Here is a 100319-nt window from a genome sequence, read left to right on the forward strand (position 1 = left end):
TTACCCGCGAACAAATGGCGGTCATGCTGGATCGCGCGCGCCGTTATGCCGACATGACGTTCGGGACCGCGACTGTAGGCAACGCCTATGCGGACAGCGGCCAGATTAGCGAGTGGGCGCTCGAAGCCGTACGGCAATTGACGGAGGCGGGCATTATGCAGGGAACGGGCAATGAGCGATTCCAGCCGCTTAAGGCTGTCACGCGGGCGCAAGCGGCGGCGGCTCTTGCGAGAATGCTGACAATCGGACAGTAGACAGACAGAGATACGGGAGTGGTAGAAATGGCAGATCAACCTGCTGACAATAGATTATCCCACGCCGCACAGTGCGGCGGAGGCGGAGACGTGTTCGCCGATATCGGCACGAGGCGCATCGAGGGCAGGGGCGGCGAGCTGGCTCCCGTCCTACCACCGAAGCTGCCCGATATAGGGCTATCGGCTGTGAAAGAGGCCAGCGGCGATAGTTCGGGAAACTGGGCCGTCATGGCGAAGGTAGACGACGAACTGGAGCTTCGCCAAGCGCTGGACGAGATGAAGGAACGTTACGCGCCATACATGAGAAGCTTGGCGCCTGAGCTCGCTCCAATGAAGCGGCGAAAGAAGCTGAAGCAATTCCTGTATCGCCGGCAGGCAAGGGAGGACAGAGAGGCGTTCCAGCGCGTGCTTGAAGGCCATGGCGACTGGGAAGAAGCCCAAATCCCGCATTACGGCGGTCCCCTTGGCCAAGCCGTTGTCTATTACAGGACGACCTTTGAAATCACGCAGTCGGAACTCGAGATCGGATCGATCTTCGTCCGGTTCAAGGGCGTGGATTATAAAGCGTTGGTATTCGTCAACGGCACCTGTCTTGGCAGTCATGAAGGGTTCTTCGCTCCCTTCGAGTTCGACTGTACCGATCATGTCCGACTCGGCGACAATGTGCTTGTCGTGCAGGTGGAGAATGACTTTACGTTCGGCAGCAGCGAGACGGAAGAGGCGCCGGGGGAGCGGTTCGAGGGCGACAAGCTGTATGCCGCGACCGGTCCCGGCTATGACGATCCGCAGTACGGCTGGCATCATTGTCCGCCCGGGATGGGCATCTATCAGGACGTCTACGTGGAGGCGCGTCCAACCGTCCATATCGGCGACATCTTCGTGCGGCCGATGCCGGAGCAAGAGAGTGCGGAAGCCTGGATCGAGGTATTCAGCAGGGATAGAGCCGCACTGAACATAAGGCTGGAGCTGGCCGTGCACGGGTACAACTTCGCGGAGGAGACCGTGGCTTGGCATTCCTGGCAGCCCGAAAGCGTGGTCGAGGTGGGACTGGGCGATACCTTTACGAAGGCGAAGGTCAAGGGGGACGGCACCTACCGCCAGCCTATCAAGCTATTGGTCGCGAAAGGCGTCAATTACTTCAAAGTGCCGCTGCAGCTGAAGCAGCCGAGGCTGTGGGAGCCGGATACCCCGTGGCTCTATCAATTGCAGGCGAAGCTGCTGGACGATCGCGAAGATGTTCGGGATACAGAGAGCCGAACGTTTGGCATGCGATCTTTCCGGCAGGATATGGAGTCGGAACCGAAAGGCAAGTTTTATCTGAACGATCGGGAGATCCGACTGCGTGGTGCGAATACGATGGGGCACGAGCAGCAATGCGTGATGAAGGAGGATTGGGAGCAGCTGCTGGAGGACCTGCTGCTGGCGAAGCTCGCCAATATGAACTTTCTGCGTCTAACCCAGCGGCCGGTGCAGGAGGAGGTCTACGACTATTGCGACAGACTCGGCCTTATGACGCAGACCGACCTGCCCTTGTTCGGCGTGCTGCGCCGGAACAAGTTCGTCGAGGCGGTCCGTCAGGCCGAGGAGATGGAGCGTCTCATCCGCCCTCATCCCTGTAACATTCTGGTGTCGTATATCAACGAGCCGTTCCCGAACGCCGCCAACAAGCCCCACCGGCATTTGGACCGACAAGAGCTGGAGCGTTTCTTCGATGCCGCCGATATCGCCGTCAAGCTGCATAATCCCGATCGCGTCATCAAACATGTCGACGGGGATTACGATCCGCCTTCCAGCAGTCTGCCGGACTACCATTGTTACTCGTGCTGGTACAACGGCCACGGGATGGACATCGGCTTGCTGCATAAAGGCGGGTGGCTGCCCGTCAGGGAGGGCTGGCATTACGGTTGCGGCGAATTCGGCGCGGAAGGGCTCGACTATGCGGAAGTCATGACCGCCCATTACCCTCCCGATTGGCTTCCGGCAAGCGGGAAGGAAGAGCGTTGGTCGCCGAACGCCATTATCGGCGCACAGACGGGCCGGTTCCATTATTTTTTCTATGAAACGCCTAAGGGGCTTGAGCATTGGGTTGCGGCGAGTCACCGTTATCAGGCATGGGCGACTCGAATCATGACGGAAGCGTTCCGGCGGGACAGCCGCATGAACACGTTCGCCATCCATCTGTTCATCGACGCCTTCCCTTCCGGCTGGATGAAGACGATCATGGACGTGAACAGGCGACCCAAGCCAGCTTACTTCGCTTACCGAGAGGCATTGTCGCCGCTTGCGGTGCAGCTGCGGTCCGACCGATTCGCTTACTGGAGCGACGAAGGCATGAAAGTCGAAGCCTGGATCTGCAACGATACGCAGCTGGATTATCCCGGCGCCAGGCTGCGTTATCGATTGGAAGCGGGAGGAGAGGTGCTGGCCTGTGGCTCCCATGAAGCCGATATTCCGTTATGCGACAGCCGATTCCAAGGGTATATCGAGACGCCGCCCCTTCATGTCTCCAAACGTACGACGGCGGTGCTCCGGCTTCAGCTCGCGGACGCATCGGGAGAGCCGCTGCACGAAACGACGTTCGAAGCGGCAGTCTGGCCTAAGGAGAGAGAAGGAGCCGACGCTGCGACAGGGTACAAAGACAATCGGGACAACGAGGGTCGCCGTGTGGCCGTAGTGGACAACGCTGGCGGCAAGTTGCCGGATTGGATGCGCGAGCTGGGGGCGGTCGTGCCGATAGAACTGGAAGAAGCGGGTGTCGGAGACGTCATTTGCATCCGGAGCCTCGAGGCCTATCAGGAGCAGAAGGCCGAGGTGCTAAGTCTTGCGGAATCGGGCGCGACCTTGCTCTTTCTGGAGCTTCCCCCGGGTCGATGGGACCTGCTCGGCGATACGGTCGACGTGCGGCCATGCGGCATGATGCCGGTCCATTTCGTCTCCAGGGATACGGGGCATCCGCTGGTCGACTTTGCCGGGACGGAGGATTTCCGCCTATGGTATCATGAACGTGAAGAACGGATTGTCCCTTTGCTGGGCACGACTTTTACGGCAGGGGGCTGGCAGCCGGTATTAACGAGCGGCAATCGCAACGACGAAGGGGAATGGGCCCCGGCATTGGCGGTAGCAGGCCGCAAAATCGGAAGAGGACAGGCGTGGATCAGCCAATTGGAGCTGGATGGCCGCGTTCGCCATAATCCGTCGGCATGGCTGCTCGCAAACGGGCTATTGACTGGGGCAGACCGATAGAAAGCGGCTTAGGGGGATGACGATGAAGACAGGCTTTGGCGGATATCGTTCCGGCAGATTTTTTACACAGCTTTTACTGACTAATTTCGTGCTGGTAGGCGGATTTATGGCCTTGTTCTGCGCGGGCATCTTTATGTATTCGCGCATGTTCACCGCCGATCTGCAGGAAGAAGCGAACCGGAAAGTGCTGGAGCAGGTCAATTACAACATCGATCATCTGAACGATTTCATCAAAAATCTCGCCGTGTCCACCTTCAACGACAGGGATATCGTCTCGCTGATGAACACGAGGGACCAGGATATCTTCCAGCTCTATAATAAGCTGGCCAGGCTCGATTCGACGTTGAATTCCAATCTGTTCCTGGATTCCATCGTGGTGTATAACGCCTTCAACGGCTGCTCCTACTCCACCTCGCCGACCGCTCCGGTCCTATGCGGCGACAACAAGGAGCCCGTGCTGGCCGACGTGATTCGGAATCCGGCATCCTATCCGAAGTTCACGATGGTGCCGGCCGATTTGGACAAACCGGATCAGCAGAGGGTGTTTGTTTATACGATGTACGCCGCAACGGGCAGCTATAACGGCCGCGAAAGCATGCTCGTCCTTACGGTCAAGCCGGATTGGCTATTCGACAACGTTAAGGCTATTAACAATCATGCCGGGAACACGCTGGGACGCATCTTCTTGTTCAGCGAACGCGGCCGGATCATCGATTCCATCGATATGCCGCAGCTGGACGAGTCGACTCGGAGCTTGATCGCAGACGAATTGACGGACTCGCCGGAATCGGGAAGCTTCGTCATTAAGGGCGGAGAAGGCAAGCAGATGGTCACGTATCTGCGATCCGGCGTCAGCAACTGGCGCATGGTCAGCATCCAGCCTTATGAGGAAGTGTTCGCGAGCGTCAACCGCATCGGCCTGTTCTCCTTCCTTGCGCTGTTCATCCTGACGGTCATGTCCTTTCTGGTATCGTTATGGCTGTCTATCCGGTTGTACCGCCCGATGTACAACCTGGTCAACAAATTCCGAAAGCGGCATGGCGACGCCGGTAGACAGGATGAGAAGGACGAATGGCTGTTCATCTCATCGGCCTACGATAAATTGTCGAGAAGCATGGAGAAGCTGCGGGATTCCAAGCAATCCGGCAAACAGGTCATGAGGCAGTATTTGCAGCGCTTGTGGATCACGGACAGCGCCGCGATTACGGAGCAGCAATTTGGCGAATATTTGCTGCAGGGGCAGTCTGCCCAGTCTTATCTGCTAGGTCTGTTCAAGCTGGACCGGTACGCGGACTTCAGAACGCTAAGGGACGAGGCGGAGCAGAAGCTGCTCCGGTTCGCGATCGTAAATATCGCTTCCGACGTGATGGCAGATATGCCGGGGACTCAAACGACGGATATGCTCGGCGACGAATTCGCCGTGCTTGTTCCGATCGAGGATGCCGGTCAATCCGCGGCGACTTCGGAGCGCTTGGCGGAGCGAATACGCCGCATTCAAAATCTGCTCGACGGCTATTACCGGCTATCGTTGACGGCCGTTATCTCCGATACGATTGCCGGTTACCGCCAGGTATCGGATCATTATGCCAGGGTGAAGCGACTTTCCTTGTACCGGATGTCGGAAGGGCCGATGAGCCTCATTACGCCGCAATTCGACGAGAACAGAAGCCGTTTGCCCGAAGAGGGAATGCTGCAGGCCGGAGTGGAAGCGGAGCTGGCCGCCGCTCTCCGGGAAGGGCGGGAAGAACGATGGGGGGCGGCGCTAGACGGCGTGTTCGAGCAGTTGGGCAGGCTGCATTGCGACAGTCTCGACGACGCTCTTCTCCACGTGCTTGCGCTTATCAAGCAAGAGATGCGAGCGAGCGATCCCATCCGCTATCAGAGCTGCCTCGTCAGCGTCCAGACGTACACGCGCCGGATTCTGGAGCAGGAAACGTTTTTGGAGGCGCGCTTGCTGATTGGGACCATGCTGGCGGAGTTCTACGAGCAGCGCATCCAGGAACGGCCGGACCGCAGAGAGTATCTGGTCGAAGCGGTCAAAGAAATGATCGAGAACGGTTACGGCGATCCCAATATGTGCCTGCAGGTCATCGCCGATGAGCTGGAGTTGTCTCCCAGGTATCTGGGCAGATATTTCCGAGCGAGAGAATCCGGAACGGTTGCCGAATTTCTGACGGACACTCGGTTGAAGCATGCGCTTAAGTATTTGGAAGAAGGGCAGCTGAGCGTGGCGGAGATTATGAAGAGCGTAGGTTATACGAACGAAAGTACCTTCTTTCAAGTATTTAAGAAGAAGATAGGCATGACGCCCGGAGAATACCGCCAGCTGTATCAGCGGACGCTATAGCGCAAGCGGATTGTACGGAAATTCACAACTCCGTTGCCGCCAGGCGGAATGAGTTCCCGAATGCCGGAATAGGGTAAGCATATACGGTCCTTTACCCCTATTTCATGTATTGAAGGAGGCAGCGCGGATGGCGGTGGAATTAAAGACGAAGGAGCACATTAGAGGAATCCGCATGGCCGGACGGATCGTGGCGGCGTGCCACAAGGCGTTGTCGAAGCGCCTCGCGCCGGGAGTGACGACGCTGGAGATCGATCGGTTCGTAGAGCGGTTTATGATCGAGCGGGGAGCCGTGCCGGCGCAGAAAGGATTTAAAGGTTATCCGTACGCAACCTGTGCATCCGTCAACGATGTCGCGTGCCACGGCTTTCCCGACGCGGAACCGCTGGAATCCGGCGATATCGTCACGATAGATATGGTGGCCGACCTAAACGGCTGGAAGGCCGACTCCGCCTGGACGTACATCGTCGGCAAATCCACGGCCGCCACGGAGCGGCTGCTTCGCGTAGCCAAGCAAGCGATGCAAGACGGCATCAAGCAGGCGCTTCCCGGCAATTACATCGGCGATATCGGCCACGCGGTCCAAAAGCGCGCGGTGCGGGAGGGCTGCCATGTCATACCGATGTTCTTCGGTCATGGCATTGGACGGGATATACACGAATACCCCGAGGTCGCCTATCAAGGCCCTCCGGGACAAGGAGTCAAGCTGGAGGAAGGCATGGTCATTACGATCGAACCGATCATTACGTCCGGCAAGCCCGACGTGTTCTACGCCCGCAACGGCTGGGCGGCCCGAACGATCGACGGTGCTTGGGCGGCGCAGTTCGAGCATACCGTCGCGATTACGAAGGGCGGCCCGATCGTGTTGACGCGATGGGAGTGAGAAACGTTTTACGTTTTTCTCAGCATTAGATATCTGGTGCCCGGCAACGGTCCAATCAGCAAAATTCTGGTCGTGGATGAAGTACTGAAGACAAGTATTAAGGAATAAGGGCTGGAGTTCTGTCTGCAACAGCCATTATACAAATAAGCTGCATCCGCGGGTTAGTACACAGGGAACCGCCGATGCAGCTTATTTCGTGTTTCATGTGTCTCTTGTTTCGTGGTTCCTGTTCCCTGTTGCCTTTTCCGTGACTGTGGGCTTGTTATCGTTTGCCGCGAATCCGGCTGAGCGATACGGGATTGATGGCGAGAAAGGCGGCGATTTGATACTGGGGAATGCGGCTTTCCAGATCCGGGTACTGTTTCTGGAACAAGCGGTAACGTTCCTCGGCGGTTAGTTCGACAAGTTCCCGCTCTTTGCGCGACTTGGCGATAAACAGCTCCTCCGCCAACTTCCTGCCGAAGCGTTCCCAGCAGGCATGGCGTTCGTACAGTGTCTCCATCGCGGTTTTCGTAAAAAAGGCGATGCGGGAATCTTTGAGCGCTTGAATCGAAAGGAAGGCCGGTTCGGCCGTTAGCAACGCCCGGTAATCCGTGAACAGCTTTCCTTCCGTCACGAAGCTTTTGATATGCTCGGAGCCGTCCTCGTTCTCGTAGAACATGCGGAAAAGTCCCTCTTCGCAATAGAAAATGCTTTCGCAGAAGTCTCCGGCATGAAGGAGGAATTGCCCTTTTTTGACGGGTTTCCAGAACAACTGCTTGAGGAAATGCCGCTCCTCTTCCTCGGGAATCGTCGTCATTCGGGCGAGGGCGCCGATAATAGTCGATGGTTCCATGCGTCACCTCAGATCGTCGTTCGTCATTAGCATAGGTTATGGATCGTACTCCATCTGCTATATAAACTGATCATAGCATAATCTTGGCAAAAGAGAATGTGAAGTTGCCGCTTTCTCCTTCGGGCTGGTTTCCGGTATAATAGGACGCATGAATGATAGAAGCTGGAAGGCGGAATGAAGCAATGAACAATATCGTATCACTGAAATGGCTGCTGGCGCGTTTGTACGAGTCGGACATCGTTATCGTCGACTGCCGGTTCCTGATGGGCAAGCCGGACGCCGGCCGCGAATTATATGAAGCATCGCATATCGCGGGAGCCGTCTATCTGGATCTGGAGAAGGATCTGTCCGCTCCGCTTGACGAGGATGGCCATGGCGGCCGTCATCCGCTGCCGGACATCTTCGCTCTGACCGTCGCGCTAAGCCGCGTCGGCATCAGCAACGAATCGCGCGTCGTCGTTTACGACGACCAGGGCGGGGCCATGGCGTCACGCTTATGGTGGCTGCTGAAGTATCTCGGCCACGAGCAAGTTTTCGTGTTGGACGAAGGTTTTACGGCATGGACCAACGCGGGCTTCCCGATAACGGCGGAGCAGAGAGTGCTTATTCCGTCCAAGTATCTCGCTACCGTTCAGCACACGATGCTGGTCGAGATGGCAGAGGTAAAGGAGTTGCTCGGCGACGAACGCGTCACGCTGATCGACTCGCGCGAAGCGCCCCGCTATCGCGGCGAGGTAGAGCCGCTGGACAAGGTCGCCGGCCATATCCCGGGCGCGATTAATCGTTTTTGGAAGGACGGCCTCGGCGAGTCTGGCGCCTGGAAGGACGCAGACGCGCAAGCCGACCGTTTCGCCGACCTGGATCGCGACCGCGAGCTGATCGTCTACTGCGGCTCCGGTGTCACGGCTACGCCGAATGTGATTGCCTTACAGGAAGCTGGCTTTAATAAGGTTCGGTTGTATGCGGGGAGCTGGAGCGATTGGATCTCGTACAGCGAGAATCCGATTGCGACCGGGGACGAGTAAGAGCCGAGAGGCCGCGTCGGACGCGGGTTTGAGGGCTGTGGCAGGTTGCCGAGGGGCAGGCTGTTGCGGCCCTCTTAGGCGTTCTCGTTCAACAGCTTGCAAACAAGAAGTCGTGGAAAGCAGTTGCTAGTACCCTAGGGCCAGGGCGGTCGGGTCAAGTTGTTGTACACTCACCGAAATGGTAGATTTGTTTTGTCAACAATTTGGATTCGTCATAACTTCCAGAACTACTTAATCCCATATGTAGGATAGGAACTTCTGGGACGTTCTACTAGTCTATGTTATATGCTAGCAACATTGCGGGTGCGAAGTCAGTGGAGATTGCCGTCGCGCCGGAGGTTTTTGTTCATATTGAGTTAAAACAAATGTCGTAAAATGTAACGGAACAGGCGGAAAGGGGGAAGGCGAATGCCCAAAGTGCTGGTTGTGGACGATGATGCACACATTCGCGAACTGGTACGGCTCTACCTCGAAGATGAAGGGATCGAAGTAGTGGAGAAGGGAAACGGCGCTGAAGCGCTGGAATACACCGAGAATCATTCGACGGATCTGGTCGTCCTGGATATCATGATGCCGGGAATGGACGGTTGGGATTTATGCGCCAAGCTCCGCGAGCTTGGGGACATGCCGATTCTCATGATTACCGCAAAAGGTGAGCCGGCCGACCGGATTAAAGGCTTCAAGCTGGGTACCGACGATTATCTCGCGAAGCCGTTCGACCCAATGGAGCTTACGCTGCGGGTCAAGGCGCTGTTGAAACGTTACCGGATCGCCTGTTCCCAAACGGTCCAGCTTGGCGATCTGCAGTTGGATCGCAAAAGCTACCAGGTTGTGAACAAGGGAGGTCTGGAGGTCACCCTGCCGATGAAAGAATTCGAACTGCTCTACAAGCTCGGGAGTTATCCGGGGCAGTTGTTCACCCGGGATCATCTGATCGGGGAAATTTGGGGGATGGATTATGAAGGAGACGAGCGGACCGTGGACGTTCACATCAAGCGCCTTCGCGATCGCTTCGCCGAACACGAGTCTGATTTCCGCATTGTAACGCTGCGCGGTCTCGGCTACCGCCTGGAGGTGTACCGGGATTAATTCGCTCTATACCCGTATCGTCCTCCTCTTCATCGGCGTCATCGTTGCCAGCCTCATCATCGCTTCCATCGCGTCTACGCTGCTGTTCCAGAAACCGTTTGAGCAAACGCTGGAGAACAGCTTGTTGTCGAATGGCAAGCAAATTATTCAGACCTACCGTTCGTCCGCCGGAACGGAATTGATTCCTTTCATGAACAACGTTTCCAGCATATCGATTTATGCGATTCAACTATTCGACGCCTCAGGCAAGCCGTTGCTGGAAGACAGGTCGGAGCCTGTCGTTCCCGATGCGGAACGGATTCGTCACGTGCTAGCCGGCGGCGTGGCCAGAGACATCGTGAACGAAGGCCGGTATCCGATGGTCGGACTCCCATTCTCGGTTGACGGCAAGTCCTATGCCTTATTCGTCATGCTGAAGAGCAATGAAATGTGGATGCAGTCGAACAAAGAAGTCAACACGGAGCTGTTGACCGTCTTTCTGATCGGAAGTTCCCTCATTCTGGTCGCCGCGCGATTCATTGTGAAGCCGCTTCTTCAGTTGAGAGATGCGGCCGGGCGAATGGCTCAAGGCAATTTTGACGTGCAGCTCCGGACGAACCGCAAGGATGAGATCGGACAGCTTAACGCGAGCTTTAACGAGATGGCACAGGAACTTGCCAAGCTGGACCGGATGAGGCAGGAATTCGTGGCGAACGTATCGCACGAGATCCAGTCGCCGCTGACGTCCATCTCCGGTTTCGCCAAGGCGTTGAAGCAGAAGCGCATGAGCGAGGAAAGCCGGATGCATTACCTGACGATTATCGAGGAAGAAAGCGATAGGTTGTCCAGGATCAGCCAAAACCTACTGCGGCTTTCTTCCTTGCAGCACGATCGTCATCCCGTCCAATCGGCGGCTTTCCAGCTTGACGAACAGCTCCGTAACGTCGTCATCGCTCTCGAGCCGCAATGGTCGGGTAAAGAGATCGCCGTCGAATTAGACCTGGAACCGGTAACCGTCCATGCGGACGAAGATCAACTTAGCCAGGTATGGACGAATTTGCTGGGCAACGGCATTAAATTCACTCCTGTTCGCGGGAGGGTTTGCATTCGCGCCTATGCCGAAGGTCGGTCGGCGGTCGTCCGCATAACGGACACCGGAATCGGAATACCGGAGGATCAGCGGATGGATATTTTCAAGCCGTTCCACAAAGCGGACAAGGCCCGTGACCGCGCCGTTAGCGGAAGCGGACTGGGTCTGTCCATCGTCAAACAAATCGTGGATATGCACAAAGGGGAAATCCGGGCGGATGGAGAGCCGGGCGGAGGTTCGGTTTTCACGGTGAAGCTTCCGCTCAGGAAGGGCCTGTAACAACCACATAGCCACATCTCACCTGATTTCATCACAATCGGAGGTCGCCGGCCTCCGATTGTTTTTTGTAACACTCAGTTCATTTTCAATTCAAATGCGACGCTTATAGTATCCCTAGATGAATGAAAGGAGAGGGATTGCATGAATTAGGTAACCGGCTCCTTCACCTCGAACATAGTCTACGTCATTTCGGCTGGACTGGCGCGAGTGTGTAGGGATGAAAGAATTCACGAGAAAGCAGGAGAAAACATTACTTTTACAGTAGGAGGAAGATTATGCGTCTATCTTTTAGTCGTTGGGTAAAGCGCGTGGCCATCACCATCTCTATCCTTGCAGTCGCTCTAGTCTCGATCGGCGGCTTTTATGAACAGGCAGCTCGCAACCGGGTTGCTAAGGATTTCCCGGCCCCTGGAAGGCTTGTGGACATTGGCGGTCGACAGATCCATCTGAATTGCAAGGGTCAAGGCACGCCTCTCGTCGTGCTCGAGGCGGGTGCCGATACAAGCGGGTCTCCGCTATGGCAACCCGTGCAGGAACAGGTCGCCCGGTTCACGCGGGTTTGCTCCTATGACCGGGCCGGCATTATGTGGAGCGATCCGGCCAAAGGTCGGCGAAACAGTCGCGCCATTGCCGAAGATCTTCATAAGGTCCTGCGTGCTGCAAATGAACAACCGCCTTATGTTTTGGTCGGTGCGTCCATGGGTGGCCCGTACGTCATGACTTTCACCAAGTACTACCGAAAAGAGGTCGCCGGGATGGTTCTGGTCGACGCCTCACATCCTGAGCAGACCGCGCGCCTCGCTCAGGCTACCGACGAGCCAGCGAGCGATCCGATTCCATTCGTGTTTCGCGCCCTCTCCGCAACCGCGTGGACCGGTTTGCCGAGGCTCGTGCTTCCCGATGCTGAAATCCCGGAGTTGCCGTCCCAGACGGCAAAAGCAATCACAGCCTATCAACCGACATCGCTCAAAGCCGCATTCGCAGAGGCAGCCGTATTCGAAGAGTCGCTAAGCGAGGCCGGCACATTTCGCACCCTCGATAACCTGCCCCTCGCCGTGCTTTCCAGAGGAAAGCCTTGGAGTGCATTCAGCGAAGCCGAACAGACCGCAAGCGGCCTCACGCGCGAACAGTTCAATCGTGCGGAAGCAGCCTGGGCAAGCATGCAGGCCGAGGAAGCCAGTTGGTCCTCCAACAGCACGCACCAAGTTCTCGCAGACTCCAGCCACGTTATGCAGTTGGAGCGCCCGGACGCGGTCATTGCCGCTATCAAGGACGTCTTTGGAAAGGCAACAAGCGCTGAAGCAAGTCCCTAGTAGAACCTCCCAGAAGATCCTACTCTGTACATGGGATTAAGTAGTTCTGGAAGTTAAGTCCAAACAATCATACGAAATAAAGTTATTGGGATTTGGCTGAAAACAACTGCCAACAGCCTGCAAACAACAGCGGCGGCTCCCCCATCTACCTCTGGGTGCTACCTTACTTCACTTGGCCTTTTGTTGGCGATCCGTTCGGCTTGACCCAGCCACGGGTGGATGACTTCCCCCGGCTCAAACCGGATTGCCGCTCAAGCCCCGTCCTCCACGGGCTTCTAACACCACAAATCCTCCCAAGCGTAGCCAAGGGAGGTCGTTGCACATGGGCGTTGGCATATCATCCGAGGCATTCCCGCTGCGCTGATCGGAACCCCCACCTTTTGCCTTTGGAACAATCCGAGCATGGGGGTTCGTGGGGGAGTAAGAAGCTGGAGTGACTGGATCAGCGACTCAACCAACCCGATAGCCGTGGGAGACGAGGAAGAACCGAAATACATGTAGCAGTATTTACCGTTGAATACATCGCCATGTAGCTTACATGCCTGGGCGATGTATTTTTCTATGTTCTGAGTTAACAAGGAGTCAACGTATCACTCCTGAAAGTACTAACAGAGCGGGCGTAGCTGACCAAGTGATCACGCTCGTTATACTTAAGCCTGTCTAACCATAGCGGGTTGCCTTCCAAAGTCGTTAGTGTTAACTGTTTGGCTTCCGACTCCAGAGCAAGTCAACAACTTGAGGAAACAAAATCGATAATCAACACGAAATCAACGATGTTTTCATAGAGGAGGCGGGCGAGTTCGAATATCGACTCCCTAGTCGTGACAAGGGAAACGGAGTTACGTGCGGAAATCGTCGTAGTTCCGTTTTATTTGTATGCCGAAATTCAAGGTCGGGCTGAACGACAAGCGCAACTTGAGATACTTATGAAGCGAAGTCGGTTGACATTCTGGAAATATCCAACTTATAATTAGGATGCTAGTAATATCGACACGATCTCAGAATGGAGCCATACCGCATGTCTCAATCCATCCTTTATTTGAAAAGAACCTATATTATTATGCGCAAAGAGCTTGACGTGCGGTTAAGCACATTCAATCTGACGACTTCGCAATTCGAGATCCTGGGCTATTTGGCTCAATCCGGGGGATTGGAGCAGCAGAAGCTCCAGCATCATAGTGGAATTACATCCGCGACGTTGACCGGAATATTAGATAAGCTGGAGGCTCGGGGATACATCTCCCGCAAGCCTAGCCACACGGACGGAAGGGCTAACGTTGTGACGCTCACGCAGCAGGGCAACGAGGTGTTCGGTAAGCTGGTCGGTCTTATTCTGGAATTCGAGAACGAGATGCTTAAAGGGTTCACGCAAGCCGAGAGAGATTTGCTGGGACAGTGGCTGCAACGAGTGGCCAAGAATCTAGGGGATAAGGAGTATTATTAATAGGGGCTTTCCGCCTACGCTTATAGCTAGGATCCTAACGATTAAAGAGGGGGGTGAGTGCAATGGTGCGTTTATAAGTATGAAGATGAATTACGTTTGTTTTATAGCTAGGATCCTAATTAATATGGGGAGGCATTATGCGAATCGTAGTTACAGGAGGAACAAGCGGAATCGGTTACGGGACGGCGCGCTTTGCCGCGGAACGCGGTTGGGAGGTAACGATCGTCGGTCGTAATCGAACCCAAGGCGAGAAGATTGCCGCCGAGCTGGGGGCGGGCTACCTCTATGCAGATCTGTCCAAGATGTCGGATGTTCGTCGATTAGCGGAACAGCTCGAAGGGCCGATTAATGCGTTGGCGCTGTGTGCGGGAGGAATATCTACCGACAAAGAGGCACGGCTGACCAATGAAGGGTTGGAGACGACTTTCGCAACAAACTATTTGAGTAAATTCGCGTTATCGGAGATGCTTCTTCAGCAGAAGAAGATCGTACCTGACGGATGCATCGTTATGGTAGGAGGTAATGGCGTCCACAAGAATGCTTCGACCTCTTGGGCTGAACCTCAAGCCGGTCTATCATCCGCGATGAAGGCAGCGCTTGCGGTCGATCTCTATGCTTCCGAGCTCGCCAAGCGATATTCGCAGTTGCGCGTGCATACTTGCTATCCGGGAATGGTTCGAACGAATTTGTTCCAAGAGGCACCGTTGCTGTTCCGATTGTTGTCTCGAATGTTCGGCCAGCCGATAGCCAAAGGCAGCGCTTATCTGGGTCGGCTGATCTTGGAGAAGCATTCGGGGGTGCATTGGAAGCAGGATCGCCCAATGCGTTTCCGCGTTCCTTTGCCCGTAGGCCAAGAAGCTGAGGCGCTATGGGCATATAGTCGACAATATATTTGACCACATAACAAAGGGGAGTTAAGCATGCGTTATAAAGCAGGGTGGCTGGTGCAAAATCATATTTTGGCTTTGACGCATTTTGAACCGGTGGTAACGATGGAGGATTTCCGGGATATCGCTGCGGATGCGCACATGGCTTTGCAAGAGGCGACGCAGCCCTTTCACCTTCTGATCGATAATCGGATTATCGCCGAAAGGACGGTCGCCACTCTGGATTCGATGTTGAAAGCTCTGCCGATCCTCCAACATGCGCACCTGCGATGGATTGTTGTCGTGCTGCCCGAAGCCGTCAAAGAGACTGCAGCAGCTAGACAAGTCGAGCGGCATGGATCGATTCAATTAAAATTTGCGGACAGTCTGGCTTCCGCATTCCAGCATCTTGCCTGTGAGGACGACCGTATATACGGGGCGGCCGGCATTGAATCGAGTTGGAGCGATTGGATTCCGTATAGCGAGAATCCAGTGGCGACAGGGGAAGAGTGAGAGTCGAGTGACCGCGTTGGGCGGGTTTGAGGGCTGTGCAGCGTGCCTGGAGGGCGAGCTGTCACGGTCCTCTTTGGCGTTTTCGCTCAACAACTTTTATTTTACTATTACGCCTATTACCTTTCAGAAAACCAGAATCTAGCTTTCCACCAACTTTGCCCCCTGAAATCGACAATATTCGACGAATCTTTATAAAAGCTATACAGAAGGAGTGAATCGCGCTGGTGAATAAATACAAACGCTTCATTCAAAATCAATACGAAAAAGCGAAGTCTACCGCTTCAGGATTCATATCTTCAAGAAGTGAAGAACAAGAAAAAGGTACTATAGAACTCAATCCGCAATATTACGTTGAGCTGAAAGCAATCGCCGATCTGCAAAGTACGAACGTGCAAGCGATCGCAAATGAAATCATTGTCCAGTACCTGGTAAGCGTAAACGCCCAAAACGAATCAACCCCCATCTCAGTGGATCAAAAGGAAGATAACCCACTTCTGTATTTGGATGGTATTTGCAAACGAGAGGAATAAGGAGTGCTGACATATGGATAACCACTTGAACTTTCAGGATATCATTTTTCTGGATGAAACAGCTTTAGCCGCTTTAATGAACCCTGAAAACCCCCGCTATGTGAAAGCCCGTTCCCTGTTTCTGGATTTGCATGATCTTGAACGTAATTACGTGACGACCAACTCTATTATATTTGATCTTCACGAATGGCTCTGCTATGAATACAGCTATCAGCAGGCGGAATATTTTCTGAATGCAATTGATAAAGCAGTGAGTATAGGCAAGCTTGAGGTCATCTCCAGCGGCCCTGAATTTGTGAAGGAATCGCGCAGACTGCTTCTAGACAGGCCCGAGCTCCGTTTCTCTCTCAGTGAAGCATTGACTGCTGTCACTATGTCCTATTATCAGGTAAAACGCATCTTTACTTTCAATCGTAATTTCATGATGCTTGTCAATTTGGATAAGGATATTCGAATCATTCCATCCAATTAAAAACCTTTAAACAAATGCAGTTCCCTTAAGAGGCGGGCTGTATTTTTTTGTTGCAATGGCTTTAAATACATTGTTGTAATATCGCGAGATCCGAGCTTTACTTCATAATGATAGAATTTCATTAAGTAAGTTTTTTCAATAACGGCGCATGTAGTGCTTATTTAATACTGAAATTATTCCAATGCGGACAAGGCGGTTTAACTCCGTTTAATTGGGTTAAACTGGGTTTAACCCCGAATACTGAAAACATTTTCAAATCGCTATGCACCCAGGACTGTACAGTCTCTCGCTCTGCTTGGGCATGTATGCTTCTGCTGCCAAAGGAATCTCAAGCGAAGTAAATAGGTTTGGAATACATCCGGGCTTCATCGAGTGCCTTGCTGACGAGGGGGAGCGCGCGGAATAGATCGGAATAGGCCTGCGTGCGTCTTAAAGGTATTGTTTAGCCTGGATATGCTGGCGGGTCGAAAACCGAGCTCTTGGTCTTGGTGACGGGGAAGACGATCCATGATCAGCGATGGTGACGATCTAATGAAGCTAACGTTTCAAAGTGGCTTTGTACATGCCATGACTTTGAGCCTGTAACCATTTTCAGAACAGAATCGACAGCTGGAGTGACTGGATTTCTTACGATGAGAATCCGGTTGTGGTGGGGGAAGAGTAAGGTCAAGGAAAAGCATAATAGTAAGTACATTTAAAAATACATCGCAAAGTGGTATATGCCACGGTGGTGTATTTTTTTGCTGAGAAGCCAACAAAGAGTCAGCAATTGGCTTCAGAAAATGTATACATCGTGACCGACAAATGCGGCTTGCTGATAACAGTCATTTCTTTTGGGAAAAGTGACGAGTTTGTATAAAGCCGGTCGTAGAGAATGTGTATTGAGCATGCAATCCAATATGAGGTACAATCTACTCATGAAAAATGATAATGATTATCATTATAAATAAATGGATTGTTTTGCTACAAGACATAAAACTTATGGGAGTGAATTTAATCATGGCAAGATCAGGATTTATGAAAACAGGATGGATATCGCTTATAACGGCAGCAATGATTACGGTGACAGGTTGCGGCTCGACAGGCGATCAAGCTGTGGCCACGGCGACTAACGATCAGTCTTCACAAGCAACGGCAGCGCCAAGCGAAGCTCCGCCTCAGACGGAAATACGCGTCGTAACCGATGGCTTCGGAGAGGTAGAGATTCCGACAAATCCGAAGCGAATCTCAGCTCTTTATCGTGAAGATTATTTGGTTGCGCTTGGGGTAACGCCTATTGTGCAATATTATAACCCGATGTGGGGCAAGCAGGATTACTTGAAGCTGGAAGTGCCGTTGTTCGACGTGACCGGCAGCATCGAAGCCTTGATGGTGTCCGAGCCGGACTTAATCATCGGCGCCGGAGAGGTCGATGCAGCACAATACGAGCTCTATTCCAAGGTTGCACCGACGTTCCGCTTGCCGGACGACGTACTTGCGGATTCGCGCAAAACATTGACCTTAATCGCTGATTTGCTTGGCATCAGCGACAAGGCGGAGCAGGTTCTTGCCGATTACGAAGCCCGTATTGCCGATGTGAAGGCGAAGCTGAACGAGGCGATCGGAGATGAGAAGCTTGTTGTTCTGCGAATGAACGTCGTAGACAAATCGATTAATATTTTCGGCATTCATAACACGTTTGTCGGACAAATCTTGTATGAGGATCTTGGGCTGAAGGCTCCGGGGTTCGCCGAGGCGATGACGGAGAGCAATATCGTCTTGTCGAAAGAGGTCATTCCGGAGCTTGACGCGGACCATATTATTTTGCTTCCGTCCAACGGTACATGGGAGGACGAGAGTACTGCGCAAGCGTTTGAGGAAATGAAGGCAGATCCATTATGGCAAACCGTTCCTGCATTTAAGAACGGCCATGTCTATCCCGTAGAGAGATCGTATTGGCAGACGGGAGCCATTACGGCCAACGGGTTGAAGATGGATGATCTGCTTCGATTGCTGGCTTCCTAGCAGGAAATAAGAGTGATTTGGGAAAGAGCCGCTTTTCAACGAAGGTTGATGGACGGCTCTTTTTGATTTACACTATATTCAATGAGAATGAATATCAATTAAAAGGCGGTTGATAGTAACGATGGATATCGAACAGCGCAAACAAGCTGGGACTGCTCCTTTAGTCCAATATGTGCTGCGATCGATCCGCTTAATCGTTGCGGGCGAGCAAGCGGAAATGAGTGATTCGGACGGCAGCGATAGAAACGATAAGGATAGCTTTGAACTGCTCATTATAATGAGCGGGATGGGACAAGGAAAATGTTATTTGCAGGGACCTGGAAGAACTTTATCCCTTGTTCAAGAGGTTATGAGCTGCAGCTATTACCGAGTGTGCTTTGTAACGAGCGGCGATGCAGCTTCGAGCTTGTTGCCGGATAAGCAAGAGCTTGCCTGCGCACCCTTCGCGAAGATGATGGAGCTGCTTGACGAGTTGTATTTACTCCGCGGGGCGAGCGACGAGCTCGAGCTGTTCCAACGATTCGTGAGATTTCAAGAGTTGCTGCTCTTTCTATTCCGCCAAAATGCACCTGCTGCCGAGGATAAGGAAACGGATAGCGAGCGGCATGGAATAGAGCTAAGCATCCGGCATATTCATCAGTATTACCGTGAGCTTTTGACCGTGGAGGAGCTGGCCTCCCTCGCGGGCATTGACCGCTGGAAGTATACCCGCCTGTTTAAAGAGGCTACGGGTCAAGTACCGCTCCAGTACTTGAATGAAGTACGGATTAATCAAGCCAAGAAGTGGCTGGCAAGCGCCGACGACAAGCTGCTCGATATTGCGCTGAATGCAGGCTTCAACAATGAATATTATTTCAATCGTCGTTTCAAGCAGACGGTAGGCATGTCGCCCGGACATACCGTCGCAGCCGCAAGGGACAGCTTAGAGTAGTGGCGCCGTATTTGGAGGATTTTATAGTCGCGCTTGATATGCAGCCTATCGCCCAGTATTGGCATGCGAAATGGGGTAAACAAGACTATCTGGGCTTAAACCATATTCCGACGTTCGACGAGAACGGCGGCAACTTTGACGAGCTTTCCGGCTATAAGCCGGATCTGATATTGCTTATGGATCGTTACGAGCAACAGCAATATTCGCAGTGCCGACGCATTTCCAACACGTACATCCTGCGTGAGCAGACCGATAATTGGCGTACGCTGCTGCGTACCGTCGCCGACTATTTCGGCAGGACGGAGTTGGCCGACGATGCTATCGCAAAGTATGATTTCAAAGCACGGAGCGCGAGTCATAAGCTGAGTCGGGTTTTGAAAGATGAAACGGTCGCTTTTTTGCGTATCTCGGCGGATCACATCATTCAATATACGGACGAAGGGCAAGGTTTTGTTTCGACCGTTCTCTACGGCGATGTTGGCTTGCGCTCCCACTCCGCAGTAGGCGTAGCTTCAAAAGCGAATAGGCCGGGCATGTTCAATCTCTCCGTAGAGGACCTGCGTACATTAACCGCGGATCATCTGTTCATTACTTTCGATAAGTGGCATAGCCAGGCAGAAGGAAAGGAGAGGGAGCTGCTGGAGCAGCCGGAGTGGCGCGATCTGCCCGCCGTACGAAACAACCGCGTTTACGAGGTTGATTTTCTAACTTGGATGAATAACGGCATTATTTCCAACGGCAAAAAAATCGATGATATCCTGCGATCGTTAGCTTGATTTGGTTTTGCTTGCGACTGAAGGGACCGCATCTTCCATTTTGTATAAAGTGATCGTCGATTTTGTCCATTGTTATTGTCACGTTGCCGAATCTACAATTAAGTTGATAATGATTATCACAGCATGGACGTTTCATGAGCCGGCTGGAGGAGGACATCGATTGACTGAGCAGCTTGAATTATACGATGTGACGATTATCGGCGGTGGTCCTGCGGGAATGTATACTGCTTTCTATAGTGGAATGCGCGATTTAAAGACGAAGCTAATAGAAGCGAAAGACGAGCTGGGCGGGCGGATGCTTATTTATCCCGAGAAAATGATTTGGGATGTTGGAGGGGTTGCGCCGATCCTATGCGAGAAGTTAATCGCTCGATTATCGGAGCAAGCGAAGACGTTCGACCCGACAATTGTCTTCGGCCAGCACATCATCGGATTGGAGAAACAAGCGGATTCGACGTACATTCTGGAAGCGGCAACGGGGGAGAAACACTGGACGCGCACGGTCATTCTGGCTATCGGCCGAGGCATTCTGCGAATGGCGAAGCTGGAGCTGGAAGGGGCCGAGCGCTATGAGGTGTCCAATCTGCACTATACGGTGCAGGAACTGGAGCCTTTTAGGGGGAAACGAGTGCTTATTTCAGGTGGGGGGAACTCCGCTGTCGATTGGGCGAACGAGCTGGTTCCCATCGCTGCCCAGGTTACAGTCGTGCATAGGCGCGACCGCTTCGGCGGACATGAGAAAAACATTGTTCGAATGAAGGAGTCTTCTGCCGATGTGCTTACGCCATATGAAGTCACGCAGTTATACAGCGGCAACGGAAAGACGATTGAACGGGTGACGATTACCCATATCGAAACAGGGGACTCGCGCGAGCTGGAAATAGACGAGGTTATCGTCAACCATGGGCTGAAGTCCGATTTTACAGGCATCAAGGATTGGGGACTGGATATGGACGACTGGAACATATTCGTCAGCCCGAGACTTGAGACGAACTTGCCGGGCATCTTCGGGGCTGGCGACTTCGCCAATTACGAAAGCAAGCTCAACCTGATTGCAGGGGCGTTTACGGATGCGGCCTTAGCGCTTAACAGCGCCAAACGGTACATGGATCCCGAGGCGCCGAGAATGGCTTATGTATCGTCGCATAACGAGAGGTTTAAAGAACGGAACAAAGCGCTCGGCGTATCCGATGAATAGCAGGGCTGCTATCATTAGTGCGGACGAGGAATTCTTATAAATTATGCTATAATTAGACAAGCGCATTGAACGGCTTGCTAGGGTGGTTGGCTACCTCTCCAAAAAGGGAGGGATGCCTATACTAGCAGAAGGAGGCATTTTCATTGAAAATAAGTGAATTGTCCAAAAGAACCGGAGCGAGTACCCGATCCATCAGGCATTATGAGAATAAAAAAATACTTTCCGCTGTTCGACTTGAAAATGATTACAGGGAGTTCGATGAATCTGCCGTTGAACGTATTAGAAGGATCCAATTCTATCTAGGTTTAGGACTGACAATCGAGCAAATACAGGATTTATCGAAATGCGATGAAAGCGGTCCCCAAGAATATGAAGTATGTGATGATGTGCTTGAAGTTTACCAGGAGAAGGAAGATCAAATCAATAAACAAATTCGCGCGATGGAAGTTGTTAAGAACCGATTGGATGAACAAATCGTGAAGATGACGAAAAGACGGAAATTGAAAAAAACATCGAAATAAGAGGATCCCAGCCCATACAGGACTGGGGTCCTCCTAGCAGCTATGCTTGTGGTTTTCTGAGCAGTGTAGTTACACGCGCGAAACTATCGGTTCCATAGCCCTTGTCGATTGCCTGCTGGGCAAAGGTTCTTACTGAGCTTAAAAAGCTGACGTCGATACCATGGTGCTCAGAAGCATGGATAATGTGCCCCATGCCAGCCTCGGCCGAGATGATGTTGGATAAGTCGCCCGGGTAGCTGCCTTCGTCTACTTGATTCGCTATTTGAGTCATGATGTCGGGTATGTTGGCTACGAATTCTCGGGCGTAGACTGCAAATTCCCGGGCAGCAATATTCTCGGCGCCGGCTAGGGCGAGAGCATGGACATACCCGCTCATGGACGCCCATAAAAAGTCTAACAGGGCCATGTCATGTGCCGCTGCCCGGCCAGGATCCGCACCAAGATAGGTGGCATTCCCGTCCAGACTCATCAATGATGGGTGTACGGCCTCATATACGAGTTCCGGTCCGCTGTACAAGAAGGCTGATGCTGATGTTCCGATGGTAGTGGGAAGGGTCATGATCACCCCATCGAGATAATCGATTCCGAACTCAGCGGCCCATGCAGCCGTTCGGCGTGACTGCTCCGGAGAACCGGTAGTGAGATTTACCAAGACGCGTCCTCTCAGGACATCTCCCACAGGTTCCAGGATCGACTGCACAGCATTGTAGTCCAACACACAGATAATCACCAACGGACTCGCAGTGATAGCGTCAGCAATCATATCCGCGAGCACTGCACCCTGCCTGACGAGATCATCTGCCTTACCGGTGGAGCGGTTCCACAACGTCGTAGGGTGGCCATTCTTCAGAAACGCAGTAGCCAGTGCCTGTCCCATCGGGCCCAGCCCGATGATAGTCACTGGGTTACGGTCTTCATTTTCTACCACAGCTCCACCCCCAATTGGTCTTTCACTCTTAATTTCATCTTTCTCATTTCGCTCATTCCTCATAGTGGAAATACCTCCCTCATTTGTGTTCGACCTTATTCTAAAGTTTGACACTAGTGTAGAGGTCAATAAAAATTTCAAAATTATTATCGATTGTTTAAACACGGTCTTGTTGCAAACAACCGCCAATAGGTTACAAACCAGGCTGGCCATGGTGATGGACTGCTTTAAACTTTACGAAGCTATCCGTGGGACGAACCAACCAGCAGGATAAATTGATTATAACTAATAATGATAAGGTAATATTTGGACATTGTGATACCATTGATAGTGACAAGAAACGAAGGCATTCATTTTATTGGATTGGAATGATAAAAGAATGAATGACGAGAAAGAGATCAAACCAACCGCCAATGAGCTAATGGAGTTTCATGTTGAGGCGCTGTTTACACATGACCAGAACCTTCGGCTTCGCACGATAAACGAGCCCTGGCCCGGAGTGGCTGCCGCCCCCCGGTTTTTCTTGGGGAGGACTATAGAAGGAACGGCTATCTGTCGGTTTCGATATGATGTTCCGGAGATGCTTATCGAACAATTGGAGGAATTGTGCGTCGATGAACCGATCACTAAGGATTTCCAGACGAAGCCGAAACATTTCGAAGCATATATAAATCTCCTCCAAGGAGAACGGTTCACAATGGGACCTTGTTTTCTTGTTCCTGACGCAGTCGCGCCGACAATGCAGGTGGTCAGCCTCACCCGGGAAAATGTGACAGAGTATTTGCGCGGCGGTTTCGAATGGCTGATCATGGAAATAGACTACGTGAAACCATGTATAGCGCTAGTGCGCGAAGGCCGTGCTGTCTCGATCTGCCGCAGTGTTCGCATCACATCCAGAGTACACGAGGCTGGTCTTGAGACCTTGGAAATGTTTCGTGGAAGGGGGTATGCCGAAGCGGTTGTTGCCGGTTGGGCAATGGCGGTGCGGAAATTAGGCGGTATCCCGTTATACAGTACTTCCTGGGAAAATCTTGCATCCCGAAGTGTTGCGAGAAAAGCAGATTTGTTCTTTTATGGAGTCAATTTTACGGTCATTTGACCGTTGCGGTAGCTACATTCTGTAAAATAGGAGGTGATTGAATAATGAGTGAGAACAGCAAAGAAATCATTGAATGTTATATTGAGGCCTACAATTCATTTGATATTGAAGGTATGCTTGGGCTCTTGCATGAAGGAGTTTTGTTTAGGAATTATTCCAATGGCGAAATGGATACGGAAATCACAGGAATACAACAATTTAGAGAATTGGCGGAAAATTCCGCAAAGATGTTCTCTAGTCGGTGTCAAACGATTACTCACTATAGCGCTATTGCCGACAAAGCGGAGATTCAAATTGATTATGAAGCAATATTGTCGGCAGATTTGCCCATTGGATTGAAAAAAGGAGATCAGATTCAGCTTAAGGGGAAGTCTGTATTTGAGTTTCAAAAAGGAAAAATATCGGTAATCGAAGATTACAGTTAAGTAGTAACGGAAGATGTACATCGCTCATGCGGCGACGTACTTCTTTTGTGTTTGGCGGAGAGGACGTCGATTCGTAAAACTAGGGGCTGTCCCAAAAGATATAAAAATAATAGCGAGACAGTAATGCACACAGTTAGACACGGAAATGGTCGGTCAGGATACCTATCCTTGACCGACCCACTGCAACAACAGCTTATAGGCGTTATTAACGACTATGGAGCTCATAACAGCAACAAAAACATCCCATAGGCGTTATTAACGACTATGGAGTTCGTAACAGCAACAATAACGACGTTCCTGCTTCGAGGCCTGCCGAAGGTAAGCCTTGAGGTCGGGTGGCTTTCGCTCGCTCACAATTTGCTCACTGAGGCGGCAATAGACCTAAAACCAGAAATGGCGGTGAAGGGATAACGCCCTAGCACCGCCATTTTTTCATTTTTGACGTTTCATTCATCAAGTGAGCTATTTCAACAAGCGACAATCTTACTTTTGAGACAGAACCTGTCCTTTGCAGTGCCTGGATTCGATTACCGTCAGCTGACGGATGGGCCGGTCGCCACTGTCGTGCTGACCGCGTCGGACGTCTTATCCGTCGTCGTGAAGTAGTAAGAATGGATGCCCTTCGACAGTCTCGTGACGAGTCTGTACGCTTTGCCGTCCGCGTAGTTCGTGTCGCTCGCGTTAACCTCGACCATCTGACGTACGACGCCGTCGATAACGGCCTCCACGACATAAGGCGCTTGGTTATCGGAATCCGTATACGTGACATTAAACGTGAAGTTCGTCTGGCTGTTGCCTGTTGCAGCGCTTACGCTGCCTGCGGTTAACGTCGGTGCGGTTCCGCTGGCCGTATTCGTGAATTGGAAATCGTCCATGAACATTTCGCCGTAGCCCTTGACCGTCTGCTTCAGCCAAATCGTGAGGACAGCTTTTTTCCTGTTCATGTTAGCCGGAGCCGCGCTCGTGTCGAACTGTAAGTCGGTCCAGGTGGTAGGGATGCTGATCCAGCCGCCCGTCAAGGAGTAGCTGTTCGTGCCGTCCGATATGGATACCTTCAAGCGCAGATTCGGATGGTTCGGATTCTTCACCTTCATGTTAACGTAACGGTAGCCGTCCACGTTAAACGATTCGTTCCAGTGCTGGAACCTGGCCTCGGAGCTAGTCTGGGAAGGATTCTGCGTAAACTTGCCGACGTTATTTCCAGGTGTATCCAGAACTTTGGAGAACGTGCCTTCGTTGTTGCCGCCGTTCTGGTTCCACCAGTTCACCCAGTGGTGTCCGATCGAGCCCCATACCCCTTTGCCGTCGAAATTATCGAATAGCAGCGGATGCGACGGATCCGGAAGCGGCCGGGCAACCGTATAGTGCATATGGCTGAACGAATAGTTGCCCGAGGTATCGTTTCCTCGAATCCTCATAATGTGATTGGAGAGCGGATTGAGTGCGCTGGTGTCGAATGTGTACTTATAGGCAGCGCCGTCTAACGTCATCGGCACATAAGCACCGCCTGTTCTCACTTCGGGCGTACCGGCGTTGGTGCTGGTGAATACCGTGACATCGCCGCGTACGTAATCCCCGATAATCGGGCTTAACACTTGTAGCTCAGGCAGATTCGATGGAGAGGTTGCGGCATTGTTAATCGTGCTTAGTCCCATAACCGTGTACAGCATGCCTGCCTGGATGTTGATGCTGTACTCGTTGTAACGCCATTGGTTCATATTGTCCGCGCCTTGGTACCTGTCTTCGTACCAAGGACTGATGCTATAAAAATCCTTCGTATTTTTGATATTCGCTCCGCTTACCATTGCACCGGGGATAACAACGCCTTGGCCTGCGGAGTTGCCGGCTTCTTCATCCAGGCGGGTATGCAGGAAGTCGACATAATCCGATCCGATGCCGGACACCCAGCTAATATTCCATGGATTCTGCCCGTAAACCCAGTACATCGCTCTCTGAATGACGCGGAGCGTGTCGGGATCGCCGAAGAGCTCGTAGTACCGCATCATATCCCCGATATAGGACATAAGCGGCTCGTTTACGCCGAAGTTGCTGAATTGGTTCATGACGCCGTACGGCGTATCGTCCATTAGCGACAAGACGTAGTGGAACTGCTGATCAAGCAGGTTCTTAATATGCGCTTGCGTCGCCGTATCGGCTACCGGATAGAATTCGGCGAGCGCAATCGGCCGCATGCTCCAATACGCCGTCGAGCTCAAATCGTCGAACGTGAGGGCGCTCGCGGCAGCCGTTGCCGCATTCTTGTAAGCTACATCGTTCGTAAGCAGGTACATCTCGACATCCGCGAAAATTTTCGATTTGTTGGGATCCCCGTGCTGTGGAGTGGTGGTCAGATTGGCGGCCATGAAGTCGTACATCGTAATGGCTGCCGCTTCATATTCGTTGGCGGAAGCGGTGAGATCCGTGATGAGAGACGTCGGTACATCTCCTTCGGCGATTGCCGTACGGATCGCGCGCGCTGTCGCCGCGAGCGTTGCCGCGCCTTTGCCCGATCCTTCGACGCTGAGTACGTCGGTACGAAGCTTCCGGTCGTCCGAATTGCCCGGAATGCCATCGGTTTCTTTGTTCGGATGCACAAAGGCGCCATGATGGGAAATGTTGTACATTGCGCCGTCGAACAAGTTGGCAAACTTCACCAGATAATCGCTGGCAAACATCGCTTCGTCGATGAGGTCGGGAATATCGTTATTGTCGTTATCGAATTTGACGCTGGGCGAGTCGACGTTCCGGAGATAAGCCAAGACGATTTCCGCGCCTACCCATTGATTGGCCCCGTACTTGCCGTAGTCGCCTGCGTCATAATGCCCGCCTGTCAGGTTGTAGCTTGTCGTGCCGTCCAGGCTGATGGCGTCATCGAGATGTCCTGCAGGGTGGAACACTTTATCCGACGGCGGGATGGTGCTGTACCCCGGAGGATAGGCATCGGATGTCGCCACGCTGGCGCGTTGGATCCGATAAAAGGCGGTCATTTCATCCTTGTAGTCGTCCCATACATTGTCCGTGATCGGGAACGGGAAGGAGGAAATGCCGTTCGTCTTTATGGTGTAGTTATCGCCGATCGTCTTAATGTTAGGGAATTCGACGACGTAGACATATTTGCCCCATGTCATCCCTTTGTACGTCATGTGCCCGGAGTGGAGCGAAGTATTCGAGCCGTCAAGGATCTGGTAGCTGGTGTCGGACAGGAAGGTCGTGGAGGTTATGATGGCGTTCTTATAATCGTTCGCTCCGTAGCCGACTTGGCTCACGAGGACATCGACGATGTTCGACGATTGCGCAACGGTCGGCGAGCTTTGAGGCGTCGTGGTTGCGGCAGGGGAAGAACCGTCGGCCGCTCGGAAGTAATAGGATGTCGTGCCGACTGGCAGCTTCGACAAGTAGATGTAGTCCTTGCCGTCGGCGTAGTTCGTGTCCGTGAAGTCGGCCTCACGCATGTTATAAGCTTTGTCTCCGAAAACCACCTGCATCGCGATTGGCTTGTTGTTATCGGCATCCGTATAAGTCGCCTTGAAGGTATAGGTTGTATTCTGATTGTTGATCGTGCCCGAGTTGGACGTAAGCGGCGCGGCCGACAGCGTAGGCGAGCTGCCAGTATTGTCTGTCGTGCCCGTAATGTGATCCATCAGGATTTCTCCGTAGCCGGTAGCCGTTTGCTTGAGCCAAACTTCGAAGCGGATCCTCTTCTTATTGATCTTGGGGCTGAGCGCGTCCAGGTCGATCTGCGTATCGGTCCAAGTCGTCGGAATCGCAGCGAAACCGCCCGTCATGTCGTAGTTCTTGTAGCCGTCGTTGATGACGATGCGAATGCGGGCGTTGGGATAGCCGGGGTTCTTCATTCTAAAATTCAAGTAACGGTAGCCAGACAGGTCGACCGTCTGATGCCAGGGCTCGAACTTGGCCAGCGAAGCGCTCGAGGTCGGAGTTTGCGCGAATTTGCCGACTTTAAACGTGTCGACCGTCACCTTCGAGAAGGTGCCTGTTCCTCCGGATTGGTTATACCAGTTCTGCCAAGCTTGCTTAAACTCGCCGTTGTTGTCGAAATCGTCAAAGATTAGGGGGGTGTTCGGATCCGGGAGCGGTTTGACGGCAGCATACGTTGTTGCAGGAGCCCACACGAGCGCTTGCAGCACGACCGCCAGACCCAGTCCGATCAAGAGAAATTTTTTAGCCCGTTCTCCTATGCGGGTGACGCTTGTCATAAAAATACCTCCTCTACATAATGGAAAATCATTTTGCGGCATTGCGATTTGACTAAATTACGTTCCATGCAAATCTCAATAGCGTGGCGTAAGGTGCTGAATGAGCCAACCCTCCCTAAACTTAGTAATCGCTTACAAGATATAGATTAGTAGATTCTTAGAGACATGACCATGAGGTATATAAGCATCGATGTGATCTAATTGAGTAGGTCCTGCTTAGCGTGCGGGGCTGAGCCGGCTAGAGTGCAACGCCTGGAAAGACGAACCGCACCAATAGAAAACAGGCTGGCTCCCGGGTTATAGTACAACCTGAGAGTCAGCCTGTTTATATGGAATAAAGATTAGGTAGGGAATGAGAACGTCAGTATGATCTGCTGTACATTGCCTGCACTGTCGCGTAGGTTACCATTGACTACGAGTCCGTTGGAAGTAGCCTGGTTCGCGAGAAACGAGGCAGAGATGCCGTCATCCTGCGGGTCGATTGTGTCATCAAGGAAGGTGATAAGATTAAGCGGATTCGAGCCCGCCGACAACGGTTGCGTCAGCATTGACGAAAGGCTGGTCAGGTCAATGTCGCCAATCTTGGTAATCGTCAACGTACTTGCTTCGCTGACACTAATCGTGCCGCCAATCAGTTTGTCTGTAACGTCCAGTTCGATCGTTCCGCTGTTGCCGCCCGATATCGTCACCGTCTTCGAAGTCGTAGGAGACCCGGAGAGTGTAATCGTTGCCCCTGTAATCGTTGGCGCTGTCGTATCTGTGTAAACAGGAGTTGTCGGCACAGTCGTCGGCACAGTCGTCACACGCTCCTCGATGCTCGGGTCGATTAGGCTGAGCTTGTCGTAAGTCGGAACATCCTGCACGTCGGACAACTTGACCTGGATCGGCGCGTCAGGCAGCTTCATTGTCTCGCTTAGATGCTTGTCGGCATTTTGCTTAACGTTGCCGTTCGAGTCGACGGTCACCGTTGTGGCGTCGAACAGTGTGCCCGCGGTCAGATAGGAGCCCCATTGGCGGGTAAGCGGCAAGTTAAGTTGCTGAATCTTTAGAAGCGGGCTGTCTTTACTAACGATTCCGGAGTCGATGGCTTTGTCGATCAGCCTGTCCGCATCCTGCAACGAATCAGCGGGATAGCCGAGCGCTAGCAGATAAGCGCGCAGTACTTCCGCGAAGGTCGGTGGCGCGTTCAGTTGTAAACTTGCGGCATCAAATTTGCCATTCGTCATCGAGTCGAGCGCTTGCAGCACGTCTTCCTTCGTCATTGAATTCTGAGGACCGAATTGATCTCCATTAGCGGAGAAGGTTCCGAGCGCCAACAGCTTGCCGATCGCTGGCTTGTTTTCATTCTCAACGGCTTTGATATCCGTTTGCAGTTCGTCCGTGGCATAGGAGCTGACAACCAGAGCTTCGCGTTTGGCTGGTGCAGTGAAATCTGTAACACCTGCAATGAGTCCGGCATTAACCGCAGCTGCCACATATCCCTTCGCCCAATCCGACACGCCTCCCACAACAGCGTTAGTATCTGTCTGAATCCCTAGTGCACGGACCATCACGGCGGCGAGCTGTTCCTGGGTAACATTGCCGCTAGGGTTAAAGTTGCCGCCTCCTACGCCTTCTATCAGGCCGGCTTTCTTGGCGGCTTCAATATATCCCGTTGCCCAGTTGTCGGCACTTACATCATTGAAAGTGCTAGTGACAGGGTTACTGTCGACTTTCAGACCGGTTAATAATGCTGCGACTTTGGCGAATTGGGCACGCGTCATATTCTGATCGAGCGCCGATGTGCCGGTGCTATCCATACCGTCAAAAATCCCTTTTGCTTTCAATGCATCAAACTTCTGTTGTGCAGTCAACTCTGTGGCCGCGCTGGCCAAGCCGGAAAATGCGCCCATTGTAAGCAACGCTGACAATGCGATTGTTGCTATTCTCTTCATAATTTACTCCTTCACTTACAAATTTGGTTGGTTGTGTTGCAAATACTATGTAATTACTGGAATAATTTCATTGTAGCATGTCAAATTGCGTCGAAGCTACACCTATTTTGTTGCAGGCTGAACGCCCCAACTGCATATAACCTGTGCTGTCTGATTTGTCCGGAAATTGGTCGGAGGCTATGATCAAGTGGGCTGGTTGGGTCAGCGGCTACCCGGACGGCAGCTTCAAGCCGAACCTGCGTCACAAACGGCATTGTCGGGTGTTATACAGACATAAAGGCTGAAAGGAGGGAATGCGATGGAGCTTGAGGCGGAACGGGAACGAGAAGAGGCTTCCGACGAAGGGCTCATTCGCGCCGTACGGGAAGGGGCGACTGAACGATACGAGGCACTCATTGAAAAGTACCAGCAGCGATTGTACATCTACTGCTATCATCTGCTGATGCAGCGGGAGGAAGCGGAGGATGCGGTGCAAGAGGTATTCATTAAAGGTTACGAGAAGCTGTCGCAGTTTGTGTATAACCAATCTTTTGCAGCGTGGCTATATAAGATCGCCTATCATCATTGCTTGAATGTGCTGCGTAAGCGGCGAAGAACGGCGCTGCTGTCGAAGTTGCTCAAACCGCTTGGCCATGAAGGTGCGGACGACGGGTATGCAGAGGCGAGACGGAAGGAAGTTGCGTTGCAAAGCGAGCTTGCGCTAGGGCGGCTTACGGTTGTCGAGCGGTCGCTTATCGTGCTTAGAGTAATAGAGGGAAAATCGTATGAAGAGATTGGACAATCGTTTCCCCAATCGCCTGCCGCGCTGCGCAAAAAAGTGGAGCGTGCCAAATTAAAGCTCAAGCGAATATGGATGGAATTGGAGGGGGATGTAGATGGAGAAGCAACAAAATATGCAATGGCAAGAGAATCTGAGCGCATTGGAAGAGCGATTGCCCCGGATTGATGTGACCGATCGCGTGATGGAGGCGATTCGCAGCAAGAGCGGGAGCGGGCAAAGACTGGAGTCGGACCGGTATCCGATCAAACGAAAGAGCGGCAAGGCATTGTACGTTTCGTTTATCGCGGCGGCTGTTATTTTTGCATGCGGCTTTGGATATGCTGCGGTATCGTGGAAGCTGTTTGCCCCGGACGGGGCGGTTTCTTTGGAAATGATCAGCGTTTCACCAAATGATGTATCGATAGAACCTATCGGTCCGGAATTGCGGGATATGCTGCATGAAGGAGAAGCGGGAGTTTTTTATTTGAGGGATCAAAATCGATATATCGGGCTCGCGCATGAGCGGGAATATGGCGAATTGGAATTTGAGCAATTTGCAGCCGAAACCGGCACACATAAGCCGTTGCGCGAACTGGGAGACGGCTTTATTTTCCATCAGGGAACGCTTATGCATGATTTGAACAAGCTGGCGCCCGACTTGAACTGGGGGGACCCGGACGGGGATGAAAGTGTCAGCTTGCGCAAGGTGCCGCTTGGCAGAACCGTCGGGTATAGCGCGGTATATCGCGATGACAGCGGGCATCAATTGACGTTGAGCGCCTGGTACAACATACCTGAGCGGCAGATTTATTCAAGCGAATTGGATAAACTGGTTAAGGAAAAAGTGACGATCGGCGAAATAGAGGCATTCTATCTGAAGGGGAAAGACAGCGATATGCAAAGGATGGCTTGGGCGGAAGGCGAAGGAGAGCTGCACGTATATTATCAGTTGTTCGATTCGGCGATGGATAAGCTCCCGCGAGAGCGATTGGTCGAAGTCGCGGCTGCTATAGTGGGACAATAATTTAGAGTCATCGTTGCTTCGGTGGTGAGAATAGAGAGAATCCAGTGGCGACTGGTGACGAAAAGAAGGCCTAATCGACATTAATTAACTCGAAGTACATTGCTCATGTGGCAATGTACTTCTTTTTGAGCTGTCTGACGTGACAGTTAGCTTGAATTTTACCTCTCGGCCTGCTAAGTCCTAGCACATACTTCTTATGTCAGGATCTTGCTCATTCGCGAAAGACTGAAAATTGCCATGCTGCCGTTTTAACGCTGCTTTCGGGCATCCATACAATACGATAAAGCTGTGGCTCTCCCCACACGTCCCGAAGCTTCTCATCCTCAAGTTCAATCCGCTCGATCCGGCATTTTAGGAACGGCCCCGTATATTGCACCCGTACAGTTTCCCGACCTTCGGAGATTAGCCGAAGTTCATGGTTTGTTTTAGATACGGGTAAGCATGGGGTGATCCAATGCATGGCAATGTCAGCCGTTTCTTGAAGCAGGACAACTTCCTCTTTAATCGTTACTTTCGCCGTTTCTATGCGGTGAAGCTCCACGCTTCGCCTCCAACTCTCTAATCCCGCCTCGGCCGGATAGGCTCCTGCCAGTTCAACTGTAAGGCTGGCCCTCTCTGGCGTCACTTTATAGTCACAAGAATGGGCAGCGTATTCCTGGCCAGCCTGCTGTTGGAATCCATTGATGGCAGGCAGGTTGTGATAGGAGGATTGCATACACCAAATGTCGTATCGCTGCTCGGAGAATGTCTGTGCAGTGTATGTCCCTACTCCGGGATCTACTAACAGCGGTTTGCCGTCAAGGTAGACAATGAACTGCCCAACATCATTATGATTGTGATTTTCAGCGTTGTGCCCCCCTTTGGCAGATAGATAAAAGCCATTGGCCGCTTCTGAACTTTCTCTCGCCGTTATGATCTGCAAATCAGACATCCAACTGTCTTGAAGGAACACCTCTTCCCGCCCAGGGGCGGTCAAATGCACGTAACAGGCAAGCTCTTGAAGCTCGCGATACAGGCATTCCGTCTGCAGCAGCATGCCTTGTTCGCGCCTTTGCCGATGGAGACGTCTTCCGAGCGCCGATAATTGTTGGTCCATAATCCGCTCCCCGTACCTGTAAAGACAAACCGGAGTACCCGACTGACGTGCTGACCCGTCCGCATAGTTCACGAAATAATCATCATCAATATATGCTTTCAGCATAAAACGCCCAATTTCACGAATCAACGGCTCATCGTATATATTTATTTGTCCGCCACTGGCCATATAGAGGATATCAAGACAGTCAAGCAGCGATCCCCCGGCACGGTACCAATACGAACTGCCCTCATCGCAGCCGCCGTCGGCCGTATAATTCGCGATAAACAAATCCAGCGTGCGCATCCCTTTAACGACGGCCTCAATTCTTCTTGCCTCGTCTGGCTCATGCAGCAGAATAATCCCCAGACAGTTAGACGTGCACCAGGGAGCCCAATTATTAATTCCAAAAGGGTTAACCTCCAGCATCCACCAGAAATCATTGCGCTCCAGATAAGGATCGATGATGCGCCGCTTTAACTCTTTCTGAATGCGCTCTACCAGCAAAGGGCTTACTCCTGCAAGTGCCGGCTCTAGCAAATAAAGGCCCCATGCAAGCAAGGCGCCCGTTTCGCCGGCAAATAAATCAATGAGAGGCTCGGAGTCATCCGCGAGCGGCTCTTGCTTTCTTCGCCCCATGTATAAATGCGCGGGCAATATCCAGGTCGTCTCCTCGCAAGTAGCCCAAAGACCATTGATAAGATCATCCAGGAATCTCCCTTTTCCTTCAAGCCATTCCCCTACGATTAAAGCCTGGAGAGCGTGACGACGGATGAAATACGGTGTTTCATATCGTACTCTATTGCCCGTTCTGGCAAAATCCATAAAGAGTGCCGCATTCAGGGATGGCCATTCAAAATGTAAAAATTCTTCTGCACGCTGCACAATAAAGTGCTTTAATTCATCGGATAGCTCGCGCTGGGCAGACCATTCCGGACCAAACGGGTGAAGGGGCTGCAGCTGCAATAAATTGGATTTTAATTGTTTTGTATAGCGTCCGGTTAGCAACTTCAATCATTCCTTTTTTGATATTTGAGGTTGGAGGAGCTTTACGTAGGAAACGAGAACTCGGCGGCCTGTTGTTCCGCATGCTTCCGGTATTGTCCGGGCGTGATGCCCGTTGTTTTTTTGAACGTACGGATAAAATTTTGAACGGAAGTATACCGCAGTTTTTCGGCGATATCCTGAAGCTTGATCGTCGGGTTGTCGAGCATCTCCATCGCTTTCTTCATCCGGTATGCAATGACATAGTCTACAAAATTCTCCTCGACGATCTGTTTGAATATTCGGCTGAGCTGAACGGGATGAATATGGACGAGATCGGCACAGAGCTGTAAGGAGATATCTTGATCATAGCGGGCATGGATATACTTCAGCACTTCTTGCACAATGCGGATTCTTTCGGCTGTTTGGTCCTCCTGCTTGGGCACCAAGAGCGGGATGATCGCCGTCTTGAAATAATGATTCATATCCGATATCGTCGGTTGTTCGGCAAGCGAGAGAAGGAGCGATTCGATCATTTCCTGCGACACGGCCTTACTCTGCTGTTGTTTAGACGCCTTGATCAAGGATGCAAAAAGCCGGGTGAAGAAACCGGTGACAAACTCCCTTGTCATTTCGTATCCATCCTTCATTGTCTCGGTCAACAGATCGAATGTTTCTAAAGCTTCTTCGATTCGCCAGGCTTGCAACGCCGCGCATATTTTCACTTCTTGCTCATAAAGAACATCCACCTGGAAAGCAAGCCGGGGTTCAAGCTCATTCATTATTATGGTTTCTTTATCGCCCAGCATGAAGCGGTAGCGCAATGCACGGACTGCTTCGATATAGGCATCGTGTACATCCGATATGCCAAAGCTTGAATGACTTGCAGCGATAAAAACCGGGAAAGGCAAGTGACGGCGAAATACGCTGAGCAGCTCGTTCCCATACGTCCGAAGCGATTCATTGCCGGGAGGATGCGCCATAGGAATCAGAACAGCGAATAAGCCCGGATGCATGGTTAGAATATGAGGGACAAGACTTCGTAACCGCAGAACCTCTTGAGCGATATTCTGCACGCAATAGAAAAATAAATATTGGTCGTTTCGCGAGTAGGTCTTATCGAGCATCAACTGATCTGTTTCGATGAGGAACAGAGCGTAGTGAGCTTCGTCTTGTCCGGCTGTCCAATTCGTCATGACTGCGGAATCCTGGGGATTACCGAGCAGCAGTTGGTGCAAACGGTAATGTTCCATATGCGTAAAGTAGGCGGCAGCTTCCTCCGACAGCTTTTGATTTTGTTCCATCACGCCGCTTACAAAACGATCGAGCCATTGAATTTCATCTCCGACGAAACCCTCCGTCTGCCCATCGGATAGCTTGCCGGTAAGTCGCTGTACAGGTTCGTAAATTTTACGGGATGCCTTCAATGCGATGAATACGGCGATTAGAATAAGAGTGAGACTAATAAGAGAAATCGTATACAAGGTTTGTTTGGGTTTCGAATTCAAAGCCTCCATAGGAATCGAAATGATATAGTTCCATTCATGAGTACCGGAGGGCATTGTATAAATCAAGCTATGCTCGCCCCCCAAATTTGCCGTATATTTTCCGATGGCGGAAAGATCGCCTGGGGAGTCGCCGGAGTTCGTGGGATGGTTTAACTCCTGAACGATATCGTCGTTCAGACGGGTTCCGACGGCATCCGGGTTAGAGTGCATAAGGATGTAGCCGTCTCTATTGGCAATGAACATGGACGATGACGGGTATTCGGGAGGCAGCGTCAACAGCCGGCTTAGCTTGCTCGCATCGAAGTAAATGATAATGGCTCCGCCCAGCGAGTTGCCCGTGCTTTGCATGAAAGGGTATATCACAGTAATGACCGGCTTCGTAAATCGTTCGTTGACTTGTAGTCCCATACGCGTATCGATCCAGCGGCTGCCGATGGGATGGTTACGGGATTCGTCCAACACCTTGGGGTCGTTGAACTGCTCTTCCGTTAAGATGTTTCCGTCGGAGGTCATAACTTTTTTGTAATTAGGAGAGTAGAAATCGACTTCCAGCGCGTGGTCCATACCGCCTTTTACGACGTTGAGCATTTCCCCCAATTGCAGAACCGTTTTCCAATTGGCCGCGACAAGATCCTCACTCGTGAAACGATTAAGCGTAGCGAGATTATGGGAATTGTAATTGTGATAGGTGAATTGAAACAGCAGATCGTTCAGACGTCTAAAAACCGCCTCCATTTCTTGTTCGTTCTGACGCAAAAAGTACATATTGGATTGATAGGCTTGATCAAGAATGATGGATGACGTAAATTTTGCGGCGAACAGTCCGATAACGGCTACGGGAATGCTGGATAGAAGCAGCAGGCTGACCAGCAGCTTTTTTTTCATTTGATGGCCGAAGCGTATCCAGGTCCTTAAGCCTTGAAGCTTCTTCATCAAGGGAGTCAACTCCTGTACAGATAATTTCAATATGCCTGGACCCCATTATAGCATCAAGCGTACCCGTCATTGGAAGTATCATTATTTTCTCATGTATCATTTTTTAGTGGCAGTGCGGCGCAGAGGCTAGAGATATTCATTAAAAAGTGATTATTGATTGTTACGGAGAATTCCGCAATGATGGGGTCATGTCATCGATGACACATTTTTTAAAAAACAGGAGGGAACCGATTGGAAGTAACGACAAACGCCGGGGATCAAATACGTACAGAAGCTCATAGGCGCCGGCAAAGCGGCTTTCGTCGTTTACGGAAAGAAAAGTATTTGTGGTTATTGGTTTTGCCGGGGCTGATCTACTTCGCCGTATTTAAGTATTTGCCGATGTTCGGCATTGTGATCGCCTTTAAGAAGTACAACCCCTTTACGGGCATTTGGAAGAGCCCCTGGGCCGGCTTCGAATATTTTCAACGCATGATGGACAGTCCCGATGTTTTACGCGTTTTATGGAACACGCTTGTGCTCAGTTTTTATCAGATCGCCTTTGTGTTTTTCGTACCGATCGTTTTGGCGTTGATGATTAATGAGATAGCCTATCCTTGGTTGAAACGGCTGATCCAGACGGTCATTTATTTGCCGCATTTTTTGTCCTGGGTCGTCGTGGCGGGCGTTTTTTACCTTCTGTTCAACAGCGGCGGAAGTGTGACAAGCATTCTCGCGGGCCTTGGCTATGACAATGCGAATGTGCTGACGGATCCGGCGATGTTCCGGCCGCTTATCATTTTGCAATCGATCTGGAAAGAAGCGGGCTGGGGAACCATCCTTTATTTGGCCGCTCTCCTGGGCGTCGACCCGGAGCTGTACGAAGCGGCCAAAATCGACGGCGCCGGACGGTTCCGCCAAATGTGGAATATTTCGCTTCCGGGTATTAGAAGCACAGTTTGCATCCTGCTTATTCTCCGGATGGGGAGCGTGCTGGATGTCGGCTTCGAGCAAATCTTTCTTATGCTGAACCCGCAAGTATCCCAAGTCGGTGAAGTAATCGATACTTATGTATACTTTCTGGGGATACGCCAAGGAAACTTCAGCTTCGCGGCAGCCGTCGGCTTGACGAAAGGGATTGTCGGATTGTTGATGATCGCATCGGCGAATTGGTTGACTAGGAGATTGGGAGAAAAAGGGTTGTTTTAAAAGATAAGAAATTCAACTTGAAAGTAATTGGAGGAGGTCATTCTATGAAAGTTACGAAACCCGCATTCACGATGTTGAGCATCCTTACGACAGCAAGCCTGCTTGCCGCCTGTGCATCATCCCCGGCTGATCCATCGCCGACGCCAGCTTCAACCGCAAGTCCGAAAGCGGATGACATGAATAAGAAATATGCGGTGAAAGCGATGACGATTTTGTACGGGAATCCGCCGGCAGCTTCCGGCTACGGGATTCAGGCCATCAACGAGCGGTATAACATCGATTTTCAATTCAACTCGGTTCCATCCGGCGATTACAACAATAAGCTTGCAACCGCATTCGCATCCGGCAATATTCCTGATATCACTTTAATAGAAGATAGTACTCAAACGTTCTACAACTATGCGGAGGCAGGAGCTTTTTTACCGCTGGAGGACTATATCAAGGATTATCCCAACTTATCCAAAATTCCGCAGGATGTACTAGATCTGATGACGTATAAAGGCCATCTATATGGAATTCCACGGATCCGTGCGGCCTCCAACTGGGTACTATCGATCCGGAAAGACTGGTTGGATAAGCTCAATCTTCCGATGCCGACCACCTACGAGGAATTGACGAACGTCATGAAAGCATTCACGGAAAACGATCCGGACGGCAATGGCCAAAAGGATACTTACGGCATGGCGATGTCCTACGCCTCTGGATTTATAAGCAGCGTTGCGGCGTTCACACCGACCAAGGTGATGCCGTTCCAGTCGTGGGTGGAGGACGGGAAAGGCGGAATTTTGCCTGGCTGGGCTGCGCCGAACGGGAGGGAGCTTGTTAAGCTTGTGACCGATTGGTACCGAGAGGGGTATATCAGCAAAGATTTCGTACTGATGAAATCTAGCCAATCGGAAGAAGATTTCTTGCTCGGCAAGGCCGGCATTCACGGCGATTTCGCTTTCAATGCGTACTCTCCGGAGCGGTTGAACAAGGCAAGAGCCGCCAACCCCGACTTTCAATGGGACGTCGTTCCACCGCTGACTGCGTTGGACGGGACGGAAGGCTCGTATTCCCTTGGCAGCGGGTTCTATGGCTTTAATGTTCTATCGGCAAAAGCCGGCAGCGACGAAGGGAAAGTCCACCGCCTATTGCAAATACTCGACGATCAAATGAATGCATCCGGCATCGTGCCGTTCGGCGATGGGGAAGAAGGCGTTCATTTTACGAACAATGCCGACGGTACCAAGTCGTACACGAGCTTGGGCAATTCGGAACGGCCCGGCTTATATTTGCTGACGAATCCGATTCCGGAAGGCGATTTCCTCATTAACCCAAGCCTGCCCGATGAGATCAAACAAATTCAGAAAAAAGCCATTGACACCGCGCTATCCGGGACGCCGTATAAGGACGCGAGTCTCGGTGTGATATCTAAAACGAAGATCGATAAGGGCGAGGAGTTATCCAAATTTTTGCTGGACGGGGTCGTTAATATAATCGTCAATGGAGAACCAATCGACAATTACGATCTATTGATTGAGGAATGGAAGACCCGGGGCGCGGATCAAATGATTCAAGAGATGAACGAAAGCTACAAGGCCAAGAACGCAAAGTAGGGATTCGTTCGGCGAGCTGCGAGGGAGGTGTTTCGAACCTCGCCGTCTCGCAGCGTATTAATCGAAAGGAGGGGCGGCTTTGTTTTCCACGAAATGGTCTTATCGTATTTTTGACGGCACTAATATACTCCTGTTGCTCGGATTCTCCGTGTTGACATTCATTCCGTTTCTCCATGTGTTCGCCATGTCGTTCTTGTCGCTCGACAACGCGAAGGAGTTTCAACGGTTCCTGCTATGGCCGACACAATGGGATTTCACTTCCTATCAGTATATTTACGATACCCGTATTTTTTTTAGCAGCTTAAAAAATACCGTATGGATTACCGTTGTCGGTACGCTTATCAATATCGCCTTCACTTCTTCCATGGCTTATTCATGCTCGCGTCGTTCGTTCAGCGGCAAGAGATGGATCATGCTGATGGTCTTGTTCACCATGCTCTTCAACGGCGGCTTGATCCCGACCTATCTTGTGGTCAACGGGTTGGGTCTTATCGATTCGCTATGGGCGATCGTGATTCCGAGCGCCGTGTCGGCATTCAATATGATCGTGCTCAAGGAGTTTTTCGAGGGCATTCACGAAAGCATTCTGGAATCGGCCAAAATTGATGGCTGCAATGATCTCGGCATTTTTTTCCGAATCGTGCTGCCGTTATCCCTGCCGGCGCTGGCCACATTCACGTTGTTTTATGCGGTAGCCAACTGGAATCAATATTTCGCTTCCATAATATATACTAACAGCTCGGATTTATGGCCCTTACAGGTCCTGTTAAGACAGGTCGTGATGGTCGGACAAAGCGATATTTTCGGGGCAATCGACTTGAGCGCGCCGCCGCCTCCGCCGCTGTCCATCCAAATGGCGACGGTTATGTATACTTCACTGCCAATTCTACTCTTGTATCCTTTCCTGCAAAAGTACTTCGTCAAAGGAATGACGCTCGGAGCCGTTAAGGGATGAGCGGAGGTTAAATCCAATTTGGGAGGTTGCCAGGATGAAAGAAAACAAGCGATTGATGGGCCGCCGGGAGGTGCTGTCTTATCTTGGGATGGCCGGAGCGGCCGTTATGCTGGGCGGTACGGCGGCTTACGGTGCGGAAAGTATGACGGAAGAGCAAGGGGATAACGAATTACGGAAGCTGCAGCATTCGCTTGCATCCGGTACCGGCGCAAGCGGTATCGGTTACGGCGCTGAAACGGTGCAAGAGACTCTCGACAGAATTCAAAAAAGAACCATCATCGACGCTAGAGAATTCGGGTTATCTATCGGCTCCATCAATGACACCGCGACGCTCATTAACGCGATACAAGAATGCTATAACAACGGGCTAACGCTTGGCGTAAGCGGTCTTCTTGATTTTGGCGACGCCGAATTGATTATCGATACCCCATGCGATATTTGGGGTAGCGGCTGGTTCAAGGATCTTAGGTTTATCATCGGAGGAGCCACGAATGGCGATCTGTGGGCACGGATAGACGGCATAGGGGTGATATCTTCCGCTGCAGGCGGAGATCACGGTTTTGTGGTACGAAAAGGCAGGTTCCTTGACTTCTTGAATATTCGGGCAAGGCTGGTCGATACGGTGATCAAGGGGGAGTCCTTCACGAATACGGGCAGACATGCGGTTGGACTTATCACGATCGATAATCTTAACGCGCTTGATGTCGGATCTATGGTGAAGCTGATCAAGCAAGGCGGGGACTTATATGCGTTTAATGACATTAAGATACAGAACAGCAGAGGCTGGTTTTTACGCGATTACGGGACGTATATCGAACAAATAGACGGTCTGGTGTATGCCGATAATTACACCCACTTCGGGCGTAATATGCCAACTTCCAAAAATCATTTGCGGGTCCAAGATGCCGAATGGCTGAACATCGGAGGAACGAACACGATGTTCGAAGGGGGGGAAGAGGCCGTATACATCAGCGAGGTTGGCCAATTGGCGATCGGCGGTTCCACTCTAATCGGTTTGACCGGGCAAAATAGGCCGGCAAGCGCTTTGAAGATTGCGAACAGCAGCAAGTTCCTTTCGGCTAGCATTGCAGAAGGCGCGATTAAATTCGAAAAGCCTTCTCTGCACGGTATCGAAATTTCATCCCCTTCCGGCATGATTCATATGGGAACGACCCAAGGCGCGATAGATGCAAGAATTGGTTCAAACGCAAGTCCGTCTTACTTCGGTACTACCGATCTGTCAACGATCGATCATTACGGCGTATCCATTTCGGGCGGCGTTGCGGCGTACGGAGAATGCCAATCCGACGGGTTATTCATTAACGGGGGCGGCGTTTCGAGCAAATTGAAGGATCGCAACGAATCCACGGCCCTTCGAACCAATATGAAAAAGCTTGGAAACCGGGCGGCGGTAGCTTCTGTAACCGTGACCGCTACAGTGCCCGAAAATACGGGAACAACTTTAATCGGCCCCACCGATATGTCGACAATATCCGGCCATACCCCGACCGGAGCCGAAATATTCGTCCAAGCCTATAATGCGGACGGCTCCAAGGTCGCCGTCTATCATTTGCTCTATCGCCGAGCCTCGGCAACCGTGGCGGAGGTCAAAACCGTTTCGTTCAGCGAGGAGTCGTCAATCGTCGATGGCACGCCCGCTTTTTCCTGGGGAACGTCCAGCTCAGGTTCCTTGCAGATATTTCCGAAATCGAAAACGGGCGGCGGCGGAACGGTTACGGGAAGCTTCACTTTCATCATCTCTTCGATCGGCGGTGTGACTTTCGGAACGAGATAATCGGAGAGTCTCGCGGAGGAATTACTAATAGGAGGGATGGGTATGCCTAATATTGGTACGACGGGTATTATCTTGATTATCTTAGTAGCGCTGCTGTTGTTTGGTCCCAGTAAGCTCCCTGAGCTCGGAAGAGCCTTCGGACGCACGCTTCGTGAATTCAAGAGCGGGACGAAAGAGCTGTTGACCGGGACGGAGAAAGAAACACATAGAGGTGCTGACAACGAAAATATCGACTAATGAAGTATGAAATATATAATCAATCTCATGAAAAAGCGATCTTCCACAGTTTGTCCAATCGTATATCCGCTCGACATATGGGGTGATCCCTGGAGCCTAGTCATACTTCGTGACGTCCTCATCCATAACAAGCGGTATTACCGCGAGTTTCTTGCTTCACGCGAGCACACCTCAACGAATATTTTGAGCGCACGGCTCCAATCACTCGTTGAAGCAGGTCTGCTCGTCAAGATAGAAGGAGGTACAAGCCAGGGGCACTCTTATGAATGCCCTTGTTTTATTTCAAAAACTTGTCGTTACAAACAGCCGGGAGAACAGAAGCGGCATGGGCGCGGAATGAATGGGTGAGCGTGTCTCGCTACGTGGGATTAAAATTTCGACCACCCGAATACCGGTCGCAACATCCTGCGCATCCAATAAGCGATTATCGTCCCCGGGTTCCATGCACCGCGATTCTGCAGGGACTCCATATATTGATCGTTGATAATATAAGTCCAAGTGGAAGCAGGGGTCCTTAGCCCGAACTTTTCCCACATCGCCGGATCGTTGGAGCCTCCCAGCTTTATGAGCATATCCGCTGACTCCTTATTGATTTTAGCCGGAATTTCCGCAAATGCCTGGATGATCTGCTCATGGAATTCGTCGATTGGATTGCGGTTAGCAAGGCTCGTCAAGTGGATGCTTTCGCGAATGTAAGAAACGTATGCCAGATGCTCGGCCCAGAACTTGTCTATAAAATAAAGCCGTACCCGCTGCTCCGAAGCGCTCATCGGCGCCTTGCCATTCAAAATATCGAGCCGCTCCGCGTATAACATACGTCTTTGATCCTCCACCATATCCGAATAACTGTTTAGCTCCTGGCGGATATGGAAGTTTTGGCCCATGATCACGCGCTGAATATGCGAAATTTTGCTGGGGAGCACGGATTCGCTTAGAGCTTCATCCTGTCTGAGACCGCGCAATTCTTTCTCCATGCCGAACTTAAGCAATAACTCGTCTTCCAAGCTTACGAAAAAAACGGAAGCCCCTGGGTCGCCTTGGCGACCGGATCGCCCGCGCAGCTGGTTGTCGATCCGCACGCTTTGGTGTATATGCGTACCGATCACGTACAACCCGCCTAGCTTGGCGACGACTTCCCCTTGCGCGGGGTTTCCGCCCCCAAGCCGAATGTCGACGCCGCGTCCCGCCATGTTGGTGGACACCGTCACAGCGCCGAGTTCTCCCGCCTTGGCGATGAGCTCGGCTTCTTTTGCGTCGTTTTTCGCATTCAGAACATGGCAAGGTACGTTGGCCGCCGCTAGCGCCTCCGCCAGCATCTCAGACTCCTCGACGCTAGACGTTCCAATGAGAATCGGCCGCCCCGTTGCATGGACGGACGAGATTTCTTGTACAAGCGCCTTAAGTTTGGCCTCCTTATGGGAATAAATCCGGTGCGGATAATCGATCCGAATGTTGGGACGATTCGGAGGGATCGGCACGACCTCCAGCGCATAAATATCTCCGAATTCCATTGCGGAAACATGCGCGGTAGCCGTCATTCCGCAAATCTTCGGATACAGGCTAAGAAAGTGCTGAAGGGTGATCGTGCCGAGAATGTTCCCGCCGGCTTTCGACTGCAGCCCTTCTTTGGCCGTAAGCGCGGCTTGCAGCCCGTCCGGCAGATGCCTGTTCTCCGCCACGCGGCCGGTATATTCGTCGATCAGCTCGATTTTACCGTCCCGGACGATGTAATCGACGTCTCTCTGCAATAATAATTCCGCATGCAGCGCGCAATTTAATGCCATTAACGAATCACTATTATGGCTTTCGTACAAATTGCCGCATCCCAGCAGCGACTCCGCTTTCGCCGCACCCGCCTCGCTTAAATAAACGTTTCGCTTGTACTCGTCGAAATCGTAATGATCCTCTTGCCGGAGCTGCCTGGCGACTGCCGCGAAACGGGAACCATCGTCGCCGGAAGAACCCGGCTCGCCGGCAATGACTAGCGGCACCCGCGCTTCGTCGAGAAGCAGGGAGTCCGCCTCGTCGACAATGACGTAATGGAACGGACGATGCACGGTGTCGGCTTCGTCCAGAGCGATCGTGTCGCGCAAGTAATCGAACCCCGCTTCTTTGGCCGTTACATAGGTGATATGCGAGGCATACGCTTCCCGTTTTTCGGACAAGCGCATGCCTGCTTGAACCGCGCTTGCCGTTAACCCCAGGTACTGATAGATCGGGCCCATCCAATCCGCGTCCCGTTTCGCCAAATAATCGTTAAAGGTCAGCACATGAACGCCTTCGCCGGATAGCGCGTGCAGATAGGCAGGCAAAACGGCAGAGAGCGTTTTGCCTTCGCCGGTATGCTGCTCGATCACATATCCCTCGTGCAGAGCGATGGAAGCCATGAGCTGGACATCGTAGGGCCGTAAGCCAAGCGTTCTCTTCGCGGCCTCGCAGACTAGCGCATAGGCATCGACAAGCAGCTCGTCCAAAGGCGTACCCGATTCTGCTTCTTTTTGCAGCCGGAGGGATTCCGCTTGAAGCTGCCCATCGTACCACGCATCCAAGTTCCGTTTGCGGATGAGCTCCGCTTTGTCGCGGTAGCCTTTCAGCCTATGCTGGTTATCGCGCTCTTTGATTTCTCGTATCCATTTGACGGCTAGATTCATCGGAATTTAAACTCCCCTCGGTAGAAATAGGTTAATTACTGAACAGGAATCAGACGCGGCTATACTTCCACATGGTTAGACTATAAACGAGAAATTGGCCCAGTCCCAGCAACCCGAAAATGATTAGTGTGTAGACAGCATTGGACGGAAGCAATATGACCGTTCCCACGGCTATGGGCAAGCAAGAGCTGTAGTAAATATAGACGTTTCGGCAAGCTTTGAACGTGATCCATTGCTGTCCCTCATCCACGCCCCGAATTTCAAACGGAACTGTGGCCCAGACATTAATGCGGTCTTTCGGATTTTTGCGATTATAAACTCTTACAAGCGTCACCCACAGCACGCCTAGAGGGACAGCGAAGAGGGCGCAATAAATTCTTCCCGTCGTAGTCGAAAGTTCCCCCGACAGCATTAACTTCAGTAGATAAAACAAACCCAGCGTGCTAAGAAACAATAGGGTTGATAGTAACGGCGAACGCATAACCTGTGCGAACATCTTATCCCTCCTCCTTTAAATAAAAAACTTTCTCCACGGGCAGTTGAAAAGCTGCTGCAATTTTAAGCGCGAGCGTAATCGAAGGGGAGTAATCGCCTTTCTCGATTAACCCAATGGTCTGGCGAGTGGCTCCGATGGCATCCGCCAGGTCTTGCTGCGACCATCTAAAGCGCGCCCTTAGTTCACGTACGTTGTTAACAAGCATGCAAGAGATCCTTTCCGGTTGCTGATTTGAAATGATTGTAAATGAAGTTTAACAAAATGTAAACAATGTATTGCATTTTATCGTGGTTCGACTTTGAAGGTTCGCCTGTATGCGGGGAGTAGCATGAAACTTTTCCCTCTAGATATGAGATACAAATAGATTGAAGTTGGTTATAATCAGTGTTACTCTTACAACGGTAAACTCGAAACTATAATTTGCAATACATCTAATAATAGTCTCTATTTCAGTTATAAAGAGAGGAAACACGATGATAAAAGTTGATAACTTATCCTTCTCATTTCCGCAAAAGGAACTATACAAAAACATTTCCTTTACGCTTGAAGAGGCGCAGCATTGCGCTTTTATCGGAACAAGCGGCAACGGGAAAAGCACATTGATAGACATACTGATGGATCCGGAAAGATACCTGTTCGAGGGCAAGCTGGAAATAGACCCGACTTGCAGGATTGGGCATGTAAGTCAATTCCCGCAATTCGACAAAACGAAAGAAACAACTGTTTATGAATATTTAGGGGAAGAATATTTTAAGATACAAAACGAAATAACCGCAATCTGTACGGAGATGGAAACATCATCGGATATTGAGCCGTTATTAGAAAAATATCAATTCGCTTTAGATGCATTAGATTCCATCGGCGGGGAAGATTTTGAAAGCAATATTAGTAAGAAGCTTAATCTGGCAAACCTCATGAAGCTTAAGGATCTTAAGGTTTCCGACCTGAGCGGCGGGGAATTCAAGCTGATTCAAGTGATGAAGGAAATGCTTAGCCGTCCAGACTTAATGATTATGGACGAGCCGGATGTATTTCTAGACTTTGAAAACCTTAATGGACTTAAGAATCTTATTAATTCCCACAAAGGCATGTTGCTGGTGGTTACGCACAACCGCTATCTATTGAATCATTGTTTCAACAAAATCATACACCTCGAAATCACGGAGATCCAAGAGTTCGAAGGGCGATATATAGATTATAACTTCTCCTTGCTTCAGACTAAGGTTGAGTTGCAGGAGCTCAAAATCGCCGAGGATGAAGAATTGGAGAGAAACGAGAACATAATCGCTAATCTTAGAGTAATCGCAACTTATAATTCAGAGGCTTCTAGAGGCAAAGCATTAAAAGCAAGAGTCAAGTTCCAAGAAAGATTGGAAGCGCGAAGAATTAAAGCACCATTTGTTGATATTAAGCAACCGAATATTAGTTTTGGCATGGATACTGAAATGGAAGATACCACTGTCGTACAAGTCGATCATTATAGTGCTGCCTTTGAAGAGTTGCTTTTAGACAATGTGAGCTTTGAGATCAAATCTGCGGACAAAGTAGCCATTATTGGTTCGAACGGTACCGGGAAAACGACTTTACTTCGAGATATCTTTAAAAATAATCATGAGTCTATTAAAATCAACGACGACGCTAAAGTGGCTTACTTATCGCAAAATCAAGGCGAAGTGCTAAAGGAATCTAATACCATACTAGAAGAATTCATCGATGCCGGGTTTAAAACGTATGATGAAGTTAGATCGTTTATTGCAAGCTATGGCTTTGAAGGGGAAATCGTTAATCAAAGGATATCCTCTTTATCCGGCGGAGAAAAAAATATGCTTCAATTGGCTAAGGCTGCTGCCAGCAAAGCAAACGTATTGCTTCTTGATGAACCGACCAGCCATTTGGACATCTATTCACAGATCGCGCTGGAAAAAGCTATTGCAGATTATAAAGGCGCGATTCTGATGATTTCTCATGATTTCTATTCTGTGGTTAATGGTATGGATTATGTGTTAATCATTGAAGATAAGACGATCAGAAAGATGAGCATTCGAAAATTTAGACAGATGATTTATGCCAGCCATTTTGACAAGGACTATCTAGAAAAGGAACAAAATAAAAGATCGATTGAAATGAAAATTGAAGTGGCTTTAAAAAATAATGAGTTTGAACTCGCAAAAGTATGGGTTGATGAGCTGGAAGCGCTGATTAAGTTGCTTTAAATTGATATATCAAATTAAACGTTACGACGCCGACGCAAACTCTAAACTTCACGGCAAGAATCTTTGAGTTTGAGGTGTAGGGAACAAACGCGACACCATAACATAGCCGACAAAACACATCCAGGCCTATGCATATGCGCATAGGCCTGCTTGACTTCTTGATTGCCCGTAGGCAAATTTTCTTGGGACAAATGTTGTTAAGTCGCTGGCATCAGCCATTATGCCGTGCCATCAGGGGCAGTACGCAGACCGTTGGCTCCGTTCCGCAGCAGCTCGGCTGCCCAACCCCGGGCGGCGTCGGCAATCTCTTGCATGTTAACAACCTCGGCCGCAGGCTGCTCGGCGGCATTGCGAAGACGTCTGGCTTCGGCCAAATGCCCGATGGCCTCTTTCATGGCGGAGGCATAGCCGGATTGAATCGGCGCCAGTTGATCGGCATGCAATTCATCGGTTCCTTTCGCAATGCATAAATCGTACATGTCGATAATTTCATCGGTTTCGCGGTCGGGAAAATATTCATGCGGCGCAGTGCTGTCGAAGACGGCTGTACCAAGCTCGCGCACAATGACCATATCGATGCTGTTCGGATCGAAACCGCAGTGATACACCTCTACATCGTAGCCGCGTCTCAGCCCCTCCGCGGCAAGCCGCTTCAGCAGCGTCGACTTGCCGGAGCCTGCGCGGCCTTTAATCAGGTAGCGTTTCAAGCCTTGGGTCAGCCCCGGGACAAAATCGATTGCCCCGGCAGGCGTTGCAGCGCCGAGGAAACGGTCGTCTCGGCGGCCCTCCTTGGGCAAGGAGGTTTCGCCGAACAGCCGCGAGACGTATGCGTTCGCCACGCGGTTCGCCGCTTCGAAGCTCATGGCGCTGATGTAAATCGCTTCCCAGTCGTCATGAATGTCCAACGCGCGGGCAAAGCAATTGTAGGCGTTGCCTTCGCTCTCCTGTAAGGAGCCCTCCGCCACGATTAAATCCCCCGATCCCAATCCGCTCTCCGAACCGGACGCCGCCTGCGACAGATGGATCGCCTTGCAGCGAATATCGGCAGGCAACGGTCGCATGTGAAGGGGAAGCGCCCCTTCATGGATAAATCCGGTTTTCCTGGATGGAATAATGACGCCGTCGAGCAGCTCGTGATCCTCGGGCCGATGCAACAGCCATACATCGCAGGATGCGGAAAGCGCCTCTTCGGCGATGATCCGCATCGCGGCGGATTGGGCGGCAGCGGGCGCGGGCCGCGCCACGTACAGCAAATCAATCCCCATCAGCGACGATTCCAGCAAATTCCACGGCCCTCTGGCCGTATGACCCCTCACGAAGAAGGGAGTAGCAGTTCCTCTCATGATCAGCACACCTTTCCGGGCGAATGTCACGGTTACCCTTCCAGTGTATTGCGGAGCGAGGGAGTTGGTTCCGCCGCATGCAATTCTTAGCGGCGGGCATTGGCAAGTCAAATGGCAGAGATTCAGTGCGCCTTTGAGGCACTTGGCTGTGGTAAGATGAGGATATTGTTACCGAGGCTTAGGTTCCGCCGATGCCAAATCGAAAAGGAAGTGGCCGTATGCTCGCTGCTTTACTCATCGTATCGCTGCTGCTGGTGCTGCAAACCGGATACGGGCTGTATTATAGAAGGCAGATTCGAGATGTTGGTCGCCAACTGGACTTCATCGGCAAACACGACTCCTTCAAGCTGATCACGACGCAGCTCCAGTCGCGGGAATTGTCCCGGCTGGTGGAAAGCTGCAATGAACTGTTGCGCGAGCGGCGGGCGCAGAATCAGCGATTTATTCAAAAAAACGAGGAAATCCACGAGACGATCGCGAGCCTCTCGCATGATATTCGCACACCGCTCGCAGCGTTGGACGGCTACCTGCAGCTGGCGGAGCGAGCAGAGCCAGTGCAGGAGCGAACTGAGCCAGTGCCGGAACGTGCCGAGCAGGCTTCGCATCGCGCAGACTATGTGCGGCTGGCCCGCAGCCGGATTAAGGGAATGGCCAAGCTGATCGAGGAGCTGTTTCTTTATACGAAGCTGCAGAACCCGGACTACAGGCTGGAGTTGTCGACGGTCGACGCCGCGGAGCTGCTGCGGCACAGCCTGGTCATGCAACTGGAGCCGATCGCCGCTACCGGCTATGAGCCAGAACTGGCGCTGCCGAGCCAAGCGCTTGTCGTCGGACAGGCGCATGCGATCGAGCGGGTATTCGGGAATGTGCTGAGCAACTACGTGCATCATGGCGAAGGCCGATTAACCATTCACTGCCGGGAGACGGAGAGCGAGTGGGAGTTTATGTTCGCCAATCCGCTCCCCCCTGGTCGAACGATTGACGCGGAGCGGTTGTTTCAGCGTTTTTATAAGGCGGACCCGGCGCGCAGCGAACAGACCTCGGGGCTGGGGCTGACGATTGTGCAATCGCTTGTGCAGAAGATGAAGGGATCGGTACGGGCGGAGCAGCTCGATCAGCAATTTTGTCTGTGGATCCGATGGCCGAAGAAGCGGGAGGAGAGGGTATGAGCCGGAGAGAAATCGACGATTTGCGAGGAACGGAAAACCAGCGAGGAGCCAACAGCAGAATTCTGATTGTGGAGGATAATGCGCAAATCAGCGAAATTATCGCCGCAGGCTTGCGATGCGAAGGCTTCCGATGTACGCAGGCATATTCCGGCAGCGAGGCGATGCTTTATCTGGCTCAAACCGGCTACGAACTGATCGTGCTAGACCTGATGCTGCCTGGATTGAGCGGCGAAGAGCTAATCAGTCGCCTGCGCGGGGAGCTGTGCTCGAGCGTGCCCGTCATCGTGCTGTCTGCGCGGGATCAACTGGATCACAAGCTGGAGCTGTTTGCACGAGGCGCCGACGATTACGTGACCAAACCGTTTGAGCTGGCGGAGCTGATCGCCAGGATACACGCCCAACTAAAGCGCGCTGGGCCAGCCTCGGAGGCGGAGCCGGCGTACCGGCATAAACAGTTGTTACTGGACAGCCGAACTTATCATGCGACCGTAAAGGGTCATCCGCTTCAGCTGACCCGTCAGGAATATCGTATTCTCGAGCTGCTGCTCAAAAATCCGAGCCGGGTGTTTACCAAGCAGGATTTGTACACGCTGGCCTGGGACGAGCCGTATATGGGCGAGGACAAAACGATTACGGTGCACATCAGCAACATCCGCAATAAAATCAAGGCGCATTGCGAGCAAAGCTATATCGAGACGATCTGGGGAATCGGCTTTCGCCTGAGCCGGGCGCAGCCGTAGGCTGCAAAAGCTGCTATTACAGATCGGGCTTTACGATTTCTTTACTTTTTCTTGACGTCAACTTGGCTTTCTCGGTGTTAAATGAGAGCAGGGAGGTGACGGGAATGCAGGAATGCATCATAGAGCTGAATCAGATAAGCAAGGCTTATCGCTCGCGCACGGTGCTGCACCCGATCGATTTGCAGCTGTATCGAGGGGAAATCTTTGGACTTATCGGACGCAACGGAGCCGGAAAATCGACGCTACTAAAGCTGCTCGGCGGGCTGATCTATCCGACTGGAGGCAGTATGCGCCTATTTGAGCGCTCGACTTGCGAGCAGCGCAGTCTGCATGAACGAATGGGGCTGCTGGTGGAGAACCCCGGCCTGTACACGCAGCTGAGCGGGTTCGACAATATGGAGCTGCTGGCCGATGCCTACGGCATGAAGGCGCGCAAACCCAGGATCGAGGAGTTGCTGGATCGCGTCGGCTTGGCCGACAGCAGCAGGCGTAAAGTCAAGGAATATTCGCTTGGGATGAAGCAGCGGCTCGGTATTGCTCTCGCGCTGCTAGGCAGCCCTGATGTACTGGTCTTGGACGAGCCGATCAACGGACTGGACCCGCAGGGCATTGTCGATATCCGGCATCTGCTGCTGGAGCTGAACAAGACGGGGCTGACGATCGTGATTGCCAGCCACATATTGGAGGAGCTGTCGAAGATGGCGACTCGGTTCGGCATTTTGCATGAGGGACGGATGGTCGAAATCGTCTCGCGCGACGAACTGCTGCAGCAATGCGAGCAGCGCATTGAGATTCGGCTAACCGAGCCGGAGGCGGCGATCCCGATTCTGGAGGCGGAGCTGGGCATTCGTCGTTACAAGCTGCTTGATAGTCAGCTGTTGCAGGTGTATGACGAGCATGCCGAGCTGTACCAGATTCATGCCGCACTCGTGAAGGGCGGCGTCACGGTGCATGGCATCGCCAGGCAGCAGGTCAGCCTGGAGCAATATTTTCTGGAGCGTACCGGGAGCGGAGGTGTGCGGAATGCTTAATATATTGCGAATGGACTTCCGGCGGTTTCGTAAAAACAACATGCTGCCCCTGCTATTGGCCGTGTTTTTCGCCTTTCAGTTGTTCGGAATATTTATGATGAGCCGTTATGCCGACAGCTACAGTGCCGGTGCCGGCCTTGGGCCGGGCTCGTTGAGCGCCAGCGAGTTTTTCCAATATATGCTGGCACAGCCGCCTTCATGGATGCTGCTGTATGTGGCTGTGTTCACGGTTCATTATACCTGGAGCGAACGCAGCGCAGGCTTCTACAAAAACTATATCTCCATGCGTCATGCGAGGGTATCGAGCGTGCTGGCAAAAGCGCTGCTGCTGGCGCTGTTTACGCTATTGTTGTTTGTCGCGGCGGTAGCGGCGAACGCGCTCGGGAGGCTGCTGTTTTTTGAGAATGCGCCGACCGGCGAGCTGGGGCAATATGCGCTTCTGCTGCTGCTGCAATTTTTGCTGCATTGGGCATTTGCCGTGATGATGCTGTTCGTGGCGCTGGCGGCGCGCAGTCTGATCGCGGGGTTGATTATCGGGCTGCTGCTTGCGCTGAATCTTGTCGGCTATAGTCTGTCCGCGCTAGCCGCGTTGCTGCTGGGCGAGGACGGGGCCGGCATCGCCTCATGGTGGCTGGTCAATCGAATCGTGCATCCGCTTGAGCTGGGGCAGGCAGGGGGGGCGGACATGTTGGAGCCGGCGATCGTCGCGCTGCTGTTTCTGCTGCTGTTCGGCGCGGCAGGTGCGGTGTTCAGACAGCGCGAGGATTTGCGTTAATCGGCCATTTCTTGCAATTCTTTCGTGAGGCTAGCCAGCGTCTTCGTTCGTTCATGGGATTCCTGTTGGTCGAATAAAAGCTGTTCTATCCATTCCCAAGTATCCTCTAGTCTGCGTCTTACCTGATAAAAACGCAGAACGTCGGGGATTAGGGCGAAATCAGGATGTCGTTTCCGATAGACGCTTAAAAATGTTTCATAATAAGGTTGATCAACAAGGAACATGAAATCCGCCTCGACGGGTGCCAGTCGCAATCCTTCCCAATCGATTAAGATAACCTGTTCTTTTGCTATCATCAGATTCCAGTTATGGAGGTCGGTATGGCATAGTACATTTCGTAAGGGTCGTGGCAGCAAATCCCTTGATCGTTTTTCAATATCATCGATAAGTTCATTTAATTGTTCCGAATTCTGGTTTATCACTTCTCTTACGTCTAATGGAGCAATCGATTGCCCATTGATAAGCTGCTTTAATTGACTGACAAAAGGAATGGAGAAATCTTCTTTAAGATGCTGCGTTTTAATTGGCAACTGTTCGTCGTACGAGTGAAGCTCTGCAATTATGTTCGCTAATTGTACCACCTGATTGTCCGTTAAATCCCGGTTTCCAATTGTTTCTCCCTCGATGTAATCATAGAGCAGAAAAATACCGTCAGCGTTAGAGCATTGGTAATTACCGCCTTTTGTTACGCGGGGAACGGGGATTTTTCCATTTAGACTGCTGTGTTGATGAAGCCAGATCAGGACAGGGACATATTCGTTTATCAGGGCAGTCCATTTCGGAGTGGAAGCTCTGCTTTTCTCGTAAATTTTCAAGAAGTAAGGGCGGTTGCTCGCAATCATCTTGTAAGCAAGCGCGGACCAGCCGCCTTGTTGAGGCGTAAGGTGCGACACATTCAGCTCATAATGTTTATATATCGTTTCCTCAATCTTTTTCATAAGCTCTCCATTTGGGAAGTAATAGGCAGAAGCTGTTACATCTCCTTCTTTAGGGATAATTATAATTGCACGCCTGTTTATGTGCAACGAGGCTGCAGATAGTGTTGGAAGGCAATCGTTCGCATGAGGGGCTGATGGATTTGGATAATTGGGAGAAGCAATTAATGGAGCAAAGGTTGGAACATGTGAGAGCGGAGATGGGGGAACTGTCCTTTCAGGAAGTTGACTTCATCACCACGGGTTGCGAAAAAGATGTTTTGATTTTGGATAAGAATACAGTAGTTGCTTTCTATCGCAAAGGATTACAGGTTGAACGCTACAACGTACGACAAGAACTGATTCGGAGTTTAGCAAGGCAGACAGAGCCGGTTTTGCCTGAGTGTCTGTATTGTTCTCCAACCCAAACTTTTGTGGTGGAAAAATATGTGCCAGGTTCTCGAATTACACCTCATTATGTGGAAAAACATTTGGAAAGTGCACAACAAATAGGTCGACTAGTAGGAAGTTTTTTAAAACGACTTCATATGGCATCAGAACAAAAACTGGTTTTACAGACCGGTTTTGGAGAAGAAGTTCGGAATGATATGGTTGAAGGGGTTAAGTTGCTACAGTCCAAACTGTCACAATCAGAGATGGAGCAAGTGAAGGACTTTCTTAAAAATTATTATGAAATTTCGGCATCGGTTCGGACATGTATTGTACATGGGGATTTCCACTATGATAATATTCTGTGGGATGAGAGTACCGGTCGGATTGGAATTATAGATTTTAGCGAAGCGGGAAGAGAAGACCCCGCATTGGATTTTATGTATATGGCTTATTATCCTATAGAATTCAGGCGCGCGGTATTTGAGGAGTATGGTTCAGCAGATACAAAACTATATGAAAGAAGCCAAATGTACGATAGAATCTATGGTTTGTATGATATGATCGAAAATATTCAGGGAAATCCCAGGAAACCAAGCTTTGAAAAAGGGTACACAAGATTTTTCACCACTTAAGAAAGTATAGGCTTTCGGAATCGCTCCAGCATAACCGCTGCTTGTGCGCGCGTCGCCGTTTCTGTCGGCCCTAGTTAGTTTGCGATCTATAATTCGAGGAGGATTTGAAAATGACAAAAGTAGTCTTCGGTATGACGATGTCGCTTGATGGATTCATTAATGACGCGGATGGCAGTGTCGCCTTGCTCTATCCTGATATGATAGAGCTTGGCCAGACCGACCTGATGCAGGAGTGGATTGACACAACCGGGGCTGCAGTTATGGGGCGCAGAACCTTTGGAATGGCTAGTGATCCTGATGGCTACGCCGATGGTTATGAGTTTCAAGTACCCATTTTTGTTATTACTGAGCAAGCGCCGGAGAAAAAACCAAAAGAAAACGGCCGTATAAGTTTTACGTTCGTAGATAATGTCGAAGCTGCGATTCAGCAAGCCAAACAAGCCGCAGGGGAAAAAGATGTCACGGTTGTGGGCGGCCCGAGCGTCGGCCAACAATTGCTAAAGGCCGGTCTTGTGGATGAATTGCAAATTGGCATTATGCCTGTTTTGCTTGGCGAGGGGCAGCGGCTTTTTGAGCATCTTGAAGGCATGAAGATCGTGCTCAAGAAGACAAGGGTCGTTGAAACGGGCCAGCGTACTGACATGTGGTTTACAATTGAAAAGTAATGGCTGACCGGTAACGGAAATGCGGGACCTTATCGATAAATGCTGCAGCCGCTATTAAAATTGCGCATTTCCCAGGTCCGCGAGGCTTATTCCTCGCGGACTTTCATATTTCTTGCCCAATAGAGCACCGGCGTGGCCAGGAACGAAATGAGCAGCTTCAGCAGATACGTCGTCAAAAAGATTTGGATCCAAATGTCGAAGGCATGCACCTTGTAAAAAGCGATCGTGCAAAACACGAGCGAATCGACGAATTGGCTCACAAGCGAGCTGCCGTTGATCCGGATCCAAAACTGATTGCGCACCGGGAACTTCGTCTTTAGGTAGCTAAAGACCCGAACGTCCAGAAACTGGCTGACAAAGTAGGCGCACATGCTGCCGGCCGCGACCTGCGGCAAGAAGCCAAAGAGCGCCTTCATCGGCTCGTGCGCGAAGTCATCGGCTTGCGGCACGAAGCCGAGCGTCATCTGCATCAGAATCGTGGACGCAATGAGCGTAAAGAAGCCGAACCATACGGCTTGCTTGGCCGATTGCCGGCCGTACTTTTCATTAAGCAGATCCGTCGACATATAGATGGACGTGTAGATCGTATTGCCCAGCGTCATGACGATGCCGAACGTGCCAATGGACATCTCTATCGTTTTGGCGACCTGGATATTGGCGATCACGGTGGCAAAGCCAATCCAGGCGTATAGTCCTTTCTTGCCGAACATGCGATAGCACAGCAGGAAAAGGCCAAAGTGGACGAGCATAAAAAGCACGCCCCACAACAAATTGAACATGACAAAAAGGCCTCCTTAGTTTTGGTAACGCGGGATGGTTACGAACCGCGACTGACGATATAGACAGCCACTATCCTAACAGTTTTTCCCGAGATTGAAAAGCTAAATCTGAAAGGGTTGACTTCAGTAATTTATGGTAAAATATTAGGAGTGAACAGCCAATTCTATTTCGAATAATGGAGGCGCTTACCTATGGAGCAGCAGTTGCAGCAAGAGGGATACTTTGGAGAGTTTGGGGGCAGTTTCGTCCCGCCGGAATTGCAGGAGGTGCTGAGTTACCTGAGCGACCAATTCTACAAGCTGAAAGACGATCCGGAATTTAAGGAGGAGCTGCGCTATTACCTGAGCGAATACGTTGGCCGCGAGAATCCGCTGACGTATGCGGAGCGGTTATCCAAGGCTTGGGGCGGACCGAAGATTTATTTGAAGCGCGAGGACCTCAACCACACCGGAGCGCACAAAATCAACAACGCGATCGGCCAGATACTGCTTGCCAAGCGTATGGGCGCCAAGCGGATTATCGCGGAGACCGGCGCGGGCCAGCACGGCGTAGCTACGGCAACGGCCTGCGCGATGTTTAACATGGAATGCGTCATCTACATGGGAGCCGAGGATACGCGCAGGCAGGCGCTTAACGTGTTCCGCATGGAGCTGCTCGGCGCAACCGTCGTACCGGTCGACAAGGGACAAGGACGGTTGAAGGACGCCGTAGACGAAGCGCTCGGCGATCTGGTCCGCAATTACAAGAACACGTTTTATCTGCTGGGCTCCGCGGTTGGTCCGCATCCGTTCCCGACGATGGTCAAGCACTTTCAGGCCGTTGTTAGCGAAGAATCGAAGCGGCAGATTGTGGAGAAAGAGGGACGTTTGCCGGATGCAGTGGTGGCTTGCGTGGGCGGAGGCAGCAACGCGATTGGCGCATTCGCGCACTACATTGACGAGCCGACCGTTCGTTTAATCGGCGTTGAACCCGATCAAGCACCGTCCTTAACCCAAGGTGTACCGAGTATTATTCACGGCTTCAAGTGTCTGGTGCTGCTGGACGAGAACGGCGAGCCGCAAAAAACCTATTCCATCGCCGCGGGACTCGACTATCCGGGCATTGGGCCGGAGCATAGCCACCTCAAGGTGACGGGTCGGGCAGAATACGCAACGGTCACCAATGAGGAAGTGCTGGAAGCATTCCAGGAATTATCCCGCACGGAAGGAATCATTCCTGCCCTGGAGAGCGCTCATGCGATTGCTTACGCGAAGAAGCTGGCTCCGACAATGGACCAGAATCAAATTATTATCATTAATTTGTCTGGCCGGGGAGATAAGGATGTCGAGCAAGTTTATCAAATGCTTAAGTAGGCGATAGGGGCTGACCAAATGTTCGCGATCGCGGGCGCCGTCTTATTCGCGGTAGTTGCCATTATGACGATTTTGGTAGCTTTCGGACTGCCTCTGGGAGAGTTTACGATGGGCGGAAAATATAAGGTGCTGCCCGTTCGGCTCAGATATGCCGCCGTTATTTCATTTATCGTTCAGTTGTTTGCGATTGTCGTTATCTTGCAGGCTGGAGGGTGGTTGCCATTTTGGTTTTCCGAAACGGCGACCAAGTATATTTGCATGTTTTTTGCCGCTTATTTGTCACTGAATACAGTGGCGAATCTATTTTCCGTCAGCAAAAAGGAAAAATATGCGGCAACCCCGCTGTCCGCTGCAGCGGCTATCTGTTTCTGGATGGAGTCGATTCGCATGTAGGGATCTTGCACGTGATAAATGCTCCGACTTCTAGTAAGCTAGTCATATAGGCATATTGTGCTATAACCGTTAGAAGGGAGCTTTTACGTGAACGGTCCTATGATTCTCACTTTATCCGTACTAGCCGTTGCGTCTGTTTTGTTCATCTCCGGGAAAGTGCGTTCCGATTTGGTTGCCATCGGAGCGCTAATCGTTTTAATGCTGTTTAACATTCTCACGCCAGCCGAAGCGTTGTCCGGCTTCGCCAATTCGGTCGTCATCATGATGATCGGGTTATTCATTGTAGGCGGCGGTATCTTCCAAACGGGGCTCGCGAACATGGTCAGCAGGAAGATGCTGAAGCTGGCGGGGACGAACGAGACTCGGATGCTCGTCATGATTATGGTCGTCACGGCTGCCATTGGAGCGTTCGTGAGCAATACGGGGACGATCGCCGTCATGATGCCCATTGTCGTGAGCCTTGCGATGAGCGCGAAGACGAATCCGGGCAGGCTGCTCATGCCGCTTGCTTTTGCCAGCAGCATGGGCGGGATGCTCACTTTAATCGGAACTCCGCCCAATATGGTCATTCAAGAGGTATTGTCGGGAAGCGGATATAACGGAATATCCTTTTTTACGTATACGCCGATCGGTCTCGTATGTATTGCGGTCGGGATTGTCTCGATGCTGTTCCTCCGCAGGTTTCTGCCGCAGAACGAAAAGGATGAAGGCGACCGGCGGACGGGACGTTCGCTTAAGGATCTGGCGAAGAAGTACCAGCTTACGCAGAACCTTTATCGCGTGCAAGTGAGTCCGCACTCCCCGATTCGTTTCAAGACGTTGCAAGAACTGAATATATCTGCTCGACATGCGTTAAACGTAATCGAGATCAGGCGAAAGATATCGGCCAAGAACCAATTTTTTAAAACGATCAACCAAGAAGTCGCCGGATCGCATACGATCATCCAGGAAGAGGATATTATGTACGTTTACGGTGCCTTCGAGCGGGTGGAGGAGTTCGCCCGGGAGTTCGACCTGACGATGCTTGATCATCAAGTCTCGGAAAACAAACGGGCATCGGGAACAGAACTGTTTGCGACGGAAGATGTCGGCATCGCCGAAGTCATGCTGACGCCTACGTCCGGGCTTATTAACAGACTCGTCAAACAATCCGGCTTCCGGGAGAAGTATCGCTTGAACATACTCGGGATTCAACGACAAGATCAATATCTTCTCCATAATTTGAAAGAAGAGAAAATGCGCTTCGGCGATGCCCTGCTCGTGCAGGGGACGTGGAAGGATATCGCGAGGCTCGCGAACGAATCGGATGTCGTCGTTGTAGGGCAACCGATTGAGGAATCCCGCAAAGTGACGATGGACAATAAAGCGCCAATCGCGGCGGGTATCATGCTACTGATGGTCGTGCTGCTGGTATCGGATTTCATTCCCGCAGTGGCGTCAATCATGATCGCGGCTGTCCTGATGATTGTGTTCGGTTGCGTGAGAAGCATGGAGGAAGGGTACAAAACGATCAATTGGGAGAGCGTTGTGCTGATCGGCGGCATGATTCCAATGTCGATCGCGATCGAAAAGACGGGCGCCGCGGCGCTGTTGTCCGAAGGAATGGTAGGCGCGTTAGGCGGCTACGGTCCCATGGTCTTGCTTGCGGGCGTCTACTTTACGACTTCGCTTCTTACATTGTTCATCAGCAATACGGCATGTGCCGTCCTGTTCGCGCCTATAGCCCTTTCTGCGGCGCTTCAGCTTGACGCCAATCCGTATCCGTTTCTGTTCGCGGTATCGATCGGAGCCAGCATGTGTTTCGCTTCGCCCTTTTCCACGCCGCCCAATGCGCTTGTCATGTCGGCTGGACGTTATCGTTTCTCTCATTATCTCAAGGTTGGATTGCCGCTGCAGGTCATAATGGGCATCGTAATGGTGGCCGTGCTTCCGTTGTTTTTTCCGTTGTAAAGCACCGATGAATTCTTCCCGGTTGATTCGTCTATAACTATGAAGGCAGAAATAGATGATCAAACAAACTCAAGGAGGAATAATCGATGACCGTAAAACTTACACCGTACATTACTTTGGAAGGCAACACCAAGGAAGCCATCACGTTTTATGAACAAACAATCGGAGCGGAGGTACTTTCCATCCTGACCTATGGAGATATGCCGGACATGCCGGATACATTCTCCGAAAATCTCAAGGACCTTGTGGCACATGCCAAGCTGCGAGTTGGCGAATCCGAGCTTATGTTCTCGGATACTCCCGGCGGTTCGGCAATTGAAGCGGGCAAAAGAGTCACGATCTGCATCACGACGAACGACGTGGAGCATTCCAGACGAATCTTTGAAGCATTGCGGCAAGGCGGGCAAGTAAACATGCCTTTCAGCGAAGAGGCTTTCAGCCCCGGCTTCGGCGATGTGACGGATAAATTCGGCGTGACCTTTCAAATTTATACGGAAATTCCGGGCTGAATTTCAGGATGCTGAAAGAACGAGCCGCTTTTCACGCCTGCGAGGGGCTGTCACTAAGGGACAGCCCCCTTGCAGGCTATGCTAGCTTCATTAACCAAGAGGCAAGTGCCTCGCCAATTTCATGAGGCGAATCCTCCTGGGGATAATGAAGTCCGCGGACGGTAATCTCCGTTTGCATGGGCCAGGTTCGGCAGAATTCAACATGGGATTTCGGCATTGTGCCTGGATCGCAGTTAACGAAAAGTTTCGGGAACGAGCTCTGGGCTAACCACTCACCGTACCTGATCACAATGTCCGTCACATCGGCCGGGTTTCCATCAAAGGGAAGTTGCCGCGGCCAGGTTAACGTTGGTCGGCGTCCTTCGCCGGGCAGCAAGAATGGTCGACGATATTCCGCCATCTCATCCTCCGTCAACTTGCGCATAATGCCGATTGGAAGGTTCGTCTCGATGAAAGAGTTGTGTTCTAACACCATTTGCTCACCCTCGCTGGATCGTAATGCCTGGAAAATGTTCCGTCCCCGTTCCGGCAGCTCGCTCCAACTACGCGGTTTTATGATTCCCTCCATGTAGGCGATTCCTTTAACGGCATCCGGATGGCGGTACGCCCAATCAAATCCCAAGGCCGATCCCCAATCGTGCACCACAAACGTAACCCGCTCGCGAACGCCAAGTTGATCCAGAAAGGCATCGAGGTAGCGACGATTCTCTACAAAAGTGTAAGAGTCGGAACCGCTATGGGGAATTTTTTCGGAATCCCCCATGCCTATGAGGTCAGGAGCAATGCAACGACCGAAATTTTGAGCATAAGGAATAATTTCACGCCAGAGATAAGAGGAAGTAGGGTTGCCGTGCAGAAAGACAATCGGATCGCCGCTTCCTTCGTCTACATAGGCCATTTCCAGACCGAGTACTCGTTGACGCTTTTTTTCGTAGGGGAAAGACGTTTCAGTCATAAAGAATCTCACCTTTCATTTGTAGGGAAACCAATACTAAGGGCTAAGCGCCTTAGTAAATATGCGCACGCTTTCTTCAATAAAATCGTCCAGCACATCTTCCGAGACCGCTTCTTCGTCATTTAGTCTATTGATGAAAGCCCCGTAATTCATCCACATAAACGATAAGGCCTGGATCTCTGGATTAGAGGTGACCACTTTGCCTTCCGATGACATTGCAGTTAGATAATCAGTAAGCAAATTTTTTAAGTGGGTGGGATTGCGCGAAGCCTCTTGCAGAACAGAGTCAGGTAAAGTACTGCTACCTTTAAGCGCGATCGAGATTAATTTTCTATTCCGGTTCATAATGTTGTGATACGTTCGACTCACTGTAAGCAGGTCCTCTTGCAGATATCCCTTAAGATCTTCGTTAAAAAGCCTGGTCATCTCATTGCCATAGTGAAACCGGCTAAAGGCGGCCTCAAGCAGTTTTTCTTTTGTTCCAAAATGGCGAAATAAAGTGACTTCGTTTACTCCGGCAGCTAGTGCGATTTCTTTGGTCGTGGTGCCGTCATATCCTTTTTCGGCCATGAGGTTGATAGTTGCCAACAATAATTTCTCGCTTGTAGTCGGAGTAGCGCTCATGAGATTCCTCCTTCCTTAATGCAAGTACTTGCTTGCATTTCATTTTAGATCGGGTCTAACTAAATGTCAAACTTTTTCATCTGCGACGAATCCTTATGAATAATATGGCGAGCTCACGATGATCAGGAAGAGCTTAATATCTAATCAGAAGGCGAAGAAAGTGGACTCTATTCTTATACGAGAACAAGGATATTGCGCTGTAACGATCGTAGCCGGATTGTGGTTTGGTCTGCCTTTATGATACAATAACAACAGTTTAAGGAACGGAGGGTTGTCCTGACGATGGGTGCAGTTAATTACGGAAGATTACGTTTTGTCACTTTGTCCCGCTAACTTCATAGTGAACAAAGGCTCTGCCTGCGAGCGGAGCAAAACGGAATCGGTCTGCCCATTTCAGGATATCCTATTGCATAATTGAAGGATAAGGGACAGCGTGTCTGTCTCTTTTTTGCGTGTACAAAATAAGCACGGCATTAATCTTCTCATACCAAGGGAAAGTTGACGCTTATTCAATTATGCAATGAAACCTACAGCGAGCTGTTGTCCCGATGCTCACAGGGACGCTTGTTTGAATGCGCATATTGGTTGTTACATTCCCGTTGTTCCGCCGCAGGCCCGCGCCTGCGGTTCTTTTGTTTATCCAAGAAACTTAACAACAACGGGAGGAACGAATCTATGCGCAAACAGAATAAGAAACATCGAACGGTTAGGAAACATAAAGCGGGGCCGAACTTTTCGGGGCAGCATCTGCTGCATCACCCGCGTACAATTAAGCAACTAATTGACACGATACAGCTGCAGCCAAGCGATACCGTGCTAGAGATCGGCGCAGGCAAAGGAAGTCTTACATTTCCGATTGCCGCAAGAGCAGGCAAGGTCATCGCTGTAGAGAATGATGCAGATTTCGTCAGGATGCTCCGAGCCAAAGCGGAAGACCATCCTCACATTAACATTATAGAAGCCGATTTTAGGCAAATGAGGCTGCCGGCCGGACCCTTCTGCGTAATCGCCAATATTCCGTTCTCTATCACAACGGCCATTCTCGATAAGCTGCTTGGGTTCGAAGGCAGATCATTCCAGCGAGGGGCGCTGATCCTGGAGAAAGGAGCGGCTATTCGATTTACGGAAAGCGCTACGCTGGATCCGAGGCTGCTCCTATGGAGAATGCAATTTCATTTCGACATGAGGAAGGTCATTCCGCGCACTCATTTTGCGCCGCCGCCTCGCGTTGACGCTGCTATCATTCGAGTTGCAAGAAGGGATACCTCTCTAGTCCCCGAGAAGGAAAGAAGGCGATTTGCCGCCTTCGCGTCATATCTGCTTCGTGAACCGCGACTTATGGCAGAGCATGCACTGGGAACCATATTCACGCCGGCACAATTGAAAATTACATTGAGACTTGCACATGTTAGACGTGAGCAAGCAGTCGCTTCACTATCGCTTGAACAATGGGCATCGCTCTTTCTTGCCATGCTGCAGCATGTCGCTCCTCATCGTTGGCCGAGAGGGTAAGTGTCCGGCCGCATGGCCCTGGCGATGTATGTATGGTATGTATAGCCGTAGAACAGAGCGCCGATTGAGGATCTGGCGATTAATTTTGAAATGCTTAATTAAACTTGAAAACCAATTGGCCTCATTCTTCGTGTTAGAAGAAAAGGAGGGAAACGATGCGAGTGATCATGTCCATGTTGTTTACACGCAAAATGGTTGTCGAGAGTGAGCAGTCTGAGCAGTTGGACAACTCCATTCGCACAGCTTACGACCGCCATATCAATCTTGTTTATCGGATTTGCTTCTCTATGATGGGAAACAAGCCGGATGCGGAAGATGCGGCTCAATCCGTATTCATAAAGCTTATGGAATGCGGCAAATCTTTTGTTGATGTCGAGCATGAGAAGGCGTGGCTGATCGTGACTGCACAGAATCATTGCCGCGACCTGCTCCGCAAATGGTGGAGAAAAAAGGTTGTCGATCTAGAGAGCAGTTCAATGGAGCAAGCAGCAACGAAAGCGAATACGGTTTTGACCTGCGATATGGAGGAGGAGTTAAATAAGCTTCCCGCTAAGCAACGACTAGTCTTATATCTCCATTACTATGAGGGGTATAGGATAAACGAGATTGCTATTATGCTCAAAATGAATGTGAACACAGTAAAAACGCAGATGAGAAAGGCGAGGAAACGTCTGAAATTGGAATTAGGAGAGGATGACTATGAATAAAAACGAATTACATGCACACTTCGAGAATATGACGCCTAACGAGAGACAAAAGGCGAGAATGAGGGCCAATATTCTAAATTCCAGGCAACCGGTTGCACATACGAAAGTGTGGGCAAGGCTGCTGAGCGCCAGGTGGGCAATTCCGGCCATTTGCCTTGTGTTGGCGATCGCTGTCTTCTTAAGTGTCCCGTTCGGAGAGAAAACAACCGCGTATGCCATTGATGTAAGAATCGGGGAAGACGGACCTGCCTTCAGACTGGCGGATAATGAGAAGAGGCCAGGCGAATACGGCACAATAGTCAGCAATGTAGATTCAAGGCCTGGATTGGAGTTTTATATCGATGGCGAGAATATCGCGAAAATAGAAATTTCTACACAAAATGAATATATTTACGCCGTGGATTGGACGAAGACGCAGGACGAGAAATTCTGGAATTCTGAGCTTTATCAAACTTTTGATGAAGAAAGCCAAATATCCAAAGCTGATTTTGGCTTGCTTTATGACAAGAAAATCACGATGAATTTCGATGAGGATTTCAACAACCACGGGGACATCTGGTACCGCTGGACGGCATGGAATATGTACAAGTGGGCAGCAGAAGATGACTATGCTCATTTTCTCGGAGCGAATCAAGCCGTGCCAGAGGACTTGACATCTCAAGAGGCGCTGGCGGCCGCTGCAGGCAACGACGGATCCGGTATCGGACATATGCAGTTGGACGAATATCCCGATGAGCTGAAGGAAGACCAGATTACGATTGTCATTACAGATCGGGAAGGCAAGCGCACGAAGAAAGTCATTCACGTTAAAGTCAGCAACAATGAGCTGCGACAAACCGTCGTTACGGCCAGCTTAGAGGAATAAGGAGAGAATAAGCGAACGCGTCATTCTGCTGGTTTCGCAAAACAATAAAATTCCTTTACAACTAGATTGATTTCTCTTAACAAATGATTGTTAGACTCCTTGGAGATATACAGATATTGCGAGGAGAGAGAGGATCATAACATGAACATGTTAGCAAAGGAATGGCGCAAGAAAGTCATATTCTCGTTGGTCTTAACGCTTTTAGGAGTGGAATTGCTCGCGGCAATGGGGGGCAAGGCCTCCGTCCATGCGGCCGACGGAAGCGATTCAATCGTGATGGTAGAAGACTTCGAAGACGAGAATGTAATTGCCGACATCAAGTTCAATCCGAAACGGATGCACGAGGCTACGCTCCATCTGGAGTCTAATCCCAAGTATGTGCGGAATGGAGCGCACTCCGCTAGAATCGACTACGACATGATCGATATCGTGGACAATCCCTCCCAAATCGAGGTTGGCTATCAAAGCGGCCATCAACCGGTTTCGGGATACCCGACCAAAGTGGGCATGTGGGTGTACGGCCACAACGAAGGTCATCTTCTGACGACGAAATTCAGGGAGCTTGGAGGCAGCGGCTCTTCCTTTCAGGCCGAGTTTTACAATGCGGATAACGACGGAATCAACTGGACGGGCTGGAAATATATCGAGGCCGATATTCCGCAAGGGAAACAAGGCCCGATCATTCTCGAACTCTTTTTCCAACTGAAGCAATCCGATATGAGCAAAAAAAATAAAGGCTCCATTTGGGTTGACGATATTCGCTTTATCTATGGAGAAGTGAACGAGGATAACGATGTCCCCGTTCTTACGGCAATAACGCCGCTGGAGGATGAAGTTTTAACAGCCCCGCTGGCGGCCTTGCAAGTGGGGATTGCCGACTTGGATTCCGGTCTGGATATGACTTCGTTGTCCGTGCATTTGGACGGCAAGGATATTACGGCCGATGTGCAGTATTCGCCAGATACACATGTATTGTCTTACCCGGGCGAGTCGGTGGACGGAGGATATCATGTTCTGGATATCCAAGTTAAGGACAAGAACGGCAATCCGGCGGAGAAATCGTATGCCTTCACGATCGAAGCCGGAGAACGCCTCTCCATGACGGCGCCCGAAGAGGCGGTGAGCAATGAGATCTATGCCGTTAAGGTGGGCATGAATGACTACGCGAATGCGGATTCGGCTGGATTCGAATTGGCCTATGATCCGAACACCCTTCGATTCGAAGGGCTGGCGGAAGTCAACGGCGTTGCGGCCACTTCGACGGTCGATAACGACAAGGGGATCGTGCAAGTGAACCTGGACGGTATAACCCCGGCAACGGCCGACGAAATCGTGACGGTGAACTTCAAAGTGAACTCCGCGGCTGTGCTGGAGCGAGGCGAAGCTTACAAGTCCATCACGATGAGCAGCTCCGAGCTAGCGTCTGGCGGCACGCCGACAGGCAACCCGCTTGCAACGCCCATTCGCTACACGATCGCATTCCCGTATCACCTGGAGCTGACGGGAGTCGGAATCGATACGACGACTACTTTCACGGTTACGGATCGCAATAACCAGCCGTTCGAAGGCGCGGATATTTTCTTTACGGGTCTGTTGAAGCAAAGCTCCGTCATAACGATCACCGCCGCAACGACTAACGTATACAAGGACGATGATTCTTCCTCCGAACTACTGAGGGTTGCGACGGCAGGCCAACGGTATTACGCATCGGCTGAGCCTGACGACGGTTGGTTCGAGGTGATTTTGCCGGACGGTAAGACATCGGGTTACATTGCCGCAACCGACGTGAGCAGTCTATCGCTCAGCGGCAGTCTGGGCCGAACGAATGCCCAGGGGCAATTGACGACGGATCTCGCGACGTTGGCGCGTGGCAGCTATCAAGTGCAAGCGGTCAACGGCACGGAGAACAGCAAGGTTGTCAAATATGATGTCGTCGAACAATACGGCTCCAGCATGCCGGAATACCTTCAGACGTATGTCGCGGAAGACTTGTCGACGCAACTAAGCGCGGCATGGCAGACCAATTCGGCAACTCGGGATACGTTTATTCAATATATCGAAGCAAGCGAATGGGGAGAGGGCGAAGAGCCGGAAGTTTCCCTCGTCAAAGAACAACAATCCGAGAGCGAGCTTCAAGTACTCAGCTTGAAAGAGAAGGGCAGCAAGGGCGAAATTCGCTTCCACAATGTTCTGGTCGAGAATTTGAAGCCGAATACGACTTATAAATATCGGATCGGGTATGAGGATGCTTGGTCGACATGGCACTCGTATACCACAATGGATCAAGATAAAGCTACGCCGTTCTCCTTCTTGTACGTGACGGATTCTCACACGAAAGAAGATGATGGCCTAGAAATCTACCAAGAGCTTATGTCGAATGCCTTCACGCAATATCCTTCCACGCAATTCGTTATGCATGGAGGAGACATAGTGGATGCCGGCGGCGCTTTCGATGAGTGGAAACAGTTCTGGAGAGCTTCTTCGATCTATGCGACTACGTATCCATCCGCGCTTACGCTTGGGAACCACGACGTCAAGAGCGAGGGCAAGGACGTGTTTACCAAAGGCGCGAACTTCCCTGTGAACGGACCGGAATCGCAAATGCAATACGCCTATGCTTACGATATCGACGATACGCATTTTGTCGTGTTGAATTCGGAAGGCACGAAAGAGCAAATGATCGATCAAGCCGCTTGGCTGCAAGAAGACCTGGAGCAAAACGACAAGAAATGGACGATCGCGATGTTCCATCGCCCTGCTTACCATACAGAAGCGGGCCGCGACACGCTTGTGGAGTATACGCAGACCTATTTTGCGCCGATCCTGGAGAAAATGGGCGTAGACTTGGTGCTGGTCGGCCACGATCATGTGTATTCGCGCACTTACCCGATGCAAGAAGGAAAGCCGAATAAACAAACGAATGAGGGAACGGTCTACCTGGACGGCGGCGCCTCTGGCTGGAAATTCTATGATGGCTCAAAGTTTGATTACCTGGAAGAAATATTCGACGAAGATGTTCCCGTCTATTCCGCAATCCAAGTTACGCAGGACGAGATCCGAGTCGAGGCGCGCACGAGCGAAGGCGTTCTGATCGACGAGTTCTCTGTTATGAAGCCGAAGACCGAGGTGCCGTCTTTGCCTGGCACAGGCGGCGGGTTACCTACGGTGCCAACTCCGAATGCGGATAAGGTGCTGTCCGACAAGGAAGTTACGGAAGCCATTGAAGCCGGACGACTTGTGATTGATCTAAGCGGAGAAGGCGGCACGATTCAAATTCCAACCGGATTGGCTGCTCTATTTAAGCAATTAGGGGACGGAGAGGTCGTCATCACCGTGCCTAATCAGCCGAATATTGTTTTGAGCGGACAAGAGCTGAACAGACTGCTGCTGGATAATGGCAAAGCGAAGACGGTTGAAATCGTGGTTGAATATGCAACCCAAGCTGAACAACAAGCTTACGAGAATCAAATTCAAACGTCGAAAAAGACGGCAAAAGCCGCAAGCAAAGCCTTTACGGTTAAGGCAATGGCAGGCGACCAAGCGGCCAGCGTATCTTATACTCTCGGCATTAAACAGGACGATATGACTTCTTACACGAATTTGTACGAAATCGGCAGCGACGGCAAACTGACGTTGGTTCAAGCGAATGTTGTTTTGTCCGCGGATGATCCCGAGCTGCTGACTGGGCATTCTTACATTGCTATCGAGATTGTAACGAACTACGCGGACTTAAATCGCGATCATTGGTCGTACGATTACGTGCAACTGTTATCTGCGGCTGACCTGGTTAACGGCGTAGATTCCGAGAGGTTCGCTCCCACCGCAACGATTACCCGCGCGGAATTTACGGCGATCATCGCCAGAGCGCTGAAGCTTACAGCAAGCGGAGAGGGAACGTTTAATGACGTGGAAGCCGAGGCTTGGTACGCAGATGCAGTCAACGCTGCAGCCGAAGCGGGAATTATCAATGGTAAAAGCGCGCAGCAATTTAATCCGCATGGCAAGATTATTCGCCAGGAAATGGCGGTTATCATGAGTCGGGCTTATGCGTTCATGAACGGGAAAAGCGCGGAGAACGGTCAGACGGCAAGCTTTAGCGATATGGAGGATGCCGGGGCTTGGGCCATCGAGGCGATTGCACAGGTCGAGAAGTTAGGAATCATTCAAGGCAGCGGGAACGGCAAGTTTAATCCGCAAAACTCCTTGTCGCGCGCCGAAGCGGCTAAAGTGATCGCCAAGCTTCTCTATCTGTAACGGGATACAAGAAAAGGCCGGCAGTTCGCTCGAAGAGCGGCTGTTGGCCTTATTTTATAGTCGATGTACTCAGGGAAGGATGAATGTTTCATCCTGATTATCCCTTTAAACGACGTCTTTTCGAATTCCAGTATTTTACCCAATAATCCCCTTGTTCATCTTGAAAAAAATGAACACCTATCAAGCTAAGAGGTGTCCAGACTTTTTTGAAATGGTAGTATGGCATGCAACTCTCCTCCATTAAACGATTCCACGTATACGCTTAATAGTATAAAAGAGGGAGTTTAAAAACAGTTTAAAATGAGAGCCGCAATAAATACTGGCTAGTTCGATGGGATCATTTTTTGTGATCCATTATAAACTTGTAGCCAAAACCTCGGACAGTAACGATAAAACGCGGTTTGGACGGATCCGCTTCGATCTTTTTGCGCAAATGACGAATATACACCATCACCGTACCTAAATTGCTAAGACTATCCCATCCCCAAATCGCTTGATGCAATTCCTCTACATGAAAAACTTGATTGGGGTTTCTGAGAAAAAACTCGAGCATTTGTCTCTCTTTGGTAAACAACGGCACGGCTTCTCCGCCCACAAACAGCTCGGCAGTCTTGTAATCGTACCGCCAGTTCCCGAACTCCAGTTGTTCCGAGGGCTGACCCTTTACTCTGCGAAGCAAAGCTTTGACCTTCGCTACCAATACGTTCGGATGGAAAGGCTTGAGCACATAATCATCGCCTCCCCATTCGAGTCCGCGTACCATCACTTCCGCCTCTTGTTTGCTGCTAATGAAAACGATCGGCACATTGGAATGCTCGCGAAGCATGCGGCAAACCTCTATCCCGTTCATATCCGGAAGCATAATATCAAGCAAGATGAGATCAGGAGGATTTTCTTTTTTGCACTCGATAACTGCATGTAATCCTTGATCGGTTTTTATTACATCGTATCCGGCTTGCTCTAAATACAGTCGAATCAGCTCGCTAAGATCCGGATCATCTTCTACAATCATGATTTTCTCATTTATTGACAAGCATGAACCCTCACCTTCTCATTCTATAGGCTGACGCTAATGCAACAGGAATGGCGAAGTAGAACCGGCTACCTTCGCTCATTGCGCTCTGTACGCCTACATAGCCGCCATGTGACGCTACAATACCTTTAACAATCGCGAGCCCCAGCCCGCTTCCTTGGCGGTCTCCCTTGCGAACCTGATAGAATCGTTCGAATAGATGGGGGAGATCCCTCTCCGAAATACCCGCACCGGTATCCTGAACAGTAACCTGCATATAAGGAGTTTCAGGCTTTTCCATTACAATGGTCGTATGTATCGTAATGGTTCCGCCGCCAGGCGTGAATTTTTTGGCATTAAACAATAAATTGCAAAATACTTGCTCGATCCGGCTAGGATCTACCTCTGCGCAATATTCGTCCGGGGGTACGCCTTCCAGATATTGAAATGCAATATCGCTTTCTTCTATATCCCAACGATAACGATCAACAAGCTCTTTGATGTACAAACTGGGATCGATTTGTTTCTTTTCCAGTTCGATCTGACCGGATTCGAGCCGCTCGAGCGCGATCAAATCTTGAAAGATCCGTTGCAGATACAAGGTTTTTTCATAAACCGTATGCAAATATTCCGTCTTCCCCTGAGGGACGACGCCATCAATCATGCCGCGGATGTAACCTTGAATCGAATTTACCGGATGGCCAAGCTCGTGCGAAATATCGGAAAACAACCGTCGGCGTTCTTCGTGTATGTTGGAAAGCTGCTCATAGGCATGCTTCAGTTCGCGATGGCTGTGCTCCAGCTTATGTGTACGATCTTCTACCTGCTTATCCAGGCTTTGGTTCAGCTGAACCAGCTTGGCTGACGTCTCTTCCGCCAGATTGTACGCCCTCGCAAAGCGATTGGTAACATTAAGAGACTGTAAAATCAAGAAGGCCAGCATGCCGATGGCAGTCATATCTATCGAAACGATAATAAAGTTATAGTATAAAACATTATTTAGTACACAAATAAAAAACACACTCATTCCGATCAGATTGAACAAGGCCCCATCCTCTCTCTGCAAGGAGGCGCGAATGACAATGGCAAGGACGTAGGAGGAGATCAGTACAAGATAAGTCATCAAAACATTCATGGTTGTCGTAAAAACGGACGCCGGGCATAAAAGCACAAATAAATGATAAAAGCTTCCGGACCAAATAAAGATAGCAGCCAACCGAGGAAGTACGACGCTTCGAGCATTCATCTGCAAAAAGTAGAGGAGCGTGAATTGACTTGCCGCAACTACGGACATATACTCCAGCTTTGTGTTCCATTCCCATGAAAATTCCGGGATGAAATAGATAAGTGTCATTTGACTGGATGAAAGGGTTCGGACAGCTACAGCAAGGCATAACATAGCAAAAAAGAAAGGGCTTTTTTCTTTTCTGTTCCAGAAGAACAAAGCGATATGGAAGATCGCCATTACAATCAAGATGCCTGCCTGTGCATTATCAATAATTAATCTTGTTTGATGATACCGCGCGATTTGATCTGCGGTGCCGAGCAAGGGAGTCGTCCAAAGCCCGCCCTTGCGCTGGACGAAGTTCGAAATATGAATCGTAATATCCAGCCAATCCCGATTAACGGCAAAGGAAGCGGTTCGAGGCACGTTGCTGGCTACCATTTCTTCCTTATTTGCTCCTACTTGACCCACCTTCAATACCTGTTGGCCGTCTATCCACAAAGTATAAGCCGTCGCTACATCAGGCATATAAATCGCCAGGGGGCGGACCTGATCGGAAGTCCTCCACTCCTCAGGCAGCAACACGCGCAATCGATAGGTAGCAAGGCCGTAATCCGATCTAGGTTCGGGAAGATTTCCCCATGAGCTTGGAACCTTGACTGTTCCAAAGGAGTGCTCCGTTACTTGGAGGTTCGGATCTCCCATCGTTTCCCACTCCACCAACCAGTCCCCTTGCAATTGGATCGTTCCGTCTCTTGCGAAATCCCAGTCATTTAGCGAGAGCATTCCGTTAACGGCCTTGAGGGAGGGAGACGAGGCGGGATCAAGCAATTCTCCGGACGAAGGAACATTAGGCTGCTCCATCGCGGATGTTACCCAAGGCACTGTCAGTGTAACGACCAGTAAACAAAGGACAGACGCCCATAACTTTTGCATACTTGTCATCCTTCAAATAAAAGTAATAGGTATTGATGCTAAAATTCGACAATTTAATCAATTTATCCTCCTAAATGGTTATACTCGTTTTTGACCTGTGATTTAAGCGATCCGTATGCTATATTAACTTCACAAAGACTGAAAGGAGTGAGGACAATGGCTGAAATGATCAAGCAAGCTTTGGCTCAAGAAGGCGATCCTCACCGTTCACTGTTCTAATCTGTTTGAACGAATGAGCGCATGAGTGAATCGCCTCGGAACCGAAGTGCAGGATTCCGGGGCTTTCCTATGTCTATTTTACGAATAACCTGACATTGTAAAGCCGCCGATAGAGTTTCATTTGTCGCGGCTTTTTTGCGCTGCAATCGTGATGCAAGGGTTGGAAAAGTAATAAAAATTGGAGGAATGTACATTGAATTTAGTTGAACTAGGCTGGGGTCCCATGTTCCAGCAGCATTACGAACCGTACCGGGAACGCGGTTATTCGGTAGGGCGTGTGATCAGAGAACATCGGCAACTGTATGATGTGGCCTCAAGCAACGGCGAGAAGCTGGCCGAACTGGCCGGCAAGCTGCGATATCATGCGATGGAGAGGGCCGATCTTCCTGCGGTAGGCGATTGGGTGGTCATGAAGGAAGAGTCGGATCGTGCGATTATTTACGCTGTTCTTCCCAGAAAAAGCAAGATGTCCCGCAATGTCGCCGGAGCCGTGACGGAGGAACAGATCGTGGCTGCCAATATCGATCAGATACTGATCGTCATGGCGCTTAATCAGGACTTTAATCTTCGCCGAATGGAACGTTACTTGCTTCTTGTCTGGGAAAGCGGGGCGAGTCCGGTCATCGTGCTGAGCAAGTCGGACCTGAGCCATGATGCTGAGAAGCAAGCCGCTCAAGTGCAGGCTATTGCGCCGGGCGTACCCGTCCACACCATTAGCGCTTTAAATACCGAAGGCATGCATGAGCTTCAGACTTATCTTGTGTTAGGGAATACGCTGGCCGTGATCGGCTCGTCCGGCGTTGGCAAGTCAACGCTCATCAATGCCCTGGCCGACAAGGAACTGCAGCGGGTAAACGACATCCGGTACGGGGACGGACGAGGCAAACACACGACCACGCATCGCGAATTGATCGTGCTGACTCAAGGCGGAATCATTATCGATACGCCGGGTATGCGCGAGCTGCAGTTAAACGGATCAGACGATGGGGCTGGCGCCGCATTCGAAGATATAATGGTTTTAAGCGAATCGTGCAGATACCGGGACTGCAAGCATGAACGAGAGCCTGGCTGCGCGATTCGGAGCGCAATCGCGAGCGGCGAGCTCGATGCCAAACGATATCAGAACTATTTTAAATTGGAGAAAGAGATGGCTTACGCCAAACGACGCGAGCAAGCGAAAGACAGAATGTTGAACAAAATGGATCGAAAAACGGAAAGGAGACGGGAAGTTGAATAGTTGGCAAAAACAATTTACTTTGGAGCATCTTGCGGCCGCGGCGGCTTGTTATGGCATTGCCGAACACGATATCTCCAAATTCGGCGGGTTCGAGAATCTCGTTTACGCCATGAAGGACAATGGTCGAGACACCATTCTGCGAGTGACGCACGACTCGCATCGTACAGAGAGGCAATTGCAGGCGGAACTGAATTTCGTCGCCTATCTTGCAGAGCATAACGTGAACGTATGCAAACCTCTTCCTTCGCCTGGAGGTCGGCTTCTGGAGCGTATTCCTTACGAGGGCGGCACATTCCTGCTGACTGCGTTTGAGAAAGCGCCCGGCGGCCATATCCATGGAGGCCAATCGGAATGGAACGATTCCTTGTTCCAAGAGTGGGGGCGTATTACCGGGCTCATGCATGAGTGCGCTGTCAACTATTCTGTCCCTGCCGGCGAACCGGATCGGATTACGGAGGATGAGCTGCCTTACCAGCCTACCGACGCCTCCCCGGCAGAGGAGCAGTTGCTGTACCAAGCTTTCAAGAAGCGCGAGGAACAAATTCTGCGTCTGCCCCGGGAGAAGAACAGCTACGGCTTATGCCATCGCGATCTCCATCATGGCAATTTTTATGTGCATAACGGGGTCATATTCGCGTTTGATTTTGACGATTGCGGTTACGATTATTTTATTCAGGATGTTGCTATGGCCGTCTACTATGCATCGACCTTCTCGCAATGGAGCAAACCAGCGGCAAGCAGGGAAGAGACGACCGAAAGGGCTAACCGGTTTCTTGTCGGCTTTATGGAGGGATACAATCAGATTCGCCACATCGATTCATACTGGATGAAGCAGCTGCCTTTGTTTATCGAGAAGAGACGTATCGATTTATGCGCGATTTTATGGGAGGAATGGGGAAGCGGGACGCAAGAGCAACGTCATTGGCTGCGCTGGAATATAGAGGGCATTGCGGACGAGCAGCCTTGTATGGACTTGGAGCCCGGATGGTTTTGATTTGTTAAACGGAGGCGAGAAAACCTCTATCGAGGCTATTAAAGGGTCAACCCGGCTAACCGTGTTGACCCTTCTGCTTTAACTGCCCGAATTGGCGAAATGGACACGAATGGAGACGATTTCCGCCTGCGATCCGATCCGGATCGGGGGGCCCCAGAAGCCAAAACCGGAAGAGACGATGGAATGCAGCTGCCCTTTCTGCAGAAGGCCCCAATCATTTTCGAACAACATGCCGGTAATCAGATTGCCAGGTGCGACTTGTCCATAATGTGTATGTCCGGAGACCACGAGATCGATGTCCTGCTCCTCCGCGATGTCGAATTCAACCGGTTGATGCTCCAGCATAAAAATGGGTCCAGAGCGATCAATGCCGTCTGTTAATGAGGCCAGCCCGGCTCTTTCCTTATCGCTGTAATCCTTCCGCCCGACCAGCGTCAGCCAGCTATCCACTTGGATCGTCTCGTCGTACAGCACATCGATGCCGCTTTCCTCCAGAAGTCCGATTAACTCCTCGGTCTCTCCCTTGAACCGATCATGGTTGCCAAGCGAGGCGAACACGCCGAGAGGCGCTTCGATCTCCGATAACACGTCGCCGATCCCTTTGTCTTTGTAAGGAATAATATCGTCATCCACAATATCGCCGGGCAGCAAGACGATGTCGGGATGAAGCGCGTTAATTTCCTTTACCATTCGTTCTGCATGGTTTCTGCCGGATAGATAGCTAAAATGCATATCGGAGGCCATTACGATTTGAAGCTCGCCATTCGCCGGGCCTTGCTTGTCGATATGGATGTCATAGAAACGCACGGTCGGGCTAAACGCATTGTAGCTTCCATAACCCAGCAAGCCGACGAGCAGGATTAAAGTAACGATACCCGACCACTTCTGGACGGAGCGGCGAGGCAATCTCGTCAGCTTGGTCAGCCAGACGATTAGATGTACGAGAGGGAGCAGCATAACCAATAAACTAAAGATGGCTAGCCAATAGCTGCCGATTACGCTTAGTATGGTGGAGCCCTCGACGATTCTGGAGAGAAAGAGAGAGCTTGCCATGAAAACGATCGCGATGATATAGAATAGCCGGAACCTGCGAGAGACCGCCGGCTTCATCCACTTCCAGCCGCTCCAACCTATGTAGAATACGATCAGTGCGTACAAGACGATAAATACGAGACCAATGACGATAAACATTTTGTCCTCCTTAACCTATTACTATTCTAACCCCAATTCCAAGCAATACGTAGCAGCACCTCCATGGGTGTCATGATGCAAACGGAAGTGGACAGATTGACGGGAAATTGGAATTAGTTGCATGTAATTTGGTAATGACTTACTATAAGAAACGGAGAAATTCTTGATGATACATTCGGGTATCTCCAGAAAGGGGCACAAGATGACGCATGAGGAAGAAAAAAAGAACTGGAAAAGAAACATCATTCTTTTCTTAAGCAGTCAAACGATATCGTTATTTGGTTCCGCCTTGGTTCAATACGCGATTATGTGGCATGTCACGCTGACCACCAAATCAGGACTTATGATGACGCTCTTTATTATTTGCGGGTTCATTCCTACTTTTCTGTTGTCGCCGTTCGCAGGCGTATGGGCGGATCGTTTCAACCGCAAATATCTCATTATAATTGCGGATGCGATGATTGCGGCGGTTACGCTTATTCTCGCCATCACTTTTCTAATGGGATATAATGCGACATGGCTGCTGTTTGTCATCGCTGCCGTCCGCGCGCTGGGAGCGGGTATCCAAACGCCGGCAGTAGGCGCCATATTGCCTCAGATTGTACCAGAGGACAAGCTGACCCGAGTTAACGGCATTAACGGGACGCTTCAGGCGCTTATGATGTTCGTTGCGCCCATTGTCAGCGCGTCATTGCTCACCTTTGCAACCATTGAGTTGATTCTTTTTATCGATGTCGTAACCGCAATCCTTGCGATCCTCACTTTACTTCTCTTTCTCAAGATTCCCCTGCACAAGAAGGCGACCGATAAACAATCGACTAGTTATATGGATGACTTTAAGTTGGGGTTAACCTACATTAAGAATCATAGCTTTCTTAAGCCTTTCTTTATCTTCTTCGCTTTTTTCTTCGTCTTGATGGCACCGGCTGCATTTTTGACGCCACTGCAAGTTGCGCGAAGCTTCGGGGAAGAATATTGGCGGTTAACGGCTATTGAAATTGCTTTCTCCGTCGGCATGATGGCTGGTGGAGCGATTATCGCATCATGGGGCGGTTTCCGCAACAAGGTGTACACGATGGCCTTCGCCAACCTGGTCATGGGAGTGTGTACGTTATTGCTTGGAATTATGCCTGTCTTTTGGATTTACTTAATCATCATGGGGCTGTTCGGAGTAGCAATGCCTATGGCGAATACGCCGACGACGGTGCTGCTGCAGGAGAAGGTGGATCCGGACTATATGGGCCGCATCTTTGGCGTGTTCGGCATGATCTCGACTTCGATGATGCCAATCGGCATGATGATCTTCGGCCCGCTGGCGGATGTGATCGAAATAGAATGGCTGCTTGCGGGAACGGGATTGTTAATCGTGGTTCTGACCATATTCTTCGTAGGCAACAAACGATTGATTGAGGCTGGCAAGCCGGCAGTCAAGGAAGCAACGCAAGGGTAGCGGCATAGTATCTCGGATTTATTAACGGCAAAACATCGACATACAGCACGAATAAAGGACGGTACCCTCGCATCATAGATGCCTGGGTATCGTCCTTTTCATGTGAGCCAAAGCTATGATTCTTTGCGAGCGGAGTTGATTTCGCTCTCGACTTGATGCCATTCTTTAACAATGGTTTGGTATAAGTTCTTTTCCTGGGCGCTTAATCCTTGCGAGTTGTTCTTCTTGATCAAATCATCCATCCGGTGTTTCAATATCGTGCTACGACGTCCCAACAAGTCTACATAACTCAGCGAAATCACCCTTTCATCGTGTTTTCAATCGGTTTATTTAAGTATATCGGATGAAAACCGGTATGAAAACTTTCATGTCGGAGCATTTTTCCCCATATAAAGCGCTCAGAAGGTAAAAGATTTGCATAGCTTGATGCAGCCGAAAACATCCTGCGATATGCTCGTAATTTCGTGTCGAAATGACCAGTGAAAAAGGTAGAACCGATTTTGGCGCTACGACCATGTACGTTTCAACGTTTGCAGATACGCGAATAAAGCTTCGCGGAACGCTTCCATCCCCAAAGCGAAAGAATGGACGAAGCGAGTCAACTGTTCCGATGTCGTTCCGTTATGGGGAGCCGTCCATCTGCGATCATTAAGATGCCATAACAACCGGGATGACGCGGTTTGGTAGGACTTGTCCATCTCCTTGTTGTGGCACATCGCAATCAAGTCCCGAAGCAGCCCGTATTCGAAATCGATAAACGTTTGCCGGTTCCTGGCATCACCATCATTTTCCTTTAAGAGCACGGCAAGGCGTTCCGATTGGCTGCGGGAAAACAGGAGAAGCTCTTCTTGCCGCGTATGCCAGGAAAGGATGCCGGCAAACAAGATCATGGACGCAATCATCTCTAGAAGGTCGCCGACCCGCTCGGAGGAAGAATCCAGAATGAGAATGCCGTGCTTGGAGGCTATGCGAACATAACCCTCCAGCTCCAACTGTTGGAGCGCAGCACGAATCGGGGTGCGGCTCATATCGAGCCTTTTGCCGAGCTCGATCTCCGAAGTCACGGAACCTCTTGGCAATTCTCCGTTCACGATCCAGGAGTGAATATTGTCGTATGCCAGCTGGCGCAGGGTGGGCTTGCCCATGTTCATCTTCCTTTCGACCTGGAGTATCAAGTATGATCATCATATAATAGGCAATTGCGGAAAGGAAGATCGGAGCGATATGACGACAGGAACGACGTTAAGAGATAAAGCTTTCGGGCTTATCAAGCATGGCATTGTCAGCGGAGAGTGGGAGGGAGGCACGTTTATTTCGGAGAAGCAGCTATGCGAAAGGCTTCAGATGAGCAAAACGCCGATCCGCTCGGCTCTTGATCGATTGGAAATGATCGGACTGGTCAAGCTTGTGGCCAACCAAGGGTTTGTCGTACAGGAAATGTCGCTAAAAAAAATTTTGGACGTCTATCAGCTGCGCCTGGCGCTCGAAACGTTTGCAGCGAGTCAATTGACGGCCAAGATGGACAGCCCTTATTTTGAGCGATTGGACGAAAATCTGGCGAAGCAGGCCGAGGCGGTAGAAACACGGGATATCGTCGAATACGTGGAGCTCGACCGGCAATTTCACGAGTTAATCGTGTCGGGGCTGGACAACGAGGAATATTCGGAGGCGATGTCCCGTCTGCAGGATAAATTTCTGCGAGCCGTCCGGACAACCTTTTACCGCGACCGGAACCGAATGGATGGCAGTCTGGAGGAGCATAAACAAATTCGGAAAGCGTTGGAGGGCAACGACCCGGCGCTAACCGTTCGACTGATCAGGCAGCATATTCATTTTGTCGAAAAAGTGATGCTCTGATGTATACAAGTGAGACATCTTGTAGATCCCATATCGCCATGCTAAGTTAATCTCAACGCTTACATGTGGGAGGATATTGGCATGAGAATAACGGATATACGCACTTATATTGTCGGCAACCCGTGGAAGAACTGGCTGTTCGTTCAAGTGGATACGGACGAGGGAATAACGGGACTTGGCGAAGGAACGTTGAACGGCTTCGCCAAAACGGTCGAAGCGGCCATTCACGAGCTGAAACATCTCGTTATAGGGATGGACCCGTTCGATGTGGAGACCATCTCGCTCAAGATGATTCGGGATGTTTATTCGGACGGAGGTCAGGTGCAAGGGTCGGCGCTTGCCGCGATCGAGACGGCATGTTGGGATATTATGGGCAAGGCGCTTGGCGTACCGATGTATAAGCTGCTAGGCGGAAAAGCACATGACAAGCTGCGTTGTTACGCCAACGGCTGGTACCGCGGAGGAGCAGACGAGGAGAGCTTCTTTAACCAGGCCAAGGAGGTTGTCGACAAAGGGTATACGGCGCTGAAGTTCGATCCGTTCGGGGCAGCCTGGAGAACGGTGGATCGAAGCGATTTCGCGGGCGCGATCCGCAATATCGCCGCCGTTCGCGATGCAGTCGGACCGGACGTCGATATTCTGATCGAGGGGCATAATCGGTTCAGCGTGCACACGGCGCTGCAATTCGCGGACGCAATGGCGCCTTACGAGCCGACCTGGTTCGAGGCTCCCGTTCCTCCTTATCGAATATCCTCCATGGTGGAAGTGGCGCGGAGAAGCCCGGTTCCCATCGCATGCGGAGAAGATTATTACAACCGCGAACAGTTTGCGGAGCTGCTCAAACATGACGCGGTTCATATAATTCAGCTGGAGCCGCAGTTCCTAGGCCTTAGCGCATCCAAACAAATTTGCGGCATGGTACATGCGCATAACGGGGTTACCGCTCCGCACAGCGCTCAAGGCCCCGTGTGCTCCATCGTGTGCGCGCACTTGAACATGGCTACGCCGAATTTTTTCCTTCATGAAATATTCGACGACTTTAATCATTCGTGGGCGCAAGACATTTTCTCCCCTCCGTTCAAGGTCGAAAACGGATACTTGCAGCCGCCGGAACGTCCCGGCCTTGGCGTAGAGCTTCAATTGGAGGAAGCGGCCAAATATCCGTATCATCCCGGCCATTGGCTGCCGTTGTTCAAGCAGAATTGGGAGAAGCGGGAACCCGTCGAATAGGAGGAGGCTGACGAATATGAAGATGCAAGCCCTTGTCTATGAAGGACCCAAACAAATGAACGTACGGTCGGTAGCCGTTCCTGAACCAGGACCGGACGAGGTGCTGATCCGCGTGGAGCGGGTCGGCATCTGCGGCTCCGAGCTTAGCGGATATCTCGGCCACAACTCCTTGCGCAAGCCGCCGCTTATAATGGGACACGAATTCGCGGGCATCGTGGCGAAGACGGGCGAACGCGCAAATGGCTTTACATCCGGTGAGCGGGTTACGGCCAATCCGCTCGTGACTTGCGGAAGCTGCCGTTATTGCCGGAACGGGGAGTCCCAGTTATGCGGCGCCAGACAGCTGCTGGGCGCCCATCGGCCAGGCGCGTTTGCCGAGTACATTGCCGTGCCGGCCGAAAATGTCTATCGGCTGCCGGACAATGTAACGATGGAGGAAGGAGCATTAACGGAACCGGTTGCTTGCGCCGTACACGTGTGCCGGCTCCTGCGGCTGACGCCGGCAGATCGGTTATTGATTTACGGGGCCGGTCCGATCGGGTTGCTCGCGCTTCAAGCCGCGCAAGCGTATGGAGTGAGGAATCCGGGCATCCTCGACTTGAACGAGGCGAGACTCGAAATTGCGCGCGAGCTGGGTGGCATGGCGGCGACCCGGCTTGAGGAAATAGGTGAGACGGCAAGCTTCGATGCCGTTATTGACGCGGTCGGCGCGAGTTTTACCAGGCAGCAAAGCGTCTCGGCAGCGCGTTCCGGCGGGAGAGTCGTGTTTACGGGGCTTCACGAAGCGGAGAGCGCGCTGCCCGTTAACGATATGATCCGCGGCGAGATTGAAGCGAAAGGCGCATTCGCTTATTCGCGGGAGGACTTCGAGACTGCGCTGCAATGGATTTCCGAGGGCCGAGTGAATTTGACGGCATGGACCGAGACGGCGCCTCTCCAAGAGGGAGGGACCTGCTTTGAGAAGTTGATCGCGGGTCCGGGCAAAACCGCTAAAATATTTTTGCATATTTAAAGTGCAAGTTCAAAATGAACCACCTCTTAAAGCAGAAGGAGCGAATATAATGAAATTGTTGCAATTCTATAAGCTTCAGGATGAAGAACGCCGCTTGAGAGTCGGACTGCTGAAGGATGGTTCCGAAATCGCGGTATTGCGCGAAGGTTTGACGGCTATGGATATCATTAAAGATTCTGGCAATCCGTCCTTGCTGGCAGAGGTCGAACATTGCAAGTTGGACGAAGTGAAGCTCCTTCCGCCGGTAACGAATCCCGAGAAAATTATTTGCATCGGGTTGAACTACCACGATCACGTTGTAGAATCGAACATGCAGGTGCCCAAGGTGCCTGTGTTATTTCCGAAATACAACAATTGCCTTGCCGGTCATGACGATAAGGTGGTCATTCCCGAAGAAGTGTCGCAATGCGACTATGAGGTCGAGCTTGCGGTTGTTATCGGACGGACAGCCAGCAAAGTATCGCTGGAGTCCGCGATGGAATACGTATACGGTTATACGATCGTAAACGACGTCAGCGCAAGGGACATTCAGTTAAACGAACCGCAATGGACGCGCGGCAAGACGATTGACGGTTTTGCGCCGACTGGCCCCTGGATCGTAACCGGGGACGAAATAGGAAATCCTGGGCAGCTCGGCATTTCCCTTAAGCTAAACGGCGAGACGATGCAGCATTCGAATACGAAGGAACTGATATTCGACGTCCCTTACTTGATTTCGTTCCTATCGCGGACAATCACGCTGCAGCCTGGGGATATCATCAGCACGGGGACGCCGCCTGGCGTGGGTATGGGTAAAAATCCGCAAGTGTGGCTAAAGGCCGGCGATGTCGTGGAAGCGACGGTCGAAGGAATTGGCACGCTGCGGAACACATTTGCTGCCGATCATGGTTAGGACAAGAGGTGCACATATGACATGGGAAAATAAAGTCGTAATCGTGACGGGAGGCGGAGGCGGCATCGGGCGGGCGATCGCGCTGAGATTCGGGCGCGAGGGCGCTCATGTTGTCCTCGTCGGACGCACGCTTGGCAAAGTACAGGACGTTGCGGCGGAGATTGGGGATGGCGGCGGAAGCGCCGAGGCGATGGCGGCCGACGTGTCGTCGGAAAGCGACGTTGCCCGGGTCATCGCGGACACGCTTCGCATATTCGGCAGAATCGACGTGATGATCAATAACGCAGCGGTATGTCCTCAAGTCAGGCTAACGGATATGAGCCTCGACGAGTGGAATGGCGTCATCACGAATAACCTGACATCCGTTTTCCTTTTTTGCAGAGGCGTCATACCGGCTATGCTGGCGCAAGGGGGAGGCGCGATCGTCAACGTCAGTTCCGTGCATGCGCTTGCCACGCTTGACGGTTATTCCGCATATGCCGCGTCCAAGGCCGGGATCGCGGGGATGACCAGGGCCATCGCGCTGGATTACGCCAAACAAAATATTCGCGCCAACACGGTGCTGCCGGGTGCGGTTCAGACGCCGATGCTGGAAAGCAGCGTAAAAAATCTGGACACCCCCAGAGAAGATATCATGCGCCAGTGGAATGAATCTCAGCCGATCGGTCGGGTAGGTCAGCCCGAAGAAATCGCCTCGGTCGTCATGTTCGCGGCAAGCCCCGACAATTCCTTTATGACGGGGGCTACATTGGTAGCTGACGGCGGGATGATCGCGCAGTTATAGAAAAGTGGATAAAGATGCTTCTTCGATATACGAACCTGTTGCTGCGGGGATGTATTCGGGGGGCATCTTTTTTAGTGATCAATTATGACAGGCTGTCTTCGGGACGTGCTATAATATGGGAATCATAAACATGATTATTATCGCAATCGCGGAGGTGGACTTATGAAGCTGGAAGAGAATATCACGGAAGTGGTCAAGCATACAAAGCGCAAGTTGAGAGGGTTGACGTTGTCGCGGGTGCTGGAGGAATTCGACGGCGAAATTATGGGACTGAGCGACGAGAAGCGAATGTTGAAGTATAACAAAATGAGGGGCAGCGCGTATCTGTTTTTCCGCGGCAGCGCTTACTTGTTCTACTTCGACGTAGGCAGCGAATGGCTGCCCTATCATACCGACCCGGAACGCCCCACGTGGATACAGGGCGATCTGCATTTCGAGAACTTTGGAGCCTTCCGCAGCGGGAAGGGACGCATCGTATTCGACGTTAACGATTTCGACGAGGGATGCACGGGCTCCTATTTGTACGATATTCTCCGTATGTCCGTCAGCCTGTACCTGGTTATGGCCGACAATGATCTGTCCGAACAAGAACAGACGGATACGGTGAGAGCCTACTTGACGGCTTATGCGGATCAGATAAGAAGGTACGCCGACCGCAAGGATGATCCCGGGGATCTTGTTTTCGATGAAGCGACGACCAAAGGCCCCGTCCGCAAGCTGCTCAGGAAGACGGAGCAGTTGGCCAGCAGCAATTTTATCGAGAAAATAACGCTGGTGGAAGCAGGCCGGCGCATGTTCCGGTGGTCGGAGGAGATCGAAAAGCCGACGGATGAGGAGCGGGAACTTATCGTAGGCGGCTGGAACGAATATATGAACGAACTTTCTGCCAAGCTTGGGCTTCCGGCATCGTTTTACCATATTAAGGACATCGCGGTCAAACACGGCTCGGGTACGGCGTCGACCGGGCTCGATCGGTATTATGTGCTGATGGAGGGCGGAGAAGAGAACGAGGGACTCGATGACATCATTATCGAGATCAAGGAAGTGCGCGCGCCGGTGCCGGTCTATTTTATGCCGTACGACGAATCGTTCTGGGATGAATTCGCCCATCAGGGCAAACGGGTCGCGACGACGCAACGGGCGATGCATCACGAGGCGGATCCGTTCCTGGGCCACTTGACGTTGAACGGCCGTCACTTCTACGCCAGGGAGAGGTCGCCGTACAAGAAGAAGTTGAAGCCGCTCAAGCTGAGGGAACACAAGGATTGGGTCAAGACGGCGGAGACCATGGGCCAAATTACGGCCAAAATGCATGCTCGGGCCGATGCGGACGTGGAGAGCGGCATTTTGAGCTATCATAGCGAGGAAGAGATCGCCCGGGCCATCGGCAAGGATACCGATTCATTCTGCGATGATGTGACTCGGAGAGCTTTGGCCTATTCGCGGCAGGTTGTGGAGGACTACGAGTTGTTTAAGGCATGGAGCGAATCCTGGGAAGCGAATCGCCGCCGTTCGGCAGCGCGGAGGAGACGCAGGATGAGCCAATAATAGGGCGATTATAAGGTCATGACAGCTTGCCGGAGGGCAGGTTATTATGGCCTTTGGCCTTTGTACTGCCGAATCTAATCGAGGTCATCACCAAGTTCCGACATCAGCATTTTGCGACGGATGGTCGTAACCGTCACGGTACAACAATTGAGCGAAAATACACAATTAAGATGAGGTAAGGGCAATCCATTCACACATTTGTTCATATATACATAAATTTTGGTTCAGAGAGGCCCCGAACGACGATGTGATGCGAGAATTTGTGTATTTTCGTACAATTCGCTTTGCAGAGGCCCCATTTGTTTAAGAAATGGGGTAGAAATGTACAAATGTGTAGAGAAGAGAGGCCGATGTTCGAGTCATGCCATGTGCAACCTCGGCAACAAGTTTCTCTGCGGGAAATGGCGAGCCTTAAAAATTTGTTCGGCTAAAGAAGAAGTGCAACTAATTTTATCCAGATGCGTCTTAGTATTGGGAGTAGAGGCAGATGGTTAGATCAATATGCGGAGGAGGAGCTGTCAGGCCATGAAGAAAACCGTAATAGCCATTATGATTGCCGTATTGTTAAGTATGTCCGCGTCGACTGTGTATGCGGCTGATAAACTAATTATCATTGACGGAGTGACTGTTGCATCCGATGTTAAGCCCGAACTCAAGAATCAACGGATGATGGTGCCTGTACGAGTTATTAGCGAGAATCTGGGCGCAAACGTCGAATGGTTGAATCCCGAGGTTGTCATTACCAAAGGCGATCTGAAAGTGACATTATCGATTAACAGCAGCACGGCACAGATGAATGACGACAAGGTACAGCTGGATGTTCGGCCTTACAAAAAAAATAATCGCGTGTTCGTGCCGCTGCGTTTCATCGCGCAAGCGTTTGGCTGCAATGTCAATTACGCGAACAACATAGTTACTGTCGACACCCCGCCCTTGTTAATTGATGGTGTACAAGTACGAGCACTGCAGCACGAATACCACATGACAATGGGGGGCGTTATCTCTCACTATACGGGTCCTTCTTATAATAAATCCATTTATCATATTTTTGCGGAAAACAAAGGAGACAAGGTCGAAGCGCCGAAGGATTATTCATGGCGCTACACGATGGATATATTGGGATCCTATTATAAAGGCGCGCAGTTTGACTTTTTGGATCAAAAAGGGAAAAGCTTGCTTCGTTACGATGTTTATTCCATCGTTAACGCATTCCCGGCCGAGCTGCTAGCGGAATACCCGCCTATGCTGCTTCATGATGTAACCGAGGATCAGTGGTATTTGTTCAACGATACAGCATGGAAATCCATATACGAGATCATGGATACCGCTGAGCAGAATGGCTTCAAGAAAGAGATCAGCAATACCGTCGTGTAAGGAGAGTCTTATGACTGATCCTGAGGTAAAAAGGAACAACTTCACGAGGAGGAACAAAGATGAGTGAAACAACGAACGCGCCGCAAGATGGTGGCCGTACATTGACCTACCGAATTACCTCGCAATGGGCAAATTTCGAGAATGAAGCGATTAATGCTTCGCTTATAACGGATATTATCCTTGCGCTGGACTCCGATGACTTCATTGTTCTCGACCCCAGCGAGCCGGTCGAAGGGAGCAGCTATTTGCAAGCGGCAACGGCGGAGGGCGAGGGCAACGGCTTTGTGGTTGAGCTACGTCTGGTCAACGACGACGGTACCTTCAAGCATTACGGTTATTCCACCGTGGACAGCAACGAGGTCATCAGGATGTTCCTGCAGTATTGGGGGGAGCAGAAGCTGCCCGACTGGAGCAATTGGACGGATATGACGGATCAATTCGAATAAGGCCGACAGGTTAGCTGTTGTTGGGTTTAAACAATCATGCCTAAAAACAATGGGAAAATGACCCTCTAATCACGCGTTTATAGGTTATTCCGGGAATATAAAGGGAAATATGCCCTCTAATAGCTATCGAATTGCCGATAAACCTCGTATACTCATGAAATAGTGGGAGAAATTCCTATAATTTCTCTGAATGGACGAAAGGACAGTGAAATAAAGGGAGGTTTTCCCTTTGTTTCACTGTCCTTCTCTTTGTCATCTAACTACTCATTCAACTCCGCATCCAACTCCGCATCCAACTACTCATCCAACTACTCATCCAACTACACATCCAACTTCGCATCCAACTCCACATCCAACTACTCGACCTTGTCCTTCTTATTTATCATGAGCCGCCTGGACTACTGCAACGATCTACGTCGATGTCAGCAACGCCCGCCGTCGACGGTCCTCGCCGTACAGCTGTTCCTCTCTTTTAAAGATCCCCCGCATGCGTCACGCGGTTCCGGCCGCCGCTCTTGGACGCATACAGCGCCGTATCGGCTTTCTTGACAAGCGTTCCATTCGTTTCCCCGACTTCAGCCGTAGCAACGCCCAAACTGATCGTGATCCGGTAATCGTCCATCGGAGTGGCGGCGGTCGCCCGGCATAACGCCTCCGCGATATCCACCGCTTGTTCCTTGCCGGTCTCGGGGAGAATCGCCACGAACTCTTCGCCGCCGAACCGCGCAATGATATCCGTCTCCCGCGACATCGATTGGAGAAGCTCGGCGAGCTTGGCCAACACGATATCGCCGATGGGATGGCCGTACGTGTCGTTAATGTGCTTGAAGTGGTCGATATCGATGATAAGCATGGACAGGGGCTGTCCGCTGTCTTGGTGCTTCGCGAGAAGAGTCGTTAAGTGATCCTGGAAGTACCGCCGATTGCGAAGCCCCGTTAACGGATCGGTGGTTGCCATGGCCTCGAGCCTGCTGTTAATCAGCATGAGCTCCTGCTGCTTCCGTTCGTATTCCTCGTTAAGAAGCTCGAGCCGCTTATTTGCCTCGTTCGTCGCTTGATACAGCTCCTGGAGTTTGACCTTGGTCTGCAGAACATCCTTTTCATGTTCGATCCGCTTGCGCATCTCTACTACGACGATATCGATGCGGCTCTCGCCGTCCCGCGTCCTTCGAATGCCGTTCAGCAGGACGGGCACATCCCCTCCGCTATTCGTGCGAAGCGACATATACATCTCGTTTACTTGGCCGTACAATTGGATGTGCGGATAGAAGTACGTGTGGAACAGAAGCTTGTTCGTGACGGACAAGACCGACTCGACATGAAGGCCGGCCAACTCGGGGTTGTCGTGCTGCAACATGTTTAACAAGGTCTGATTGACCTCTCGAATAATGCCGGCATCGGTAATCGAGAAGTATCCGCACGGAGCGTTGTCTAATCTTGAGTCCATTTCGTCATGCCTTTCTCAGCGTTTACACGCCAGCCAAATAGTCTTTCATACACTGCGCCATCTCGTCCGGATGACTTAACTGGGGATAATGCCCCTTCGCCGTCATCTGACGAAGCTTGCTATTCTTAAGATGCGCATGCAAGTAATCGCCGACCTCTACAGGAGAGATGCTGTCGTCCGAGCATTGCAGGATGAGGGAGGGAACAGAGGCCTTCTCCAGACTGGAACGGCAATCGGAATAAAAGGTCACTTCGGCGAATTGCCGGGCGATATGCGGATCCCGGGAACAGAAGGTTCGTTCGAGCTCCTCGGCTAGTTCCTTCCTGTCGGAATTCTGCATGACGATCGGCGCCAGGTAACTGGCCCATCCGATGAAGTTAAGCTGCATCATCTCGAGAAGCTCGTCAATATCGCTTTTGTTGAAACCTCCGAAGTAGTCCGGCTGATCGTTCATGTATCTCGGGGACGAGCCGATCATGATCATCCGCGAGAAATATTCGGGGTTGCGGATGGATGCCAGCATGCCGATCATTCCGCTTACGGAGTGTCCCACGAAGACGGTATCCTTAAGCTCCAGCGCCTCCATCACGTCCAGCACGTCCTGCGCATAGCCATGCAGATCATTATATTTAGTGGAATCGTAAAGGTCGATTTGCGACTTTCCCGATCCGACGTAGTCGAACAACACGATACGATAGTTCTGCTCGAAGGCCGGCACGATGTGTCTCCACATCTCCTGGTCGCATCCGAAGCCGTGGGCGAAGACGATCGTTTGGTCACCGCTTCCGAGCACTTTAACATGATTTCGTTGGAGAATGTCAATGGACATGTCGTTGCCCCCTTGCAGGTAATGTTGATAGGTTCGGGAAGTAAGAGGCTATCATTCCTATTATAGCGGAAAATAGCAGACAAAGGACAAGATTGTCATATCTAGTCGAAAAAGAATATGGAATCATCTGCAGAAAAAGCGGCCATGCCCTTTCGACAAAGCTAAACAAACACCGTCTGATTGACGATCATATCAATAAGGCGGACAAGACGTGCTGGATGGTGGATAAGCAGCATCCGTTTAATCGCTCCGCAACGTGACCATACTTACTGACAACAGTCTATTAATCTCAATTAATCTCCTATGAGCGCTGATAGATTGCACACTACCAGAAAAGGGCGTGGATGCCTTGTCCATTCTCATGAATCATCCATTACATACCGGGAAGCCGGGATCCGCGGGGAGAGTCGCGCATGTCGCAGGCAACTTTTGGACGCAAGCCGGCATCGCCAGCGACTGGTCTACGGACGCCGAAGAGCTCCGAATGATCAACATCGGGGGCGAAATGCATATCCTGAAAGTACCGCTGAATCCCGGTTATTATGAATACAAAGTTGCCATTAATGGCGGCTGGACCGAAAACTACGGCGTCAACGGGATGCTGGGAGGAGGCAATATCAAGTTTAAGCTTGACGCCCCCAAGGAGGTCACGTTTATTTTTCACGACGATGCCGCATCCAAGAGAGTGGCGGAGTGGTATGAAGGCAAACCGGACTCCGATGCTGCAGGCGCAGATTGGGCTGAACTGGATGCAAAATTTTATTATGGCGGAGACGATCTGGGCGCGACGTACGACAAAGGCGCAGCCAAGCTGAAACTGTGGGCGCCAAAGGCGGACGCGGTGGCGGTCCGCTTCTACGATAAAGACGATGCGGAACGGGAAGTCGGCGCCGCCGAACTGATGCGAGGCGAGCAAGGCGTATGGTCCGTGACGGCAACGCCAGAGATTCTGGACATCGCGGATCTGAGAGGATATTACTATCAGTACGAGGTTACGCACGGCAGGACGACGCGCAGGGTGCTGGACCCGTACGCCAAGTCGATGGCGGAATTCCGGGTCAGTCCGGCGGGGCTGCCGCTCGGAGCCGATCGCGATGCCGTCGGCAAGGCAGCTATCATCGACTTGAGCGAGACGGAGCCGGAAGGCGGACTCGGATTCGCGGAGATCGAAGGTTACGAGCGCAGGGAAGACGCCATCATCTACGAGACGCATATCCGGGATTTTACGTCGGATCCTGCCATCGAGGGAGATTTGCATGCGAGGTGGGGCACTTACCGGGCGTTTATCGACAAGCTGGATTATATCCGAAAGCTTGGCGTTACGCATGTGCAGCTACTGCCCGTTATGGCCTGGTATTATGGCGACGAAGCCGCAATGTCGCAGCGCGAACTACACGAATCCACGGAAAATAACCAGTACAACTGGGGTTATGATCCCCATGGTTATTTTTGCCCGGATGGAGCGTATTCCGAGAATCCGCGCGATCCTGAGCTGCGTGTAAAGGAGCTCAAGGAGCTGATCGCCGCGATCCATCGTGCAGGTATGGGCGTTATTCTGGATGTCGTATACACGCATATGGCGAAGGCATGGCTGCTGGAGGATATCGTGCCGGATTATTATTTCTACCGAAATGAAGCGGGCGAGCTGCTCGGTGGCTTCGGAAGCAATCTGGCCACCAATCACAAGATGGCGGAGAAGCTTATGGTGGATTCCGTGAAGTATTGGTTTCAGGAGTACAAAATAGACGGCATGCGCTGGGACATGATGGGCGATGCGACGTACCCGGCAGTGCAGCGGGCATTCGACGAGGCGGCCGCCATTCATCCGAAGCCCTTGTTTATCGGCGAAGGCTGGCGGACCTTCGCTGGTCATATCGGGGAGCCTTCCCTCGTGGGAATGGGCGCAGATCAGGATTGGATGAACAAAACGGACGACGTTGGCGTCTTCTCCGACGAATTCCGAAACGAGCTGAAATCGGGATTCGGCAGCGAAGGCGAGCCGCGATTCCTGATGGGAGGCGCGCGCCATATCGACACGTTGTTCCGCAATTTAAAGGCGCAGCCGTACAATACGCCGGCTGATTCTCCTGGAGATATGGTGCAATACCTGGAGGCGCATGATAACCTGACACTGCACGACGTCATTGCCGTGACGCTTCGGGCGGATCCGCGTATTCCTGCGGACGCAAGGCGCATCCATCGCAGGCTTCGGCTAGGACATGTGCTCCTCTTTACATCGCAGGGGACAATCTTTATGCAAGCCGGTCAAGAGTTCGGCAGGACGAAGCAATGGGGAGGAAGCGCGGCGCCGGCCGCCCACGCCCATCCGCACTTTAACGTTCATGGCGAGATCATCGGATACTTCGTGCATAACTCCTACGATTCCTCGGATGCCATCAACAAGTTTGATTGGAGCAAAGCGACGGATGACGGAACGATATATCCGGAAAACGCTCTGACCCGTTCTTATACAGCCGGTCTGATTGAGCTGAGGCGAAGCACGAACGCGTTCCGTCTCGGCGATATGGAATCTGTCAATCGCGACATGACGATGATTCTTTCGCCGGATATCGGAGAATTCGACCTTGTGATCGCCTATCGCTGTCAATCGACCGACGGGACAGGTGCCTATTATGTCTTTGTGAACGCGGATGAGCGCGAGAGGACGATCAGGTTGTCACTGCAGGCGGACCTGACGCAGGGCGAGGTGCTCGTGGACGGCGAGACGGCTGGCGCCAGCGAAGTCGCGGCGCAGGCGGGCTTCGGGTTGTCGCGAGAGGCGATCGTGCTGGAGCCGCTGACCGCCGTTGTTATACGGATGAGGGAGCGGGAGCCGTTTGCGAATGAATGCGCGTATGAACAGCGCGACGAATAGTTGTGCAACGAGTTCATGGACATCGGTAAAACGCAAATAAAGCGCAGATAAAGTGCAGATAAAGTGCAGAGAAAAACGTAGAGAAAAACGTAGAGAAAAACGCAAGCTTGCGGCAGTGTCCGCGTGGCTTGCGTTTTTTTGTCGTTGTATAGGAAATTATGCGACATACCAGACTGTGGGCGAACGAGCAGCTGTAGGCGTTAAAAACGCCGATGGATCGTAAAGTAACTCTGATTAGTGTGTATAGGCGTAATAACGCCTATGGGGCCAAAAAGTGGGCAAACGAGCAGCTGTAGACGTTAAAAACGCCGATGGATCGTAAAGTAACTCTGATTAGCAGCCATAGTCGTTCGTAACGCTTATGGCTCCAAAAAGTAGGCGAACGAGCAGCTGTAGGCGTTAAAAACGCCGATGGACCGGAAAGTAACTCAGGACGATTTTGTTGTTGGCGCTATAAGAGAGAGGACATTTTGCGATATTCGCGAGGGGAGACGCCCTGCCATCGCTTGAACGCATGACTGAAGTGATGCAAATCCTCGTATCCGATAAGCAGGCCGATCTGCTCGATCTTCAGATCGCTTTCCCTCAGACAGCGCTTGGCCTCCTGGTGGCGAAGCCTGCTGACATATTGCCCCGGGGTCGTCCCGTAATGCTTCTTGAACAGTCGGATGAAATAATCCGGGCTTACGTTCAGGCGATTAGCCATGATGTCGCTAGTCCAAGGAAAGTGTAGAGCGCGGGCAATCTCCTCCGTCAGCTCCTTAAACGCGTCTTGATAGGCCTGGGGAACAGTCCGCGCCGGGATCGGCAGCAATCTGGACAGAGCGGTCGCAATCAGCAGCATGCCTCCCTTACAAGCCGCGCCGAAGCCCGGCTTCTCCTGTGTAAACTCCTCGCAAACCTTCTCCATCAAGCGGACAATGTCCTCGGGCACGGAAGCATAGCGACGGGCAAAGAGGTTGTTCCCTTCGCTGTCAAGCGGCGGCCGGCAAAATCGGTCGTTGCGTACATTCCTTTCATCGACATCGACAAACAGTTCGGGAGAGATCTCGAAATCATCGAAGAAATCAAAATGGATGCCGAGCAGATGCGTTCTATCGGCAGCCCGAGTCTCGATGCGGTGAGGCATGGCTGCATGGAGGAACAACAGGTCGCCAGGCAGATAAGTATCTGTGTCGTTAGACAGAGGGAAATGGACGCGCATTTCTCCCGAATAAACATACATGATCTCGAAATCGTAAATTCTTCTTGCCGGCAGCAGAACGGGAGGCACCCATTGATGCTGTGCCCAGTGGACGCTTGGATTCATATCCTGCATGTCGGAAGAGCGATTCTTTTGCAAGCACAGGTCCATGAGGCAATCCTCCTCGCAAATTTATATCGATAATATACAACTAATGAACTGATTCAAGCAAATACTTCCGTTATCATCCGTGTTATTATTTCGGTAATTAATCGATAATCAATAAGTTTTTCGATTCATACTACGGAAAGCCAGGTGCGGAACATGAGATTGGGAGTAATCGGTTACGGACTACGGGTTAGCAGTATTTTTCCCGCCCTTCAATCGGAGGAGTTAGGTTACAGCATCGCTGCGATAGCGGATCCGAAGCGTGATGAACTAAAGACCAGGCTTGGAGAGGAAGCTCGCCATACGCAATTTTTTGACAATGCGGACGAAATGCTGGATTCTTGCGAGCTAGACGGCATTATTATCGGAACGCGCTGCGACCTTCATACGGATATGGCGCTTAAAGTGCTTCGCCGGCATTTGCCGCTGTATCTGGAGAAGCCGGTCGCAACCACTTACGAGGATTTGTCGCGGCTCAAGGCCGGATACGAGGCTTCCCGGTCGGAGGTAGTCGTCTCGTTCCCGCTACGCAATACACCACTCGTCAGGCTGGCCAAGGAAATTATCGATTCCGGGAAGATCGGTACGGTGGAGCATGTGCAGGCGGTTAACAACGTCCCGTACGGAGGCGTGTATTATCATTCCTGGTACAGGGACGAGCGCATTACGGGCGGGCTGTTTCTGCAAAAGGCGACGCATGACTTCGACTATATCAACTATCTCATCGGACTTAAGCCGATTGCCGTATGCGCGATGAAGTCGAAGCGGGTCTTTACGGGAACGAAGCCGGCGGGATTGAAATGCTCAAATTGCGAGGAAAATAGAACCTGCGAGGAAAGCGCACTGAAGCCGCATAATCGTCATGGGGATGACTACTGCAGTTTTGCGGAAGATACAGGCAACGAAGATTCTGGCGGGGCGTTGCTGCGTTACGAGACGGGCATGCATGTCAACTATTCTCAGAATTTTTTTGCGCGCAGGGGAGCGGCAAGGCGCGGCGCCCGTTTGCTCGGCTACAAGGGAACGTTGGAGTTCGACTGGTATACGAATGAGCTTAAGGTCTATATGCATCATGAGGCGCGGGTGGAGACGCATGCCATCGATGTCAGTGCGATGGATGGACACGGCGGCGGAGACGGGATACTCGTAAACAATTTCCTGCAGGCCGTCCGAGGCAAGGAGCGCTCGCGGACAACGCTGGGCGACGGCTTGCTGAGCGCGCTGCTCTGCTTGAAGGCAAACGAGTCCGCCGAGACGAATACGTTCCAGAACGTGGAATGGCCATAAAACGTCGTCCCATCCGGTTAGCGCGTACTGCTGGCGCAGGACGAAAGCCGGGGGAGGGGAGTTATCGGATGCCGCAAGGCATGCCTCCTCATCGGAACGGAACATAGAACAGGGGGCTGTCCCAAAATGACAGCCCCTTGTTTTTTGCTATACTCACCAGGCGTTACGCCAATCACTTGCTTGAAGCTGCGCGTGAAGTTCTACACATTTGCATACCTGAGCCGGTGACTCGGCTGTTCGCATCCCGGACATTCAGCATACGGTCTGCGGCTGCGGTCAGCTCGAGATCTCACCTGCGAAGTAGCAGAATATTGCTGGTTTAGGCGGTATGGGGTTACGAGGGCCCGTTACCGTAATCGTATAAAGGAGTAACGCTCCTGATGTCGAATCTTAGCTGTATGAAAACTTTACGAGACTACCCGCTAATAAAATCCGCTATGCTGACGATACTTTTCCTCGGACTTCTGCTGGGCTTTCGATGGTTATGGCAAGAATGGAATCCTATTCCGGAGCATCCTCCGATTCAACAAGGTGTCATCGATCTTGGACAGTGGGACTTCGAACAATCCCCCTCCATGCTGCTTGACGGCGAATGGGCATTCTACCCTGGCCAGCTGGAAGGAACGCCTGTCGGCGAACCCCGGTATGTGCAAGTGCCTGGAAGCTGGGGAGAGGCCATGCCTGACGGAGAGGCATACGGCTCCGGCACGTATAAGCTGACCATTCTGCTTAAAGAGCAGCCCGAGCAGACGTATGGTTTCTGGATCAAACGAATCGAGGCCGCCTCGCAGGTTGTTGTAAATGGAGAGACCCAGTCGGAATTCGGACAACTCGGCTTAAGCAAGGACCAATACAAGCCCAGTCGCTGGTCTTATACCGCAACCTACTCCAACGACGATGGAAAGGACTCCATCGAGCTGCTGATCCGCGTCTCCAATTACGACAACCCGGTTCGCGGCGGAATCGTAGTTCCGATCCGCTTCGGCTCTCAAGCGGCGATCGACGGAGAACGCTGGTATTCCATCGGCTTTCAACTGTTCACTTTCGTTATTTTGATGCTGCATGGCATTTACGCCATCATTTTATATATCTTCAATCGCAAGCAATACGCGTTTCTGGTCTTTTTCATGATGATGCTTTCATCTGCGCTGTCTATCATTACAATCCATGACAAGCTTATTTTGCACTGGCTGCCCGTCAACTACACCTGGGTGGTGAAGCTTGGAAGCATTTCTTATGTCATGCTGACGTATTTCATGTTGATGCTGACGCGAATCTTCTCGGGGAGCGTGTCGGACGGACGATTGTTTCGTCTGTTCTCGTGGCTGTTCGTGGCATACGTTATTACGATTATGGTGCTGCCAATCGACACGGTTCATTATTTGTCGAGCCTCCGCGTAGGCTTGTTCTTCTACGTCGTGCCTGTCGTCTGGTTCCTATACCTCATAGGCAAAATGGTGGTAAATAACCACAGCGGTGCTATCTTTTTGCTGCTGTCTGCGATCGGCGTCATATCCAGCATCGTGTGGGGGCTTCTTAATACGTATGGCATGAATTACACGGAGTATTATCCGTTCGATGTTATTGCGGCCATCATCGGCTTCTCTTCTTACTGGTTCAAGCTGTACTTCCGCAATGCGGCCGAGAACGCGAAGCTTAATGAACAGCTCAGGCAGTCGGACAAGCTGAAAGACCAATTTCTTGCGCACACGTCGCATGAACTTCGAACGCCGATCCACGGCATTATTAATATCGCCCAGACGGTTGCTCTAAGGGAACGCCAGTCGATCGAGGACAGAAGCTACAAGGATATGGAGCTGCTCATTACGATCGGCAGGCGTATGTCGCATTTGATCGAGGATTTGCTGGATCTCGTGCGTTTAAAGGAAAAACATGTTGTTCTCCAGATGCGGCCGATCCCGTTGCAATCCATCGCGGAAGGCGTTATCGGCATGTTGGGCTATCTTGTCGAGCAGAAACCCGTCAAGCTGGCTTCGCGAATACCGGACTCCTTCCCGGTCGTCATGGCGGACGAAAAGCGGCTTGCCCAGATTCTGTTCAATCTTATTCATAATGGCATTAAATATACGGAAAAAGGCGAGGTCTTCGTCGAAGCGGCGATCATTCAGGGACGAGCCGTCGTTAGCGTAACGGATACCGGGGCCGGCATGGACGAGGCGACGCTTGCCCGCGTCTTCCTCCCGTATGAGCAAGGGCATTCGGACAACGGAGGCATCGGGCTTGGTCTCAGCATCTGCAAGCAGCTTGTGGAGCTTCATGGAGGAACGCTTACCGCTCGTTCGCGGCCCGGGAAAGGGACGGAATTTCAATTCTCGCTGCCTCTCGCAGATAGTCAGTCGCCGGATGGCACAGAAGATCCCAGTGTAGCGGCCCAGCCATGGAATCATGTACTGGGGGCGGGAGAGAGTCCGCTCCTGGCACATGAGGAGAACGGCAGCTGGATAGAGCTGGCTCCGCCTGAAATGGGAACGCATGGCGTGAAGCAGAACATTCTCGCTATCGACGATGATCCGGTCAATCTTCAAGTGTTGGCTGGCATTTTGGGCAATGATTCTTATACCATCACAACAGCGGCAAACGCTTCTGAAGCGCTGGAGCTGCTGGAGAACGGGCAGTGGGATCTCGTCATCTCCGACGTCATGATGCCGGGCATGTCCGGCTATGAATTGACCAAAGCGATCAGGGAGCGGTATTCCATCTCCGAGCTGCCTGTACTGCTCCTGACGGCGAGAAGCCAACAGGCGGACATCTATGCGGGTTTTTCCGCTGGAGCGAACGACTATCTGACCAAGCCTGTAGACGCGCTGGAATTGAAATACCGCGTCTGGTCGCTAACGACGCTTAAGCGTTCCGTAACGGAGAGACTGCGACTCGAGGCCGCTTATTTGCAGGCGCAGATTCATCCGCATTTTTTGTTCAACACCTTAAATTCCATTCTGGCCTTAAGCGATATCGACCCGGACAAGATGAGGAAACTCGCAGAAGCTTTTACATCCTATCTGCGGATTAGCTTTAACTTCCTGAATGCGGGGGAAATGGTGCCGTTCGCTCATGAGTTGAAGCTTGTTCGCTCCTATCTATACATCGAACAAGAACGATTTGGGTCGTTGTTGTCCGTCGAGTGGGAGATCGATGCGAACATCGATCTCATGCTGCCGCCGCTTAGCCTGCAGCCTATCGTAGAAAACGCCGTCAAGCACGGGGCGCTGAGTCGCGCGGAAGGAGGCACGGTTGTCATCCGGATCATCCGGCGGGGGCAGGATACGTTGTTCGAGGTGAAGGACAATGGCAAGGGGATGACGCAGCAAGATGCGGACAATCTGCTGCAGCATGTTTTCGGTGGCACGGGAGGCATTGGCATCGCCAATACGAACCGGCGGCTTGCTCAGCGTTACCGGCAAGGCCTGACTATCGTCAGCGTACCGGGGACTGGCACGACGGTGTCCTTTGCAATCCCGATGGAACAGCAGTAGAAAGACCAGCCTGGGGAGTGAGCGCACTCGCGGAGCTGGTCTTTCGCGTTGTCGGAGCATTACGGTACAATGAAAGCAGATTATGAACCTTCGGAGGGCGGAGATGCCAGTATGAGTGGACTGTTGAAAAAGCTGCGTCAAGGGTACGGCAAGAAGCTTGTCTCCATCCATGCCTGGAATGGGTGGATCGTCCTGTTGCTGGCCTTGTCCGGCCTTGTTCTGTTGGGAGGCTTCTGGCGAGGCGTCCTTGGCGAAGGGCGCGTCTGGCTCAAGTGGATTCATATCGCCGTCGGAATCGCCTCCGTTTTGCCTATCGCCTATTATCTCGTGCTTGCGGGCAAGCATTGGAAGAGGCTGAAGGGCAAGCCCAAGCAGAAGCTTAACGTCTATATCGTGCTAACCTTTCTATTCGGATGGCTGCTGTCAGGCGTTATCCTCTGGCAGTTCAAGCTGGCAGGACCTCGCATGTCGAACGTGGCGCTCGTAACTCACGATCTCCTGACGTGGATCGGCTTGCCTTATATCATCTATCATTCCTTGTCGAGAGCTCGTTGGCTCAAAGACTCCAATCGACGCACGATGCAATTACCGCCGGCAGAGAGGGACGTCTACCATCCCGCGGCCCCGCAGCCATTATATACTCGCCGCGCGTTCATTCGCGGCGCAATAGGCGCCGGTATTGCGGTAACTGTCGGTCCGTCCTTCCTGAAGTGGTTCGGCGATCAGCTCGGCAGCGTGGGTAATGGTAGAAACATGGAACAACTGATTCAGAACGATTCGAACGTAATGCTGCCCGCGCCGGAGCCTCTCCCAGATTCGGCGCCTCCCATTGGCGGAGGAGCGCAGGGCAGCTTCCGCGTGTACACGGTGACGCCCATCCCTTCGTTCAATAATGAGAACTGGTCAATGCGCATCGATGGACTCGTAGACAAGGCGCTGGAGTGGGACTGGGATACGTTCGTTAAGCTTAAGCGGACGGTGCAGGTTAGCGACTTCCACTGCGTGACGGGGTGGTCGGTCTATAACAACACATGGGAGGGTATCCCGGTCAAGGAGATATTGGCGCTGGCTGGCGTAAAGGGGAAGGCAAAGTCCGCGATCTTCTACTCGGGCGACGGTGTCTATACTAGCGGCATTACGCTGGAGCAGTTAGCCCAGGACGATGCGATGATTGCCGTCATGCACGATGGAAAGCCGATTCCGAGCGATCTAGGCGGACCCGTACGGCTTATCATGCCGGGTATGTATGCCTATAAATCGGTCAAGTGGCTAAACCGGATCGAGCTCATCGAAGGGGAACATATCGGGTATTGGGAGCAGCGCGGTTATTCGAACGAGGCGTGGGTGTAGGAAAGCCGATACCAAAAAAATAGGGGGGTGTCCGCAGAGTCTTATCGACCCTTGGACAACCCCGTTTTTGTGTCAGACTTCGGCTATAAGCGTATCTGAGTATAGATGAAGCTGGTGAAGCGCCAGGCCATTGACCCGATCAAGATGCTGAACGCCCGACTCTCCCTCCAGCCATTCTGCTCGCAGCATGGCATTATGCTTGAAGTATAGGGCTCCTCCAGGCTCCGAGACGCCGAAAGCGCCGAGCGGGAGCGTAAGATTGAGGCTCGCGCATATTTGTACCAAGGATGTATAGCGCTCCTGGGCCGTCCGGTCCCGGAGTACGGCGAACGTCTGAAGCAGATAAACGCCGGCTTGCTCTGCTTCTTCTAATCCTGGAAGGAAGCTCATCTCCAGCAGCACCGATTCATTGCCGGAGCCGATCTCGTCGAATCGGATCAGTAGCGAGGCATAGGGAGCCTCGTCGTCCGGCTCGGCCAGCTTGGCGGCGATGCCGTGTCTGCCGTAATAGTCGTGCAGGCCGCCCAGCACGGAGCGGGCGAACGATAATGACTCGGTCATGGCGATTCTCCTCTACGTATGCAATTTCTTGGCGATCAGATCTTTGCCCGGTTTCTTTTTCGCCTTGTCGATCTTGAGGCCGATGTTTTCGATAATCGCCCGGCTCTCCTGATCGTCTCCCACGACCCCGCTCTCATACAGCATGCCGGCCAGGTCGGTAACGAGCTGATTGTAGCATTGCCCCAAGCTGTTGAAGCCGTGCTTCTCAAGCAACGACTGCCGAACCTTGTCTCTGGCAAGCCCCTTGTATGCCTCCGAGGCCATGGCTTCATCGACTTTAAGCGCCTTGTCCACAAAGGCTTCTTTCCTTTTGTGTTTCTTGTAAAACTTCACGATTGCCGCGACTCCGCCCAAAATCGCGCCGAGCGCGATCAGGATTGGTCCGGCAGGAGATGCCGCTGCTGCGATCAATGCTACTCCGCCCGCGACCATCAATGCGCCCTTGACAGCGGTCATGCCGCTCTTGGATTTGTTCATCTCTTGCGTGGACTTGCCGAGTCCGGCCGCGAGCCGTTGCTGCTCGGCAAGCTCTCCGCTCTGCCC

80 protein-coding genes are annotated in these 100319 nt (G+C 51.4%); 57 read left to right on the forward strand and 23 right to left on the reverse strand.

Features of this window, described 5'->3' with window-relative positions; translation table 11 throughout:
• The 4 genes from PAT3040_RS26565 to map all read left to right on the forward strand — a co-directional run.
• The coding region (locus tag PAT3040_RS26565; protein ID WP_181376849.1) for an S-layer homology domain-containing protein at positions 1-254 on the forward strand (254 nt) is incomplete at its 5' end.
• A 27-nt stretch (positions 255-281) separates the two neighbouring features.
• On the forward strand, positions 282-3497 hold the full coding sequence (locus tag PAT3040_RS26570) for a glycoside hydrolase family 2 protein (protein WP_108995054.1): 3216 nt from the start codon (positions 282-284) through the stop codon (positions 3495-3497).
• 22 nt (positions 3498-3519) lie between these two features.
• Positions 3520-5844 (forward strand): AraC family transcriptional regulator, encoded by a 2325-nt coding sequence (locus tag PAT3040_RS26575; RefSeq protein WP_181376850.1) that lies wholly within the window; start codon positions 3520-3522, stop codon positions 5842-5844.
• Between the two features lie 127 nt (positions 5845-5971).
• Positions 5972-6724 (forward strand): type I methionyl aminopeptidase, encoded by a 753-nt coding sequence (map, locus tag PAT3040_RS26580; RefSeq protein WP_087570464.1) that lies wholly within the window; start codon positions 5972-5974, stop codon positions 6722-6724.
• Positions 6725-6986: 262 nt separating this feature from the next.
• Here map and PAT3040_RS26585 read toward each other — a convergent pair whose 3' ends face one another.
• Complete coding sequence (locus tag PAT3040_RS26585) at positions 6987-7559, reverse strand: Crp/Fnr family transcriptional regulator (RefSeq protein ID WP_108995056.1); 573 nt, start codon at positions 7557-7559, stop codon at positions 6987-6989.
• 182 nt (positions 7560-7741) lie between these two features.
• Between PAT3040_RS26585 and PAT3040_RS26590 the strand changes: the two genes are divergently transcribed.
• The 14 genes from PAT3040_RS26590 (at position 7742) to PAT3040_RS26650 (ending at position 21589) form a co-directional block, all read left to right on the forward strand.
• Complete coding sequence (locus tag PAT3040_RS26590; protein WP_108995057.1) at positions 7742-8584, forward strand: sulfurtransferase; 843 nt, start codon at positions 7742-7744, stop codon at positions 8582-8584.
• 408 nt (positions 8585-8992) lie between these two features.
• Entirely contained in the window at positions 8993-9673 is a 681-nt protein-coding gene (locus PAT3040_RS26595; protein ID WP_108995058.1) for a response regulator transcription factor, read from the forward strand.
• Complete coding sequence (locus tag PAT3040_RS26600; RefSeq protein ID WP_108995059.1) at positions 9669-11021, forward strand: sensor histidine kinase; 1353 nt, start codon at positions 9669-9671, stop codon at positions 11019-11021. The genes PAT3040_RS26595 and PAT3040_RS26600 overlap by 5 nt, the downstream gene beginning before the upstream one ends.
• 275 nt (positions 11022-11296) lie before the next feature.
• Entirely contained in the window at positions 11297-12334 is a 1038-nt protein-coding gene (locus tag PAT3040_RS26605) for an alpha/beta fold hydrolase (RefSeq protein WP_108995060.1), read from the forward strand.
• A gap of 1018 nt (positions 12335-13352) precedes the next feature.
• Entirely contained in the window at positions 13353-13778 is a 426-nt protein-coding gene (locus PAT3040_RS26610; RefSeq protein ID WP_181376851.1) for a MarR family winged helix-turn-helix transcriptional regulator, read from the forward strand.
• Between the two features lie 137 nt (positions 13779-13915).
• Complete coding sequence (locus PAT3040_RS26615) at positions 13916-14674, forward strand: SDR family NAD(P)-dependent oxidoreductase (protein WP_108995062.1); 759 nt, start codon at positions 13916-13918, stop codon at positions 14672-14674.
• Positions 14675-14698: 24 nt separating this feature from the next.
• The gene (locus PAT3040_RS26620) at positions 14699-15157 is read left to right on the forward strand and encodes a hypothetical protein (RefSeq protein ID WP_108995063.1); all 459 of its coding nucleotides are present in this window, start codon (positions 14699-14701) and stop codon (positions 15155-15157) included.
• A 224-nt stretch (positions 15158-15381) separates the two neighbouring features.
• A complete protein-coding gene (locus PAT3040_RS26625) occupies positions 15382-15687 on the forward strand; it encodes a hypothetical protein (RefSeq protein WP_108995064.1) in 306 nt (101 codons plus the stop codon).
• A 13-nt stretch (positions 15688-15700) separates the two neighbouring features.
• Complete coding sequence (locus tag PAT3040_RS26630) at positions 15701-16159, forward strand: hypothetical protein (protein ID WP_108995065.1); 459 nt, start codon at positions 15701-15703, stop codon at positions 16157-16159.
• 999 nt (positions 16160-17158) lie between these two features.
• Positions 17159-18163 (forward strand): ABC transporter substrate-binding protein, encoded by a 1005-nt coding sequence (locus PAT3040_RS26635; protein WP_108995066.1) that lies wholly within the window; start codon positions 17159-17161, stop codon positions 18161-18163.
• 121 nt (positions 18164-18284) lie between these two features.
• Positions 18285-19094 (forward strand): helix-turn-helix transcriptional regulator, encoded by an 810-nt coding sequence (locus PAT3040_RS39050; RefSeq protein ID WP_258235170.1) that lies wholly within the window; start codon positions 18285-18287, stop codon positions 19092-19094.
• A gap of 11 nt (positions 19095-19105) precedes the next feature.
• Positions 19106-19870, forward strand: coding sequence for an ABC transporter substrate-binding protein (locus tag PAT3040_RS39055; RefSeq protein ID WP_258235171.1), 765 nt, complete (start codon positions 19106-19108; stop codon positions 19868-19870).
• A 160-nt stretch (positions 19871-20030) separates the two neighbouring features.
• Positions 20031-21068: an NAD(P)/FAD-dependent oxidoreductase gene (locus PAT3040_RS26645; protein WP_108995067.1), complete on the forward strand. Its 1038-nt coding sequence runs from the start codon at positions 20031-20033 to the stop codon at positions 21066-21068.
• A gap of 143 nt (positions 21069-21211) precedes the next feature.
• A complete protein-coding gene (locus PAT3040_RS26650) occupies positions 21212-21589 on the forward strand; it encodes a MerR family transcriptional regulator (RefSeq protein WP_108995068.1) in 378 nt (125 codons plus the stop codon).
• Between the two features lie 40 nt (positions 21590-21629).
• On the opposite strand, the gene PAT3040_RS26655 is transcribed toward PAT3040_RS26650, so the two are convergent.
• The gene (locus PAT3040_RS26655; RefSeq protein ID WP_108995069.1) at positions 21630-22580 is read right to left on the reverse strand and encodes an NAD(P)-dependent oxidoreductase; all 951 of its coding nucleotides are present in this window, start codon (positions 22578-22580) and stop codon (positions 21630-21632) included.
• 316 nt (positions 22581-22896) lie between these two features.
• Between PAT3040_RS26655 and aac(2')-IIb the strand changes: the two genes are divergently transcribed.
• Positions 22897-23616, forward strand: coding sequence for a kasugamycin N-acetyltransferase AAC(2')-IIb (gene aac(2')-IIb / locus PAT3040_RS26660; protein WP_108995164.1), 720 nt, complete (start codon positions 22897-22899; stop codon positions 23614-23616).
• A 44-nt stretch (positions 23617-23660) separates the two neighbouring features.
• Positions 23661-24041: a nuclear transport factor 2 family protein gene (locus tag PAT3040_RS26665; protein ID WP_108995070.1), complete on the forward strand. Its 381-nt coding sequence runs from the start codon at positions 23661-23663 to the stop codon at positions 24039-24041.
• 533 nt (positions 24042-24574) lie between these two features.
• Here the strand turns inward: PAT3040_RS26665 and PAT3040_RS26670 are convergent.
• Together PAT3040_RS26670 and PAT3040_RS26675 are read right to left on the reverse strand one after the other, a co-directional pair.
• Positions 24575-28258 (reverse strand): glycoside hydrolase family 9 protein, encoded by a 3684-nt coding sequence (locus PAT3040_RS26670; protein ID WP_181376852.1) that lies wholly within the window; start codon positions 28256-28258, stop codon positions 24575-24577.
• 341 nt (positions 28259-28599) lie between these two features.
• Positions 28600-30192: an S-layer homology domain-containing protein gene (locus PAT3040_RS26675; RefSeq protein ID WP_108995072.1), complete on the reverse strand. Its 1593-nt coding sequence runs from the start codon at positions 30190-30192 to the stop codon at positions 28600-28602.
• Positions 30193-30490: 298 nt separating this feature from the next.
• On the opposite strand from PAT3040_RS26675, the gene PAT3040_RS26680 reads away from it, so the two are divergent.
• Both PAT3040_RS26680 and PAT3040_RS26685 read left to right on the forward strand, forming a co-directional pair.
• Positions 30491-31138 carry an RNA polymerase sigma factor gene (locus PAT3040_RS26680; RefSeq protein ID WP_108995073.1) on the forward strand — a complete coding sequence of 216 codons (648 nt, stop codon included), beginning with the start codon at positions 30491-30493 and terminating at the stop codon, positions 31136-31138.
• On the forward strand, positions 31068-31976 hold the full coding sequence (locus PAT3040_RS26685; RefSeq protein WP_108995074.1) for a hypothetical protein: 909 nt from the start codon (positions 31068-31070) through the stop codon (positions 31974-31976). The genes PAT3040_RS26680 and PAT3040_RS26685 overlap by 71 nt, the downstream gene beginning before the upstream one ends.
• A 211-nt stretch (positions 31977-32187) precedes the next feature.
• On the opposite strand, the gene PAT3040_RS26690 is transcribed toward PAT3040_RS26685, so the two are convergent.
• Together PAT3040_RS26690 and PAT3040_RS26695 are read right to left on the reverse strand one after the other, a co-directional pair.
• Positions 32188-34059: a heparinase II/III domain-containing protein gene (locus PAT3040_RS26690; protein WP_146200567.1), complete on the reverse strand. Its 1872-nt coding sequence runs from the start codon at positions 34057-34059 to the stop codon at positions 32188-32190.
• 41 nt (positions 34060-34100) lie between these two features.
• Complete coding sequence (locus PAT3040_RS26695; protein ID WP_108995076.1) at positions 34101-36476, reverse strand: helix-turn-helix domain-containing protein; 2376 nt, start codon at positions 36474-36476, stop codon at positions 34101-34103.
• 234 nt (positions 36477-36710) lie between these two features.
• Between PAT3040_RS26695 and PAT3040_RS26700 the strand changes: the two genes are divergently transcribed.
• The 5 genes from PAT3040_RS26700 to tatA all read left to right on the forward strand — a co-directional run bounded on the left by PAT3040_RS26700 (position 36711) and on the right by tatA (position 42252).
• The gene (locus tag PAT3040_RS26700; protein ID WP_258235172.1) at positions 36711-37667 is read left to right on the forward strand and encodes an ABC transporter permease; all 957 of its coding nucleotides are present in this window, start codon (positions 36711-36713) and stop codon (positions 37665-37667) included.
• A gap of 44 nt (positions 37668-37711) precedes the next feature.
• Entirely contained in the window at positions 37712-39265 is a 1554-nt protein-coding gene (locus tag PAT3040_RS26705) for an extracellular solute-binding protein (RefSeq protein WP_108995077.1), read from the forward strand.
• A 79-nt stretch (positions 39266-39344) separates the two neighbouring features.
• A complete protein-coding gene (locus PAT3040_RS26710; protein ID WP_258235173.1) occupies positions 39345-40220 on the forward strand; it encodes a carbohydrate ABC transporter permease in 876 nt (291 codons plus the stop codon).
• 34 nt (positions 40221-40254) lie between these two features.
• Entirely contained in the window at positions 40255-42015 is a 1761-nt protein-coding gene (locus PAT3040_RS26715; protein ID WP_108995078.1) for a hypothetical protein, read from the forward strand.
• Positions 42016-42057: 42 nt separating this feature from the next.
• The gene (tatA, locus tag PAT3040_RS26720) at positions 42058-42252 is read left to right on the forward strand and encodes a twin-arginine translocase TatA/TatE family subunit (protein ID WP_181376853.1); all 195 of its coding nucleotides are present in this window, start codon (positions 42058-42060) and stop codon (positions 42250-42252) included.
• A gap of 368 nt (positions 42253-42620) precedes the next feature.
• On the opposite strand, the gene PAT3040_RS26725 is transcribed toward tatA, so the two are convergent.
• Genes PAT3040_RS26725 through PAT3040_RS26735 form a run of 3 tightly spaced genes read right to left on the reverse strand, consistent with a single transcriptional unit; the run spans position 42621 to position 45604 of the window.
• On the reverse strand, positions 42621-44903 hold the full coding sequence (locus PAT3040_RS26725) for a preprotein translocase subunit SecA (RefSeq protein ID WP_108995080.1): 2283 nt from the start codon (positions 44901-44903) through the stop codon (positions 42621-42623).
• A 49-nt stretch (positions 44904-44952) separates the two neighbouring features.
• Positions 44953-45399: a hypothetical protein gene (locus tag PAT3040_RS26730; protein WP_108995081.1), complete on the reverse strand. Its 447-nt coding sequence runs from the start codon at positions 45397-45399 to the stop codon at positions 44953-44955.
• A gap of 1 nt (position 45400) precedes the next feature.
• Positions 45401-45604, reverse strand: a complete 204-nt coding sequence (locus tag PAT3040_RS26735; protein WP_087570447.1) for a helix-turn-helix transcriptional regulator — start codon at positions 45602-45604, stop codon at positions 45401-45403.
• Between the two features lie 268 nt (positions 45605-45872).
• Here PAT3040_RS26735 and PAT3040_RS26740 point away from each other — a divergent pair, with 268 nt between their 5' ends.
• Positions 45873-47612, forward strand: coding sequence for an ABC-F family ATP-binding cassette domain-containing protein (locus tag PAT3040_RS26740; RefSeq protein ID WP_108995082.1), 1740 nt, complete (start codon positions 45873-45875; stop codon positions 47610-47612).
• Positions 47613-47830: 218 nt separating this feature from the next.
• On the opposite strand, the gene PAT3040_RS26745 is transcribed toward PAT3040_RS26740, so the two are convergent.
• Positions 47831-48955 carry a hypothetical protein gene (locus PAT3040_RS26745; RefSeq protein ID WP_146200568.1) on the reverse strand — a complete coding sequence of 375 codons (1125 nt, stop codon included), beginning with the start codon at positions 48953-48955 and terminating at the stop codon, positions 47831-47833.
• Positions 48956-49173: 218 nt separating this feature from the next.
• Here PAT3040_RS26745 and PAT3040_RS26750 point away from each other — a divergent pair, with 218 nt between their 5' ends.
• The 4 genes from PAT3040_RS26750 to PAT3040_RS26765 all read left to right on the forward strand — a co-directional run bounded on the left by PAT3040_RS26750 (position 49174) and on the right by PAT3040_RS26765 (position 52670).
• Entirely contained in the window at positions 49174-50124 is a 951-nt protein-coding gene (locus tag PAT3040_RS26750; protein WP_181376854.1) for a sensor histidine kinase, read from the forward strand.
• A complete protein-coding gene (locus PAT3040_RS26755) occupies positions 50121-50864 on the forward strand; it encodes a response regulator transcription factor (protein WP_108995085.1) in 744 nt (247 codons plus the stop codon). The genes PAT3040_RS26750 and PAT3040_RS26755 overlap by 4 nt, the downstream gene beginning before the upstream one ends.
• Positions 50865-50968: 104 nt before the next feature.
• Positions 50969-51895: an ABC transporter ATP-binding protein gene (locus PAT3040_RS26760; RefSeq protein ID WP_108995086.1), complete on the forward strand. Its 927-nt coding sequence runs from the start codon at positions 50969-50971 to the stop codon at positions 51893-51895.
• Positions 51888-52670, forward strand: a complete 783-nt coding sequence (locus tag PAT3040_RS26765) for an ABC transporter permease (protein WP_181376855.1) — start codon at positions 51888-51890, stop codon at positions 52668-52670. The genes PAT3040_RS26760 and PAT3040_RS26765 overlap by 8 nt, the downstream gene beginning before the upstream one ends.
• Here PAT3040_RS26765 and PAT3040_RS26770 read toward each other — a convergent pair.
• Entirely contained in the window at positions 52667-53608 is a 942-nt protein-coding gene (locus PAT3040_RS26770) for an aminoglycoside phosphotransferase family protein (protein WP_108995088.1), read from the reverse strand. The two genes, PAT3040_RS26765 and PAT3040_RS26770, sit on opposite strands and share 4 nt — an antisense overlap.
• A 101-nt stretch (positions 53609-53709) precedes the next feature.
• Between PAT3040_RS26770 and PAT3040_RS26775 the strand changes: the two genes are divergently transcribed.
• Together PAT3040_RS26775 and PAT3040_RS26780 are read left to right on the forward strand one after the other, a co-directional pair.
• Positions 53710-54609, forward strand: coding sequence for a phosphotransferase family protein (locus tag PAT3040_RS26775; protein ID WP_108995089.1), 900 nt, complete (start codon positions 53710-53712; stop codon positions 54607-54609).
• Between the two features lie 110 nt (positions 54610-54719).
• The gene (locus PAT3040_RS26780) at positions 54720-55274 is read left to right on the forward strand and encodes a dihydrofolate reductase family protein (protein ID WP_108995090.1); all 555 of its coding nucleotides are present in this window, start codon (positions 54720-54722) and stop codon (positions 55272-55274) included.
• A gap of 86 nt (positions 55275-55360) precedes the next feature.
• Here PAT3040_RS26780 and PAT3040_RS26785 read toward each other — a convergent pair whose 3' ends face one another.
• Positions 55361-56053 carry a queuosine precursor transporter gene (locus PAT3040_RS26785; protein ID WP_087570438.1) on the reverse strand — a complete coding sequence of 231 codons (693 nt, stop codon included), beginning with the start codon at positions 56051-56053 and terminating at the stop codon, positions 55361-55363.
• 192 nt (positions 56054-56245) lie between these two features.
• On the opposite strand from PAT3040_RS26785, the gene trpB reads away from it, so the two are divergent.
• From trpB to PAT3040_RS26805, 4 genes are all read left to right on the forward strand, one after another.
• Positions 56246-57406: a tryptophan synthase subunit beta gene (gene trpB, locus PAT3040_RS26790; RefSeq protein WP_108995091.1), complete on the forward strand. Its 1161-nt coding sequence runs from the start codon at positions 56246-56248 to the stop codon at positions 57404-57406.
• 18 nt (positions 57407-57424) lie between these two features.
• Positions 57425-57799, forward strand: a complete 375-nt coding sequence (locus tag PAT3040_RS26795) for a hypothetical protein (protein ID WP_108995092.1) — start codon at positions 57425-57427, stop codon at positions 57797-57799.
• Positions 57800-57886: 87 nt separating this feature from the next.
• Positions 57887-59749: an SLC13 family permease gene (locus PAT3040_RS26800; protein ID WP_108995093.1), complete on the forward strand. Its 1863-nt coding sequence runs from the start codon at positions 57887-57889 to the stop codon at positions 59747-59749.
• A gap of 86 nt (positions 59750-59835) precedes the next feature.
• On the forward strand, positions 59836-60258 hold the full coding sequence (locus PAT3040_RS26805) for a VOC family protein (protein WP_108995094.1): 423 nt from the start codon (positions 59836-59838) through the stop codon (positions 60256-60258).
• A gap of 76 nt (positions 60259-60334) precedes the next feature.
• On the opposite strand, the gene PAT3040_RS26810 is transcribed toward PAT3040_RS26805, so the two are convergent.
• Together PAT3040_RS26810 and PAT3040_RS26815 are read right to left on the reverse strand one after the other, a co-directional pair.
• Complete coding sequence (locus tag PAT3040_RS26810) at positions 60335-61213, reverse strand: haloalkane dehalogenase (protein ID WP_108995095.1); 879 nt, start codon at positions 61211-61213, stop codon at positions 60335-60337.
• A gap of 36 nt (positions 61214-61249) precedes the next feature.
• Positions 61250-61837, reverse strand: coding sequence for a TetR/AcrR family transcriptional regulator (locus tag PAT3040_RS26815; RefSeq protein WP_108995096.1), 588 nt, complete (start codon positions 61835-61837; stop codon positions 61250-61252).
• 675 nt (positions 61838-62512) lie between these two features.
• Between PAT3040_RS26815 and erm the strand changes: the two genes are divergently transcribed.
• The 4 genes from erm (at position 62513) to PAT3040_RS26835 (ending at position 69175) form a co-directional block, all read left to right on the forward strand.
• A complete protein-coding gene (gene erm, locus PAT3040_RS26820) occupies positions 62513-63349 on the forward strand; it encodes a 23S ribosomal RNA methyltransferase Erm (protein WP_108995097.1) in 837 nt (278 codons plus the stop codon).
• Between the two features lie 155 nt (positions 63350-63504).
• Complete coding sequence (locus PAT3040_RS26825; RefSeq protein WP_108995098.1) at positions 63505-64056, forward strand: RNA polymerase sigma factor; 552 nt, start codon at positions 63505-63507, stop codon at positions 64054-64056.
• Entirely contained in the window at positions 64049-64921 is an 873-nt protein-coding gene (locus PAT3040_RS26830) for a hypothetical protein (protein WP_108995099.1), read from the forward strand. The genes PAT3040_RS26825 and PAT3040_RS26830 overlap by 8 nt, the downstream gene beginning before the upstream one ends.
• 141 nt (positions 64922-65062) lie before the next feature.
• Complete coding sequence (locus PAT3040_RS26835) at positions 65063-69175, forward strand: S-layer homology domain-containing protein (protein ID WP_108995100.1); 4113 nt, start codon at positions 65063-65065, stop codon at positions 69173-69175.
• Positions 69176-69512: 337 nt separating this feature from the next.
• Here the strand turns inward: PAT3040_RS26835 and PAT3040_RS26840 are convergent, their stop codons facing one another.
• Together PAT3040_RS26840 and PAT3040_RS26845 are read right to left on the reverse strand one after the other, a co-directional pair.
• Positions 69513-70208, reverse strand: coding sequence for a response regulator transcription factor (locus tag PAT3040_RS26840; RefSeq protein WP_258235174.1), 696 nt, complete (start codon positions 70206-70208; stop codon positions 69513-69515).
• Positions 70209-70218: 10 nt separating this feature from the next.
• Entirely contained in the window at positions 70219-72348 is a 2130-nt protein-coding gene (locus PAT3040_RS26845) for a sensor histidine kinase (RefSeq protein WP_181376856.1), read from the reverse strand.
• Positions 72349-72760: 412 nt separating this feature from the next.
• Between PAT3040_RS26845 and rsgA the strand changes: the two genes are divergently transcribed.
• A complete protein-coding gene (gene rsgA / locus PAT3040_RS26850; RefSeq protein ID WP_108995103.1) occupies positions 72761-73804 on the forward strand; it encodes a ribosome small subunit-dependent GTPase A in 1044 nt (347 codons plus the stop codon).
• Positions 73797-74798 (forward strand): phosphotransferase enzyme family protein, encoded by a 1002-nt coding sequence (locus tag PAT3040_RS26855; RefSeq protein WP_108995104.1) that lies wholly within the window; start codon positions 73797-73799, stop codon positions 74796-74798. The genes rsgA and PAT3040_RS26855 overlap by 8 nt, the downstream gene beginning before the upstream one ends.
• 78 nt (positions 74799-74876) lie before the next feature.
• Here PAT3040_RS26855 and PAT3040_RS26860 read toward each other — a convergent pair whose 3' ends face one another.
• On the reverse strand, positions 74877-75989 hold the full coding sequence (locus tag PAT3040_RS26860) for a metallophosphoesterase (protein ID WP_108995105.1): 1113 nt from the start codon (positions 75987-75989) through the stop codon (positions 74877-74879).
• A 202-nt stretch (positions 75990-76191) separates the two neighbouring features.
• Here PAT3040_RS26860 and PAT3040_RS26865 point away from each other — a divergent pair, with 202 nt between their 5' ends.
• Positions 76192-77439, forward strand: a complete 1248-nt coding sequence (locus tag PAT3040_RS26865; RefSeq protein WP_108995106.1) for an MFS transporter — start codon at positions 76192-76194, stop codon at positions 77437-77439.
• Between the two features lie 506 nt (positions 77440-77945).
• On the opposite strand, the gene PAT3040_RS26875 is transcribed toward PAT3040_RS26865, so the two are convergent.
• Positions 77946-78584 (reverse strand): GntR family transcriptional regulator, encoded by a 639-nt coding sequence (locus PAT3040_RS26875; protein WP_181376857.1) that lies wholly within the window; start codon positions 78582-78584, stop codon positions 77946-77948.
• Here PAT3040_RS26875 and PAT3040_RS26880 point away from each other — a divergent pair.
• From PAT3040_RS26880 to PAT3040_RS26915, 8 genes are all read left to right on the forward strand, one after another.
• Complete coding sequence (locus PAT3040_RS26880) at positions 78583-79296, forward strand: GntR family transcriptional regulator (RefSeq protein WP_108995109.1); 714 nt, start codon at positions 78583-78585, stop codon at positions 79294-79296. The genes PAT3040_RS26875 and PAT3040_RS26880 overlap by 2 nt on opposite strands.
• 81 nt (positions 79297-79377) lie before the next feature.
• Complete coding sequence (locus PAT3040_RS26885; RefSeq protein ID WP_181376858.1) at positions 79378-80526, forward strand: mandelate racemase/muconate lactonizing enzyme family protein; 1149 nt, start codon at positions 79378-79380, stop codon at positions 80524-80526.
• 16 nt (positions 80527-80542) lie between these two features.
• A complete protein-coding gene (locus PAT3040_RS26890) occupies positions 80543-81538 on the forward strand; it encodes a zinc-dependent alcohol dehydrogenase (protein WP_258235176.1) in 996 nt (331 codons plus the stop codon).
• A gap of 49 nt (positions 81539-81587) precedes the next feature.
• Positions 81588-82430 (forward strand): fumarylacetoacetate hydrolase family protein, encoded by an 843-nt coding sequence (locus PAT3040_RS26895; protein ID WP_108995111.1) that lies wholly within the window; start codon positions 81588-81590, stop codon positions 82428-82430.
• Positions 82431-82446: 16 nt separating this feature from the next.
• Positions 82447-83214: an SDR family NAD(P)-dependent oxidoreductase gene (locus PAT3040_RS26900; RefSeq protein ID WP_087570365.1), complete on the forward strand. Its 768-nt coding sequence runs from the start codon at positions 82447-82449 to the stop codon at positions 83212-83214.
• Positions 83215-83376: 162 nt separating this feature from the next.
• A complete protein-coding gene (locus tag PAT3040_RS26905; RefSeq protein WP_108995113.1) occupies positions 83377-84762 on the forward strand; it encodes a DUF2252 domain-containing protein in 1386 nt (461 codons plus the stop codon).
• A 525-nt stretch (positions 84763-85287) separates the two neighbouring features.
• Positions 85288-86136 carry a stalk domain-containing protein gene (locus PAT3040_RS26910; RefSeq protein WP_108995114.1) on the forward strand — a complete coding sequence of 283 codons (849 nt, stop codon included), beginning with the start codon at positions 85288-85290 and terminating at the stop codon, positions 86134-86136.
• A gap of 59 nt (positions 86137-86195) precedes the next feature.
• The gene (locus PAT3040_RS26915) at positions 86196-86582 is read left to right on the forward strand and encodes a hypothetical protein (RefSeq protein WP_256975886.1); all 387 of its coding nucleotides are present in this window, start codon (positions 86196-86198) and stop codon (positions 86580-86582) included.
• 472 nt (positions 86583-87054) lie between these two features.
• Here PAT3040_RS26915 and PAT3040_RS26920 read toward each other — a convergent pair whose 3' ends face one another.
• Both PAT3040_RS26920 and PAT3040_RS26925 read right to left on the reverse strand, forming a co-directional pair.
• The gene (locus PAT3040_RS26920) at positions 87055-88029 is read right to left on the reverse strand and encodes a sensor domain-containing diguanylate cyclase (RefSeq protein WP_108995115.1); all 975 of its coding nucleotides are present in this window, start codon (positions 88027-88029) and stop codon (positions 87055-87057) included.
• Between the two features lie 22 nt (positions 88030-88051).
• On the reverse strand, positions 88052-88858 hold the full coding sequence (locus PAT3040_RS26925; protein WP_087570361.1) for an alpha/beta fold hydrolase: 807 nt from the start codon (positions 88856-88858) through the stop codon (positions 88052-88054).
• A 361-nt stretch (positions 88859-89219) separates the two neighbouring features.
• On the opposite strand from PAT3040_RS26925, the gene PAT3040_RS26930 reads away from it, so the two are divergent.
• Positions 89220-91733, forward strand: a complete 2514-nt coding sequence (locus PAT3040_RS26930; protein ID WP_108995168.1) for a pullulanase X25 domain-containing protein — start codon at positions 89220-89222, stop codon at positions 91731-91733.
• A 451-nt stretch (positions 91734-92184) separates the two neighbouring features.
• On the opposite strand, the gene PAT3040_RS26935 is transcribed toward PAT3040_RS26930, so the two are convergent.
• Entirely contained in the window at positions 92185-93087 is a 903-nt protein-coding gene (locus tag PAT3040_RS26935) for a helix-turn-helix transcriptional regulator (RefSeq protein WP_108995116.1), read from the reverse strand.
• 153 nt (positions 93088-93240) lie between these two features.
• On the opposite strand from PAT3040_RS26935, the gene PAT3040_RS26940 reads away from it, so the two are divergent.
• The 3 genes from PAT3040_RS26940 (at position 93241) to PAT3040_RS26950 (ending at position 99215) form a co-directional block, all read left to right on the forward strand.
• Complete coding sequence (locus PAT3040_RS26940; protein ID WP_108995117.1) at positions 93241-94371, forward strand: Gfo/Idh/MocA family protein; 1131 nt, start codon at positions 93241-93243, stop codon at positions 94369-94371.
• A gap of 380 nt (positions 94372-94751) precedes the next feature.
• Positions 94752-97865 (forward strand): ATP-binding protein, encoded by a 3114-nt coding sequence (locus PAT3040_RS26945; protein ID WP_258235177.1) that lies wholly within the window; start codon positions 94752-94754, stop codon positions 97863-97865.
• Between the two features lie 111 nt (positions 97866-97976).
• Positions 97977-99215: a molybdopterin-dependent oxidoreductase gene (locus PAT3040_RS26950; protein ID WP_108995170.1), complete on the forward strand. Its 1239-nt coding sequence runs from the start codon at positions 97977-97979 to the stop codon at positions 99213-99215.
• 72 nt (positions 99216-99287) lie between these two features.
• Here PAT3040_RS26950 and PAT3040_RS26955 read toward each other — a convergent pair whose 3' ends face one another.
• Entirely contained in the window at positions 99288-99776 is a 489-nt protein-coding gene (locus tag PAT3040_RS26955) for a hypothetical protein (protein WP_108995118.1), read from the reverse strand.
• A 12-nt stretch (positions 99777-99788) separates the two neighbouring features.
• A partial coding sequence (locus tag PAT3040_RS37465) for a hypothetical protein (RefSeq protein ID WP_181376859.1) occupies positions 99789-100319 on the reverse strand: 531 nt, incomplete at its 5' end.

It is taken from the genome of Paenibacillus agaridevorans, from assembly GCF_003112455.1.
GTDB classification, from domain to species: Bacteria; Bacillota; Bacilli; order Paenibacillales; family Paenibacillaceae; genus Pristimantibacillus; species Pristimantibacillus agaridevorans.

Bases quoted from the DNA above. Each gene is read 5' to 3' on its own strand.
- PAT3040_RS26570 (WP_108995054.1), top strand. From the start codon at position 282: ATGGCAGATCAACCTGCTGACAATAGATTATCCCACGCCGCACAGTGC.
- PAT3040_RS26575 (WP_181376850.1), top strand. From the start codon at position 3,520: ATGAAGACAGGCTTTGGCGGATATCGTTCCGGCAGATTTTTTACACAG.
- map (WP_087570464.1), top strand. From the start codon at position 5,972: ATGGCGGTGGAATTAAAGACGAAGGAGCACATTAGAGGAATCCGCATG.
- PAT3040_RS26585 (WP_108995056.1), bottom strand. From the start codon at position 7,559: ATGGAACCATCGACTATTATCGGCGCCCTCGCCCGAATGACGACGATT.
- PAT3040_RS26590 (WP_108995057.1), top strand. From the start codon at position 7,742: ATGAACAATATCGTATCACTGAAATGGCTGCTGGCGCGTTTGTACGAG.
- PAT3040_RS26595 (WP_108995058.1), top strand. From the start codon at position 8,993: ATGCCCAAAGTGCTGGTTGTGGACGATGATGCACACATTCGCGAACTG.
- PAT3040_RS26605 (WP_108995060.1), top strand. From the start codon at position 11,297: ATGCGTCTATCTTTTAGTCGTTGGGTAAAGCGCGTGGCCATCACCATC.
- PAT3040_RS26610 (WP_181376851.1), top strand. From the start codon at position 13,353: ATGTCTCAATCCATCCTTTATTTGAAAAGAACCTATATTATTATGCGC.
- PAT3040_RS26615 (WP_108995062.1), top strand. From the start codon at position 13,916: ATGCGAATCGTAGTTACAGGAGGAACAAGCGGAATCGGTTACGGGACG.
- PAT3040_RS26620 (WP_108995063.1), top strand. From the start codon at position 14,699: ATGCGTTATAAAGCAGGGTGGCTGGTGCAAAATCATATTTTGGCTTTG.
- PAT3040_RS26630 (WP_108995065.1), top strand. From the start codon at position 15,701: ATGGATAACCACTTGAACTTTCAGGATATCATTTTTCTGGATGAAACA.
- PAT3040_RS26635 (WP_108995066.1), top strand. From the start codon at position 17,159: ATGGCAAGATCAGGATTTATGAAAACAGGATGGATATCGCTTATAACG.
- PAT3040_RS39050 (WP_258235170.1), top strand. From the start codon at position 18,285: ATGGATATCGAACAGCGCAAACAAGCTGGGACTGCTCCTTTAGTCCAA.
- PAT3040_RS26655 (WP_108995069.1), bottom strand. From the start codon at position 22,580: ATGAGGAATGAGCGAAATGAGAAAGATGAAATTAAGAGTGAAAGACCA.
- PAT3040_RS26665 (WP_108995070.1), top strand. From the start codon at position 23,661: ATGAGTGAGAACAGCAAAGAAATCATTGAATGTTATATTGAGGCCTAC.
- PAT3040_RS26670 (WP_181376852.1), bottom strand. From the start codon at position 28,258: ATGACAAGCGTCACCCGCATAGGAGAACGGGCTAAAAAATTTCTCTTG.
- PAT3040_RS26675 (WP_108995072.1), bottom strand. From the start codon at position 30,192: ATGAAGAGAATAGCAACAATCGCATTGTCAGCGTTGCTTACAATGGGC.
- PAT3040_RS26680 (WP_108995073.1), top strand. From the start codon at position 30,491: ATGGAGCTTGAGGCGGAACGGGAACGAGAAGAGGCTTCCGACGAAGGG.
- PAT3040_RS26685 (WP_108995074.1), top strand. From the start codon at position 31,068: ATGGAGAAGCAACAAAATATGCAATGGCAAGAGAATCTGAGCGCATTG.
- PAT3040_RS26695 (WP_108995076.1), bottom strand. From the start codon at position 36,476: ATGAAGAAGCTTCAAGGCTTAAGGACCTGGATACGCTTCGGCCATCAA.
- PAT3040_RS26705 (WP_108995077.1), top strand. From the start codon at position 37,712: ATGAAAGTTACGAAACCCGCATTCACGATGTTGAGCATCCTTACGACA.
- PAT3040_RS26715 (WP_108995078.1), top strand. From the start codon at position 40,255: ATGAAAGAAAACAAGCGATTGATGGGCCGCCGGGAGGTGCTGTCTTAT.
- tatA (WP_181376853.1), top strand. From the start codon at position 42,058: ATGCCTAATATTGGTACGACGGGTATTATCTTGATTATCTTAGTAGCG.
- PAT3040_RS26725 (WP_108995080.1), bottom strand. From the start codon at position 44,903: ATGAATCTAGCCGTCAAATGGATACGAGAAATCAAAGAGCGCGATAAC.
- PAT3040_RS26730 (WP_108995081.1), bottom strand. From the start codon at position 45,399: ATGTTCGCACAGGTTATGCGTTCGCCGTTACTATCAACCCTATTGTTT.
- PAT3040_RS26735 (WP_087570447.1), bottom strand. From the start codon at position 45,604: ATGCTTGTTAACAACGTACGTGAACTAAGGGCGCGCTTTAGATGGTCG.
- PAT3040_RS26740 (WP_108995082.1), top strand. From the start codon at position 45,873: ATGATAAAAGTTGATAACTTATCCTTCTCATTTCCGCAAAAGGAACTA.
- PAT3040_RS26745 (WP_146200568.1), bottom strand. From the start codon at position 48,955: ATGAGAGGAACTGCTACTCCCTTCTTCGTGAGGGGTCATACGGCCAGA.
- PAT3040_RS26750 (WP_181376854.1), top strand. From the start codon at position 49,174: ATGCTCGCTGCTTTACTCATCGTATCGCTGCTGCTGGTGCTGCAAACC.
- PAT3040_RS26755 (WP_108995085.1), top strand. From the start codon at position 50,121: ATGAGCCGGAGAGAAATCGACGATTTGCGAGGAACGGAAAACCAGCGA.
- PAT3040_RS26760 (WP_108995086.1), top strand. From the start codon at position 50,969: ATGCAGGAATGCATCATAGAGCTGAATCAGATAAGCAAGGCTTATCGC.
- PAT3040_RS26765 (WP_181376855.1), top strand. From the start codon at position 51,888: ATGCTTAATATATTGCGAATGGACTTCCGGCGGTTTCGTAAAAACAAC.
- PAT3040_RS26770 (WP_108995088.1), bottom strand. From the start codon at position 53,608: ATGAAAAAGATTGAGGAAACGATATATAAACATTATGAGCTGAATGTG.
- PAT3040_RS26780 (WP_108995090.1), top strand. From the start codon at position 54,720: ATGACAAAAGTAGTCTTCGGTATGACGATGTCGCTTGATGGATTCATT.
- PAT3040_RS26785 (WP_087570438.1), bottom strand. From the start codon at position 56,053: ATGTTCAATTTGTTGTGGGGCGTGCTTTTTATGCTCGTCCACTTTGGC.
- trpB (WP_108995091.1), top strand. From the start codon at position 56,246: ATGGAGCAGCAGTTGCAGCAAGAGGGATACTTTGGAGAGTTTGGGGGC.
- PAT3040_RS26795 (WP_108995092.1), top strand. From the start codon at position 57,425: ATGTTCGCGATCGCGGGCGCCGTCTTATTCGCGGTAGTTGCCATTATG.
- PAT3040_RS26805 (WP_108995094.1), top strand. From the start codon at position 59,836: ATGACCGTAAAACTTACACCGTACATTACTTTGGAAGGCAACACCAAG.
- PAT3040_RS26810 (WP_108995095.1), bottom strand. From the start codon at position 61,213: ATGACTGAAACGTCTTTCCCCTACGAAAAAAAGCGTCAACGAGTACTC.
- PAT3040_RS26815 (WP_108995096.1), bottom strand. From the start codon at position 61,837: ATGAGCGCTACTCCGACTACAAGCGAGAAATTATTGTTGGCAACTATC.
- erm (WP_108995097.1), top strand. From the start codon at position 62,513: ATGCGCAAACAGAATAAGAAACATCGAACGGTTAGGAAACATAAAGCG.
- PAT3040_RS26825 (WP_108995098.1), top strand. From the start codon at position 63,505: ATGCGAGTGATCATGTCCATGTTGTTTACACGCAAAATGGTTGTCGAG.
- PAT3040_RS26830 (WP_108995099.1), top strand. From the start codon at position 64,049: ATGAATAAAAACGAATTACATGCACACTTCGAGAATATGACGCCTAAC.
- PAT3040_RS26835 (WP_108995100.1), top strand. From the start codon at position 65,063: ATGAACATGTTAGCAAAGGAATGGCGCAAGAAAGTCATATTCTCGTTG.
- PAT3040_RS26845 (WP_181376856.1), bottom strand. From the start codon at position 72,348: ATGCAAAAGTTATGGGCGTCTGTCCTTTGTTTACTGGTCGTTACACTG.
- PAT3040_RS26860 (WP_108995105.1), bottom strand. From the start codon at position 75,989: ATGTTTATCGTCATTGGTCTCGTATTTATCGTCTTGTACGCACTGATC.
- PAT3040_RS26865 (WP_108995106.1), top strand. From the start codon at position 76,192: ATGACGCATGAGGAAGAAAAAAAGAACTGGAAAAGAAACATCATTCTT.
- PAT3040_RS26880 (WP_108995109.1), top strand. From the start codon at position 78,583: ATGTTCATCTTCCTTTCGACCTGGAGTATCAAGTATGATCATCATATA.
- PAT3040_RS26875 (WP_181376857.1), bottom strand. From the start codon at position 78,584: ATGGGCAAGCCCACCCTGCGCCAGCTGGCATACGACAATATTCACTCC.
- PAT3040_RS26885 (WP_181376858.1), top strand. From the start codon at position 79,378: ATGAGAATAACGGATATACGCACTTATATTGTCGGCAACCCGTGGAAG.
- PAT3040_RS26890 (WP_258235176.1), top strand. From the start codon at position 80,543: ATGAAGATGCAAGCCCTTGTCTATGAAGGACCCAAACAAATGAACGTA.
- PAT3040_RS26895 (WP_108995111.1), top strand. From the start codon at position 81,588: ATGAAATTGTTGCAATTCTATAAGCTTCAGGATGAAGAACGCCGCTTG.
- PAT3040_RS26900 (WP_087570365.1), top strand. From the start codon at position 82,447: ATGACATGGGAAAATAAAGTCGTAATCGTGACGGGAGGCGGAGGCGGC.
- PAT3040_RS26905 (WP_108995113.1), top strand. From the start codon at position 83,377: ATGAAGCTGGAAGAGAATATCACGGAAGTGGTCAAGCATACAAAGCGC.
- PAT3040_RS26910 (WP_108995114.1), top strand. From the start codon at position 85,288: ATGAAGAAAACCGTAATAGCCATTATGATTGCCGTATTGTTAAGTATG.
- PAT3040_RS26915 (WP_256975886.1), top strand. From the start codon at position 86,196: ATGAGTGAAACAACGAACGCGCCGCAAGATGGTGGCCGTACATTGACC.
- PAT3040_RS26920 (WP_108995115.1), bottom strand. From the start codon at position 88,029: ATGGACTCAAGATTAGACAACGCTCCGTGCGGATACTTCTCGATTACC.
- PAT3040_RS26925 (WP_087570361.1), bottom strand. From the start codon at position 88,858: ATGTCCATTGACATTCTCCAACGAAATCATGTTAAAGTGCTCGGAAGC.
- PAT3040_RS26930 (WP_108995168.1), top strand. From the start codon at position 89,220: ATGAATCATCCATTACATACCGGGAAGCCGGGATCCGCGGGGAGAGTC.
- PAT3040_RS26935 (WP_108995116.1), bottom strand. From the start codon at position 93,087: ATGGACCTGTGCTTGCAAAAGAATCGCTCTTCCGACATGCAGGATATG.
- PAT3040_RS26940 (WP_108995117.1), top strand. From the start codon at position 93,241: ATGAGATTGGGAGTAATCGGTTACGGACTACGGGTTAGCAGTATTTTT.
- PAT3040_RS26945 (WP_258235177.1), top strand. From the start codon at position 94,752: ATGTCGAATCTTAGCTGTATGAAAACTTTACGAGACTACCCGCTAATA.
- PAT3040_RS26950 (WP_108995170.1), top strand. From the start codon at position 97,977: ATGAGTGGACTGTTGAAAAAGCTGCGTCAAGGGTACGGCAAGAAGCTT.
- PAT3040_RS26955 (WP_108995118.1), bottom strand. From the start codon at position 99,776: ATGACCGAGTCATTATCGTTCGCCCGCTCCGTGCTGGGCGGCCTGCAC.